The organism is Allobosea sp. P4_E12 (assembly GCF_056401655.1).
In genome coordinates, this window is sequence record NZ_JBFUIY010000020.1 from 1 (window position 1) to 114,241 (window position 114,241).

Here is a 114,241-nt window from a genome sequence, read left to right on the forward strand (position 1 = left end):
GGACAATCCGTTATGGGCCATGCGCCGAGAGCGCGCGAACCTGAAAGGAACCCGATCGGCGGACTTCATCAGGGCCCGCGGCATCAATGCGCTGCCGATCAGAGGCCGTATACATGCCTGCACCCGACCAACTCGTCAGAAGCGCCAAATGGCCCTTGCCACGCGGAGGCCGTCCATACATGGCCCATAGCGCCTCCTTCCACTCACGCGAAAAGACTGCACCATCAAAGCCCGGGATCAAACACCTAGCTTCTATGTTCGCATCGGCTTCTCCGAAAACCGCAATCCACTTTTCGGGCCGATGCTCGAGCAGGACAGGCCGTTCATTCCGGCGCAGAAAAACTCGTATAGGATCGCACCACGACGGCAGCGGAGACGGGGATGGACATGGCGTTTCTCGGCGAACTCCTGACGAGTGTGGCGGACCGGGGCCGCGCACTGATCGGCCTTGAGCGTTTTGCCGGGAACCGCAACCGCTCGCTTGACCGGCTTTGCGAGGACCTGCTGTCAGGGCGCGGTGAGGCCTCCGGCATGGCGTTGGCGCAGGCCGTTCTCGAGCAATGGGAACGGCTCGATCCGCCCGGGCGCCTCGGTTTCTTCCGCCTGCTGCAGGATCGCTTCGGTCCGGATCAGGAGAAGTTGAACGCCGCCATCGCGCGCTACCAGAATGAGCCGGATGCGGTTGCGATCGCAGCATTGCACATTGCCTCCGAGCCGCGCCGGCAGGAACTTTTCCGCCGGCTCAACCTCGCGCCCGGCGGCACCCATGTGCTGGTCCGCATGCGGGAGGCGTTGTTCGAGGCGATCGAGGCCGACCCGGCCCTGAAGCCGGTCGATGATGATTTCCGGCATCTCTTCGGCTCCTGGTTCAATCGCGGCTTCCTGGTCTTGCGCCGCATCGACTGGCACACACCGGCCAATGTGCTGGAGAAGGTCATCCGCTACGAAGCGGTGCACGAGATTCAGGGCTGGGATGATCTGCGCCGCAGGCTCGAGCCTGCAGACAGGCGCTGTTTCGCCTTCTTCCATCCGCAACTGGTCGACGAGCCGCTAATCTTCGTCGAGGTTGCGCTGACGGGCGCGATCCCACGCAGTATCGCCGAAGTCCTGAGTGAGGGGCGCGAGGTCCTCCCGGCCCAGAATGCGTCCACCGCGGTGTTCTATTCGATCTCGAACTGCCAGGAGGGGCTGCGTGGCATTTCCTTCGGCAATTTCCTCATCAAACAGGTCGCCGAGGACCTGAAGCGCGAACTGCCCGGGCTGGATACCTTCGTCACCCTTTCGCCCGTTCCCGGCTTTGCGCGCTGGCTCGCGGGCATCGTCGCCGAGCCTGGCGACCCGCTGCTCACCAATGAGGAACTCTCCGAGCTTGCGCGCCCGGTCGGCGAGACCATGGCGCTCGACGAACAGGAGAGGGCCCGGCGTGACAAGCTGCTGGGTCAGATGGCGGCGCATTATCTGCTGCGCGCGCGTGCATCGTCGGGGCGGGTCATCGACCCGGTCGCGCGCTTCCATCTCGGCAACGGCGCAAGGCTGGAACGCATCAATATCGGCGGTAATCTCTCGGCCCGGGGCTTGCGCGAGTCGCACGGCGTGATGGTCAATTACCGCTATGATCTCGGCGACATCGAAGCCAATCACGAGGCCTTCGCCAGCCGCAACACCGTCGTCGCTTCGTCCGCCGTCCGCAAGCTGCTCCGTCCCGTCTCCGCCTGAACGAAAACCCGAGACCTGTCATGGCCAATCATCTGTTCGACCTCGTCACCGCGCGCATTCCCGCACCCGACGCGCCCTTCGCGCTTCTCGATGACGGCCGTCGCTACAGCTATGCCGAGATGGTCGCGGTGTCCGCCCGCTTCGCCAATGCCCTGGTGGCGCTCGGCGTGAAGCCGGGCGACCGCGTCGCCGTGCAGGTGGAAAAGAGCATCGAGGCGCTGATGCTCTATCTCGGCACGATCCGCGCCGGCGCCGTCTTCCTGCCGCTGAACACCGCCTACACGCCGGCCGAGATCGAGTATTTCCTCGGAGATGCCGAGCCCGCGGTCTTCGTGTGCGATCCAGACAAGGCCGAGGCCCTGCGGCCCTACGCCGAGAAGGCCGGCGCCAGGTTGGAAACGCTCGGTGTCGCGACAGGGACGCTCTTCGACAAGGCCGGCGGCGCTTCCGCAGAATTCGCCGATGTCGCACGTGGCCCGGACGACCTGGCCGCCATCCTCTATACCTCGGGGACGACCGGGCGCTCCAAGGGCGCCATGCTGAGCCATGACAACCTGGCCTCGAATGCGCTCGCGCTCGTCGACTACTGGCGCTTCAGTAGGGATGACCGGCTGCTGCATGCGCTGCCGATCTTCCATACGCATGGCCTCTTCGTCGCGACCAATGTCGTGCTCTTCGCCGGCGCCTCGATGATCCTGCTGCCGAAATTCGATCCCGAGCAGATCATGAAATACCTGCCGCAGGCGACCTGCATGATGGGCGTGCCGACCTTCTATGTCCGGCTGCTGCAGGATCCGCGCCTGACCAAGGAGGCGACCCGGCATATGCGCCTCTTCGTCTCCGGTTCGGCGCCGCTGCTCGCCGAGACGCATCGCGAATGGCGCGAGCGCACAGGCCACGCCATCCTCGAGCGCTACGGCATGACCGAGACCAATATGAACACCTCCAACCCCTATGAGGGCGAGCGTGTGGCCGGCACGGTCGGTTTCCCGCTGCCAGGCGTGAGCGCGCGCGTCACCGACCCGGAAACCGGCAGGACGCTCGGTGCCGATGAGATCGGCATGATCGAGGTCAAGGGCCCGAACGTCTTCAAGGGGTACTGGCGCAATCCCGAGAAGACCAAGGCCGAATTCCGCGATGACGGCTTCTTCATCACTGGCGACCTCGGCAAGATCGACCCCGCCGGCTATGTCCATATCGTCGGGCGCGGCAAGGACCTGATCATTACCGGCGGCTACAATGTCTATCCGAAGGAAGTCGAGACCGAGATCGACGAGATGCCGGGCGTGATCGAGAGCGCGGTCATCGGTTGTCCCCATCCCGATTTCGGCGAGGGCGTCACGGCCGTGGTCGTGGTCAAGGCCGGCGCCGAGATCACCGCCGCGTCGATCTCGAAGGCGCTCGACCAGCGCCTCGCCAAGTTCAAGCTGCCGAAACAGGTCTTCATCGTGCCCGAACTGCCGCGCAACACCATGGGCAAGGTTCAGAAGAACCTGCTGCGCGACAGCTATCGCGACATCTACGCCAAGACCGCCAAAGCGGGGGAGTAACCCAGCACCGCGCGGTCAAACCCGCGCGGGCTCCCTGATTTCGATGGTTTCGCCGTCTCCGGGGATCAACAGGCGCTCTGGCCCGATACCGCGCTGTTCGGCGGCCTTGCGCAAGGCCGCCCGGTTGACGCTGGCGTGGTCGAGCGCTTCCATATGGGTCGCGATGACGATGGCCTCGGGGGCTGCTTCGCAGAGTGCCAGCGTCTGGGCGTCGTCCATCACGATCAGGCTGCTGTCCCAGAGGGCACCGCAGGAATGGGTGACGATCACATCCGGCGCGGTCGCTGAAACCGCTTCGAGCAGCGGCGGATAGAGAATGCTGTCCCCGCACCAATAGAGGGTCGGCTCGCCTGGGGCCTCCAGGCTGAAGCCCATGACGGGCCCCATCTTCTCGACGACCGCGCCGCTGCCATGCTGCGCCGGGACGCGCTTCAGGATAATCGGTCCGATCCGCTGGAAGCACTCCACGGGGCTGACTGACTGGAAGCCCGCCTCCACGATCCTGTCCTCGTCGCCGGGGCGGCAGGTCAGCGGCAGATATTTGGGAATGCGCTCCTTCGCGACGCTGTCGAAATGGTCGGAATGCAGGTGCGAGACGATCACCTGGTCGACACCATCGAGAATGCTCTCGATCGGCTCGGGCAGCTCGACCATCGGGTTTGCGGATTTGCCGGTGAAAGATGGACGGCCGTGCATGGGGCCGAAATCAGGGTCGATCAGGAATGTCCTGCCCGCATAGACAAGCTTGAGCGTGGCATTGCGGAGGAGTTGGAGCCGCATGAGTGTCTCCGGATAGTGGCAATGCAGCTCATCATGCGTTCTCCCACTCGCCAGCGGCCAGTTCTATTTTGTGAAGTCGATAGTGCTCAGCGTTGATCAATGCTCGCTCCGGATTGAGATCAAGGAGAAACCCTCGGAGCCTCCCAAAGACCTACGCCTTTGGACTATACATCCGCGAGGGCAGGCGAGCGGGCTCAGCCCTTGGGTTGCGGTACCATGCCAAGATCGAAATCAGCCTCGGCAGCGGATGCTTCGCTGTGCCTGAGGCGGCTCTCCCGCAATTCGCCGGCCGTCTCGAGGATGGGATAGGCGATCGACGTGATGTGCCCGTGGATGCGCTTGAGATCGCGCAGCACGTCGAGATGGATCGAGCTCGTCTCGATCGATTCCGGCACGCCGCTGCGCAGCCGCTCATAATGGCTTTCGGTCGCGCGGCGCTCGGCGGAACGCATCACGGCCTTCTCATCGAAGAGTTGACGCGCCAATGCGATGTCGCGTGTCGCGAGGACGTTCAAGGCCAGCCGCAGGCTGTGGGACACCCGCGCATGCAGTGCGCTGATCTCGGCAAGCCCCTCCGCCGAGAAGCGATAGCCCTTGCGGATCTTCTTCTCGGCCAGTTCCCGGAGGTTCTTGTCGATGACGTCGCCGATATGCTCGAGATTGGTGTTCAACGTGACGATCTCGAGCAGCCGGCGGCTTTCCTCCGTGCTCAGCTCGGACCGGGACAGCCGTACCAGATAGAGCTTGATCGCCTCGTGGATCGTGTCGACACCGTCATCGGCCTGCGAGATCTCGCGGGAGAGCTTGATCTGGTCGCCATCGAGCAGGGTCAGCGTGTCCTTCAGCATCTCGCCGACGCGGTCGCCGAGATGGAGCGTCTCGCGCATCGCGCAGGCAAGCGCTTCCGATGGGCTGTCGAGCACACCGGGGTCGAGATAGAGCGGGCGGATCACGCGTTCGTTTGTCGGCGCGCTCGGCATGAGCCGCAGGACGAGGTTGGAAATTGGTGTGATGAAGGGCAGGAACAGCAGCCCGCCGGCGATGTTCAGCGCCAGATGCAGCTCGACTGCGAGCCGTCCGGGATGGAGAGACAAGGACGAGAACCAGCCGGCGAGCGGGCCGGCGAACGGGATCACGATGACGGCGATGACGAGGCGCGTCAGCAGATTGGCGACCGCGACACGGCGCTGCGCGATCGGGGCGCCGAGCTGGTCGATGACCGGGACCAGGGCATTGCCGAGATTCGCTCCGACGATCAGTGTCACGGCCATGGTCGGGGAGAGCAGCCCGCCCGACCAGAACGAAGCGATCAGCAGCACGATGGCAAGGCTGGAATGGGTCAGCCAGGTCGCGGCGACGGCCACAAGCACGGCGATGACCGGCTCGCCGGCCAGTGCCTGCAGAATCAGCTTGAAGGTCGGAGACTGTGCGAGCGGAGCGGCAGCGGATTTCAGCTCGACGAGCGAGAGCAGGATGAGCCCGATGCCGACCAGGACACGGCCGATATTGCGGGCCCGGTCCATCGCCTCGTTGGCGAGGTAGAGCGCCACACCGACTGCGAGGCAAAGCCCCCAGATCCAGCCAAGATCGAGCGAGACGAGAAAGGCTGCGAGCGCCGTGCCGATATTGGCTCCGAGCAGCACGGCAAGCGCCATCGGCAGGGTGATCAGCGATTGGCCCGCGAACGAGGAGAGCAGCAGCGTCGTCGCCGTCGAGCTTTGCAGCACCAGAGTCACCGCCGCTCCGCTCGCCAGCGCCGTGAAGCGGTTGCGCGTGAAACGCGCGAGCGCCTGTCGGAGCGAGGAGCCGAAAGCCCGCGTGGCGCCCGTCCTGACCAGGCGCACGGCCCAGATCAGCAGAGCCACCGCCCCTGCGAGGTGGATCAGGACCGAGGTGGTGCTGTCGACTGCGTTCATCTCGTACGGTGGTCTCCGAATCGGGGGTGCCAAGGGCCTCGCGAAGCGCAGCCAATCTAGCTGAATTTCATTAGCCGTCTTATAAAATATGTAGGTTGAAAGGGGCCATTTGATGACCCCTCTCCGACCTATTGTCGTCGGTGATTGCTGATCGGTTCAAGCCGCGAATGTACCATAGGGGACGTTTTCCCGGGCATCGCGCAGCGCTGTCGCCCACCAGTGCAGTTGCGCCAGCATGGTTGCCATCGCCTGCTCGGCCTTGGTCGCATCCAGGAGCTGGCCGGTCTCGTCGAACTGGCTCCAGGCATGCGCAAAGCAGACAACGTCGCGGATAGTGGCCGCATGCAACTCGTTGAAAACCTGGCGCAACTGGTCGATGGCGCGCAAGCCGCCCGAGACGCCGCCATAGGACACGAAGGCGACCGGCTTGCCGCGCCACTCCGCCCCGACGAGATCGATCAGGAACTTCAGAGGCGCCGGATAGCCGCGGTTATATTMCGGCGTGACCACGATGAAGCCATCGGCGCGCCCGATCCGCTCCCTGAGCAGGCGCACTGTCGGAGTTTCGCCGCGTGGGTGGCGCTTCGGCAGGTCGAGCGTCAGCGGATCGATGACATCAACGACGAAGGGGCCTTCGCCTTCGATCTGCGACAGCGCCCAGTTGGCCACCCGGTCGCAGAGCCGCCCCTCACGGGTGCTGCCATAGATCAGGGCGAGGTGGATCCTGCGGTCTAACGGGCGGTGCATGGTCGCGCTCCAGGCTGCTTGCACATCGGAAGCGCAGGGTTATAAAACCTCAAGCAAGGTTAAGGTCAAGCGTCGATGAGCAAAGCGGATCACGCCCATTTCTTCGATGAGATGAGCGTCGGCGAGGTGGCGAGGCGCAGCGGGCTCGCTGTCTCCACCATCCATTTCTATGAGGCGAAAGGCTTGATCCGGAGCGCGCGGAGCAGCGGAAACCAGCGCCGCTATCCGCGCGAGGTTCTGCGGCGCGTGGCGATCATCAAGGTGGCGCAGCGCACGGGAATCCCGCTGAAGACGATCGGCGACGCCTTCAAGGCCTTGCCATCGGAGCGCACGCCGACGGCGAAGGATTGGTCACGCCTGTCATCGGTCTGGAAGGTTGAGCTGGAGCGCCGGATCGACCGGTTGACGCGGCTGCGCGACCACCTGACCGACTGCATCGGCTGCGGCTGCCTCTCGGTGAAGAGCTGCCCGCTGCACAATCCCTGGGATCGGTTGGGCGAGCAGGGCGCGGGACCGCGCCTGCTCGACCCCGATTGAGGCTGCCGGTTACGACGCCTTGTGCAGTTGCGAGAGCGGGAACCTGGCGACGTCTGCCAGCAGCTCGGCAAAACCCTTCGCCTGAAGGGCCGCTGTCGCCTTGCCCTTTTCTGCCGTCGCCAAGCTGGCATCGCCTGCCGCGCCGCTGGGGTTGACGTCCTGCGCCATCCAGGCATGCGCATGTAGGCCAGTTGGCCTGAGCCAGGCGTACTCGCCCTGCATCTGGATCGTGCTTGGCTCGAAATGGCCGGCCTTGCCCATGTCGACGAGGTCCGGCCGGAAATGCAGCATCAGCGAGGTCTCGATGTCGCCGGCATGGATGCCGTGATTGGCATCGAGATCGGCATAGACGCCTTGCGGCAGACCGAAGGCGCGCCAGGCGGTGGTGACAGCCAGCATGCCGTGGCGCACGCGCAGTTCGCGCGCGACCACCTTCATCGGGTCGATATTGCCGCCATGCGAGGTGACGATGATGAGCTTGCGCAGGCCGGCGCGCCGCACGCTTTCGCCGATCTCGAGCCAGCTCTGCGTTGCGCTCTCCCAGGACAGCGTCAGCGTGCCCGGCGAATGCAGATGCTCGTTCGACTTGCAGATCGGCAGCGTCGGCAGCACCAGCACATCGAGATTGGCGGGAACCAGCGGCATCGCCTCGGCCAGCATGGAATTCATGATGGTGGTGTCGACCGAGACCGGCAGATGCGGCCCGTGCTGCTCGATGGCCGCCAGCGGCAGCACCGCCACCGTGTTGTCGGGCGACAGCCCCTCGAAATCGGTGGTCTTCAGGTCGCCCCAGAAACGCGCGCTCATCGCTCAATCCGTCCTTGTCTGCTCGTCATTCCGCCGCCTGCGCAGCATCGGCTTGCCAGTTCAACAGCTTGCCGGGGTTCATCAGTCCTTGCGGATCGGCGATCCGCTTGAACTCCGGTTGCGGCGCATCGACCTTCTTCCAGCCGGCATTGTTCAGGACCCAGCTATGCGGGTTCGAGGCCTGGATGCCCGCTTCTTCGGCCTGCGCCATGATCTCGTGCAGGCGCTCGGCCGTGGTGAAGCGCACCAGCGGCAGGCTGGAATGGTAGACCTTGCCCTGCCGGCGCTGGAACTCGATGTGGAAGAGCACATCCTCGTGGAAATGCGTCTCGGCCCAGGCCAGCAGTTCGAGGTTGCGGACCGGCGGGAAGCGCAGTTGCAGATAGGTGATGTCGGGGTCGACCTTCAGCGCATGCAGCGTGGTGTGGTTCCAGGTGTATTCGTAGAGCGGGCCGGGCGCGCCCTTCTCGCGATGCTCCCCGAATGCCGCGGCGCGGGCTTCAGCCGCTGCGCGCGAGAAGGTGACCGTTCCGCCCATCTCGGCAATCAGCCGGTCAAGCTCGTCGCCCTGCGGCTCCGAGACCATCAGGATGGCAAAGGCCTTGTTCTCGCCCAGCCAGGGGGCGAGCCGGCGCAAATACGGGGCAATGCGCGGATCGTGGATGCTGATCAGCTTCTTGGCGATACCGTCGCATTCGGTGAAGGCCTGGCCGAAGGCGGCCGCCTGGCCAAGGGTCTCGAAGGTCGCGATCCGTTCTGCCCAAGCATGGGCGGGTGCCAGTGGCACCTCGACCTCGGTGATGATGCCGTTGACGCCATAGGCGTGCATGACCTTGAGGATGTCCTTGCCGCGCAGCTCGATCAGTCGCGGCTCGGGCTCGACCGTCATGACTTCGACGGCGATGACCGCGCCTGGATTGTCGATCTGCCCCCAGGTGCAGGAACCGGCGCCGGCAGCTCCGCCGGCGATGAAGCCGCCGAGCGTTGCCTGTGCCCGGGTCGAGGGATGCATGCGCAACTCCTGCCCGAGCGGGGCAAGCGCCTTGTCGATATCGAGCATGTTCGCGCCAGCCTCGAACCGGCCCGCGCCGAGCGTGGTCGAGACCACACGGCTGAACCGGGACAGGTTGAGCACGACCCCGCCTTCGAGCGGTACGGCCTGGCCGTAATTGCCGGTGCCGCCGCCGCGAACCGTCAATGGCACGCGATGGCGCGCGCAGGCCGAGGCGACGCGGCGAACCTCGTCCTTGGTCTTCGGCAGGATCACGAGTTCAGCCTGCTTGCCCTCGAGATCCGGCTTCAGCACGGGGGAGAACCAGAAGAAGTCGCGGCTGTGCATCCTGAGCGACGGCGCGTCGTCATAGATGGTCAGATCTGCGAGTTCGGCGCGAAGTGCGGAGAGGGCAGGGCTGGTCATGCTGATCTCGGATTCCGTGGACGGCGCCACCATAGCCGGAAGTGCCGGCGGAGGAAGCCGCGTGGCCGCATGGCGCCGTCGCGGCTGTTGATCACTTCAGGTGTTGCAGATCTGGCGAGGAATTGGGCAAATGCCCGATCTCTGTGCGTAATAGTGCGATGCCGGATTTCCAGCGCGCCTGGCAGCGTGGCATATATGTTGCTCGCTGGTGGCCACAGCGCGGCGCGGACGCCGCTGGCTAGCCTGTTCCTGGAGGTCCGTTCCATGACGATGAAGTATCGCGTGAGCCGTCGCGCTGCGCTCGGCCTGATCGGCGGCTCGGCCGCTTCCGCCCTGATCCCGGTTCCCGGAGCCAGGGTCAATGCCCAGACGCTGGACAAGGTCAGCTACCAGACCAACTGGCGCGCCCAAGGCGAACATGGCGGCTTCTATCTCGCCCTCGCCAACGGCATCTACAAGAAATACGGCATCGACGCCGATATCCGCATGGGCGGCCCGCAGCAGAACCCGTCGCAGCTCCTGCTCGGTGGCCGGGTCGACATGATCATGTCGAACTCGTTCGAGGCGATCCGCTATGCCCAGGAGAACCTGCCCTTCCTCTGCATCGCCTCGATCTTCCAGAAGGACCCGCAGGTCCTGATCTCGCATCCGGGCCAGGGCAACGACACGCTGGCTGCGCTCAAGGGCAAGCCGATCCTGGTCGGCGCCGGCGGACGCACCAGCTTCTGGCCCTTCCTGAAGGCGAAGTTCGGTTTCACCGACGAGCAGATCCGGCCCTACACCTTCAACATGGCGCCGTTCCTGGCCGACAAGACGATCTCGCAGCAGGGTTTCCTGTCCTCTGAGCCCTTCGCGATCCGCAAGGCCGGCGTGAACCCGGTCGTGCACCTGCTCGCCGATTCCGGCTTCGGCAACTACAACACGACCATCAACATCTCGAAGAAGATGGTCGCCGAAAAGAAGGACGTGGTGCAGCGCTTCGTCACCGCGACTCTCGAAGGCTGGGCCGAGTACATGAAGGGCGGTCCGGCGATCGAGGCCGCCAATGCGCTGATCCTCAAGGACAATCCCGACATGGACGGCGAGAAGCTCGCCTATGCCCGCCAGGTCATGAACGAGAACGGCATCGTGCTCTCGGGAGACGCGCTGACGCTTGGCATCGGCGCGATGACCGATGCGCGCTGGGCCGATTTCTACAAGATGATGACGGAGGCCGGCGTCTTCCCTGCTGGCATCGACATCAAGAAGGCCTATAGCCTCGAGTTCATCAACAAGGGCGTCGGCAAGGCTTAGGCGGCTTCCGCCCTTCATGGACCCCGGGTCGGCGCGGCGGCGCCGATCCGTCCGGGATGACCGGAAGACGTTCGACAGCAGCAAGATGGATCATCAGGCTTTGGACACAGCCTATCTGAGCAGACCTCATGTCGAAGGCAGCGGCGCCAGGCCGCTCGTATCAGTCCGGCATGTCTCGAAGCAGTTCGCCAACGGCACATTGGCCGTGCGCGACGTCAATCTCGACCTTGGCACGGGCGAGTTCATCAGCCTGCTCGGCCCCTCGGGCTGCGGCAAGTCGACCTTGCTGCGGATGATCGCAGGCCTGGGTGCGCCATCGACGGGCACGATCGACTGGCCGACGACGAGTCATGACGCCTCCGGCAAGCCGGAGCGCGATCTCGGCTTCGTCTTCCAGGACCCGACATTGATGCCCTGGGCGGATGCCCTGTCCAACGTGATGATGCCGCTGATCCTCAAGCATGTGCCGAAGCGCGAGGCGCAGGAGCGCTCGGCCGAGATGCTGGCGCTGGTCGGGCTGAAGGGCTTCGAGAAATCCTATCCGCGCGAGCTTTCCGGCGGCATGAAGATGCGCGTCTCGATCGCCCGTGCGCTGGTGATGCGGCCAAAGATCCTGCTGATGGACGAGCCCTTCGCGGCGCTGGACGAAATCACCCGTCACCGCCTCAATGACGACCTGCTCGAGCTCTGGTGGAAGACGAAGTTCACCGCCGTCTTCGTCACCCATTCGGTGTTCGAGTCGGTCTACCTGTCGAAGCGCATCGTCGTCATGGCGGCTCGTCCCGGGCGCGTCATGGCCGATCTCGACGTCGATGCTCCCTATCCGCGCGACGAGCTGTTCCGCACCTCGGCCGATTACGCGCATCTGTGTCGTGTCGTTTCCGGCAAGCTCAAGGAGGCGATCGGCTCATGAGCGCGCCGTCCCTGGATACCACCATGCCGCATGTGCCCCATGACGGGACCGATGCGGAAGCGCGCCCGATCTTCGCGGCCGAGCCCCGCATCCTCGGCCTGCCCGCCAGCGCCTGGCCCCGCATCCTGGCGCCGATCGCGGTTGGCGTGCTGGCGCTTGGCCTGTGGGAGTTCCTCGTCCGCTGGAAGGAGATCCCACCCTATATCCTGCCCGGGCCGGTGCTGATCGGGCAAACGCTGATCGCCGACTGGGGCACGCTTTCGGGCTCGCTCTGGATCACGCTGCGCATCACCTTCATGGCGCTCTTCGCAGCCGTGGTCGTCGGCGTCACGCTGGCCGTGCTCTTCACCCAGTCGAAATGGCTGGAGATGTCGCTTCTGCCTTATGCGGTGGTCCTCCAGGTCACGCCGATCGTCGCGATCGCGCCGCTGATCATCATCTGGGCCGGCGACATCAACCTGTCGCTGCTGATCTGCGCCTGGATCGTCGCCTTCTTCCCGATCCTGTCGAACACGATCCTCGGGCTGAACTCGGCCGACCACAACCTGATCAATTTCTTCCAGCTCTATGGCGCGACGCGCTGGCAGACGATGCGCTATCTCAAGCTGCCGGCCGCGCTGCCTTACTTCCTGGCGGGCCTGAAGATCTCCGGCGGTCTTGCCCTGATCGGCGCGGTGGTGGCGGAGTTCGTTGCCGGAACGGGAGGGAGCGAGTCGGGCCTCGCCTACCGCATCCTCGAAGCCGGTTATCAGCTCAAGATTCCGCGGGTCTTCGCCGCCCTGATCATGATCTCGCTCTCGGGCATCGCGATCTTCCTGGTGACGAGCTGGATCTCGCATCTGCTGTTGCGGCGCTGGCATGAAAGCGCGCTGAAGCGGGAGAATTGATCATGAACGCCGTCCCGGACCGCAAACCGAGGGCGGTTCAGCCCTCGCGCTACGATATCGCGGGCTTCAAGACCGATATCGCCGACATCCCGCTGATCGATGAGCCGCAGGTCGTGCGCAAGCGCTCGCGCGACTTCTTCTGGTACTCGCCGATCCTCAATGCCGAACTGGCGAACAAGTCGGCCGATATCATCGTCTGTCCGCGCGACGAGGCCGATGTGGTGGGCGTTGCGGCGGCCTGTGCCAGGCGACGCATCCCGCTGACGGTGCGTGCCGCGGGAACCGGCAATTACGGTCAAGCCGTGCCGCTTGAAGGCGGCGTCCTGCTTGATATCACCGCACTGACCGCGATCGAGTGGCAGAAGCCCGGCGCGATCCGCGTCCAGGCCGGCGCCAGGTTGCTCGATATCGACATGGCGACCCGGCCATCCGGCTACGAATTGCGCATGCATCCCTCGACCAAACGATCGGCGACTGTCGGCGGCTTCGTCGCGGGCGGCTCGGGCGGCGTTGGGTCCGTGACCTATGGCGGCCTGCGCGAACCGGGCAATATCCTGGCGGCCCGCGTCGTCACGGTGGAGGAGCAGCCGCGCATTCTCGAGCTGCGCGACGATGCAGCCCAGAAGGTCAACCGCGCCTACGGCACGACCGGCATCATCACCGCGCTCGAAATGCCGCTGGCCCCGGCCTGGCCGTGGATCGACGTCATCGTCGCCTTCGACGATTACATGGAGGCGTTCCAGGCCGGCTATGAAGTCGCCCTGGCAGACGGCGTGGTCAAGAAGCTGGTGACGCCGATCTCATCGCCGATCCCGTCCTATTTCGGCGCGTTGAAGCAGCATTGCCCGCCAGGCAAGAGCATCCTGATCTGCATGATCGCGGAGGCCTCGCTCGGCCCCTTCAAGGCGATCATCGGTGCGCGCGGAACGGTGACCTATGAGGCGCCCTCGGAGGAGGGGCCGGGCACGGTGCCGCTCTATGAGTACACCTGGAACCACACGACGCTGCAATGGCTGAAGAGCGATCGCTCGATCACCTATCTGCAGTGCCTGTTCCCGCATGACCGGCTGGTCGCGAGCGCCCGCGAGATGATCGCACGCTTCCCGGACGAGGTGCTGCCTCATCACGAGTTCATCCGCTTCGGTGGACGCGTGACCGCGAGCGCCTTGCCGATTCTGCGCTACACGACCCCGGAGCGGCTGAACGAGATCATCGCGCTGCATGAGGAGGCGGGCGTGATGATCGCGAACCCGCATGTCGTCTCGCTCGAAGGCGGCAGCCGCCACAAGCGCGCCGATGCCGACCAGCTCGGCTTCAAGCACGAGGTCGATCCCTACGGGCTGCTGAACCCCGGCAAGATGGATAGTTTTGTCGCGAAACCCGGCTGATCAGGCGAAGAAGGCGAGCTTCTCGTCGACCGGGAGCGCTTCGATCTTGCGCAGCTCGACCTCCGACGTCGTCGCCGCGGCTCTCGGCTTCGGCGCAGCCACTGTGACCGCAGCCTCGGGGGCTTCCGCGAAGACGAGGTCTTCCTCTATCATCTGAATCGTGCTGAGCCGCCGATGATTGGAGGCTCTCGTTCGGATGCGCGGGGTCTCGTGCAGGGTGGAGCGCGGCTTGTCGTCGATCTCGACGATCTCGATGTCGTCATAGGTCGAGAGTGGAACGGCCTCGCGCAGATCAAGCGCCTTGGCAGGCATCGGGGGCGGCGTGATCCGGCTTGTGTCGGGGGCGACATGCATGCTGCCGGCGATGGCCCGCAGGCTGCTGTCGAGCATGGCAATCGTGTCGGCGATCTTGCCGATCTGCTGCGCGGTGCCCTCGACAACGGCGCTTGCCGCATAGATCTCCGTCGCCCGCCGATCGAGCAGGTCGCACATCACTTCCGCCGCGCCACTCTCGCGCAGGCCCCAGGCAGCTTCCTGGATGCTCTCGGTCGCGCCGACGATGCTGCCGGCCGCGGTCTCGATACGTGCAGCGAGACGCGACGACGGCTCGCCGGCCTTGCCGCTGATCCGTTCCAGATCGCTGCGCAGATCCATGATCAGCGCGATGGCCTCGCTCACATCTGGTCCGCTCGACGCCGGAGCAGCAGAGACGCCCATGGCATGCTGCAGCCTGTCGATGGCAGCCAGCACCTGAGCGGTGTCGGCCTGCCGGTTTCGCTTGGCGTGCTCGGCCATGAACCAGCGCCCGCGCGCGGTCTCCATCACTGCCGCGGCGATAGCCTCGTAGTCGGTCTCGCTCAGCGGTGTCAGCGAACGCGCGTCGCCCATGACGAACCTGCTCTCGGGGAGACTGACCGATTCGGGCCGGGCAGTCGTGATGATCCAGCGAAAACCGTGCGACAGAATTGATTAAGGAAGTGCTGCCATGCGGCATCGAAAGGCGCCTCGATGCACAAAAAAACCGGAGCGCGCCGATCACGCGGTGGGAGCGTTCGCGGCGACAGCGATGCAGCGCGACGACGCTTGCCAAGCGTGCCCGGCACGGCGATACAGGTTTCGGGGATAGGGCCTGACCTGGCATTAGGGTGCCATGCGCGGACGGAGGTCCGATGAGGCCGATCGAGGGACATCAGGGAGACCATGGCGAGCCTCGACACCGCCGAACCCCAGGCCGTCTTTCACGACGATGCAGGTAGCCTCGCCATCGAGCTGACCGGCTCCTGGAGCGCCGAGCGCGCGCCGCGCATTGAGGAATTGATCGCTGAAATGGGCGAACGCATCGCCTCGGTGTCGCGCGCGACCCTCGATCTCTCCGCGATCATCCGGCTCGATACGCTCGGCGCCTATGTTCTCAACCGGCTGAAGAACCAGCGCGAGGCCGCCGGGGGCTCGGTCGAACTCGTCAGCCGGAGGCCGGAGCACGCGGTGCTGCTGGCCGAGGTCAATATCCACGACTGCTCCGTCCCGCCGACGGTCCATCATTTCGGCATTGTCAGCGTGCTGGTGAATATCGGCGAGGCCATGGTCCGCTTCGGGCGCGACATGGTCGGCGGAGCGATGTTCCTCGGCGAGGTGGTGGTCGGCTCCGTCAGCGTCATGTTCGGTCCGCGCAAGTTCAGGGGACCGCCGCTCGTCAATCAGATCGAGCTGATCGCCTTCAATGGCGCGCCGATCATCATGCTGATCTCGTTTCTGGTCGGCTGCATCGTCGCCCAGCAGGGCATATTCCAGCTGCAGCAGTTCGGCGCTTCGGCCTTCGTCGTCAATTTGACGGGCATCCTGATTCTGCGCGAGCTCGGGGTACTGCTCACCTCGATCATGATTGCCGGCCGTTCAGGCTCGGCCTTCACCGCCGAGATCGGCTCGATGAAGATGCGCGAGGAAATCGACGCCTTGCGGGTGATGGGGCTCGACCCGATCGAGGTCCTCGTCGTTCCCCGCATCCTGGCGTTGATCATCTCGCTGCCGATCCTCACCTTCATCTCTTCCATGGCCGGCCTGGCGGGTGCGGCGCTGGTGAGCTGGCTCTATGGCGGCATCGGCATCGATACCTTCCTGGCGCGCCTCCAGTCGGTGATCACCTGGAAGCATTTCGCCGTCGGGCTGATCAAGGCTCCTTTCATGGCCTTCGTCATCGGTCTGATCGCCTCGATCGAAGGTCTCGCCGTCCAGGGCTCGGCCGAGTCGCTCGGCCGTCAGGTCACGGCCTCGGTGGTGAAGGCGATCTTCATGGTCATCCTGGTGGACGGGCTTTTCGCCATGTTCTTTGCATCCATCCAGTTTTGAGGGCGGTGGGCCGGGCATGAGCGCAAACTGGGGCCAGTCGGCGGGATATCCGCCGTCGCATGACGCGGCCGAACCGTCCGGGAGCAACCAGGACGCGCCGGAGCCTGTCATCAAGGTGCGCAATCTCAAGGTCGCCTTCGGGGACAAGGTGATCATGGACGGCCTCGATCTCGACGTCATGCGCGGCGAGATCCTCGGTTTCGTCGGTGGGTCCGGCACGGGAAAATCCGTCCTCACCCGCACGATCCTCGGGCTCGTGCGCAAGCAGCGCGGCACGATCGAGGTCTTCGGTGAGAATGTCGACGATCTCGAAGGGCCTGCGCGACGCGCCCTTGAACAGCGCTTTGGCGTCATGTTCCAGCACGGCGCTCTCTTCTCGGCTCTCAGCGTCAAGCAGAACATCCAGGTGCCGATGCGGGAATACCTGAAGCTGTCGCCCACGCTGCTCGACGAGATGGCGATGCTCAAGCTCGAGATGGTCGGTCTCAGGCCCGATGCGGCGGACAAGGCGCCTTCCGAGCTTTCGGGCGGCATGATCAAGCGCGCGGCGCTCGCGCGGGCGCTGGCGCTCGATCCCGAGATCGTCTTCCTTGACGAGCCGACCTCGGGCCTCGATCCGATCGGCGCTGCCGAATTCGACCAACTGATCATGACGCTGAAGGAAACGCTCGGCCTCACCGTCTTCATGGTGACGCATGATCTCGACAGCCTGTATTCGGCCTGCGACCGGATCGCTGCGCTGGCGGACAAACGCGTCATCGCGGTCGGGCCGATTGCGACGATGCTGGCCTCCGATCACCCCTGGCTGAAGGCGTATTTTGGTGGCGAACGGGCCCAGGCTCGCCTCCCTGCTGACCAGAGAAGGTCGTGAAGCGAGTTCGATAAGCGACCAGGGCCGCGAAACCCGGCCTCGATTGACGCGTTGGAGGAGAATGTTGCCCGAAAGCTGCTTCGCCCCTTGCAGAATCCTGCTCTAACGTTGCGCTAATGGAATCGCGCGCGAACTACGCACTGGTCGGTCTCTTCACGCTCGCGGTCCTCGCGGCGATGTTCGGCTTCGTCTACTGGTTCAACAGTGGCCTGGCGGGCCGCCGACAGGATGTCCGGATCGTCTTCAGCGGCACCGTCACCGGACTGGGGCGCGGTTCCAGCGTGCTTTTCAATGGCCTGCGTGTTGGCGAGGTCACCCGCATCGAGCTGCTGCCGGACGATCCTCGCCGGATTTACGCCGTCGTTCAGGTCGACAACACCACGCCGCTCAGGGTCGACACCCGAGCCCGGATCGAGGCTCAGGGGCTTGCGGGCGTCGTCGCCGTGCAGTTGCTGGGTGGCGACCCGGATTCCCCCGTGCTGAAGCCACTGCCTGGCCAGAGCCTGCCGACGATCATTGCCGAACGGTCCGAGTTCCAGGACATCCTCGAAACGGTGCGCACGATCGCCAAGCGGGCCGACGAGGTGCTCGGCGGCATCGAGGGGCTCGTCAAGGACAATGCTGGCTCGATCGGCAACACGGTCAGGAATGTGGAGAAATTCTCGGCTGCGCTCGGCAACAATTCCGACGGCATCGACAAGCTGATGAGCAGCTTCGGCCAGATCGCCGATACGATCGCCCCGCTTTCGCAGAAACTCGGCAGCCTGAGCGATGAACTTACCGAGGTTGTGAAGTCCGTCGACCAGCGCAAGGTCGCCAACATCGTCGCCAATGTCGACAAGTTCACCGCCGCACTGGGCGACAACAGCGAGGATGTCGGCAAGGTGGTGAAGGATGTCGCCTCCATTAGCGAGAAGCTCAACAAGGCGGCTGATCAGGTCGAGGGCGTGCTCAAGGCCGCGCAGGGGTTCCTGAATTCCGGGGACGGGCAGGGGGCGCTGGCCGAGGTCGGCAATGCTGCGCGCTCGATCCGCACCCTTGCCGAGAACCTCGACAAGCGCACTGCGGAGATCACGACCGGGATCAACCGCTTTACCGGGCCGGGCTTGCGCGACATCGAGAACCTCGCCGCCGAAGGCCGTCGGACGCTGACGGATTTCAACCGGGCGCTGCGCAATATCGAGCGCAATCCGCAACAGTTCATCTTTGGCGGCCGTCCGCCGCTTCCCCAGTATAGCGGATCGCGCTAGTCAGATGCCGATGTCGTCCCGCCTTGCGCCAGAACCTGGCTTCACGCCGATCGCCGCTCTCGTCCTGGCCGTCTCGCTCACGCTGAGCGGCTGCAGCGGCGGCGCGACGCCCACCACCTACGATCTGTCTGCGCCGCGCGATTTCGGCCGGGTCGGAGGAGCGCGCGCAGCCCTCGTCATCAACGAGCCGACGACGGTCCAGACCCTCGATTCCGATCGCATGATTGTCCGGGACTCTGCCGGCGCGCTGTCGTTCCTCGGCGGCACGCAATGGGCCGACCGGGTTCCGAAGCTCGTGCAGATACGGTTGCTCCAGACTTTCGAGAACGGCAGCCGCATCGCGTCGGTTTCGCTGCCGGGCGAACGGATCGTTCCCGATTTCCAGCTCAACACGGATATCCGCAGTTTCAATATCGATGCTGCGACGAACTCCGCCGTGGTCGAGATCACCGCGAAGCTGGTCGGGGACCGGACCGGGCACATCCAGCGCGCCAAACTGTTCTCGGCCAGGGTGCCCGTCGGTGCCGTCGACGGTGCCGCCGCCGCCCGCGCGCTCGACCAGGCGCTGTCGAAGGTTCTGATCGATATCGTCCGCTGGGCTGCTTAGATCACGCTGTGTTTGGACGGAATCGTCCAAACACAGCGTGATCTACTCTCATTGTTGAGAGCATGCTCAATGCGAAAAACCGTCGCCACGTTTTCGCAATGTGCTCTGGGCGAAAGCGACATCGAGTTCGCAAGGCTTCAATGAAAACGGCCGCCCGATTGGGCGGCCGTTTTGCATTTCGGGGTGGTGGAGGGGCGCTTACTCGAAGCGCCCGCTCGCATGGGCCAGCATGGTGTAGACCTTGCCGGTCTCGGAGGTGAGGTAGGTCTTCGCCACCATCGAGTCACGGTCGTCCTTGGCCGCCTCGCCGAGCAGGCGCTCGAACTCGTCGATGTAGCGGTCGACCGTCTCCTTGAACTCCGCATCGCGGCGGTACTTCCGCCGGATCTCGTCGAAGGTCTGCTGACCCTGCAGGGTATAGAGCCGGCGCGTGAAGACGTTGCGCTCGCCGCGCTTGTAGCGGTCCCAGAGCTCGACGGCCGCATCGTGGTCGATCATCCGGGCGATATCGACCGAGAGCGAATCGAGCTTCTCGATCGAGTGCGCAGTCGGCTTGCTCGGCTCCGCCTGCCGGTCCTCACGCGAGGCGCGGTTCAGCAGATCGGACAGCCAGCCGGACTTGGCCGGGGGCTGTTCCGGTGTGGCCTGACGGCGCGAAGCGTCCGGTGCGGGCGTCGGGCGAGCCGGGGCTGCCTTCGCATCGGCGCGCGGTTCCGGCTTGGCAGGCTCGGCTGTCGCATCGATCGAGGGCCGCAGCGGTTCGGCCAGGGTCGTCACGCGTGCCTGCGTGACGGAGGCGGAATAGGCCGGGGCTGCCGGCATGACCGCAGCCGGACGGCGAGCCGGGGCTTCGGCAGGGCCGGCATTGCGCCCGGCGCGCGTCGCGATTTCGGTCAGCTCGTTGAGCGCCTTGATCTGCTCGGCAACCACACGGCGCATCTCTGCCGTCGATTCCTGCGTCTCCTTCGGCAGGTCGAGGACGCCGCGCTTCAGTTCGGAGCGTGTCGCCTCGAGCTCGCGCTGGATCTCGGTGGAGATCTTGCGCATGTCCTCGGCGGCGCCCTGGAAGCGTTCCGTGACCTTGGACAGCTCGTTGCCGAGTTCTCCGCTGACCTGCTCATAGGCCGAGCGCAGAGCGTGCGCAGTGCGCTCGCGCTCCTTGCCCGTGGTGGCACGGATCATCTCGAACTGCTGCATGATCGCGCCGGTCGTGGCTTCGGCCGACTCTGTCAGCACGCCGCCGATCTGGCGTGCGCGTGCTTCGGCGCTGCTCAGCGACTCGTCGATCAAGGCCGCGAAGGAGCGCGTGATCGTTTCGATGTCGTCGGTCTTGCCCGAGATCAGGCCATGCACTTCCTCGAGCGTGTCCTTGCGATCGGCGAGAGCCTTGCCGACACGCGCCTCGACCTGCTCGAGCCGCGAGGCAACAGCGTGCAGCGCAGCCGTGCTTGCCTGGGTAACCTCGGAGAGCGAGGTGCCCTGGCCGTCGAGCTGGCCGACAAGCGCAGCGGTCTGGCGCAAGGTGCCTTCCGAGAAGGCCTTGAGCTCCTCGACCTGGGCCGCGACCTGTTCCGTCGCCCCCTTGGTCTCGTCCATGACGGTGGCGAGCACTGCCTGCAGGTCGCTGACGCGCTCCGACAGGCCGGCCTCGATCGCGCCGAGGTTCTTGTTCGCGCCGTTGACGATCTGCTGCATCAGCTTGTTGGCTTCGCCCAGGCGGCCAAGCATGCCGCCGAGCTCGCCGCGAAGCTGCTCGTTGGTGCTGACCAGGGCTTCGACCGACTGGCGCGTTCCGACCTCAAGCGTGTCGCGCAGCCCCGCCGACGAGGTGTCGAGCGCAGCCGTGATCTCGGTGCCGCGTTCGCGCAGGCCGGCGAGGATCGAAGAGCCGCGGCTCTCGATGGCGCTGACCACGGTTTCGCCGACCGACGCGACCTCGTTGGCGATGGCCTCGCCGCGCAGGCCGAGCGCCGCAACCATGCCGCCGCCCTTGTCGTCGAACAGGGCGCGCAGTTCGTCGGCGCGGGCCCCGAGCGAGACCGAGATCTCCTCGGACTTGTTGTGCAGTGTGTCGGCGATCTGCTGGCCGCGCGTGTCGAGCGTCCCGGAGACGGAGTCGAGACGGTTGACCACGCGCTCCTCGAAGCGCGCGACGCTCTGGTCGAGCGTATCGGCGATCTGCAACGCCCGCCCGCCAAGGGTGGCGTTGATGGTATCGGCCTTCTCGCTGAGCGTGCGCGTGAGCGACTCGCTCTTCGAAGTGACGACGTCCCCGATCTCGTCTGCCTTTGCCGCCAGGGCTCGGGTGACCTCCCGGCCGCCCTCGGCAAGCACGCGGGCGATGTCGACAGTGCGTTCGACCAGCGCCTCGTTGAGCGCGGTGGCCCGCGAGCCGAGATTGCCGTCGATGCGGGCAATGAGCCCGTCAAGGGAGGTGGCGATCTCGGCACTCTTGGCGCCGGAACGCTCCTCGAACACCTTGATCTGCTCTTCCATGGCCGTCGCCGCTTCCTGGGTTCGGGCGGCGAGAATATCGGCGGCCTCTGCCGCGCGGGTGCCGATGCGGTCGGCCAGCGCCTGGCCGTCGCCGGTCAGCAGCCGCTCGGCCTCGTTCAGGCGCGCCGCCACGGATTCGGTGAATTCGCGCGTGTCTGTGCTGAGCTTGGTTGCAAGGGCTCCGCCCTGACGGACCACGATGTCTTCGAAGGCGTCGAGGCGGATGCCGAGCGCGGCTTCAACTTCGCGACCCTGCGTGTCGAACAGGCTCGTGAACGCGGCAAGGCGTTCGCCAAGGCCGCTCTCGATGTCGCGGCCCTGTGTGTCGAACAGCTGGGTGAAGGCCGCGAGGCGTTCGTCGAGGCCGCTTGCGATGCCGTGACCATGCGTGTCGAACAGCTGGGTGAAGGCCGTGAGGCGTTCGTCGAGGCTGCTCGCGACGCCGTGACCATGGCTGTCGAACAGCTGGGTGAAGGCCGCGAGGCGTTCGTCGAGGCCGCTGGCGATGCCGTGCCCCTTGGTATCGAACAGCTGGGTGAAGGCGGCGAGGCGCTGGTCGAGGCCACTCGCGATGCCGTGGCCCCTGGTATCGAACAGCTGGTTGAAGGCGGCGAGGCGCTGGTCGAGACCGCTGGCGATGCCTTGGCCCTTGTTGTCGAACAGCTGGTTGAACGCTTCGAGGCGTTCGTCGAGGCCGCCGGCGATGCCTTGGCCCTTGCTGTCGAACAGGTGGTTGAACGCTTCGAGGCGTTCGTCGAGGCCGCTGGCGATACCGTGGCCCTTGCTGTCGAACAGCTGGTTGAACGCTTCGAGGCGTTCGTCGAGGCCATTCGCGATGCCGTGACCCTGCGTGTCGAACAGATGAGTGAAGGCAGCAAGGCGCTCGTTGAGGCCCGTCTCGATGCCACGGCCCTGCGTGTCGAACAGCTGGGTGAAGGCGGCGAGGCGTTCGTTGAGGCTGGTCTCGATGCCACGACCCTGCGTTTCAAACAGCTGGGTGAAGGCGACGAGACGCTCGCTGAGATTGCTCTCGATGCCGCGGCCCTGCGAGTCGAACAGATGCGTGAGTGCGGCGAGGCGGTCGTTGAGGCCGTGCTCGATGACGCGCCCTTGCGAGTCGAAGAGCTGGGACAGGGAGACAAGCCGCTCGTTGAGCGTGGCCTCGATACCCCGACCCTGGGTCTCGAACAGCTCGGAGAAGGCAGCGAGGCGCGCAGCCAGGGTGCCGTCGATCTGGCGGCCCTGCGTATCGAAGAGCTGGTTCAGCGCGTCGTGGCGGCTTGCCAGCGTCTCGTTCAGCGCCTGGGCACGGTTCTCGACCGAGCGCAGCATCGACTCGGCATTGGCGGCCAGGGCCTCGTTGACGCGTCCCCCCTGCTGGGTCAGCGCCAGCACGATTTCCCTGCCGGTGTCGGCAAGAAGCGTGCGCGCGTCTTCTGCATGCACGGTGAAGGTGGCGCGCAACCCCTGTGTCGCTTCGCTGACAGTTTCGGCGACATGGCGGCCATCGACATTGATGGTCTCGGTGAGGCTGCGGGTGGCGTCGGTCATGCGCCGTGCCAGATCCTCGCTCTGCTCGCCGAGCAGGGTGTGAACCTCGCGGCCGGTGCTGACGAGATCGCGGATCATCGTCTCGCGCTGCTCGCCGAGCAGGGCGCCGACCTCCTGGCTGGTTTCGCCGAGGCGGGCGATGAAGCCGGCCTGCTGCTGCTCAAGTGCGGAGCGGGCGCTCTCGACGCTTTCCGTCACGCGGGTCGCAAGCGCATCGCCTTGTTCGCCGAGCTTGAGGTGGAGGTTCTCTCCGGTCTCGGCAAGCTGGGTGATCAGTGCGCCACCGCGTTCGGCGAGCAGGTTGTGCACGGAGCGGCCGACATCGGCGACCCGCGTGACCAGCGCCTGGCTCTGGCCGCTGAGCAGATCCTGCATGTCGAGGCCGGCCTGCGAGACCTTCACCGTCATGCCGCCGGTCTGCTCTTCGAGCAGGGCGCTGACCTTGGTGCCGGTCTCGGACAGGCTGGTGATGAGAGAGCTGCGCTGTTCGCTGATCAGGCTGTGGACTTCCTGCCCGGCAAGGCCGAGGCGCGCGACCAGGTTGTCGCCTTCCTGACCGATCAGGTTCTGGACATCCTTGCCGCTGCGGCCGAGGCGGGCGACGAGCGCATCGCCCTGCTCGTTCAGGAGCTTGTGCACGTCCTCGCCGGTCTGGCCGAGGCGGGCGGCCAGCGTTTCGCCATGGCGGTCGAGCAGGGATTCGACATCCTTCCCGGCGCCGGAGACGCGGCTGGTGAGCTTCTCGGCCTGCTGATCGAGCAGGGTATGCACGATCTCGCCGGTCTCGGAGAGGCGGGTCACGAGGCTGCCGCCCTGCTCGGTGAAGAGCCCATGCAGGCTGGTGCCGACATCGGTGATCCGGGTCGTCAGTTCGTCGCCCTGGCGGCCGACCGTATCCCCCAGCGATTTGCTCGCCTCGTCGAAACGCAGCACGATGGCGTCGCCGCGTTCGCGCAGCACGTCCTCGACGGTGCGGGCCGTCTCGGTGAGGCGGCTGACCAGCGTCTCGCCCTGGCTGTCGATCAGCCCGTGCACGTTGTTGCCGACTTCAAGCAGGCGCGAAGCCATGCTCTCATGCTGCCGGCTGAGCAGGCTGTGGACGCCGCGGCCGACCTCGGCGAGGCGCGTGGTGACGCTTTCGCCTTCGCTCGAGAGCGAGCTGCGCAGGGTCTCTCCGGTCTCCGCGATACGCTGGGTCAGCGTCTCGCTCTGGCCCTCGATCAGGCCGACCAGCGTGCGGCCGCTCTGCTCGAAGCGCTCGGCGACGGTGGTGCCCCGCTCCGAGATCTCCTGGGCCAGGCTTTCGCCCGTCTGCCTCAGGGTCTCGTTGACGGTCTCGACCCGCGCCGTCAGCGTCTCGACGACCTGCGAGCCGGTCTCGCTGATCGCCTTGGTGACGTCGCGGGCGCCCGAGGTTAGGCCCTCTGTCAGAACCTGGCCGGTACGCTCCAGCGAGGAGGCAATTTCCTGAGCGCGCCCGTCGAGCATCGTCGACAGGTTGTCGCTGGCGCCGGACAGCCGCTCGCTGACCTCGCCTGAAGTGATCTGCAGGCGTTCGACCAGTTCGTGGCTGCGGCCGCTGATCTCGTCGATCATGCGCTCACCGGCGCGGCCGAGCGCGACCGTGATCTGGTCGCCCTTCTCGCCGAGCGAGCCGGTGACGCGGTCGCCGGCCTGAGAGACGGCTTCGGCAATGCTGCGGCTGGCGCTTTCCAGATCCTTGGAGAGGGACTCATGTGCGCCGCTGATCGCGAATTTCACGCGCTCGGCATTGCCCACAACGGATTCCCGCTGGGTGACGAGCTCGTCGATAAGCGCGCGCAGCCGGATTTCGTTATCCGCATAGGCGCGCTCGAGCGTGGCGATCTCGCCGCGCACGATCGTTTCCAGTTCGCCGGCGCGTGCGACGGCGCGCTCGATGCCGTCGCCCATGGCGGCGACTTCTCGACGGATGGTCTGGCTCAACGAGAGAACGGAATCGGCGCCGACCACTTCCGGCTCGGCCAGGCGCAACGCGACCTCCGTCATCGCACGCGAGACGAGGCGCATCTCCTGGGTGCGGCGGTACAGTGCTGCGAGCACGAAGAAGAAGACGATGGGGGTGCCGATCGCCAATGCGAGCATGGCCCATTCGCCAGGGCCGAAGCCGGCGAGGCCTTCCGGCACGCCGCCGCTGAACGACCCGAAGCGGCCGACGAGCACGAAGGCGACGCCGGCGAGCCAGAGCAGCGAGGCAAAGCCCGCGAACCAGGAGGGGCGGCGCGAGGGGCGGACCGAGAAGGCCTGGACGAGGGAACTGGAATCGCGGCGGTCGTCATTGGCGACGCGGCTGGTATCGGGCGCGATCGCCGGGCGTGGGGCCGCTGCCTGCGGTGCGGGGGCGGGTTCCGGCGGCCTGGGCGCGGGCTCGACGCGAGGCAGGTCGAGCTTGAGATCGCCTTCAGTGGCCGAAGGCAGCTTCGGTTCGGATGGGTGGGGCTCCGCACCGAGGGGCTTCGACTGGTCGAGCCGCAGGGCCTCCTCGATCGCGGACATCGCCGCTTCTGTCGGGTCCTGGAGCTTGTTCTGTCGGGTCATGATTGCCGCCTCGCAACGCTACTTCGATGGGTCGACATCGCCGCGACCCTCGCGCTGCCGGGCGCCGCCTCTGGCGACCGACATCAGGAGGGACAATGCGCCCATCATTTACCAGTTGGAAGGGTAGTGGAGGCTCTATGCGATTGGAACCCATTTGAGGCCCCGATTCACAAACGTCGTTAACGCCTCGTTCACCATGTTGGCGCTTGTTTGAGCATGGGAGCCGCCAAGTCGGCTCGTACAAAATGCGTGTTTCCGAGTGCTCCAATGCCCCAAAAAGCCATTGATCTTGCTCACCTCGCCCGCCAGACCGGCGGCGATCACGACCTCGAGCGCGAGCTGCTGACGCTCTTCGCGCAGCAATGCATCAGCCATTTGCGGACGATCCATTCCGGCAGCGACATCAAGGCCAGGATGGACGCGGCGCATACCTTGAAGGGAGCGGCCAGCGCGATCGGAGCCTGGTCGGTTGCCGAAGCCGCCGATGCCATGGAACGCCAACTGGCTGGCGATGATCCGGCGCGCAGGGACAATGCGATGGATGCCCTGGCCCTGGCCGCGGCCGAGGCACGCGCTGCGATTTCCACGATCGATTGCGCCGCCTGAGGGGCGGTCAGGCGGTCAACGCTCTTTCCACAATGCCTGGAAATGCTCTAAGCGGTGCCGGCGTTGGCCCCGCCGGAGTTTATGATGCCGAAGATCACTTTCATCGATGCCCAGGGAGAAAGCCGTACCGTTGAGGCCGAGACCGGCTCGACGGTCATGGAAACGGCCGTGCGCAACGGGATTCCCGGCATTGAAGCCGAATGCGGCGGTGCCTGTGCCTGCGCGACCTGCCACGTCTATGTCGACGATGCCTGGGCCGAGAAGACCGGCCATGCCGAGTCCATGGAAGAGGATATGCTCGACTTTGCGTTCGACGTGCGCCCGACCTCGCGGCTCTCGTGCCAGATCAGGGTTCGCGACGAACTCGACGGTCTCGTCGTGCGCACGCCGGCCCGTCAGGGCTGAGCAGTCGGGCCTAGGGCGGTCCTACTCGGCCGCAGCCGGCACGACTGACGCCAGCATTGTCTCGCGCCCGGGCACGGGATGGCGCGGGACCAGGAAAGCCAGCGTCAGCGAGACGGTGGCGACCGCCGCGCCGATGTAGAAGACGATCGCAGGGTCGCGGATCCAGAGCAGTCCGAAGGTCACGGGCAGGAAGACTGCGGCGATGTGGTTGATCGTGAAGGCCACTGCAGAGGTCGGGGCGATATCGGCCGGGTCCGCGATCTTCTGGAAATAGGTCCTTTGCGCCAGGACGAGCGTGAAGAAGACCCCGTCGACGATGAAGAGTGCCCCGGCGACGAAGACGCCCCAGCCGGCGAAATGCCCGTGGCTTGCCAGCGCATAGCCGACGAAGACGGCGATCAGAGAGATGTTCTCGAGCTGGATCGTCGCACGTTCGCCGACACGCCCGACGAGATGGCCGAGCATCGGCCCCACGAAGGTGTTGATGCCGTAGGTCGCAAGCAGAAGCGTAGCCGTCGCTGCGACATCGTAGCCGAAACGCTCGACCAGCAGGAAGCCGCCAAAGGCCATGAAGATCTGCCGGCGCGCGCCCGACATGAAGGTCAGGGCATAATAGAGCCAGTAGCGCTTGCGCAGGACGAAGCCCTTGTTCTGCGGCACGGCACCCTGGAAGCGTGGAAACAGCAGCCAGGTGGCGCCGGTCAGGCAGATGGTGAGCAGGCCCGCCACCACAAAGATGATCGTGTAACCCGGCTGGAACAGCCGCCAGATCAGCGCGATCGAGCCGAAGGCAAGCAGCTGTGCGGCGGCCGAGGCGCCTGCGATCTTGCCGAGAAGCCTTGGGGCCTCCGCCTTGGGCAGCAATTGCAGCTGCAGGGATTGCTGCGCGGTCTCGTAGTAATGGAAGCCGAGCGACATGATCGTGGTGGTGATCAGGAGGCCACCGAGACTGGGATAGAAGCCGGTGATCGCAACCCCGAAGCCGAGCGTGAGCAGGCTGAGATAGGCGAGGATCTGCTCGCGCATGAACCAGAACAGGATGATCGCCGTGAAGGCGAGGAAGCCTGGAATCTCGCGGACGGATTGCAGGATGCCGATATCCTGCCCGGTGAAGCCGGCGGCTTCCTTGGCGAAATTGTTGAGCAGCGCGCTCCAGCTTGCAAAGCCGAGCCAGTTGACGAAGGCCAGCACCATCAGGAAGGCGGCAGGCGAGTGCAGCAGCCCGCGTGGCGGGCCTGAGGCGGGCTGGGCGTCGGTCACATCGGATTACCGGACAGGAGGAACGGCCATCGGCGCCGCCACGGACTTCACAAGACTGCTTCCGTGCGGCGATACTCTAGGCGAGGCCCGGGCTGCGTCAATTCCGCCCTGTCATGGCGACCATGCGGAACGCTGCGCGTGCCTGGATGTGGTATCGTAGGGCGGCGGCTGCGGAATCTGGCGATGCCGAAAATCGGGGGGATGCGATGTACAGATCGATTCTGGTTCCCGTTGATCTTGCCGAGGTTGACTTCGCGGCGCTCGCCATCAACGCGGCGGTGTCCTTCGCCGAAGCGTCAGGCGGAACCATAAGGCTGGTCTATGTCCGGTCGCTCGTGCCGATCACCTACATGGAGTTCGTGCCGGCTGATTTCGACACCGAACAACAGAGCGAGGCGGAGGCCAAGCTCGCCGATATCGCGGCGGGCATTCCGTTGCCGCCGGATCGTGTTTCCGCAAAGGTGCTGGTCGRTTCGATCCATGGAGAGGTGCTGGCGGAAGCCGATGCGAGCGGCGCCGATCTGATCGTGATCGGCTCGCACGAGCCCGGCATGCTCGCCTATGTCATCGGCTCCAATGCATCGGCCATCGTGCGCCGCGCGAAGTGCTCGGTGTTGGTCGTGCGCAGCGGCTGAGGCGGCCGGAAAGCGGCCTGTCAGCCTGCCGAGGCGCGCGGCACCAGGTCGTCCGGTACTTCGCCTGTCTGCAGCTCGCGGGGACGGTTGAGCTTGACCATCGGCCCGACCTGCCAGAGCGAGGCGAGAGCAAGCAGGATACCCAGCCATCCCGCCGAGCTGGAGCCCTGCAGGAAGGCGCGCAGCGTGAACATGATCAACATGAGCAGGGACAGGCCGCTGACCACGGTCAGCAGCAGCCAGTTCCAGTTCGGCTTGCCGGCGAGAAAACGGGCGCGGGGATTGGCCCTGACGATTGCGGCCGACAGCGCTTCGACAAAGGCACGATAGCCGGCATCGTCACGCTCCATGTCGGTGAGCGAGCGCCAGGACAGGTTGCCGAAGGTGATGCTCTTGCCGTCGCTCAGCCTGAGCTGCGTCTTGAATCCCTTCGAGGAGATATTGCTCGGCGCATAGACGAAGCGAACCTGCTCGACCGCCGAGAGCCTGACCTGATCGACCTTGCGTGTGCTGTCGATCTCGAGCGTATCGCCCTTCAGGCGGTACGTGATTTCGAAGCCGACCGGCTTGGGACGCTGGCGCCAGGACGGCGGGAGCGCATCATCGTCATCTTGCATGGCGGCAGCCATAGCGGCTCCCCGCGGACTTGTCAGCGGGCCAGTACCTTCATGGCGCCGTCCAGCCCGTCCAGTGTCAGCGGAAACATGCGCCCGCCCATCAGCCCGCCGATCTGACGGATCGACTGGGTATAGCTCCAGAGCTGCTGCTGGACCGGGTTGAGCCAGACCGATTTCGGGAAATGACCGGCCAGGCGCTGCATCCAGACCTCGCCCGCTTCCTCGTTCCAGTGCTCGACCGAGCCCCCGGGCATTGCAACCTCATAGGGACTCATCGAGGCGTCGCCGACGAAGACGATGCGATAGTCGGCCGAATAGGTCCGCAGGATGTCCCATGTCGATATGACCTGATCGTGCCGGCGCCTGTTCTCGCGCCAGACCCGTTCGTAGGGGCAGTTGTGAAAGTAGAAATGCTCGAAATGCTTGAACTCGGCCCGCGCCGCCGAGAACAGCTCCTCGGCCAGTTCGACATGCCAGTCCATCGAGCCGCCCACATCGAGGAATAGCAGCACCTTGACCGCGTTGCGGCGCTCGGGCCGCAACTGCACGTCGAGATAGCCGTGCTTGGCCGTTTCCGAGATGGTGTTGTCGAGGTCGAGTTCCTCAGCCGCTCCCGTGCGGGCAAAGCGGCGCAGCCGCCGCAATGCGACGCGCAGGTTGCGCACGCCGAGTTCGCGCGTGTCGTCGAAATCCTTGAACTCGCGCTTGTCCCAGACCTTGATCGCCCGGAAGTTGCGGTTGCTGTCCTGGCCGATGCGGACGCCCTCGGGATTATAGCCATAGGCGCCATAGGGCGAGGTCCCTGCAGTGCCGATCCATTTCGAACCGCCCTGATGCCGGCCCTGCTGCTCGGCGAGCCGCTGCTTCAGCGTCTCCCAGAGCTTGTCCCAGCCCATTGCCGCGATCTCGCGCTTTTCATCGTCGGTCAGGAATTTCTCGGCGAGCTTGCGCAGCCATTCCTCGGGAATGCCGGCCTGTTCGATCGCCTGCTGCAGGGTCTCCATGCCCTTGAATACCTGGGCGAAGACCTGATCGAATTTGTCGAGATGGCGCTCGTCCTTCACCAGGCAGGTGCGAGCGAGATAATAGAATTCGTCGACGCGGTGCTCGGCGAGATCGGCTTCCACGCCTTCGAGCAAGGCCAGGCACTCCCGCAGCGTGACGGGAACCTTGGCGGCGCGCAGATCGGTGAACAGACGGAGGAACATCGCCCCACTGTGCGGATGGCCGCGGCGGGGTCAAGCAGCACCGGCCCGAAGGCCAGGTGCTGCTTTAAAATATGATCGGCTTACGCCACCGCGTCGGCGAGGTCCTTGGTGACCTTGAACTTGACGACGGTCTTGGCGGGAACCTGGATCATGGCGCCGGTCGAGGGGTTGCGGGCCTCGCGGGCTTCGCGCTTGGCCGCCGACAGCTTGCCGACGCCGCCGAGCGTAACATCGTCGCCGGACTTCAGCGTCTTGGCGACGACGGCTGCGAGCGAGCCGAGGATGGCGGACACGTCGGTCTTGGTCTTGCCGGTTTCGTCGGCAATGGCGGCGATCAGTTCGTTCTTGGTCATGAAACTCTCCTGAAGAACGGTGTTGCTTAGTCGTCGCTGGGGAGGACGCTAATTCCTGCTGCCGTCGCGAATCGCGCGACGACTGGATGTCCGCCCTATGCGAAACTGCCACTTGGCACGGTTGACGTCCAAAAACACGGCATTGGGGCTAGATACGCACAGCATTTCGCTTCGTTCCCGCCTCTGGAGTGCAAAAAATCAGCGGGGCGGCCACCAGGACAGGGGTCATTGACAAATCTTGCCCTGTTATTTCAAGTTTAAAATAATGAATACTGATGCGGGGGGACGCATGAAGGTTGTTATCGTCGGAGGCGGAATCGGCGGCCTGACGCTCGCATTGATGCTGCACGCGCGCGGCATCGCCGCCACCGTCTACGAGCAGTCGAGTGATATCCGCGAGGTCGGCGTCGGCATCAACACCTTGCCGCATGCGATCGGCGAACTGGCCGAGCTCGGCTTGCTTCCGGCGCTTGATGCCGTCGCGATCCGGACGCGCGAACTCATCTACATGAACCGCTTTGGCCAGACCGTCTGGCGCGAGCCGCGTGGTCTCCATGGGGGGGCGCCGGTGCCGCAGTTCTCGATCCATCGCGGCCGCCTGCAGGGGGTGATCTGCGCGGCTGTGCGCGAGCGCCTGGGGGAGGGCGCTCTGCGAACCGGGCGCCGGCTGCAGGGGTTCGTCCAGGACGAGGGCGGAGTGACAGCCCATTTTACCGATGCGCGTCGCGGCGAGGCTGGCGAGACGGCGCGTGCCGACGTGCTGATCGCGGCCGATGGCATCCACTCCAGCGTGCGCGGACATTATTTCCCGAACCAGGGGGCGCCGCGCTGGAATGGCGTGCAGATGTGGCGCGGGGCTTGTGACTGGCCGGCCTTCCTCGACGGCGAGAGCATGATCATCGCCGGCGGCATGGCCGGAAAACTGGTGCTGTATCCGATCGCCGCGGGCAGCAAGCCCGGCACGCGGCTAACCAACTGGGTCGTCAATATCCGGACGGGGGATCCGGCGAAGCCGCCTCCGAAGGAGGCCTGGTCGAAACCGGGCAGGCTTGAGGATGTGCTGCCCTATGCCCGCCGTTTCTCGATTCCCGGCGTCGACATCCTTGCGCTGATCCAGGCCTCGCCCGGATTCTGGGATTACCCGATGTGCGACCGCGATCCGCTGCCGCGCTGGACCCATGGCCGCGTCACGCTGCTCGGCGATGCCGCTCATCCGATGTACCCGGTCGGCTCGAACGGGGCCTCGCAGGCGATCCTTGATGCGCGCGCGCTTGCCGATGCGCTGGTCCGCAGCGAGCATCCGCGTCAGGCGCTGGCGGCCTATGAGGCTGTGCGCCTGCCGGCAACGGCGCAGGTCGTGGCCTTGAACCGGGTTGGCGGCCCCGAACGTGTGATCGATGCCGTCGAGGCGCTCGCGCCGAATGGTTTCGACGATGTCGAACGGGTCATGAGTTACGCAAGGCGTGAGGCCATCGTGAAATCCTATGCCGGCAAGGCCGGCTTTGCGCCGGAGCAGCTGACCCGGCGCTGAGGGGCGATCAGCCGGCTTCGGTCAGTTGCTGAATGCGCGCCTTCAGCTGCGCATTGCTCTGCTCGCATTGCTTCAAGCGCCGGGCGTGGTCGAGAGGCACGATTTCGGCGGTTGAGGCAGGCCGCCCGTCCAGGGCGATCCCGACGCGCTCGCCATCGCGCCACCGAAAGCGTGCGCCGTAGACGTGTCGCTTATGCTCGATCTCAAGCTCGAATGCTGCCGGCAAGGCAACGGCATCGGAGATGAGCACCATGGCGCCAACGTCCGAAAGGTTGCGCACCACGCAGTCGAGCGTGGATTGGCGGTTGTTGAAGACGATGCGCGCGCCCAGCAGGGTGCGCTGCCGTGGAACTTCACGGCGTTCGGTCGTCATGATGCCGCCCCCTCCAAACTTCCGCCGCAGGCATTCTGCCTACCGCTACGTAAGAGGGATAATTGCCACTTTAGCGCGAGTCGCGCAGCCTTAACCTTGCATTAACCTTAACGGCTGTTCAGCAGATTCCTCTGGGCACGGCTCGGCACGCGTTGTCCTTCCAGCACGCTGCATGTCGGATCGTGGCGGATGCTCGAACGCGGAGGGCAGGGGGCCGCGAAAATCAATCGTCGTCATCGTCGTCTTCGCGATAGCGGCGATATCCCCGGTAGCGCGGATAGTCGTCATCATCGTCAAGCCGACGGCGCCCGAAGCGATAGTCCTCGCCATAGGGGCCAAGCCGCCCACGCGGGCGGCTGCTCGGATAGCAGCCGCGATAGTCGCAGGTGCTTTCGGTGTAGACGCCGCTGCGCGGATTGATGCAGCGGAATTCATTGCAGCGCATCTGGGCCAGCGTGAGCGGCAGGCCCGTTTCGCCAGGCGCCGGGAGCGGCATCGCTGCCGCGTTGCCCGCCGCGAACGCGGCGAGCAAGCCAAGGGAAAGCGTCGCCTTCCTCATGTTTCATCCTCCATCATTGCTCGGCAGACTAGTGCCGGCAGATGAACGCAGGATGCACGGGCACGGGTTCCGCACGGGCCGGTTTCTTCCCCGCCGCGGGGTTTGTCACGCCCCGTCTGGAGGCGGCGGCAGGAAGTCGATCTCGTATTTGGCGGCGAGCGCGACGACCTCCGCGGGGTTCTGCTCCGGCATCGAATGGATCGCCCAGAACAGGTCGTAGAGCCGGCCGGTGGGGGCGACCCAGAACAGGCATTTGGCCGGGCTGTCGCTCTTGTTGAAGATGCCGTGCGGAACGTTGCGCGGCAGGCGGATCAGGTCGCCGGGCAAGGCATGCGCTTCCTCTCCGTCGAGAACGAGATCAAGCCGGCCTTCGAGCAGATAGATGAACTCATCCTGCGTCGGGTGGACATGCGGCGGCACGAAGGTCCCGGGCGGGAAGATCGCATGCCAGGAGAAACTATCCTCGCTCAGCGTCTTCGGGACATAGGTCTGGCCGAGAATATTCCATGAGATGGCATCGATGCCCTGATTGGCCCTCGTCACGCCGGCTGTCAGTGGCTTCATCGGTCTCTCCTTCTCTAAAGATGCAGGAAGCGATCCTTCACAGCACTGTCGCTGCGCAAGTCGTCGCTCGATCCGCGCCAGACGACGCGGCCCTTTTCCAGGACGATATGCCGGTCGGCGATCCTGGCCAGCGCATCGACATTCTTGTCGATGACCAGGATCGATTCGCCATCAGCCTTCAGCGCGGCAAGGCAGGACCAGATCTCCTGGCGGATGATCGGCGCCAGCCCTTCCGTCGCCTCGTCGAGAATGACCAGTTTGGGGTTGGTCATCAGGGCCCGGCCGATCGCCAGCATCTGCTGCTCGCCGCCGGAAAGCTGGTTGCCGCGATTGGTTCGCCTCTCCTTGAGGCGCGGCAGGAACGTGTAGATGCGCTCGACATCCCAGCGCGGCTTGCCGAAGCGGCTGGCTGCCGTGGCGATCAGATTTTCTTCCACGCTGAGCGTCGGAAAGATCTGGCGGCCTTCAGGCACCAGCCCGATTCCGGCCTGCGCGATCCGGAAGGGTGGAGCGCCGGTCAGGTCGCGGCCGGAGACGCTGATGCGGCCGGCCTTCGCCGGAATCAGGCCCATGATGGCGCGGATCGTCGTGGTCTTGCCCATGCCGTTGCGGCCGAGCAAGGTCACCACCTCGCCCTCGGCGATCGCGAGATCAACGCCGAACAGGATCTGCGCTTCGCCATAGCCGGCATCCAGAGCTTCGACGACGAGCATGCCTAGCCCTCCTCGCCGAGATAGGCTTCGCGCACGGTCGGGTCGGCACGGACGGCGGCCGGTTCACCAGAGGCGATGACCCGGCCATAGACCAGCACGCTGACCCTGTCCGCGAGCGCGAACACCGCCTCCATGTCGTGTTCGACCAGCAGCATGGCGTAGCGACCCTTGAGGCTCTTCAGCAGCGCGATCAGGCGTGCGCCTTCCTCGTGCCCGACACCGGCCAGCGGCTCGTCGAGCAGAATCGCGGCGGGCTCGAGGGTCAGTGCCATCGCAATCTCGAGCGCGCGTTTCTCGCCATGCGAGAGCCGGCCGGCCGGCACATGCGCGCGCTCGCCGAGACCGACCGCTTCGATTGCCGCCCAGGCGGGACCGTTCAGGCGCTCGTCGCGGGCGGCGTTGCAGAACAGCGCCAGCGGATGCGTCGCCCGCGCCTGCACGCTGAGAGCCACATTCTCCAGCACCGAGAGCGAAGCGATGGTCGAGGTGATCTGGAAGGTGCGCGCGAGCCCGGCGCGCGCGCGCTTCTCCGGCGATAGTCCGGTGATGTCGGCGCCGCGAAAGCGAATGCTGCCGGCATCCGGGCGCAGCATGCCGGAGATCTGGTGCACGAGCGTGGTCTTGCCGGCGCCGTTCGGGCCGATCAGGGCATGCAATTCGCCGGGAGCGACGGAGAAGCTGACACCATCGGTCACCTTCAGCGCACCGAAGGACTTGCGAACGCCATCGAGGGCGAGGACGGGCTCAGCCATCGCTGCGTCCCCGTATCCTTGCGAGGATGCCGACGATGCCGCCGCGTGTGAACAGCACGAAGAGAACGATGAGAGGCCCGAAGATCGCCTTCCAGTGTTCGGTGATCCCGGCGAGCACATCCTCGGCGAAGAGAAAGGCAAGCGCGCCGATGATCGCGCCATGCAGGGAGCCGACACCGCCGAGCACGACCATGAAGATCAGTTCGCCCGAGCGCTGCCAGGACATGAAGGCGGGGCTGACGAATTCCGTCTGGTTGGCGAGGAAGAAGCCGGACAGGCCCGCGATCATGCCGCTGATGACATAGGCGATCAGGCGCACGCGTCCGACATCGTAGCCGGTCACGGTCACGCGCGTCGCGTTCTCGCGCGCCGCGCGCAGCACGCGGCCGAAGCGGGAGGCGACGATGATGCGGACCAGCCCGTAGCAGCCGATGAGTGCGCCCAGCACGATGTAGAAGAAGCCGGTCCGGCTTGCCGCGATGTCGAGGCCGGCGATCGTGCTGCGGGCATAGAGCGTCAGGCCATCGTCGCCGCCATAGGCCGAGAGCGCCTGCGCCAGGAAGAACACCATTTGCCCGAAGGCCAGCGTGATCATGATGAAGGCGACGCCGCGCGTGCGCAGCGAGACCGCGCCCGTGACCGCCGCGAAGATGGCGCAGACGACGAGGAGCACGGGCAGGATCAGCAGGGTCTCGGTGCGACCCTCGGTGATCATGATGCCGGTCACATAGGCGCCGATGCCGATAAAGGCGGCATGCCCGAAGGAGACCAGCCCGCCGACACCGAGGATGAGGTCGAGCGACAGGGCCGCGATCGCGAAGATCATCGCCCGCGTCAGCAATGACAGCCAATGCGCTGGGACGCCGAGCGAGACGGCGACCGGGGCAAGCGCGAGCGCCGCGAAGAGCACCAGCGCCAGGACGGAGCGCGATCTTGGTCGGGATGGGATGGACCCGGCTGCGCCGGCGATGGTGGGCGCCGCGCTCATGTCCGGCCCTTGGCGGGCAACAGGCCTTCGGGACGCACGAACAGGACGATGGCCATCACCAGGTAGATCAGCATCGAGGAGAGAGCGGCTCCCGTCGCACGGGCCGAGGGGGCGCTCATGAACAGGCGCAGCAGGTCATTCATGAAGGAGCGCCCGAGCGTGTCGACCAGTCCGACGATCAGCGCACCGACGAAGGCGCCGCGGATCGAGCCGATGCCGCCAACGACGATGACGACGAAGGCGAGGATCAGCACCGTGTCGCCCATGCCGGGCTCGACCGAGAGGATCGGCGCCGCCATCGCGCCGGCAAATCCGGCCAGCATGGTTCCGAAGGCGAAGACGACCATGAAGAGCTTGCGGATATCGACACCGAGTGCCGAAACCATTGGCGCGTTCGAGGCCCCGGCCCGCAACAGCATGCCGGTACGCGTCCGCTCGACGATGAACCAGAGCAATCCGCCGACCGCGAGCCCGGCGCCGATCAGGGCGAAGCGATAGGTCGGATAGAGAATGCCGTCCATCAAGCGCACAGAGCCCGAGAGGAATTCCGGGACCGGGACGGAGAGAGGCGCCGCACCCCAGACGATCTTGACGCCCTGGTTCAGGAGCAGGATGAGCCCGAAGGTCGCGAGAACCTGGTCGAGATGGTCGCGTTCATAGAGATGGCGGAAGACCAGGAATTCGAGGGCTAGCCCGATGACGAGCGCAGCCGCCAGGGCGAGCAGCAGCCCCAGCACGAAGCTTCCGGTCAGCCCGACGAAGGTCACGGCGAGATAGGCCCCCAGCATGTACTGCACGCCATGGGCCAGGTTGATGAAATCCATGACGCCGAAGACCAGCGTCAGCCCCGCTGCCACCAGGAACAGCAGGATGCCGAGCTGCAACCCGTTCAGGATCTGGACGATGAGGAGACTGGTGGTCATCAGCTCGATATTCGTTGGCCGGCGCGGGGCGCCCCTTGATCACGCTGCGTTTGGACAAAGTCGTCCAACGCAGAAAACGCGATCGATTCTCATAATTTAGAGCATGCCGAATGCGAAAACCGTCGCAACTTTTCGCAGCATGCTAGGCGGGCGCAGCGAGACGCAAGTCAGGCACGGGCGGGCGTCCGTCCCCGGAAAGGGCAGGGGCGGCGGCGAGGGTGAGGATGTCGCCAAGGGGAGCTGATGTCCTGCTCCGATGACAGGCGGCTGCTCTCCGGCACCCTGCCATCATCCAAGCTCTTCTCTCCTCCCAGAGAGACGAAGGGACATGAGCTCCCCCGGGCAGTCTCCTCACTTCAGCGCGCAATCCTTCGCATGCGGGTCGGCATAGTCCGAGAACACCTTCTGCGCGATCTCGGTCTGGAACTTGCCGTCGGCGCGCTTGGCGACCTTGACCAGATAGAAGTCCTGGATCGGGTAGCCATTGCTGTTGAACTTGAAGTTGCCGCGCAGCGACTTGAAGTCGGCCTTCCGGATCGCGGCCCGCAGCTTGTCCTTGTCGGCCGTGCCGCCGGCACCCTTGACCGCCGAGTCGATCAGCAAGGCGGCATCATAAGCCTGCATGGCGTAGGAGCCGGGGACGATCTTGTAGGCAGCCTCGTAATCCGCGACGAACTTCTTGTTCTGCGGATTGTCCATATTGGGCGCCCAGGTCATGCCGCCGAAGAGGCCGACCGCAGCGTCCTGCTGTGCCGGCAGGGTCGATTCATCGACCGTGAAGGCGGAGAGGAACGGGATCTTGCCCTGCAGGCCGGCCTGCGACCACTGCTTGACCAGATTGACGCCGAGACCGCCCGGCATGAAGGCGAAGACGACGTCGGGCTTGGCCGAGGCGATCTTGGCGAGCTCCGCCGAGAAATCGAGCTGGTTCAGCGGGACATAGACCTCGTCGACCACCTCGCCCTTGAAGTAGTTCTTGAAGCCGGCGAGCGAGTCCTTACCCGCCTGGTAGTTCGGCGCCATGATGTAGGCGCGCTTGAAGCCCTGGTCCTGAGCGTATTTGCCGAGCACCTCGTGGACCTGGTCGTTCTGGTACGAGGTCACGAAGAAGTTCTGGTGGCAGGCCTTGCCTGCAAGCGTCGAAGGGCCGGCATTCGGGCTGATCAGCACCGCGCCGGAGTCCAGGACTGGCTTGGCGATGGCGCCCAGAATGTTCGAGAAGACCGGTCCGACGACGAAATCGACCTTGCCGCCCTCGACGAAGCCGCGAACCTTGCCGACCGCGACATCGGGCTTGAGCTCGTCATCGATCACCGTGATCTGCACCGGCCGTCCGCCGAGCTTGCCGCCCATCTGGTCGACTGCGAGCTGGAAGCCGTCGCGCAATTGCTGGCCAAGGGCTGCCTGCGGGCCGGAAAGAACGCTGACGACGCCGATCTTGATCGGCTCCTGGGCCTGTGCGCCGGCAACTCCCAGCGCGACGAGCGCCGTGCCGATAGACAATGCGAGTTTGAGCTTCATGTCCGATGTCCTCCCGGGACCTGCAAGGAGCCTACTGGCCGGCGGAGATCCCCATCCCCTTCCGGCTCGTATGGTCCTCATTTTGTTTCAAGCTTAAAATATCTGCAAGAGGCTTTGATGCTGAATCGTTCGGGGCGTCATGCCGCCTCCGTCATTCCCGTCAGCCGAAGTCTCGATCCGGCTGCCGGGGTGACGTTAGGATAAGTTGGCCTGCGCGCTCAGGCCTGCACGCCGTCGACATACCAGTCCATCTTCGACAGCATCTCGTCGGGGGCGGTCTCGCCGGCCTTGAGGCGCAGCACGCCCTTCTGGTCCTTGAGCTCGCCGGTGAAGGGGTGGAGCGTGCCGGCAACGATGCCCTTCTGGACTTCTTCCGCGCCTGCGCGTGCGGCTGGCGTCATCGCGGGATTGAACGGGGCGAGCTTGACGAAGCCGTCCTTGATCCCGCCCCAGACGTCGCCCGACTTCCAGCTGCCGTCCATGACGTCCTTGACGCGCTTGATGTAGTAGCCCGACCAGTCGTCGACGATCGCCGAGAGATGCGCCTTGGGCGCGAAGGCGCTCATGTCGGACGCCTGGCCGAAGGCGAAGACGCCGCGCTGCTCGGCCGCCTGCAGGGCGGCGGGGCTGTCGGTATGCTGGGTGATCACATCGGCGCCCTGGTCGATCAGCGCCTTGGCGGCGTCGGCTTCCTTGGCCGGGTCGTACCAGGTCGAGGCCCAGATGACCTTGGTCTTGAAGTTCGGGTTGACCTTGCGGGCGGCGAGCGTGAAGGCGTTGATGCCCATCACGACCTCCGGAATCGGGAAGGAGGCGATGTAGCCGGCCTGGCCGCTCTTCGACATGTGGCCCGCGATCGTGCCGATCACGGCGCGGCCCTCGTAGAAGCGGGCATTGTAGGTCGCGACGTTCTCGGCGCGCTGATAGCCGGTGGCGTGCTCGAATTTCAGCTTCGGGAACTGCTTTGCGACCTGGATGGTCGGGTTCATGAAACCGAAGGAGGTCGCGAAGATCAGCTGGTTGCCGGCCTGCGCCAGCTGGCGCAGCGCGCGCGCCGCATCCGGCCCCTCAGCGACGTTCTCGATGAAGCTGGTCTTGATCTTGTCGCCATACTGCTTCTCGAGCGCCTTGCGGCCCTGATCATGCGTCCAGCTCCAGCCGTGATCGCCGATCGGACCGACATAGATGAAGCCGACACCCAGTGGCGCCTGCGCAAAGGCGCTGCGGCCGAGCAGGGGCAGGGCGGACGCCGCGGCGCCGCCGGCAACGAGCGTGCGGCGGGTGATCATGGATGACATGGTTGTTCTCCCCACGGGGTTGGCGGCGCCGTCAGGACGCCGAGAAGGGTTTGCCGAGACATGCGGGCGCGTCGAGCCGGCCCGTCTTGCGACCGAGCGACATCATCGTCAGAACCAGGATTGTCGCAAGATAGGGGGCCATCGCCAGCACCTCCGGCGCGAGCCAGGTGATGCCGGCAGCCTTGGCCTGAAGCTCGAAGGTCATCACCGCGCCGAAGAGATAGGCCCCGAGCAGGAGCCGGCCGGGTTTCCAGGCGGAGAAGACGACGAGCGCGAGCGCGATCCAGCCGCGCCCGGCGGTGAGGCGGTCAGCCCACATCGGCGTCAGCGCCAGCGAGAAATAGGCGCCGCCGAGGCCCGCCAGCGCGCCGCCGAAGGCGATCGCCGCATAGCGGATGCCAATGACGGGATAGCCGATGGCATGGGCCGAGGCGTCATTCTCGCCGACCGCCCGCAGGATCAATCCGGCGCGCGTCCTGCGCAGGAAGAGGCTCACGCCGAGAACCAGGGCAAGCGAGAGATAGACGATGATGTCGTGCCCGAAGAGCGCACGCAGCCAGGGATGGCTGGAAAGCGCTTCGGGAAACAGGGGCCCCAGACGATCGATCGTGCGGCCGACAAAGCCGGCGCCGATCAGCGAGGAGGCGCCGACGCCGAAAATCGTCAGCGCCAGGCCCGTCGCGACCTGGTTCGCGGTCAGGCTGAGCGTCAGCACGGCGAAGATCATCCCGGTTGCGATGCCGGCGATAACGGAGGCAATGAGGCCGAGCGCAACGCTGCCGGTGCTGAAGGCGACCGCGAAACCGGCGACGGCCCCGGTGAGCATCATGCCCTCGACACCGAGATTGAGCACGCCCGACTTCTCGACGACGAGCTCGCCGAGCGCCGCGAGCAGGATCGGTGTCGACGCTGCGACGAGCGTCATGATGATCGAGACCAGGATGACGCTGTTCATCGCGGCACCACTTTCGCCGGCCTCGCCCGGAAGGCGATGCGATAACGGACCAGCACATCGGTCGCGAGCAGGAAGAACAGCAGCATCGCCTGGAACATGCCGGTCGCGGCCTGGGGCAGACGCACGGTCGTCTGGGCGATCTCGCCGCCGACATAGGTTGCCGCCAGAACGACGCCGCCGAGCACGATGCCCAGCGGGTGCAGGCGGCCGAGGAAGGCGACGATGATGGCGGTGAACCCGTAGCCGACCGGGAACTGCGGGGTAAGCTGGCTGAACGGGCCTGCAGCCTCGAAGATGCCGGCAAGACCCGCAAGGCCGCCGCCGATCAGCAACGTCACCCAGGTCGTCCGTTCGGCGCTGAAGCCGCCGTGACGCGCCGCAGCCGGTGCGAGCCCGACAACCTTCACCGCATAGCCCGCGGTCGTCTTCTCCAACACCAGCCAGGCAATGACGGCAATGACGAGTGCGAGCGGAATGCCGAGATGGACGAGCGTCTCGGGGATGACGACCGGCAGCGTCTGATCGGCCGTGAACATCCGCGTCTGCGGGAAGTTGAAGCCGTCCGGATCCTTCCACGGGCCGCGCACGAGATAATACAGCACCTGCACCGCGACATAGGTCAGCATCAGGCTGGTCAGGATTTCGCTGACCTGAAGCCTGACGCGCAGCAGCGCCGGGACCGCAGCCCAGGCCATGCCGCCGAGGATGCCGGCTAGAGCCATGGCCGGCAGGATCCACCAGCCGCTCATCTCATAGGTGGCGAGGGCAACGCCGGTGCCGGCGATGGCGCCCATGATGTACTGGCCCTCGGCGCCGATATTCCAGACATTGGCGCGAAAACCGATGGCGAGGCCGAGCGCGATCATCACCAGCGGCGCCGCCTTGACGCCGAGATCCGGCCAGCGATGCGGCTCGAGGAAGGATACGAGAAAGAAGTCGAAGACCGCGGTCAGCCCGTCATAACCCATCGCCGTGAAGACCAACGCGCCGGTCGCCATGGTGAGCGCGATCGCGATCAGCGGGCTCAGATAGAGCATCGCCCGGCTTGGTTCGCGGCGGCGGCGCCATTCAAGCATGAAGCGGCGCTCCTTCGGGCTGGGCTGCGCCGTGAATGCCGCCCATCATCAGGCCGATCTCGTCGATCGCGAGCTCCGCGACCGGGCGGGGCGGCGAGAGCCGGCCCTCGTTGATGACGCTGAGCCGGTCTGCCAGCTCGAGCAGTTCATCGAGGTCCTGCGAGATCACCACGACCGCAGAGCCCTTCGCCGCCAGATCGACCAGCGCCTGCCGGATCGCCGCTGCGGCGCCCGCATCGACCCCCCAGGTCGGCTGCGAGACCACGAGGACACCTGGTTCCTGGCCGATCTCGCGGCCCATGATGAATTTCTGCAGATTGCCGCCGGACAATGAGCGGGCCGGAGAGCCTGGACCGGTGGTGCGCACATCGAACCGGCCGATGACGGCCTGGGCGAAGCGCCGAACCGCTCCGAGGCGGATAAAGCCGCGAGGTGCCAGTGGCAGCCGGTAGCGCGCCGTCAGGATGGCATTCTCGGCCAGCGAGAAATCCGGCACGGCGGCGTGTCCGTTGCGCTCCTCCGGAACGCAGGCGAGGCCGGCGCTGCGCCTCTCGCCCGCTCCCTCGCTGCCGACGGGCTTGCCGTCGAGCATGATGGCGTTCGGCACCGCACTGAGGCGCTCGCCGGACAGCGCGCCGAGCAGCTCGGCCTGGCCATTGCCGGCGACGCCGGCGATGCCGAGGATCTCGCCGGCCCGTGCCTCGAAACTGATGTCGCGCAAGCTCGTGCCGAAAGGCGGTTCGCCGGGCAGGGAGAGACCAGACACGATCAGTCGGCGCTTGCCGATCCTGCCGGAATGGGCGTTCTCGATCTGCCGCAATTCGGCGCCGATCATCAGCTCGGCCATGCGCCGTGTCGTCTCCTGCCGCGGGTCGCAGGTCGCGACGACCCGGCCGGCGCGCAGGATCGTGGCGGTGTCGCACAAGGCTTTGATCTCGTGCAGCTTGTGGCTGATGTAGAGGATCGAGCAGCCTTCGGACGCGATCTGCCGCAAGGTCTCGAACAGACGCTCGACCTCCTGCGGTGTCAGGACCGAAGTCGGCTCATCCATGATCAGGAGCTTCGGCTTCTGCAGCAGGCAGCGGACGATCTCGATGCGCTGCCGTTCGCCGACCGAGAGCGTATGGACCTCGCGCTCGGGATCGAGCGGCAGCGAATAGCTCTGCAGAACCTTGGCGACGCGGGTCTTCAGCTCCTCGCGATCCACGGCCTCGTCGAGGCCGAGCGCGATGTTCTCGATCACGGTCATCGCGTCGAACAGCGAGAAATGCTGGAAGACCATGCCGATGCCGAGCCGCCGCGCCGCCTTGGGCGAGGGGACCGAAACAGGCCGGCCATCCCAGGAGATGCTGCCCGAATCGGCCTGCTGAACGCCGTAGATGACCTTGACCAGCGTCGACTTGCCCGCTCCGTTCTCGCCGAGCAGGGCGTGGATCTCGCCGGGCTTCACGCTGAAGCTGATGTCGTCATTGGCTTTCACGCCGGGAAAGCTCTTGGAGATGCCCGACAGCACGAGCCGGGGCGGCGTATCCGTCCTGTCATGCGGCGACGCCGTCATCTCCTGCCCTTCTCCCCGGACCCTGTCGGCCCTGCGCCACGCTTTGCCCGGAAGCCTGTTGCTTGGCAAGCAAGCTCCGCACCAGTTCGGCTGCCGTCAAGGCGGCGATGACCTCAGGGCGCTTGTCGTCCACATCATCCCCGCCGATCGGGCAGGTCAGGCGCGCCAGGGCATCGCTTGCAGGGTGCCGGCGGCGGAAGCTGGCAGCGAAGCGAGCGCGCTTCGTCGCCGAGCCTATCATGCCGACATAGGCGGCATCCCCGCGCAGGAGCGCAGCCTCGGTCAGCCGGTAGTCGAGCGCATGGCTGTGCGAAAGGATCACGAAGGCGGTGCCGGGCTGGGCCGATGTGATCGCCTCGACCGGGTCGTCCAGTCGTAGCGGTGCGACACCAACGGGAAGATCGTGCATCTGGGCTTCGCGGTCGTCGATCAGAATGACCGTCAGCGGCAGGCGCATGAGGGCCTCGGCAAGCGCGCGCCCGGTATGGCCGGCGCCGAGGATGAGGACGGCAGGCTGCGCTGCGCACCTTGCCGCTTCGGCGGCCTGGAGAGTCGCGAGATGGCACGGCCTGGCCCGCTCCAGCACGACACCGACCCGGCCGCCGCAGCACTGGCCCATTTGCGGCCCAAGCGGAATATCGAGGCGTCGCGAGGTCTCGCCGCTCGCCAGCATCTCAAGGGCGATGTCGGCGCAGTGGAATTCGAGCTGGCCGCCGCCGATCGTCCCGGAATTGCCCTCGGCGGTGACGACCATCGTCGCGCCGGTTTCGCGTGGGGTCGATCCTTCGGCGCGCTCGATGCTGACAAGGATGGCGCCTTGCTCGAGATGGGCTTCGAGGAAAGTCGCCAGCCCGGTCATGGCGCCGCGCCCCGTACCTGTTCCCGCATGCGGTCGACCGCATCGAGTACACGCTCCGGCGTCGCCGGCGCGTCGAGACGGGGACAGAAGCGATGATTGCCGACGCTCGCGACCGCGTCCGACAAGGCGTGGAGCACGCTGATCGCCAGCATCAGCGGCGGCTCCCCGACCGCCTTGGAACGGTGGATCGTCGGCTCGCGATTGGGGGCGTTCTCGAGCAGGTCGACATTGAAGATCCGCGGCCGGTCGGAGGCGACGGGGATCTTGTAGGTCGAGGGCGCATGGGTCTTGAGCCGGCCGTTGTCGTCCCACCAGAGTTCCTCGGTGGTGAGCCAGCCCATGCCCTGCACGAAGCCGCCCTCGATCTGGCCCTTGTCGATCGCCGGGTTCAGCGAGGTGCCGCAATCATGCAGGATGTCGACCCGCTCGACCTTGTATTCGCCGGTGAGCGTGTCGATCGCGACTTCGGCCGCAGCCGCGCCATAGGCGAAATAATAGAACGGGTGGCCACGCCCGGCCTTGCGATCCCAATGGATCTTCGGCGTCGCGTAGAAGCCGGTCGCCGAGAGCTGGACGCGGGCCATGTAGGCTGCCGCGACGAATTCGGCGAAACTCATCTCCTGCGTGCCGATCCTGATCCGGCCCGGCAGGAAGGCAATCTCCTCGGCTGAAACCTCCCAGCGCTTCGACGCGAAGGCGATGAGCCGCGCCTTGATCGTCTCGCAGGCATCGAGCGCGGCCATGCCGTTGAGATCGGAGCCGGAGGAGGCGGCTGTCGCCGAGGTGTTCGGCACCTTTCCGGTGGTCGTCGCGGTGATCTTGATCCGGTCGAGGCCGATCCCGAAAGCCTGCGCCACGACCTGCGCCACCTTCACATAGAGGCCCTGGCCCATCTCGGTACCGCCATGGTTCAGCGCCACCGTGCCGTCCGTGTAGACATGCACCAGGGCGCCTGCCTGATTGTACCAGGTCGCGGTGAAGGAGATGCCGAACTTGACCGGGGTCAGCGCGATGCCACGCTTGATGACCGGGCTCTTGCGGTTGGCCTCACGGATCCCCGCCTGGCGCGCGCGGTAATCGCAACGCCGTTCAAGTTCGGCGATCACGTCGCCGGCGATATTGTCCTCGACCTGCTGGTGATAGGGCGTGATGTCGCGACCGACCGCGCCATAGAGATTGCGCCTGCGGATCTCGAGCGGGTCGAGCCCGGTCGCGAAAGCAACCTCCTCGATGAAGCGTTCCGCTCCGACCATGCCCTGGGGGCCGCCGAAGCCGCGAAAGGCCGTGTTCGAAACGGTGTTGGTCCGCAGGGGCTGCGAACGTCCGCGCACCGCCGGGTAGAAATAGCAATTGTCCATGTGGAACAGCGCGCGGTCGGTGACCGGGCCCGAGAGATCGGCGTTCCAGCCGCAGCGCGCCGCATAGACCGCGTCCACCGCGTGAATATGCCCCTCGTCATCGAAGCCGATCTCGTAATCGACCACGAAATCATGGCGTTTGCCGGTGATGACCATGTCGTCGTCGCGGTCGGGCCGGAGCTTTACCGGGCGCTTCAGCTTGCGGGCAGCGAGCGCGGCGACGCAGGCGAAGAGATTGGCCTGCGTCTCCTTGCCGCCAAAGCCGCCGCCCATGCGCCGGACCTCGATGGTGACGGCGTGGGAGCCGACGGCGAGCACCTGCGCGACCATGTGCTGGACTTCGCTCGGATGCTGCGTCGAGGACAGCACCAGCATGTCTTCGTCCTCGCCGGGGATGGCGAGCGCGATCTGGCTCTCCAGATAGAAATGATCCTGCCCGCCGATCTCCATCGACCCCTTGAGCCGGCGCGGGCTGGCAGCAAGCGCTTCCGCGACATCGCCGCGCTCCAGCTTCAGCGGGTCGGTGACAAGCTCGCCGCCGGCCGCGCGGGCCGCTGCGACATCCAGCAGCGGAGCGGCTTCCTCATAGGCCGCCTTGGCCAGCGCGGCGGCGCGGCGCGCCAGATCCCGGGTTTCCGCGATAACCGCGAAAAGCGGTTGGCCGTGATGCAGGATATTCTGCGTCGTGAAGACAGGCTCGTCATGTCGATGCGTCGAGCTGATGTCGTTCGCGCCCGGAATATCCTCGGCCGTCAACACGGTGAGAACGCCGGGGGCCGTGCGCACGGCCGCGAGGTCGAGCGATATCAGCCGCCCATGCGCGACCTGGGAAAGGCCGAGATAGGCATGCGCAAGGCCGGCCGGCTCGGCGATATCGTCGATATAGAGGGCTTCACCCGCGACATGCTTGGCGGCGGAATCATGATTGCTGGTCCGGCCGAGCGGCCCGGCCACGACCTCGGTCTCAAGCCGTTTGCGCGCGTCAGCCATGGGCAGCCTCCGCAAGCAGGCCCGCGACGCGCGTGTCGACGTCAAGCGCCGTCGTTTCGATCAGGAACCGGCGCAGGAGATTGCCGGCCACCTTCAGCCGGTACGCCGCCGGGGCGCGCATGTCGGTCAGCGGTGTGAAATCCCGGGGCAGGGCGGCGATGGCGGCAGCGACCGCAGCCTCGTCCCAATCCCTCCCGAGCAGCGCGGCTTCCGCGGCGGCGGCCCGTTTCGGGATACCGGCCATGCCGCCATAGGCGAGCCGTGCCTCGCTCACCCGATTGGCTTCGTCGAGATGCAGCAGGAAGGCGCCGCACACCGCCGAGATATCCTCGTCGAAGCGCTTTGAGATCTTCGAAATGTGGAACAGAGCGTCATTCTGCAGTTTCGGCACCAGCACGGCCTCGACGAATTCGCCTGGCTTCCGGTCCTGGCTGCGATAGTCGAGGAAGAAGGCTTCCAGCGGCAGCGCGCGTCGCTCGCTGCCGCGCCGCAGCAGCAGCGTTGCACCAAGCGCAATCAACGCAGGCGGTAGATCGCCGATCGGTGAGCCATTGGCGATATTGCCGCCGATCGTCCCGGCATTGCGCACCTGCTCGCCGCCGAAGCGGCGCATCAGCTCGTCGAGCTGCGGCGAGAGCACCGCGAGTGCCGTGCGGACATCGATATGGTTCGCCATGGCGCCGATGCGCAGATGATCGCCCTCGTCGCTGATTGGACGCAGGTCCTCGACGCGGCCGAGATGGATGATGGTTTGCGGCTGCTGCATCCCCTTGGTGATCCAGAGACCGACATCGGTCGCGCCGGCGACGAGAACGGCCTCGGGATGGGAGATGACGAGATCGGCGAGGGCATCGGCCGTCGCCGGCGACAGGAAGCGTCGCGTGCCATGGGCGAGTGTCAGCGTCTCCTGATCCGCGAAAGCGTGCAGCCGGGCGGCGATGCCGGGCACCGAAAGCGCGAAGCGATCCTGCGTCCGGTCGGCGTGTTCGTAGAGGCGACGGGCCGCGGTAATGATCGGCTCGTAGCCGGTACAGCGGCAGAGATTGCCCGCGAGCGCGTCCTCGATTCGCCCCAGCTCCGGCGCCGGCTCGTTCAGCCAGAGCGCAAGGAGCGACATCACGAAGCCCGGCGTGCAGAAGCCGCATTGCGAGCCGTGGCAATCGACCATCGCCTGCTGCACCGGGTGCAGACGGCCGTCCGCGCCCTTCAGGTGCTCGATGGTGAGCAGATGGCAGCCATCGAGCGTCGGCAGGAAGCGGATGCAGGCGTTGATCGCCTCATAGCGCAATCGGCCGCCGTCGAGTCGTCCGACGACGACGGTGCAGGCTCCGCAATCGCCTTCGGCGCAGCCTTCCTTCGTGCCGGTCCGGCGGCGCTCGAGGCGCAGCCAGTCGAGCAGCGTCTGGGTCGGATCGCTGGACGCGATCTCGACCAGCTCATCGCCGTAGAGGAAGCGCACTATCTCACGCATGGCGGCCCGGCCGCTCACAGATCCAAATCATGCCTCCAGATTAGGCATGTTCGACGCTTGGCCGAAAGCTTTGATTTGGTGCAGATATGACGTGATTTTGAGCCGGAGCACGAGCCTGTGAACGAAGACCGTCGCCTTCGCGCCCTGCGTGGCCGCCTGCTCTGGTTCGTCGGCGATCCCGAGACCTCCGGCGACGCGGCGCATCGCTTCATCGGGGATGGCCTGGTCGTCATCGCCGACGGACTGATCAAGGCCGTCGGCGCCGCATCGGAGCTGCTGCCGACGCTGCCGGAAGAGGCGGAAATCGTCGATCACCGGCCGAACCTGATCATGCCGGGCTTCATCGACGCGCATCTGCACATGCCGCAGACCCAGGTGATCGCCTCCTATGGTGCGCAGCTGATGGAGTGGCTGAACAAATACACCTTCGTCGAGGAGCAGAAGCTGGCGCAGCAGGGACATCCGGAGAAGCTGACGCGGTTCCTGCTGGACGAGTTGCTGGCGAGCGGCACCACCACGGCGGCCGTCTACTGCTCCGTTCACCGTCAATCGGCCGAAGCCTTCTTCGCCGAATCGGAGCGCCGCAACACGCGGATGATTGCCGGCAAGGTGATGATGGACCGCAACGCCCCGGCGGCGCTGACCGATACGGCCGAGAGCAGCTATGCCGACAGCAAGGCCCTGATCGAGCGCTGGCACGGCAGGGGACGCCAGCTCTATGCGATCACGCCGCGCTTTGCGGTGACCTCGACACCGGAGCAGCTGGCCGCTGCCGGGCGACTCGCCTCTGAACATCCGGACTGCTTCGTCCAGACCCATATCAACGAGAACCAGGCCGAGATCTCGTTGGCCTGCCAGCTCTATCCGGATGCCGATGATTATGCCGGCATCTATCGGGATTACGGCCTGCTCGGCCGCAAGAGCCTGTTGGGCCACTGCATCCACATGACCAAGCATGAATGGCGTGCTTTTGCCGAGGCCGGAGCTGTCGCCGTGTTCTGTCCGACGTCGAACCTCTTCCTCGGTTCAGGCCTGTTCGACTGGGCCCGGGCGAAGCGGGAAGGCGTACGGGTTGCGGTCGCGACCGATATCGGCGGCGGCACCAGCTACTCGATGTTGCGGACCATGGCCGAGGCCTACAAGGTGCTGCAGCTGCAGGGCCAGTCGCTTTCCGCGTTCGCGGCGCTCCATGCCATCACGCGCGGCAATGCGGTGGCGTTGGGGCTCGATCATCTCATCGGCTCGCTCGAGCCCGGCCGCGAGGCGGATGTCGTGGTGCTCGACCCGGCAGCGACGCGGGCCATGGCGCACCGGTTGGAAACGGCGCGCGATCTCGCCGAGGAACTCTTCGTGCTCGTCACGCTGGGTGACGAGCGCAATGTCGCCGCGACCTATGTCGCGGGGGAGCGTGTGGGCGATCAGCCCAGCACGCCGCCCTTCCTGGCGAAGTCGATATAGATTTCGCGCAGGCGGATCGCGGTTGGGCCCGGCGCGCCATTGTGGATCGTATGGCCGTCGATCGAGACCACCGGCATCACGAAGCTGTTGGCCGAGGTGATGAAGGCCTCCTCGGCATCGAGCGCCTCATCCAGCGTGAACGTGCGTTCCTCGAAGGTGAAGCCGGTTTCGGCGAGGAAAGCCAGAACAGCCTTGCGGGTGATGCCCGGCAGGACCTTGTTCGAGAGCGGCCGCGAGATCAGCGTCTTGCCCTTGACGATCCAGGCGGTCGAGGACGCACCTTCGGTGACGACGCCATCTTCCACCAGCCAGGCTTCCTGCGCGCCGCTTTCGGCGGCGAACTGCTTGGCCAGCACCGGCCCGAGCAGGTTGACGCTCTTGATGTCCCGGCGGGCCCAGCGCAGGTCCGGGCAGGAGACGACCTTGATGCCGGTCTTGGCGGCGGGGGCCTCGCTCAGGTTGCGGGCCTGCGAGAACATCACCAGGGTCGGCGCCACATCCTTCGGGAAGGCGAAGTCACGGTCGGCAGCGCCGCGCGAGACCTGGAGATAGATACCGCCCTCGTCGATATTGTTGAGCTTGATCAGCTCCTCATGGATGGCGGTCAGTTCGGCGCGCGACCAGGGCAGGGCGAGCCGGATTTCTCCGCAGGAGCGCTCCAGACGGGCAAGATGCGCGTCGCAGTCGACCAGCTTGCCGCCGAGCACCGCCGAGACCTCGTAGATGCCGTCGCCGAAGATGAAGCCGCGGTCGAAAATCGAGATCCTGGCCTCTTCCTCGGGCAGGTACTCACCATTCACATAGACAATACGGCTCATCGGCTTCGGTCTCGTGGTTGAAGGAACGTCGGCATTGGTAGCGGAGGCGCGGGCGGGAGGCGAGTGCCAAAGCCGGCTTGCAGATCGGCGTCGGGCGCAACACTGCCGCGCCGAAGGGACGAGGACCGCCACGGCCACCGGGCCGGACCGGATATCTTCCGTTTACGCCTTGAGCGCGGCCGCGATCAGCCTCTGCGTGTAGCCCTCGCGCGGTGCGGCGAAAATCGCCTCGGTTGGTCCGCTTTCGACGACGCTGCCATCCTTCATCACCATGATCGTGTCGGCCATGGCGCGGACCACGGCGAGGTCGTGGCTGATGAAGAGATAGGAGAGGTCGTGGCGGGCCTGGAGGTCCTTGAGCAACGCCACGATGCTCTTCTGCACGGTACGATCGAGCGCCGAGGTCGGCTCGTCCAGTACGACCAGCGCCGGGTGCAGGATCATCGCGCGCGCGATCGCGATGCGTTGGCGCTGGCCGCCCGAGAATTCGTGCGGATAGCGGTTGCGCAGGCGCGGATCGAGCGAGACCTCCTCCAGGGCCTGCGCCGCGCGCATGTCGCGTTCGGCGCGCGTCAGATGGGGCGCGTGGACCAGCAGCCCCTCGCTGACGATCTCGCCTACGGTGAGCCGCGGCGAGAGCGAGCCGAATGGGTCCTGGAAAACGACCTGCAGGCTCTTGCGCAGCGGCCGCATCTGCGAGCGATCGAGCGGCGCCAGCGCCCGGTCCTCGAATCGGATCTGCCCGCTGGCCGGCACGAGCCTGAGTAGCGCCTTTCCCAGCGTCGACTTTCCCGAGCCGGACTCCCCGACGATGCCGATGGTCTGGCCGCGCTGCAGGGTCAGATCGACACCGTCGACGGCGTGGAGCAAGCCGTTCCTGCGCTTGAGAAAGCCACGACCGAGATCGTAGCTGACGCGCAGGTCACGGGCCTCGAGCAGGATCGGGGCGCCCTTCGGCGCAGGTTGCTTATGGCCTGCGGGCTCTGCCGAGAGCAGCAGCTTGGTATAGGGATGGCTCGGTGCTGCGAAGAGGACCTCGGTGGTTCCGCTCTCCACCACTTCGCCAGACTTCATCACATAGACGCGCTCTGCATATTTCCGCACCAGCCCGAGATCGTGGCTGATCAGGACGACGGCCATGCCGAGCCGCTTTCTGAGATCGGCGATCAGCGCCAGGATCTCGGCCTCGATGGTGACGTCGAGCGCTGTCGTCGGTTCGTCGGCAATCAGGATATCGGGATCATTGGCCAGGGCCATCGCGATCATGACGCGTTGGCGCTGCCCGCCTGAGAGCTCGTGCGGATAGGCATCGAGCCGTTCCTGCGGCCGGGGAATCTGGACGAGTTTCAGGAGTTCGAGCGCCCGCGTCCGCGCGGCGCTGCGTGACAATCCCTGGTGTTTGCGCAGAGGCGCGGCCATCTGGCTGCCGATCCGGAACAGCGGGTCGAGCGATGTCATGGGCTCCTGGAAAATCATCGCGAGCTTCCGGCCGCGATAGGCATTGAGTTGCTTGGGTTTCAGCCCGAGCAGCTCCGTGCCGCGATAGCGGATCGAGCCTTCCACCTCGCCATTCCCAGCGAGCAGGCCCATCGCGGCCATCACCGTCTGGCTTTTGCCGGAACCGGATTCGCCGACGATGGCGACGAATTCGCCGGCTCCGACAGCGATATCGACGCCGTTCACCGCATCGAGCAGCCCATCATTGGTCCGGAAGCGCACGCGCAGGTCGCGGATCTCGAGGATCGGAGCGTCCCCCATCTCAGCGATCCCTGGGATCGAGCGCGTCGCGCAGGCCATCGCCGAGGAAGTTCAGCGCGAACAGCGTGGTCACCAGGAAGCTCGCCGGGAAGATCAGCATCCAGGGCGCGCCCTGGATCGAGCGGGCGCCGTCCGAGATCAGCACGCCCCAGCTCGTCATCGGCTCCTGCACGCCGAGGCCGAGGAAGGAGAGAAAACTCTCGAGCAGGATGATCTTCGGCACCAGCAGCGTGACATAGATGATGACTGGGCCAAGCGTGTTGGGAATGACATGGCGCCTCAGGATGCCGCCGGTCGTGACGCCGAGCGCCTCGGCCGCCAGCACATATTCCTGTCGCTTGATCGAGAGTGTCTGTCCGCGAACGATCCGGGCCATGTCGAGCCATTCGATCGCGCCGACGGCAAGGAACATCAGGATGAAATTCCGGCCGAAGAAGACGACCAGCAGGATGACGAAGAAGATGAAGGGCAGCGAATAGAGCACGTCGACGATGCGCATCATCAGCATGTCGACGCGCCCGCCGAGATAGCCCGCCGTTGCGCCGTAGCTGACGCCGATCACGAGCGCGACACCTGTCGCGAGCAGGCCGATCGCCAGGGAAACCCGCCCGGCGATTAGCGTGCGGGTCAGCAGGTCGCGGCCATTGGCATCGGTGCCGAACCAGAAGCGCTGCCGCTTGATCGGTACCTCCAGAGCGAGCCTGCGGCCATCTTCCTCATTGGCCAGGATCTTCGGGGTCCCGAACTGGTCTGAGCGATCGAAATAGACGAGAAGCCGCTGATCGATCGGGCGCTGTGACGTCAGCGTCAGGCGCACGCCGTCCCGGCTTATTGCGACATCGCCCGCCGTTGCCCGGACGCGTGAGGCGATGCGTTGCACGGCGGCCGGTATCGCCTCGGCCTTGGGATAGCTCTCGATGCTGGCGGGCACACGGACATAGTCCTGGTAGACCCGATCATGCGGATGCCCGGTCATCAACGGGCCGATCAGGCAGGCCAGCGTCATCAGCGCCAGCACGATCAGGCTCGCGACCGCTGCGCGGTTGCGCATCAGGCGGATGCGCGCATCCTGCCAGAGCGAGCGCCCGGTGACGGGCAGGGGGGCAAGCGTGATCTCGCTCATGCGCTCACTCCAGCCTGACGCGCGGATCGAGCAGCGCATAGACAACGTCGACGACGAGATTGAAGACCAGCACGAAGATCGCCACGACAACGACCGTGCCCATCACCAGGGTGTAGTCGCGGTTGAGCGCACCCTCGACGAAATAGCGGCCGATTCCGGGAACGGCGAAGATGCTCTCGACCACGACCGAGCCCGTCAGCAAGGCCGCGGCGGCCGGCCCGAGATAGGAGACGACGGGCAGGGCCGCGCCGCGCAGCGCATGCAGTGCGACCGTCACGCTGGAAAGCCCTTGTGCCCGCAAGGTGCGGATATGGTTGGCGCGCAGGGTCTCGATCATCGCCGCGCGGGTCATCCGCGCGATCACCGCGATCTGCGGCAGCGCCAAAGTCACGATCGGCAGGATAGTGTTGCGGACCGCACCGCCATTCCAGCCGCCGACCGGCAACCAGGCCAGCATCAGCCCGAAGACGATCTGCAGCACGGGCGCGACCACGAAGTTGGGAATGGTGATGCCGGCAGTGGCAAAACCCATCACCGCATGGTCGGCATGCTCGTTCTGGCGGAAGGCTGCGAGCACGCCGAGCGGGCCGCCGATTAGCAGGGCAAGAGCGAGTGCCGATGCGCCCAGCCGCATCGAGACCGGCAGCCCCTGCGCGAAGAGCTCGGCGATAGAGAAGTCGCGGAAGTAGAAGGAAGGGCCGAAATCACCCCTGATCAAAGCCGCGAGATAGGTCAGATATTGCTGATAGAGCGGCCGGTCGAGCTGATAGATCCGGCGCAGGTTCTCCATCACCTTCGCTTCCAGCGGCTGTTCGAGGTCGAACGGCCCGCCCGGTGCGACGCGCATCAGGAAGAAGGAAATCGTCACGATCACGAACAGGGTCGGGATCGCGATGGCGAGGCGACGCAGGATGAAGGAGAGCATTCCGAATGAACCGGGCCGTCTGCGGTGTCATGACCGGGCAGGCCCGGCCATGACACGCGGGTTTCTTACGGCTTCAGGCTCATGAAGCGTGTCGGCAGCGCGCCGCGCAGATTCTGCTGGAAGCCGACGAGCTTGGGCGAGACCAGGTTCTTCGACGAATAGAACATCACCGGAATCCACGGCACCTCGGCAGCCAGGATCGCGTCGGCCTCGCGCAGGATCGCGGCGCGCTTGGTCAGGTCGATCTCGTCGGCGGCCTTGGCCAGCAAGCCGTCGAAGGTCGGGTTGTTGTACTTGCCGGAATTGAACCCCTTGTTGTCGCTGAGGAACAGAAACAGGAAGTTCTGCGGGTCCGAAAAATCGCCGATCCAGCCATAGCGGGCGATGTCGAAATCGCCACCGTCACGCAGAAGGGCGAAATGGGTCTTGCCGTCGGTGTTGATGAAGCTGGTCTCGACGCCGAGTGCCTTCCACTGCTCGGCAATGGCGATGACGGTGCGTCGGTTGTTGTCGGTCGTGTTGTAGCGGAGCTGTATCTTCAAGGGCATGCCGGGCCCGAAGCCCGCATCCTTGAGCAACTGCTTGGCCTTCTCCTCGCGGTCGAGCGGCGAGGCGTTCTTGAAGTCGGCTTCGGCGGCCGTGCCGTAATTGCCGATATTCGGCGGAATGACGCCATAGGCCGGCAGCATCGTGCCACCCCAGATCTCGTCGGCGATGAACTCACGGTCGAGCACCATGGAAAGGGCCTGGCGGACGCGGACATCGTCGAAGGGCTTCTTCGAGCTGTTGATGATGAGGAAATAGGTGCCGAGATAGGGCGCGATCTTGACTTGATCGCCCAGTTTTTCGCGCAGCTGCTTGATCTGGTCGGCGGGGATGTCGGTCGTCATATGCAGTTCGCCGGCCTGGAAGCGCCGGGCGGCGGCGGCGAGGTCCGGCGACGGATAATAGATCACTGTATCGATCTTGACGTTGGCCGCGTCGTGGAAGGCCTTGTTCTTTTCAAGCTTGATATGGGAGTTCGGCACGAACTCCTTGAGCACATAGGCGCCGTTCGAAACCCAGTTCTCCGGCTTGACGAAATCGCTGCCGAATTTCTCGACTGAGGCCGGATGGACCGGAAGTCCGGTCTGGTGCGTCAGCAATTCGAGAAAATACGGGGTCGATCGCTCCAGCTTGATCTCGAGCGTCGTGTCATTGACGGCCGTCACACCCAGATCGGCAAGCTTCGCGCCCCCGTCGCTCTTGTTGATCTTCTCCGCGTTCAGGATCGGATAGAGAATGTTCGCGTATTTCGCCCCCGTCTCGGGATTGACCATCCGCCGCAGCGAGAAGACGAAATCCGAGGCCTTCACCGCGTCCCCGTTTGACCATTTCGCATTAGGGCGCAGCTTGAAGGTGTAGGTCTTGCCGTCCGGGCTGATCGTCCAGCTTTCGGCCACGCCGGGCACGACGGTGCCGTTGATGTGGTGGATGACGAGCCCTTCGGAGAGATCACGCAGCAGATGCGCTTCCGACACGGTCGAGGTCTTGTGCGCGTCGAGCGTCTCGGGATCGGAGTCGTTGCCGCGATGGAAGGTGACCTGGGCTTGTGCGACCGTGGTGGTGGCGAGCGCCAGAGCCGCGGCAATGGCGAGCGGCGCCGCGCGGCGCGTGATCCTGAACATGACGAAACTCCCCTGAGGGCAGGTCTTCCTGCCTGTTCCTGACATGACCGGGAGAGTAGAGCGCGCTGCTCGCGCGCTGCCAAGCAGGAAAAAAACTTGCAGGCAGGAAAAGTCTTGATCCCCGTTTTCGTTTACGGGGCGCCGCCGGAGGGCAGCATGAACGTGTCGTTCTCGAAGGCGATCACGCAATCGCCAGCGGCCTTGGCGCAATCGTTCAGTGTCGCTTCCTTGGCGCGATCGAGCGTCTGAGAGCCAAAGGTGTAGCGGAAATGCTTGCGTGACCGGCTGAGCGCCATCGCCTTCTCGCCGGGCGCTGCAAAATACTGCTCGAATGCGGCGGCGCGTGCCGTCAGCCCCAGCTTGGCAAAGAGCTCCCTTGCCTGGGCGGGCGACCAGGTCGGCAGCTTCCAGGCACGCAGCGACGCGTCCACCTCGCGCAGCCAGAAGAACCGGGCTTGTCCGTGACGGAAGATCAGGTGACCAGTGGGCCGGACTTCGGGGAGCTCGACGAAGCGGATATCGCCGCCGGCATCGCGTGCGGCGCCGCGCATGCGATCGACGAGCGCGGGCGGAAACAGCTCGTCGTTTTTCGCATAGATCCAGAGCTGTGGTGGCGCGCCGGGCACCTGCCAGCCCTTGACGATGCCGACCAGCGCATCGCGCGCCTTGTCGACACAGCTGTCGATATTCAGGCCGCCGGCGACATTGACGATGCCGCGCAAGCCCGCTGGTTTGCGCTGGGCGAGCGCCAGGACCGCCGCGCCTCCCGCCGATTCTCCGACCGCAATGGCGCGCGCCGGGTCGACATCGTCGCGCTGTTGCAGCACCCGCAGGGCGGCTTCGAGTTCGCTGGCATCCGCCTCGAATCGGCTGGTGAAATCGAGATCGGCGCAGGAGGTCGAGGCCGGGAAGGGCCCGTCCGACTGGCCGAAGCCACGACGCATGACGACGGCTGCGAGCCAGCCACGCCGGGCAAAATCCCGGGCGACGGTGGCGTAGGACGCCGCCCGCAAATCGCCCATGCTGACGCTGCTCGAGGATTTGCCATGAGTGATCAGCGCCAGCGGGAGGCGACCCTCAGCACGCTCCGGCCTGACGATCAGCGCCTCGAGCCTGATGTCACGCCCCTCGAGCTTGATCCGGAGGAAGGTGCTCTCCTCGCGCAGGGGCTCCTGCGCGCTGGCCGCTGCCGCGGCCAGGATCGGAAGCATGACAGCCGCGAGCCGCAGCAGCATCCTGGTGATGCGCATGGCCTGTTCCCCGCAATCCCGGTCCGCCGGAGCACCGCAGAATGGCAGGAAACGGCGCCGCTGCAACGCCTCCTGACTAGGCTGGCGAAGCCGCAGCGCGTTCCTGCGCCTCGACCACGGCCACGGCCGTCATGTTGACGACGCCGCGTGCCGTCACCGAACCGGTCAGGATATGCACCGGCTTGGCCGCTCCGATCAGGATCGGGCCGACCGGGAGCGCATCCGCCAGCACCTTGGCGAACTGGTAGGCGATGTTGGCGGCGTCGAGATTCGGGAAGATCAGCACATTGGCGACGCCCTTGAGATGCGAGGAGGGCAGCACCCTGTCGCGCACCATCGGCAGGAGGGCGGTGTCGGCCTCCATCTCACCGTCGCATTCGAGTTCCGGCGCGCGCTCGCGGATCAGGCAGACCGCCTTGCGCATCTTCAGCGAGGAGGGGGTGTCGGCCGCGCCGAAATCCGAATGAGAGAGCAGGGCGATCTTGGGCGGGATGCCGAAGCGCGAGACATGGCTCGCCGCGATCACCGCCATGTCGGCGATCTCCTCAGCGGTCGGATCATGCTTCACATGGGTGTCGGCCAGGAAGAAGGCGCCCTTGTTGGTGATGATCAGCGTCATCGCCGAGATGTCGCGTGCTCCGGGCGCAAGCCCGATGATGTCCTTGATGTGCCGCAGCCGCGACAGAAAGCGCCCTTCCAGGCCGGTGATCATGGCATCGGCCTCGCCGCGCATCACCGAGAGTGCCGCGATCACCGTGTTGTTGGTGCGCACCAGCACGCGTGCGGCCTCCGGCGTGATGCCCCGCCGGCCGGCGATCTCGAGATAGGTCTGCACGTAGTCGCGATAACGCGGATCATCCTCGGGGTTGATCACCTCGCAATCGATGCCTGGCCGGATCGTCAGGCCGAAGCGCTTCACCCGGGTTTCGATGACGCTCGGGCGGCCGATCAGGATCGGCACGGCCATGCCTTCCTCCAGCGCCACTTGAGCGGCGCGCAGCACGCGCTCATCCTCGCCTTCGGCGTAGATGACGCGCTTGGGGTCGGCCTTCGCCTGCGCAAAGAGCGGCTTCATGATGAAGCCGGAACGGAAGACGAAGCGCGACAGGTCCTCGCGATAGGCCTCGATATCGGCCAGCGGCTTGCGTGCGACGCCGGTATCCATCGCGGCCTGCGCGACTGCCGGGGCAATGCGCAGGATCAGGCGCGGATCGAACGGGTTCGGGATCAGCGAGGTCGCACCGAATGTCTGCGATTCGCCGCCATAGGCGCGCGCCGCGATGTCGGACGTGGCCTCCCGCGCCAGCGATGCAATCGCGCGCACGGCGGCGAGCTTCATCGCTTCGTTGATCGTCGTGGCGTGCACATCGAGCGCGCCGCGGAAGATGTAGGGGAAGCACAGGACGTTGTTGACCTGGTTCGGATAGTCCGAGCGGCCGGTGCAGATCATCGCGTCAGGACGTGCGGCAAGCGCATCCTCCGGCGTAATCTCCGGGTTCGGGTTGGCCAGCGCCAGGATCAGCGGACTCGCCGCCATGCGCTTGGCCATCTCGGGCTTCAGAACGCCGGCGGCAGACAGGCCGAGGAAGACATCGGCGTCGCCGATCACGTCGCTGAGCGTCCGCGCATCGGTCTCCTGCGCATAGACCTCCTTCCAGCGGTCCATCAGCGTGTTGCGGCCCTTGTGGACCACGCCTTCAAGGTCGGTGACCCAGATATTCCGGCGCCTGGCCCCGAGCTCGACCAGAAGGTTGAGGCAGGCAAGCGCGGCTGCGCCGGCGCCGGAGACGACGATCTTGACGTCGCCGATCTGTTTTCCCGCGAGATCGAGCCCGTTCAGGATCGCGGCGCTGACGATGATCGCGGTGCCGTGCTGATCGTCATGGAAGACCGGGATGTTCATCCGGGCCTTGAGCTGCTCCTCGATCTCGAAGCATTCGGGACCCTTGATGTCCTCGAGGTTGATGCCGCCGAAGGTCGGTTCCAGCGCCGCAACGACATCGACGAATTTCTCGATGTTCTTCTGGTCGACCTCGATGTCGAAGCAGTCGATCCCGGCGAATTTCTTGAACAGGACCGCCTTGCCCTCCATCACCGGCTTGGAAGCGAGCGGGCCGATATCGCCGAGGCCGAGAACGGCTGTGCCGTTGGTGATGACCGCGACGAGGTTCTGGCGCGAGGTCAGTTCGGCGGCTTCCGCGGGGTCGTCGACGATCGCCTCGCAGGCGGCAGCCACACCGGGAGAATAGGCGAGCGCCAGGTCGCGCTGGTTGCCGAGAGGCTTCGTTGCCTGGATCTCGAGCTTACCGGGCCGGGGCAGGCGGTGGTAGACGAGCGCGCCCGAGCGAAGATCCGTCGACAAGGTGCTTTTCATCGTCCTGCGTTCCTGGCTCCACGGCCCAAGGCCAAATCAGCTTGGAGGTCGCCCGGAAACGCGGTGCCGTCAAGCGTGCCGGGGGCAACAATCATTCAACCGAAACGACAGGATCGCTTCAGGCCGCCATCGCTCCGACGCCGCCGTCATGCAAGTGACAGGCCGCGACATGGCCGGACGCGATCGTTTTCAGCGCTGGCCGCTCCGCCTTGCAGCGCGGCCCGGCATGCGGACAGCGCGGGTGGAAATGGCAACCTGATGGCGGGTGCAGCGGCGAGGGGATCTCGCCGCTGACCGGCGCAAAACGCTTCTTGCGAGCCGTGATCGTCGGCACATTGGCGAGCAGTGCCTGGGCATAGGGGTGCTGCGGCCCCTTGAAGAGGGCGGCGGCGGGCGCGGCCTCGACGACACGGCCGAGATACATGATCACGACCCGGTCCGAGAGGTGCCGGACGACGCCGAGGTCGTGGCTGATGAAGAGGTAGGTCAGGTTGAGTTCGTCGCGCAGCTTCATGAAAAGATTCAGGACCTGGGCCTGAATCGAGACATCGAGAGCAGCCACGCTTTCGTCGCAGACGACGAATTCCGGCTTCACCGCCAGTGCTCTCGCGATGCCGATGCGGGCACGTTGGCCGCCCGAGAACTGGTGCGGATAGCGCCGCTTGTAGGTCGGGTCGAGGCCGACGCGATTGAGAATATCGTCGACATAATCCGCCTGGCCGGCGCGTGTCGTCAGCCCGTGCACGACGGGCGCTTCGCCGACGATGTCGCTGACCCGCATGCGCGGGTTGAGCGAGGACATCGGGTCCTGGAAGATCATCTGGATGGCCAGCGTCGCAGCGTGGCGCTCCTCGGTGCCCATCTCGTCGGTATAGCGCCCGCGCCAGCTCACGCGGCCGGCGCTCGCCTTGTGAATCCCCGCGACGACCCGTCCGAGCGTTGATTTGCCGCAGCCGGATTCGCCGACCAGCCCGACGACCTCGCCGGCCCGGATCGAGAGATCGACGCTGTCGACCGCGTGCACGACCTCTTCGGTATTGCCGGCGCCGAACCAGTTCGCGAATTTCGCGGCCGCGTCGAGCGGTTTGGCGAAGCGCTTCGAGACGCTTTCGAGGGTGAGGATCGGTGTATCGTTCATGCCGCAACCCCGGTTCCGCTCAGGGGATGATGACAGCGCACGCCGCGCTCGCCGGGGAAAGCCGTCGTGGCTGGCGCGATCGTGAGGCAGTCGCCCTGAGCGTAGTCGCAGCGTGGGGCAAAGGCGCAGCCCTGCGGCAGGCGAGCGAGCGAAGGCGTCGAGCCCCTGATCTGGCGCAGCATCTCACCAGGTTCCCCCTCGCTCGGCAGCGAGCCGAGCAGGCCGGCGGTATAGGGGTGCAAGGGCGTGTCGAGCACGGGATCGACCGCGCCCGCCTCGACGATGCGGCCGGCATACATCACCGCGATCCGGTCGGCGAGCCCGGCGACGACGCCGAGGTCATGGGTGATCCAGACCAGGGCAGTCCCGGTTTCGGCACAGAGGGATTGCATCTCGGCAAGGATCTGGCTCTGGATGGTGACGTCGAGCGCGGTGGTCGGCTCGTCGCAAATGATCAGCGGTGGACGATGCAGCAGCGCGATCGCGATCGCGACACGCTGGCGCATGCCGCCCGAGAACTGGTGCGGATAGGCATTCAACCGCTCTTCGGGCGAGGGGATGCCGACTTTGGCGAGGGCATCCCGGGCGCGGGCCCGCGCTGCCTTGTGCGAGACCTTGTCATGGGCGGTGACGGCTTCGATCATTTGCGTGTCGATGCGCAGGACCGGGTTCAGCGTCATCATCGGATCCTGGAAGATCATCGCGACCTCGCGACCGCGGACCGTCCGGAATTCGTCTTCCCCGAGGCCGACGAGCTCCTTGCCGTTGAGCTTGATCGAGCCCTCGACAATGCGGCCGGGGGGATCGATCAGCCCCATGATCGAGAAGCCGGTGACCGATTTGCCCGAGCCGGATTCGCCGACCAGGCCGAGCACTTCCCCGCGACGGACATGGAACGAGACGCCGTCGACCGACTTCACCGTGCCGGCGCGGGTGAAGAAATGGGTCTTGAGATCGCTGACCTGGAGCATGTGATCGCTCATGGCTTCACTTCTCCAGGCGCGGGTTCAACACGTCGCGCAACCTGTCGCCGACCAGGTTGATCGAGACGATGGTCATGAGCAAGGCGAGGCCGGGGAAGACCGAGATCCAGTAGCTGCCCGAGATCATGTACTGGAAGCCGTTGGCGATCAGCACGCCGAGCGACGGCTCCGTTTGCGGCAGGCCGACTCCGAGGAACGACAGCGTCGCCTCCAGCGAGATCGCATGCGCGGTCTGCACGGTCGCGATCACGATGACCGGGGCGAGGCAGTTCGGCAGGATATGGCGGAAGACGGTGCGCGCGTGGGAGAGGCCGAGCGACTGCGCCGCTTCGACATATTCCTTGCGGCGCTCGACCAGCGCGGAGCCGCGGACGGTGCGGGCGTAATAGGCCCATTGCACGATGACGAGGGCAATGATGATCTTGTCGACGCCCTTGCCGAGCGCAGCGACCAGGATCAGCGCGACGAGGACCGAGGGCAGCGATAGTTGCAGGTCGACGAGCCGCATGATCACGGTCTCGACCTTGCCGCCGGCATAGGCGGCGATCAGTCCGACGGTCATGCCGACGGTCGCGGCGATCAGCCCGGAGAAGGCCCCCACCATCAGCGAAATGCGCAGGCCGTAGAGAATGCCGGAGAGCAGATCGCGGCCGACACCGTCGGAGCCCAGCCACATCGTAAAGCCCTCGCCGGCCACGGCGCCTGGCGGCTGGCGGGAGTCCATCACATCGACCGCCGCGAGGTCATAGGGGTTTTGCGGGGCAATCAGCGGCGCGGCGAGCGCCAGCAGCACGATCGTCGCGAAGACCAGGAGGCCGATCAGCGCAACGCGATCCTCGATGAAGCTGCGGACGAAGCGCCGCAGCGGCGTCTCTTCCCTGGCCGGCGCGGTCGGGGTCGTCGTGACCGTGGGCAGACTGGTCTCGCTCACGTGCTGGCCTCCGTCAGGCGGACGCGCGGATCGAGCGCGGAATAAACCAGATCGACCAGCAGGTTGATCGTCACGAACAGCACGACGACAACCATGACATAGGCGACGATGACCGGTCGATCGAGCCGGGTGATCGCCTCCAGCAGGAGGCGGCCCATGCCGGGCCAGGCGAAGATCGTCTCCGTCACCACGGAAAAGGCGACGAGCGAGCCGAATTCGAGCCCGAGCACGGTGACGATCGGGATCATGATGTTCTTCAGGATGTGGACGCCGATGATCCGGCTCTGTGAAAGGCCCTTGGCACGGGCGAATTTGACATAGTCCATCAGGGCCGCCTCGCGTGCCCCGGCCCGTGCCAGGCGGATGACAAGCGAGATCTTGAGCAGTGCGAGGTTCAGCGCCGGCAGGGCCACATGCTGCCAGCCGTCGAGCGTCAGCAGCGAAGTCTCGATGCCGAAGACGGAGACGGTTTCGCCCCGGCCCGTGGCGGGGAACCAGCCCAATCCGACGGCAAAGGCGAGGATCAGCATCAGCCCGACCCAGAATGTCGGCAGCGAGAAGCCGAGGATCGAGATCGCCATGATCGCGCGCGAGGCCTTGCTCTCCGGTTTCAGCCCCGCATAGAGGCCAAGCGGCAGCCCGATCACGATCGCCATGAAAAGCGCGACAAGGGCGAGTTCCAGCGTCGCCGGCATGCGCGACAGGATGAGCTTGATCGCGGACTCGCCATGCACGAAGGAGCGGCCGAGATCGCCTTGCATGGCATTCTTCAGGAAGATCAGGAACTGTTCCCAGATCGGTCGGTCGAGGCCGAGCGAGCGGGCCGTTTCGGCGATCTGCTCCTGGTTCATCTCCGGCGAGACGAGCATGTAGATCGGGTCGCCGACGACGTTCACACCGAAGAAGACGATGACCAGCATCGCGCCGATGACGAAGAGGGCCTGCGCCAGGCGACGAAGGATGAAGGCAGCCATCGGGTTGGTTCCTTCGCGAGCGGGATGGTGTGCGCGAACGCAGCGCTCAAAACAGCGTGGCCGGGTTTGCTCCGACCCTTCCGTGACCAGCGGTCATCGGCGAGAGGTTCCCGGGCCTGAGCCCGGGAACGACGTCAATCCGCCGACGCGGTCACTGCTTGGTGACGGAGGTCGCGAGCGTGTACTCGTCGGAGCGCGGCTCGACCTTGAAGCCCTTGCGGGCAGCCCAGGTGTTGAGCTGGAAATGTGTCGGGATCAGCCCGACATCGTTCATGCCGATCTCCATCGCCTCGCCGAAGATGGCATCGCGCTTCTTGTCGTCGACCGTGCGCAGGCCTTCCTCGACCTTCGCGTCGAAGGCCGGGTTGGAGTAGCGGCCGCGATTGGTCGCTCCCATGCCCTTCTGCGGGTTGAAGGTCGCAAGCAGCGCCTTGAGCGAGTCCGAGGACTCGCCCGTTCCGGCGGCCCAGCCGACGAGGATGAAGGAGAATTCCGGCACATTGCCCGCTGCGCCCTGCGAGGCGCGGGTGAAGAAGTTGGCCGGGGGCAGCGTCTCGACCTCGGTCTCGATGCCGAGCCGCGCGAACATCTGGGCGACAGCCTCGATGATCTTGGTGTCGTTGGTGTAGCGCCCGTTCGGCCCGTGCATCTTCATCTTGAAGCCGTTCGGGTACCCGGCCTCGGCCAGCAGCTTCTTGGCGCCGGCGAGATCGAAGGCGACCGGCTTCAGGTTCTTGGAGGTGCCGAAGAATGAATCGGGCAGGAGCTGGCCAGCGGGGATCGCCTCCTTCTCCATGATGCGCTCGACGATGCCCGGCCGATTGATCGCCATCGAAAGCGCCTTGCGGACGCGGACATCCCTCAGCGGATTCTTGATCTCGGAGCCGTCCTTGCCCTTGATGAAGGGGGAGACGTCGCGGAAATGGTCCATGTGGAAATAGACCACGCGGTTCGAGACCTGGCTGACGACATTCAGGTTCTTGTCGCCCTTGAGCTTGGCGACATCCGAGGTCGGAACGGCTTCGATCATGTCGACATCGCCGGCGAGCAGGGCCGCGACCCGGGTGGGCGCCGAAGTGACGACACGGAACGTCACCTTCTTCCAGAGATCCTTGCTGCCGCCCCACCAGCTGTCATTGGCGGTCATGACGACGCGGTCGCCCGAGACGAACTCGGCCTGCTTGTAGGGGCCGGTGCCGCCCGCCGCGCATTTGCCGGCGTTGAATTCCTCGGTGGTGGTGTCCTTGCACTTGGCGGAGATGACGCCGAAGGTCGAAAGATCGGTCGGCACCAGCGGCGCCGGCGCGGCGGTCTTGATGCGGATCGTGTAGTCGTCGACCTTGCTGATCTCCTTGCCGCGGACATAGGCCGAGAAGCTCGAGGGGCTCTTGGGCACGTTCGGCGCGCGCTGGAAGGTCGCGAGCACGTCGTCGGCGGTGAAGGGCGAGCCGTCATGGAACTTGACGTTCTGGCGGAGCCTGAACTCCCAGGTCGTGTCGTCGATCGCCTTCCAGCTTTCGGCGAGGCTGGGAACCAGCCGCTGCGAGGCGTCCTGGCCGACCAGCGGCTCGTAGATGTGCCGGGCCAGCATGTTGTTGGGGGTCAGGTTGTGATAGTGCGGGTCCATCGCGCTCGGCTCGGCCGAGATGCCGATGCGCAATTCCTGCGCGACAGCGGCACCCGCGACCAGAGACAGCGCCGCGGCCATGGCGGCGCGGCTGGCGAGTGTGGCGACGTTTCTCATTGAAAGAACCTCCCGAGTTCAGTGGATATTTTGGCGGATCGGAGCCGGCATGGCCAGCAGCCACCGCGTGGAGAATGTCCTTCTCCACGGATTCGTAGGGCCGGAGCATGMCTGCGCGTGGCAGGATGAGGACGGTAAAGGGCCTCAGAACGCCTTGAAGGTGATGATCGTGTGCGTGTCGGCGATCTCGGGGATCGACTGCACCTTCTGCGCTACGAAATGGCCGATATCGACATCCGCGGCGACGTGGAACTTGGCCAGGATGTCGTAATTGCCGGCGGTCGAATAAATCTCCGAGGCGATCTCGCGATCAGCGAGTTCGCTGGCGACCTCATAGGTCTTGCCGAGCTTGCATTTGATCTCGACGAAGAAGGTCTGCATCACGCGCTCCGAAAATCCTGTCCCTCTGGATAGAGCCTCGCGCCGGAAGATCAAGCGCCTGCGAGTTCGGCGAGGCGCTTGCTCATTGCACTGTCGGGGTCGGGAAGATCGGCAAGGACGGTGAAATGGTTCGCGCCGTCGATCTCGCCATACTGCGTCCTGACGCCTTCCAGGCCCCAGACATCGGTGATGCGGCGGCTCTGCTTCAGGTATTCATCGCTTTCGGCCCCGCCGACCACGGCGTCCATCAGCAATCCCGAGGGGGCCGGCCAGAACAATGGGCTCTCCCGCTCGGCCGATTCCATGTCGAGTCCGAGCGCCTTGTTGATGCTCGTCTCGGTCAGGGGCTTCAGGTTGTAGAGGCCGGAGATGCCATAGGCTGCCGGCACCAGCTGGTCCGGCAGGTCGGGGTCGACATTCTTCCAGTCGGTGGCGAGCAGGCAGGCGGCGAGATGCCCGCCCGCCGAATGGCCCGATGCGACGATCGGCCGGTTGAACTGCCGCCAGAGGGCCGCCGCCGCCTGCTGCAGCTCCCAGACGATGTGGCCGAGCTCGACCTGTGGGCAGAGATCGTAGCCCGCGACCGCCATGGGAACGCCGAGCCGGTTCACGCCGCGCGCCATATGCGAGAAATAGGAGCGGTCGAGCGCCTGCCAGTAGCCACCATGGATGAAGAGCACGATGGCGTTGCCCTTGACCGCCTCGGGCTTGAACAGGTCGTAATGTTGCCGCTCGCCCGGGCCATAGGAGATGCCGAGTTCGCTGACCGCGATACCGCGATAGGCCGCAGCGTCCGCCTGCCAGCCGGCAATGATTCCGGGATGCTCCGGCACGCGGGCGCGGTTATTGTATTCTGTCTCGTAATCCGTCGACATGGCTGGCTCGGCTTCTCCGGCTCTGCGGCTGCGGACCACGTCCTGAATCGCAGGCCACGCCAGTCTGCGCTATGGCTTTTGACAGGTCGAGCCGCAAACGCCACAAGGCTGGGCACCATGTGCATGGCCTCTGCGAGCTTGGAGATCGTTATGGAAAACCCCGTTCTTGCCAAGGTGATGCGCGGCGCCGTCGTCGAATCGCGCCATCGCGGCGCTGCAATCGTGGTCGATGCGGACGGCGCTGTGGTGCTTTCGCTGGGGGATGTCGAGCGCCCCGTGTTCCCGCGCTCGGCGGTGAAGGCGATCCAGGCCCTGCCGCTGTTCGAGAGCGGCGCTGCCGACCGCTACGGTTTGACCGAAGCCGAGATCGCGCTTGCCGTCGCCTCGCATTCCGGCGAGCCGGCTCATGCCGAAACCTCGCTCGGCATGCTGAGGAAGGCCGGTCGCGATGCCGGTTGCCTCGAATGCGGCGCGCATTGGCCGATGAACGAGGCTGCGGCGCGCGCCATTTCCAAGGCAGGCCAGGAACCGACCGCTCTCAACAACAACTGTTCGGGCAAGCATGCCGGTTTCGTCTGCCTGTCCTGCGGCCTGGATGAGGACCCGACCGGCTACGTCAAGGCCGGCCACGCCGTCCAGAAGGCGGTGCGCGGCGCGCTCGAAGAGGTGACAGGCGCGGCCCACTCCGCCGATCTCATGGGCACCGACGGCTGCTCGATTCCGACCTATGCCGTGCCGCTGACGTCGCTGGCGCTGGGCTTCGCCCGTCTCGGCTCCGGCCACGGGCTTGGGCCGAAGCGCGCCGAGGCCGCACTGCGCATCCGCAAGGCGGTCGCTGCTCACCCCTTCATGGTCGCGGGAACCGGCCGGTTCGACACGCGCGCGATGGAACTCCTGCGCGAGCGCATCTTCATCAAGACCGGCGCGGAAGGCGTCTATTGCGGCGCGATTCCGGAACTCGGGCTCGGCATTGCGCTGAAATGCGATGACGGGGCAGGGCGCGCGGCCGAGGTGGTGATGGCCTCGCTGATCGCGCGCTTCCTGCCGATGAGCGAGACGGAGGCGGCGAGCTTTGCGCCGCTGCGCGAAAGCGTCCTGAAGAACTGGAACGGCATCGAGGTCGGGCGCGTGAGGGCGGCAGCCAGCGCTTAAATCATCGGATCGGATATCGTATCCGGTCCGATCGTCTACCCTTTTGTGATCGCGTCGGCTTTCCTGAAGAACAGCTATCCACTTTCGGGCCGGTGCTTCAGCTCACCGCGTTGTTCTCGACACGGATGCCGGTCGCCCGCTTGTCAGCGCCTTGCGTCAGGTCGCCAGTGACGATCGTGCCGTATTCGGTGCCGAGGACGGCACCGAGCTTCGCGTCCGCAATGACATTGTTGGCGATCAGGGCGTTGCGTTCCTTCGGCACCAGCGAGACCGAGATGCCGATCCCGGTCTTGCGAACGATGTTGCCGGTGGCCACGAGGTTGCGCATGGCCCAGGACCAGCCGAGCGAGATGCCGACATCGCTGGCATTCTCCACGACATTGCCGGTCACGGCGGCCTCCGCCTCGACATGCACGCCCATGCCCCCGACCGGCTCCTTGCCTTTCGGGGCATAACCCTTCTGGGCGTTGCTGATGATGTTGTTGGCGACGACGGCGAGCCGCCCGCCATGGTCGAGATTGGTGACGTTTATGCCCATGGCGCAATCCTCCAGCAGATTGCCGCTGATGATGGCGCCCTCGAAGGCGAATTCCGAATAGAGCGCGGTCTCGCCGCAGCGCTTGCCCTGGTTGCCGATGATCTGCACGGTCGAACCGGAGTTGTTCCGGATGAAGGTCAGCGCGCAGTCGCGCAGGCTGTTGCTCTCGATGATGACACCGCCGGCGCGGAACAGGCTGATGCCGTTGCCATTAGGCCCGTCACCGCCGGAATCCGAACGGATGCGGTTGATCCGATTGCCGCGAATGAGCGACTGATCGTCGCCCGCCTGGCTGCGCCAGATCTGGATACCGTTATTGCCGCAATCCTCGATCTGGTTGCCTTCGATCGAGAGCCCGCGCGAATCGAGCGAGAACAGCGCCGATTCGCGCATGCTGCGAAACCTGCTGGCCTGGATCCGCCCCGCTGTTCGGGTCAGGACGAGGCCGACCGAGCCCGCATTGGCGAACTCGCATTCATTCAGGGTGAGCTCCAGGACCTCCTCGGCGGCCACAAGTCCGGCTCGCTCGCTGGCGCGGATGTCGAGCCCGTCGAGACTGAGCCCTGTCAGCGCCGTGCGCTTGATGCGGCGGGCGATGAGCAGCGGGCCTGCTTGCGCCGCGACGAGCTGCGTGGCGCCGGGGACACCGACCAGCCGTGAGCCCTCGGGCAGGATGACGTTGGACACGCGATAGCGCCCCGGCGGCAGCAGCAAGGGCGCGCCGCGCCTGGCCGCTTCCGCGAGCGCATTCTGAAGCGGCCGTGACTGATCGTCGGCGGAGCCGGGGCGCAGTCCGAAATGAGTAGCCTCCAGTCCGAGCTGACCGAGCGCGCGCGCCGGTTCGCTCCGCGGTGCCTGCTGTGCCGCCGCCGGAACAACGGATCCTGCTGTCCCAAAAACGGTCGCGGCCAGCAGGGAACGTCGAGAAATCGCCATGAGGGCCTCCATGACGCCGCAGGCTTACAAGCCGCGTGCCGGCCTGGTTGTGCCGTTTCAGGCCCGCGCGCCGGCCGGCCAGCCCCATCCGTCGCGATCACTCACCTCAAAGGCCGAGCGCCCGCGCGATCTCGTCGGCCGCCAGGGTGGGGTTGAGTTCTCCTGCCCCGACGGCTGCTTCAAGCGCGGGGGTCCGTGCCTTGAGGACGGGATCATGGCGGAGCCTGGCGCGCAGGCGGTCTTCGACCATGGCCCACATCCATTTGACGTCCTGCTGGCGACGCTTCTCCTGGATCAGGTTCCTCGCACCCATCCGCTGGCGATGATCCTCGACCTTCGCCCAGAGCGTGTCGAGCCCATCGCCCGTCAGCCCCGAGACCGTCACCACCGGAGTGGACCAGACGCTCGATACGGGAGCGAGAATGTGCAGGGCCGCGCGGTACTGCGCCGCTGCGGCCTTCGCCGCCACGGCTCCGGCGCCGTCCGCCTTGTTGACGGCGATCATGTCGGCGAGCTCGATGATGCCCTTCTTGATGCCCTGCAATTCGTCGCCGGCATTGGGCAGCATCAGCACGAGAAAGAAATCGGTGAGATCGGCGACCGCGGTCTCCGACTGGCCGACGCCCACCGTCTCGACCAGGATGACGTCGAAGCCGGCGGCCTCGCAGAGCAGCATCGTTTCGCGCGTCTTGGCTGCGACGCCACCGAGCGTGCCGGAAGACGGGGAGGGGCGGATATAGGCGCTGGGGTCGATGGCAAGGCGGGCCATCCGCGTCTTGTCACCCAGGATCGAACCGCCGCTCCGCGTCGAGGATGGATCGACCGCCAGCACGGCGACCTTGTGACCGAGCCCTGTCAGGTAGGTGCCGAGTGCATCGATGGTGGTCGACTTGCCGACCCCGGGAACGCCGGTGATGCCGACCCGGATCGATTTTCCGGTGTGCGGCAGCACCTGCTGGATCAGGGCATGGGCCTGCCTGCGATGATCGGCCCGGCGGGATTCCACGAGCGTGATGGCACGCGCCAGGGCCGCCCGTTCACCGGAGAGAATTGCATCGGCGAGGGTGGAGACGTCAGCCATGACAGGCACCTAGCAAGCCTTGGGCTCGGGCGACAAGCCGCGAGTTCGGTCATCACTGTGTCATCCGCGCCTCTTGAACATCCGCAACGTCAATGAGACGAGATCGGTCATGATGCGTGCGGCGTTCCGGGTTCGATTGATTGCGCTGGCCTTGCTGGCTCCACTTGGCCTCGCGGCATGCGGCGGCCCGCCCAGAGACCTGTCGCTCACCAGCGTCAATCCAGCCGATATCGTCGGGACCGTGCGGATTTTCGTGGCCTCGACCCGTGAGATGGGGGCGGAACCGCAATATTTCACCGGAGAACGGGGACAACACCTCTCCTTCGCCAAGATCGATATCTCGGTGCCGAAGGCGCACAAGTCGGGTGAGCTCGAGCTTCCCGGCAGCTACGGCAAGACCAACCCGGCCGAGCATTTCGCGGTGACTTCGGTGGAGCGGATCGACCTCTCCCCGATTGTCGCGCGCGTCCGGCGCGAGATCGCGGCAAGGCCGGCAAAGGAGCGCGAGGTCCTCGTCTTCGTTCACGGCTACAACACGAGCTTTGCCGATGCGGCCTATCGTTTCGCCCAGATCGTCCATGACTCGGATTTCAAGGGCGTGCCGGTGCTGTTCACCTGGCCCTCGCGCGGGCAGCTATTGGCCTACCCTTACGACCGGGAAAGCGCCTTCTATTCCCGCGATTTCCTCGAGATGAACCTGCGCGCGATCGCCAAGGACCTCGGTCCGAGCCGCATCGACATCCTCGCCCATTCCATGGGAACGCAGCTGACGCTGGAAACCCTGCGGCAGGCATCCATTCGCGGCGACGGCAATTTCGGCGGAAAGCTCCGCAACGTCATGTTGGCTGCGCCCGATGTCGATCTCGATGTGTTCAAGACCGTGATGCGCGAGATCAAGACGCCGGTGACGGTCTTTGTCTCGGCCGACGACAAGGCGCTCGAATTTTCGCGCCGCTTCGCCGGCGACAAGAAGCGCCTGGGGGCGATTTCCGCGAGCGACAAGGATACGGTCGCGGAGCTGGCGAAATCCGGGGTCGATATCATCGATCTGTCCGATGTTTCGACCAGCGACAATCTCAACCACGGCAAGTTCGCCGCCTCGCCCAAGGTCGTCCAGATGATCGGCAAGCGACTGCAGGCGGACAGGGGAATCGCAATGCGCGGCCCTCAATTCGGCGATCGCCTGGGCGATATCGCCGGCGGCGTGGTCGGCACCGTCGGCGGCACGCTGGAGCTCGTGGTCACGGCCCCGGCTGCGATTATCCAGCAATAGAGCGGCTGTTGCACCAGGGACACGCGCGAGCCTTGCGCGAAGATTGCTGCAAGGTTGCCCCATTATGGCCGCGTTAGCTTGGCCTTAAGGCCGGGCTGGCCATTTCCGCCCGCATTCCTGCAACACTGGAATTCTCGATCGCCCATGTCCGCTGCGCGGCACGCCCCTTCCCGTCGCTTCGTTGCGCTTGCAGCGCTGCTTTCGCTCGCATTGTCGGCCTGCGCGCAGACAGAGGCGGCGATCTCGCCATTCTCGGAAACGGCCCATGCGGAGTCGTCCCCTTTCGGCAGGGAGCCGGTGCTCCTGGTCGCGACCACGCGAAAGTCTCTCGGTGACCGCGAGCCGTTCTTCGGGCCGGATCGTGGCACGGGCCTGAGTTTCGCCGAAGCGCGGCTTTCCCCTCCGGGACGCGGGGTTGTCGCGGCGACCGTCGGCAGCGACTGGCGCGTCGTCGGTGTCAGCAACCGGACCTCGACCAATGCGGCCCGTGCCTTCGGCGAGGCTGCGACCGGGCGTGACGTGCTGCTCTACGTCCACGGCTATAACGAGACATTCGAATCCGCCGCCCGCAGCGCCGGGCAGCTTTCGCATGCGCTGAAGTTCCAGGGGCGCACCGCGCTCTTCACCTGGCCCTCCGGCGGCAAGCTCTTCGACTACGGCTATGACCGCGAGAGCGCGCTGTGGTCGCGCGAGGGCTTCGTCCAGGCCTTGCGCGCCCTCGTCGCCAACCCGACCGTGGGGCGCATCCACATCGTCGCGCATTCGATGGGCACATTCCTGACGCTGGAAGGCCTGCGGGAGCTCCGGGACTCCGCCGACGTCTCCTCGCAGATCGGCTCGATCGTCTTCGCATCGCCCGATATCGACATCGACGCGTTCGAGCAGACGGTCTCGCGGCTGGGTCCGCTTGCCCAGCGCATGACCCTGATCATCGACCCCGATGACAGGGCCCTCGCCATCTCCTCGCGTATCGCCGGTGGCGTGGCGCGGGCCGGCGCGGCCGAGCGCTCGCGGCTCGAGGCTCTGGGCGTGCGTGTCGCCGACACTTCCGGCCGCGGCTGGAGCATGCTGAGGCATGATCTGTTCCTGACGGACAGCGAAGTGACGCAGGTGGTGCGGCGCGCCATGGACCGTACAGGCTCCTGAGGCTTGCGGAGCGGTTCGTCTTGGGGGCAGCATCGCGCTGCCTTCAGGGGGACGTCGATGCCACGAGTGTTGTTGCGCGCTGCGTGCCTGCTTGTGCTCATGCCTCTGGCCGGGCAGGCGCATGACCTGACCCCGTTCCAGGAAGCCGGGCGCTCGCATGTCCTGCATGAGGACGTTTCGCCCACCGGTACCGAGACCATCAACATCGAGACCTATGTGCCGCAGGCCTGCGCCGACAAGCGCTGCCCACTGGTGATCTCGCTGCACGGACTGCTGCGCAACGCCGCGTCGGCGCGCGACAGCTGGGTCGAGGCGGCAGACCGGCACGGCCTGATCATTGCCGCCCCGCATTTCGACAAGGAGCGCTTTCCGACACGCCTCTATCAGCAGGGCGGAGTCCAGGGGGAGCCGGACCGGGCGAAATGGGTCTACTCGGTCATCGAGCGCTTCTATGACCAGGCCTTGAAGAGCAGTCGTGTCACGGACACGGGCTATGTGCTGTTTGGCCATTCAGCCGGGGCGCAGTTCGTCCACCGCATGGCGATCCTGATGCCGGAGGCGCGGTTCTCGACAGCGGTCACCGCCAATGCCGGCTACTACACATTGCCTGTCGGCAAAGAGGCGGCCGGCGGCTTCAGCTACCCCTATTCGCTCGACGGCACGCCGGCGACCGAGGCGAGCACGAAGGCCGCCCTCGCCAAACCGATGCTGATCATGCTGGGCGATCAGGATACCGACCCGGGCCACCCGCAACTCAACAAGTCCAGGGGCGCAGAGGCGCAAGGCTCCAACCGCTTCGCGCGTGGAGAGAATTTCACGCGAGTTGCAGCCGCAGAAGCCAAGCGCCTCGGTGTTGCAAGCCCATGGCGCGAAATCGTCGTGCCGGGCGTCGGTCATGAGCAGGGGAAGATGGCGAATGCGGCGGCGCAGGCGCTGTTTGGCGGCAGATAGGGCTCAGAGCGGTGGCAGGCCGTTGCGCTTCTTGATGGTCGCCATCGCGAAATTGGATTCGACCGAGTGGATGCATTTCAGCCGCGTGATTTTCTGCTTCAGGAAGCGCTCATAGCCCTCGATCCCGTCCGTCAGCACCCGCAAAAGGTAATCCTGAGACCCGGTCATCAGGTAGCACTCCGCGACCTCATTCCAGCTCTCGACGGCCTTCTCGAACTCGCTGATATGCTCCTGGGTCTGCTGGCTCAGGCGGATCGAGACAAAGACGCTGAAGGGTAGGCCATAGGCCTTGGGATCGACGACCGCGGCATAGCCCCTGATCACGCCCGTCTCTTCCAGTCGCTTCAGCCGGCGCAGGCAGGGCGTCGGCGACAGGCCGATCTTCTGCGACAGGTCCTGATTGGTGATGCGTCCGTCCTCCTGCAGCACGGCAAGCATACGGCGGTCTGTCGTATCGAGCATAAGATGCTCCTCGAATTCGATATCTGAGCAGGAAGATGCGCAAACGGGATGTAATCCCGACGGGATCATTCATGCAATGCCGCGCGGATCGGCCTAACCTGCCTTTCTGGTGCCGCAAGGTCGGCAGCCTGACCGGCAGAGGAGAGTGCGATGAGCCAGGACAATTATCACAAGGACCGCATCGCCAACCGCAAGCTCCATCCCGAGACGCTGATGATGGGCTATGGCTACTCGCCGGCGATGTCGGAGGGTTCGCTCAAGCCGCCGGTCTTCCTGACCTCGACCTTCGTTTTCGAGAGCGCGCAGCAGGGCAAGGATTTCTTCGACCTCACCTCGGGGCGCCGCCAGCTCAAGCCCGGCGAGAAGTCCGGCCTGGTCTATTCGCGCTTCAACCATCCGAACATGGAGATCCTCGAGGATCGCCTGGCAATCTGGGACGAGGCCGAACGCTGCGCGGTCTTCGCCAGCGGCATGGCGGCCATCGCAACGACCTGCTTCGCCTTCCTGCGCCCGGGCGACACCGTCATCCACAGCCGGCCGCTCTATGGCGGCACCGAGACGCTGCTGAAGAACCAGATGGGCGCCTTCGGGGTGACGCCTTTCGGCTTCACCGACGGCGTCGATGTCGCGCAGATGCGTGCGACCGCCAAGGCCGCTGCCGCCAAGGGGCGCGTCGGGATGATCCTGGTCGAGACGCCGGCCAACCCGACCAATGGGCTGGTCGATCTCGCAGCCTGCGCGATGATCGCCGACGAGCTCGAGAAGTCGCAGGGGCATCGCCCGCCCGTGGTGGTCGACAACACCATGCTCGGCCCGAAATTCCAGAAGCCGCTGCAGCATGGCGCCGATCTCTCGCTGCTGTCGCTCACCAAATATGTCGGCGGGCATAGCGATCTCGTCGGCGGCTCGATCAGCGGCAAGGATGCGCTCGTCCGCCAGGTCAAGGGCTGGCGCTCGTCGCTCGGCACGCAGCTTGATCCGAATTCCTGCTGGATGCTGATGCGTTCGCTGGAGACGCTCGACATCCGCATGAGCCGCGCCAACGAGAACGCCCGACTTGTGGCGGAGTATCTCGCGAGCCATCCCAAGGTTGCCAAGCTGCATTACCTTGGCGATCTGAAGGATGGCGATCCGCGCAAGCCGGTCTTCGACAAGCAATGCTCGGCGCCGGGCTCGACCTTCTCCTTCGACGTCAAGGGTGGCGAGAAGGAAGCGTTCGCGCTGCTCGACAATCTTCAGATCATGAAGCTCGCGGTCAGCCTCGGCGGCACGGAGACGCTCGTCTCGCATCCCGCCGCGATGACCCATTCGGGGGTCGCCCGCGAATTGCGGGAGGAGATCGGGCTCACCGATGCCCTGATCCGGATCTCGGTCGGCATCGAGAATATCGAGGACCTGATCTCGGATCTGGCGCAGGCCTTCGAGGCGGTCTGATCTGGAGCATCATGGCCGGTCTCGAACCGGCCATCCCTGCTTGCCAAATTGCGAGCATGCCGCGGCTGATTTGGCAGCATGCCGAGCGCGCCTAGACGCCCACTCTTCCCCAGCCCGGCAGCTTCAGCGCCGGCTGGCGGATGTCGAATCCGGTGACGAGCCCAAGCAGATTGACCTCGACGCCTTCGACCCAGGCCAGCGTGATGCCGGCGACCCCGAAGAGCGAGACCTGGATGCCGGTGCGGCTCGGCGCCATGCCGAGGAACAGGCCGTCATCGCGCCAGTCCTTCCCGATCGCCGTTGGCGGCAGGGCATGGGCGAGTTCGGGAATCTCGGCGAGCACGTGCTGCACGAAGCTGTTCGAATTGGGCCCCGGCCAGGCGGAATAGCTGCCTGACGTGCTATAGGCATAGCTCTGCACGGCCGCGCGAATGCGCGGAATCAGCGCCTCGGCGGCGGCGCCCTTCACCTCCGTCACCAGCTCCGGCACGTTGCCGAACCAGCGGCCATCGGCCTCGCGATGGTTGATGCGCACAGGATTGCCCCAGCCGACGACATCGAAGCGTGTATAGGCGCTCGCGCCCGCCTCCTTGACCACCAGCCAGGAATGATGCGCGAAGATCCCGCGCCAGCGCCCGACGCGGGCAGCGAAGACATGGATCGTCGCTTCGGGCACGGTTGCTGCGGCCGGCAGGAGCCTGGCGCTGGACCAGTCCGCCCGGCGCCAGTCGGCCGCGAGCGGCTGCAATTGCCACCAGGCCGCATGCGTCGCGACGGGCAGCAGGAAAAGGACGACAAAGAGAGCCAGGACGCGGCGCAGATGATGCATCGCAGGACGATAGTGAGCCCGATTGCGGCATCGCAAGAAAAGACACTGCGACATGACTTCACGAAAAGGTGGTTGAGGCTTCGCTGCAAGCTGATAGCGTGCCGCGCGCCGGGTGGAGATTCACCCGCTAAGGAGGGGCAGATTGGGTTCATCGGTACGGGGGCTGAAGGGCCTTGCGACAGCCATTGCGCTTGGATGGGCGCTGGTTTCGGGCACGGCCGCTAGCGCGCAGGACAAGCAGCTGCGCATTTTCAACTGGTCGGACTATGTCGATCCGGAGGTGCTTGATGCCTTCAAGAAGGAAACCGGCATCACAGTCGTCTACGACACCTTCGACCAGATGGAGACGGTCGAGACCAAGTTGCTCGCGGGCAAGACCGGCTATGACCTGATCGTGGTCACGGCCTCGTTTCTGCCGCGCCATATCCCGCTCAATCTCTACACGCCGATCGACACGGCCAAGGTTCCGAACCTGAAGAACGCCTGGCCCGAGATCCAGCAGCGTCTCGCGAAATATGATCCCGGCAACAAGTTTGCCGTGAACTACATGTGGGGCACGACCGGCATCGGCTACAACGTCGCCAAGATCAAGGAGCGGCTCGGCCCCGACGCGGTGATCGATTCCTGGCGCATCCTGTTCGAACCCGACCAGCTCAAGAAGCTCTCGAATTGCGGCGTGCACGTCCTCGATGCGGTCGAGGAGATGTTCCCGGCGGCGCTGCGCTATCTCGGCCTGAATCCGGATTCGAAGAACGAGGCGGATCTGAACAAGGCCGGCGAATTGCTGCGCAAGATCCGCCCGCACATCCAGAAATTCCATTCCTCGGAATACATCAACGCTCTCGCCAATGGCGATATCTGCCTCGCGGTCGGTTATTCCGGCGACATCCTGCAGGCGAAAAAGCGGGCGGAAGAGGCCAAGAACAAGGTCGAGATCGCCTATTCCATCCCGAAGGAAGGCGCGCTGATGTGGTTCGATTCCTTCGTCATTCCGAAGGATGCCGCCAATCCGGATGCGGCGCTGAAGTTCATCGATTTCGTCAACCGGCCCGAGATGGCGGCGAAGAATTCCGACTTCATCCAGTATGCCAATGGCAATATCGCTTCAAAACCGCTGCTTTCGGCGGCGGTGCGCGACAATCCCGGCATCTATCCCTCGGAAGCCGTGATGAGCCGGCTCTACACGATCACTCCCTACGATCAGAAGAGCCAGAGGGTGGTCAACCGGCTCTGGACCCGCATCAAGACCGGCAAATGAACGCGCGCGATGCCGGGGCTGCGGCTCCGCTCCGGGCGAAGCGCAAGGCTTCGCCCGGCAGCGTTCGCCGGGCCTTCCAGCCATGGAATGACCCGGCGGCAGAGCCGCTGGTGGTCTTCCGAAATGTCACCAAGCGCTTCGACATGGTGACGGCGGTCGACAACCTGTCGCTTGCGCTCTACCCGCGCGAATTCTTCGCGCTGCTCGGCGCGTCTGGATGCGGCAAGACCACATTGATGCGCATGCTGGCAGGGTTCGAGCAGCCGGATGCCGGCGAGATCCTGCTCGACGGCGTCGACATCACCGCCGTGCCGCCGCATCGCCGGCCGATCAACATGATGTTCCAGTCCTATGCGCTGTTCCCGCATCTCAGCGTCGGCGACAACATCGCCTATGGCCTGAGACGGGAAGGGCTGCCGCGCGAGGAGATCACGCGCCGCGTCGCCGAGATGCTGGCTCTGGTCAAGCTCGACGGGCTCGAGAAACGTCGCCCGGACCAGCTGTCCGGCGGCCAGCGCCAGCGCGTCGCATTGGCACGCTCGCTCGCCAAACGTCCGAAGCTCCTGCTGCTCGACGAGCCGATGGCGGCGCTCGATCGCAAGCTGCGCGAGTCGACGCAGTTCGAGCTGATGGATCTGCAGAGCGAACTCGGCCTCACCTTCATGGTCGTCACCCACGACCAGGACGAGGCGATGACCATGGCCGACCGCATGGCGGTGATGAACCATGGCCGGCTCGTCCAGATCGGCCCGCCCGATGAGATCTACGAGGCGCCGACCAGCCGCTACGTCGCGGAATTCGTCGGGGACATCAACATCCTCGAAGGTCGTGTGACATCCGTCGCCGGCGAGATCGTACGGGTCGAGACGGCGATGGCCGGCGCGGTCGAGCTCGACGAGGAGACGGCCTCGCTTGCCACGGGAGAGACGATCTTCGTGGGCCTCAGGCCCGAAAAGATCACGCTCAGCCATGACGAGCCGGTGCAGGCGGTCAACAAGGTCGCCGGCGAGATCTGGGATATCGGCTATCTCGGCGATTTCACCATGGTGCAGGTCATGGTCGGCGGCGATGACGGGCAATTGCTCAAGGTTGCGCTTGCGAACCGCACGCGCCGGATCGAGCGTCCCTTCGCCTGGGAGGACAGGGTCTGGCTCTCCTGGGATGTTGAGGCCGGGCTGGTCCTGCCGCCATGAGGACGGGGAATGCTTCGGCGCGCCGGCTCGGCCGCCTGGTCGTGGCCGTACCCTATCTCTGGCTGCTGCTGTTCTTCCTGGCGCCCTTTGCGATCGTCCTGCGCATGGCGTTCTCGGACGCCGCGACCGATCTGCCGCCCTATGCGCCGCATTTCCAGGGCTTCTCCCAGCTCGGCGAGTTCATTGCTGCGCTGGACCTCGAGAACTTCAAGCTCCTTGGTGACGACCCGCTCTACTGGCAGAGCTATCTTTACTCCCTGCGTATCGCCGCGCTGACGACGCTGATCGCGCTCGCGATCGGCTATCCCCTGGCCTATGCGATGGCGAGTGCGCCGAGGCGCTGGCAGGGCATCCTGCTGGTGCTGGTCATCCTGCCGTTCTGGACCTCCTTCCTGATCCGCGTCTACGCTTGGATCGGAATCCTGCGGCCCGACGGGCTGCTCGACACGGTCCTGACGGGCATGGGTGTGACGAGCGAGCCGCTGCGGTTGCTCAACACGGAAGCCGCCGTACTGATCGGCATGGTCTATTCCTACCTGCCCTTCATGGTGCTGCCGCTCTTCGCGACGCTGCAGAAGCTCGATCGCTCGCTGCTGGAGGCTGCCGCCGACCTCGGTGCCCCGGCATCGACCGCCTTCGCGACGGTGACGCTGCCCCTGTCCATCCCCGGCATCCTGGCGGGTTCGGCGCTTGTCTTCATTCCGGCGGTCGGCGAGTTCGTCATTCCCGATCTGCTCGGCGGCCCCGATACCGTGATGATCGGCAAGGTGCTCTGGAGCGAATTCTTCTCGAACCGCGACTGGCCGCTTGCCTCCGCCGTCGCGGTCGTCCTGCTGTTCGTGCTGGTCGCGCCGCTCGCTTTGCTGCAGCGGGCGCGGCTGACGCGGGGAGGGGCGGCATGAAGCGGCTCGGTCCCGGCTTGATCATGGCGCTGGTGGCGGGCTTCGCCTTTCTCTACCTGCCGATCCTCGCGCTCATCGCCTACTCCTTCAACGCCTCGCGGCTCGTGACGGTCTGGGGCGGGTTCTCGACGCATTGGTATGGCGCGCTGATGGCGAATGAGCCCTTGCTCACCGCAGCTTGGCTCAGCATCCGTCTCGCTTTCGTCTCGGCGACGGTCGCCACCGCGCTCGGGACCTTGGCCGCGCTGGCGCTCGCACGCTATGGCGCCTTTCGCGGGCGCACCCTGTTCTCCGGCATGGTGCTGGCGCCGCTGGTGATGCCGGAGGTGATCACCGGCCTGTCGCTGTTGCTACTCTTCGTCTCGGCGCAGGTAGAGCGCGGCTTCTGGACCGTCACGATCGCCCACGCCACCTTCAGCCTCGGCTTCGCCTGCATTGTCGTGCAGTCGCGGCTCGCCGGCTTCGACCGTTCGCTGGAGGAAGCGGCGCGCGATCTCGGCGCCACTCCTGTCGTCACCTTCTGGACCGTGACCCTGCCGCTGATCTGGCCGGCGGTCGCCGCCGCCTGGATGCTCGCCTTCACGCTCTCGCTCGACGATCTCGTGATTGCCAGCTTCACGACCGGGCCGGGCGCGACGACCCTGCCGATGCGGCTCTATTCGGCAGTCAGGCTGGGCGTCTCTCCTGAGATCAATGCGGCCTGCACGATCATGATCGGCGCAGTCGCGCTCGTCGTCATTGCGGCTTCCCTGCTCCTGAAGCGCGATCAAATGGCCAGCGCTTGAACGGCTGGTGAATAGCCCCCTCAAGGGCCGTTCAGACGGAACCTGCGAATGTCGGTGTCAGGCAAGGGGATCGCCCGGGCCGCCACACAGGATCAGGACCATGTTCCGCAAACTCGCCTCAGCCGGCCTCGCGACCTTCATCATCGGCGCTGCGACCCTGGGCGCGGCAAGCCTGGCGGGGACGGGCTCCGCCGCAGCCTTTGACGGCCGCTGGGATCGCTATCAGGAGCGCCCGGCCTATGGCTGGCGCCCGGCACCGCCCGCGTTCCACGGCTATTGGGGACAGCGTCAGTGGCGCCGCTTCGGCGAGGACGACCGGCGCTATGCCCGCCCTCGTCACTACGAGAGCTACGGCTACGGCTGGCGTTGATCTCGTGTAGCGACAGCTGGTGATCATGGCGCGGGCGCGGCTCTTCCAGCCGCGCCCGTCTGCTATTCCGCAGCGGTGCGCTGGCTGTAGCCGAGCCGCTGGTTGAGTTCCTCGAGCAGCTTCTCGGCCGCATCGGCGATCACGGTACCCGGCGGGAAGATCGCGCTCGCACCGGCTTCGATCAGCGCCTCGAAATCCTGGGGCGGGATCACGCCGCCAACCACGATCATGATGTCGGGCCGGCCGGCCTTGCCCAGCGCCGCCTTCAGCTCTGGCACCAGCGTCAGATGCCCGGCCGCCAGCGAGGAGACGCCGACGATATGGACGTCGTTCTCCACGGCCTGCCGCGCGGCTTCGTCCGGCGTCGCGAAAAGCGGTCCGATATCGACGTCGAAACCGAGATCGGCGAAGGCCGACGCGATCACCTTCTGACCGCGGTCATGCCCGTCCTGGCCCATCTTGGCGACGAGGATGCGCGGCCGGCGACCATCGGCCTCCTCGAAGGCTTCAGTCATCATCTGCACGCGTGTCACCGCCGGATTTTCCATGCCGACCTCCCGCTTGTAGACGCCGGAAATCGACTTGATCTCGGCCCGGTGCCGCCCGAAGACTGTCTCCATCGCCATGGAAATCTCGCCGACGGTCGCCTTGGCGCGGGCCGCCTTGACCGCGAGATCGAGCAGGTTGGCGTCGCCGGCGGCACCATGGGTGAGCGCCGTCAGCGCGGCTTGTGTCTCGGCTTCGTTTCGCTCGGCCTTGAGACGACGGAGCTTGTCGAGCTGCTGGGTGCGAACCGAGGCATTGTCGACCTTGAGCACATCGATCGAGGCCTCGTTCTCCGGCTTGAAGATATTGACCCCGATGATCGCCTGCTGCTTGCCGTCGATGCGCGCCTGGGTCTTGGCGGCTGCTTCCTCGATGCGCAGCTTCGGAATACCGGCCTCGATCGCCTTGGCCATGCCGCCGAGCGCCTCGACCTCCTGGATATGGGTCCAGGCCTTGGCCGCGAGTTCGGCGGTGAGCCGCTCGACATAGTAGGAACCGCCCCAGGGATCGATGATCCGGCTCGTGCCGCTCTCCTGCTGCAGCAGGATCTGGGTGTTGCGGGCGATCCGGGCGGAAAAGTCGGTCGGCAGCGCCAGCGCTTCGTCGAGCGCATTGGTGTGGAGCGACTGGGTGTGGCCCTGCGTCGCCGCCATCGCTTCGATCATCGTGCGCGGCACGTTGTTGAACACATCCTGCGCGGTCAGAGACCAGCCGGAGGTCTGGCAATGCGTGCGCAGCGGCAGGGATTTTTCGTTCTGGGCGCCGAAATCCTTGACGAGCTTGGCCCAGATCAGCCTGGCCGCGCGCAGCTTTGCCACTTCCATGAAGAAGTTCATGCCGATGGCCCAGAAGAAGGAGAGCCGCGGCGCGAAGACATCGACGCCGAGACCGGCCTGCTGCCCGGCGCGGATATACTCGACGCCATCGGCAAGCGTGTAGCCGAGTTCCAGGTCCTGCGTCGCTCCCGCCTCCTGCATGTGATAGCCGGAAATCGAGATCGAGTTGAATTTCGGCATGTTCGCAGAGGTATAGGCGAAGATGTCGCCGATGATCCGCATCGAGGGCGAGGGCGGGTAGATATAGGTGTTGCGGACCATGAACTCCTTGAGGATGTCGTTCTGGATGGTCCCCGAGAGCTTGGCCGCCGGCACGCCCTGTTCCTCGGCCGCGACGATATAGAGCGCAAGAACCGGCAGGACCGCGCCGTTCATCGTCATCGACACGCTCATCTGATCGAGCGGGATGCCGGAGAACAGCGTCCGCATGTCGTAGATCGAGTCGATCGCGACGCCTGCCATGCCGACATCGCCACCGACGCGCGGATGGTCGCTGTCATAACCGCGATGGGTCGCGAGATCGAAGGCGACCGAGAGCCCTTTCTGCCCGGCGGCGAGATTGCGCCGGTAGAAGGCGTTCGAATCCTCCGCCGTGGAGAAGCCGGCATATTGCCGGATGGTCCAGGGCTGGTTGACATACATGGTGGGGTAGGGGCCACGCAGATAGGGCGGCAGGCCCGGCAAGCTGTCGACGAAGCCAAGCCCGTCGCGGTCGGCCGCGCTATAGATGGCTTTGACCGGGATGCTCTCCGGCGTCAGCCAGGGCTCCATTGCCGGGGCCGGAACCAGGGCCGCTGCCGGGGTGCGATCGTCGAAGGCGAGCGTCGTGAAATCCGGGATCGCGGTCATGGCTTTCTCCCGTCGGTCCTGTCCCACCAATGGTGGAAATGATGCACCGGTCCATGGCCATGGCCAACCGGAACCTGGTCGGCGGCAGCGATGGCTGCCGAGATATAGGTCTTCGCCTGGCCGACCGCTTCGGGCAGCGCCAATCCCTTGGCCAGGCCGGACGCGATCGCCGAGGACAACGTGCAGCCGGTGCCGTGGGTATTGCGCGTATCATGGCGCGGCGCGCTGAAGCGCTGGCGCTGGCCTCCGGCCAGGAGCAACAGATCCGTGCTGGTCTCGCCGCTGCCATGCCCGCCCTTCAACAGCACGTTTTCGGCGCCGAAGCCGATCAGCCTCTCGGCCTGTTCGTCGATCGCCGCATCGCTTGTCGCCATCGCGGAGCCAAGCAGCGCCGCTGCTTCCGGCAGGTTGGGCGTGACCAGCGTCGCGAGCGGGAAGAGCAGGCGGCGGATGGCGTCAATGGCGTTGTCCTCGAGCAGACGAGCCCCTGAAGCAGCGACCATCACCGGGTCGAGCACGATGTTGCGTGCCTTGTGTCGAACCAGGCCCTCTGCAACCGTCGCGATCAGTTCGGCCGTGGCGAGCATGCCGATCTTCACCGCCGCCACGTCGAGATCGGAAAAGACGGCGTCGATCTGCTGGGCGACGAAACTGGCCGGTACGGCGTGGATGGCGGTGACGCCCGTGGTGTTCTGCGCGGTCAGCGCGACGATGACGCTGGCGCCATAGACCTGATGCGCCGCAAAAGTCTTGAGATCGGCCTGAATTCCGGCGCCGCCGCTGGAATCGGAGCCGGCAATGGTGAGGGCGATGGGCGTCAAGGCACTGCTCTCCGTATCAGGCAGCCGCGATCGCCTGCGCCTGTTCAAGCGCGGCGACGACATCGGCTCCCGCAAAAACGAACGCGGCCACACCGGCCTGGTTCAACGCATGTTCCATTTCACCGGGCTTGCCGGCGAGCCAAACCGTCGCGCCCTGGGCGCGCAGCGCCTCCGAGGCGGCAACCGCTTCTGCCGCATAGCCGGCGTCCGAGCCGCAGAGGCAGGCGAGGCGCGCGCCCGAGGCCCGATAGGCCGCAACCAGTGCCGGAATGTCGGTCCCGCCATTGCCGGGGAAGCCGTCATGGCCCGGAGCCGAGAGGCCTCCGGCCTCGAACAGGTTCCGCGCGAAGCCGGCGCGCCCCGTGAAATCGGCGACAGGCCCCAGCGTCGCGAGGAAGACGCTCGGGCGCTTGCCGCGCTCCTGCGTCAGCACATCCGCCTTGTCGCGCAGGGCCTCGAACGCCTCGGCCAGCCGCATTGAGGGCAGCGCTTCGACCTTCAGCCCATCCTGTTCAGGAGCCGTCGAGGCATCCGCGCGCGTCGCACCCGTTGCAAGCTGGCTGATCAACACCGCTTGCTCCTGACCGGCTGCCCTGGTCGTGGATGGCGAGGAGCGTGTCCGCTCGACCGGCGCGATGTCGAGCACCTTGACCGGAGCCTCTGCGAGATTCGGGAACTCGCTGGTTCCCGTGATCGGCTCCCGGCGGGTCGCGATGGCCTTGGCGCGAATATCGCGCTGTCGGGCAAGGCCCTGCTGGACATGTCCGTTGGTGAGTGCCGCGACGATGCCGGGCCGGCCGTCACTGGCTTCGCGCTCCAGATCCTGCATTTTGGTCCAGGCCTGCTCGCATAGCGCCTGGGTCAGAGCCTCGAAACCGCCAGCCCCTGCGGCGGGGTCGGCGACGCGCCAGAGATTGGCTTCCTCCAGCAGGACGAGCTGGGTGTTGCGGGCGACGCGGCGGGCAAAGGCGTCGGGCAGGCCGAGCGCGGCGGTGAATGGCAGGACGGTGAGAGAGTCCGCCCCGCCTATGCCGGCCGAGAAGGTTGCGACCGTCGCACGCAGCAGATTGACCCAGGGGTCGCGCCGGGTCAGCGAGCGCCATGCCGTCTCGGCGTTCAGCACCATGGGCTTGGGATCAAGCCCGCACGCCTGCTGCACGCGCTGCCAGAGCAGCCGAGCGGCCCGGAGCTTGGCGATGGTCATGAACTCGTCGGTATCGGCGAGGAGGACGAAGGATATGGCGTCGCGGGCCTGATCGAGCGACATGCCGTCGGCTTCCAGCGCACGCAGATAGGCGATCGCGGTCGCCATGACCGCGCCGAGTTCCTGCGCCTCGCTCGCGCCAGCCTCCTGATAGGGGCGTCCATCGGCCGTGAGGAAGGGGCCTGCGAATCCGCGCGCCTTCAGTGCGTCGATCGTCTCGACAAGGCGGCGACCGATTTCGGGCCAGGAGGCCGCGAACACGCCCTGGCTGGCCAGGATGCCGATCGGGTCGAGCCCGAAGTCGATTGTCGTCGTCGCGGGGTCTAGTCCACGACGCTCGACAAGCGCGGCAAGCAGGAGCGCATTGATGCGGCCGCCCGCCGCGGGGTCGATCCGCAAGTTGATCAGGTCGAGCATCACGCCGTCGAGCGCGGCATCCAGCGTGGCGACATCATCGGCGACAAGCCCATAGCCTCGGGCCGCGCGGGCGCCGGCAAAGCTGAGAACGAGCGCGTCAGCGCCGCCTTCGAGATCGGCGAGCGCCAGGTCGCGGGCCTCTGCGGGGGAGGGGTGGTCGACCCGCGTGCTGACATGCCAGCGCCCGGCCTGTGACCGCGCCGGCCGCGTCTGCGGGCTGACTGCCGCATAGAGCGGTTCGATGCGGATGCCGTCGGCGGTCCGCCCGACGAGGCGCTTCTTGAAGTCGGCACCCTTCAGAACCTTGTCGACGGCGGCGCGCCACTGCGCCTGATCGGGCAGCGGAAAGGCCTCCATGAAGGGCAGATCGGATGTCGAGGCCGAGTTCATGCGCGCCGGTCTCCCTGCTTGCGGCATGCTGCAATTGCGAATGCGTGATGCCACGTGCGCAGACGCACCGCCATCCCTACTTCGTCCAACGCCGCGTGCGCAAACCCCCGGCCGAAACGAAAAACGCCGCCCGTTGCCGGGCGGCGTTCCGACCTCAAGCCGGAATGGCGATCAGACGAACTGGCCGAGCCCGGGAATCGCTCCGACGATCGCGCCCATCGCGTCTTCGCCGGCCTTTTCGCGGCCGACCGCGAACATCTCCTTGGACACGCTCTGGATCTGGCCCATCGAGAGCCCGGCGCCCATCAGTTGCCCGCCGAGTGCCATGACGCCGCCGCTACCGCCCATCAGGCCGCCAACCATGCCCATCAGGCCGCCTTTGCCGCCATTGGCGGAATCAGCGAGCTCCTGTGCGCCGGGCAGGGCGGACATCAATTGTTCGATCTCTGCGGCGGGGCCTTCCTTCTGCAGGAAGGCGAGGATGATGCCGATCGCCTTGCGGGCGAGGCCTTCATCAAGACCGGAAGCCGCCACGATGCGGGAGATCAGTTCATCCATCGGTTTGTCCTCTTCAAGGGGTCGGCCTGTGCCGCTGGGCGATAGTTTACATATTTACGATCTGAATCAAACAGGGTTCAGGCTTCCGCCGGTCGGCCCGTTTCGCTACACCCATCGCCTGACGCTTCGACAACAGCATAGGCGAATCTCATGGCGGATGACGGCACGATTCTGATCGGCAAGAGCTGGAAGCCCGAATCGCTCCTGCTCAAGCTTGCCAATCGTCATGGCCTGATCACCGGCGCAACCGGCACCGGCAAGACGGTGACATTGCAGGTTCTGGCCGAAGGCTTTGCGCGTCACGGCGTTCCCGTCTTTGCAGCCGACATCAAGGGCGACCTGTCCGGCGTCGCCGCGCCGGGCGATTCGAAGCCGCCCTTCCTCAAGCGCGCCGAGGAGATCGGCGTGACCTACCAGCCCGACCAGTTCACCACCGTATTCTGGGACGTGTTCGGCGAGCAGGGCCATCCTGTCCGCGCCACCATCTCGGAAATGGGGCCGCTGCTGCTCTCGCGCCTGCTCGATCTCAACGACACGCAGGAGGGGGTGCTCAACATCGCCTTCCGCATTGCCGACGAGCAGAAGCTGCTGCTGCTCGACCTCAAGGACCTGCGCGCGATCCTCTCCTTCATCGCTGAGAACGCGCAGTCGCTGACGACGAAATACGGCAATGTCACGGCCCAGTCGGTCGGGACGATCCAGCGCTCCCTGCTGGTGCTGGAAAACCAGAAGGGCGATCTGTTCTTCGGCGAGCCGGCGCTCGACATCAACGACCTGATGCGGACCGACCGTGACGGGCGCGGCGTCATCAACATGCTCGCGGCCGACAAGCTGATGGCCAATCCACGGCTCTATGCCACCTTCCTGCTCTGGCTGCTCTCGGAGCTGTTCGAGCAACTGCCGGAGGTCGGCGATCTCGACAAGCCGAAGCTGGTGTTCTTCTTCGACGAGGCTCACCTGCTCTTCAACGGCGCGCCGAAGGCGCTGCTGACGGCTGTCGAGCAGGTCGTCAGGCTGATCCGCTCGAAGGGCGTCGGCGTCTACTTCGTCACGCAGAACCCGCTCGATATTCCCGACACGGTTCTGGCCCAGCTCGGCAACCGTGTGCAGCACGCGCTGCGCGCCTTCACGCCGCGCGATCAGAAGGCGGTCAAGGCGGCCGCCGAAACCTTCCGCCAGAACCCCAAATTCAAGACCGAGGAAGCGATCACCCAGCTTGCGGTCGGCGAGGCGCTGACCTCGACGCTGGAGGGCAAGGGCACGCCGACCATGGTCGAGCGCACTCTGATCGCGCCGCCCATGGCGCAGGTCGGCCCGGTCTCGGCGCAGGAGCGTGCCCAGTGCATGCGCGATTCCGGCTTTGCCGGGAAATACGACACGATGATCGACCGCGAGTCGGCCTATGAAGAACTGATGAAGCGCAAGGGCCTGAACGCCGATGGCTCGCCGGTCGAGGCCTCGACTGGCGGCGGCGGCATCATGGATACGATCGGTGGCTGGCTCGGGGATGCCGTCGGCAATGGCGAGCGGCCGAAGACCGGCCCGGGCAGCCGGGGCGGGAGGCTTCCGCCCAGCATGACGGAAAAGATCATTACGTCGGCAGCCCGTTCGGCCGCCTCGACGATGGGGCGCCAGATCGGCTCGGCCATCCTGCGCGGAGTGCTCGGATCGATGATGGGCGGGCGAAAATAGCCGGCGACGCGGGGCAGCCATGCCGGCCGGCCTGCTGGCGCCGGCCCCGTGGCTTGTCATGATGATGCAACCTAAAATCCGCTCATGCCTTGAGCCCATAGTGAGATCGAGCGACATGCCCAAGCTTCCTGCGATTCTCTCCCGCCTCGATGCCGAACTGGATGCCTCGCTGGCCCGGTTGGCGTCGTGGATCGCGATACCGTCGATCGCCACCGATCCGGCCTATGCCGCCGATAGCCGCCGCGCCGCGGAATGGCTGCGGGACGATCTCGAATCGCTCGGCTTCAAGGCCTCGCTGCGCGAAACGCCCGGCCAGCCGATCGTCGTCGGCCATCGGCCCAAGCCTGGTGCGCCGCATGTGCTGTTCTATGGCCATTACGACGTCCAGCCGGTCGACCCGTTGAACCTGTGGGAGAGCGACCCCTTCAAGCCCGTGGTCAAGGAGATCGCGCCCGGCCGCAAGGTCATCACGGGGCGCGGAGCCTGTGACGACAAGGGCCAGGTGATGACCTTCATCGAGGCCTTGCGGGCGACGCTGAAGGAAACCGGCGACCTGCCGGTCGGCATCACCATCCTGGTGGAGGGCGAGGAGGAGTCCGGCTCTCCCAATCTGCCGCCCTTCGTCTCGGCGAATGCCGAGGAGCTCAAGGCCGATGTGGCGCTGATCTGCGACACCGGCATGTGGGACCGGGAAACGCCGGCCATCACCGCCTCGCTACGCGGGCTGGTCTATCAGGAGGTGACGATCAACTGCGCCGACCGCGACCTGCATTCGGGCCTGTTCGGTGGCGCCGCCGCCAATCCGATCCATGTGCTCTCACGCATCGTCGCGGCGCTCCACGACGAGACCGGGCGGATCACCATTCCCGGCTTCTATGACGGGGTCGAGGAACCGACCGCCGAGCAGAAGGCGGATTGGCAGGCGCTCGGCCTGACCGAAGCGGAATTCCTCGGGGGGATCGGCCTGAAGCACTCGATCGGGGAGAAGGGCCGGATGCTGATCGAGCAGATCCAGTCGCGCCCGACCTGCGACGTCAACGGCATCTGGGGCGGCTATATCGGCGAAGGCACCAAGACGGTGATCGCGGCCAAGGCTTCGGCCAAGATCTCCTTCCGCCTCGTCGGCAAGCAGGATCCGCAGAAGATCGCGGCCGCCTTCCAGGCCTTTGTGCGGGCGCGACTGCCGGCGGATGTCACGGCTGAGTTCGTAGCGCATGGCGCCTCGCCGGCGATCGCCGTTCCCGTCGATTCGCCGGCCCTGCTCAAGGCGCAGGCCGCGCTGACCGAGGAATGGGGCCGCAAGGCGGTGACCATCGGCTCGGGTGGCTCGATCCCGGTCGCCGGGGACTTCAAGCGCACGCTCGGCATGGACACTCTGCTCGTCGGCTTCGGTCTCGATGATGACCGCGTTCACTCGCCGAACGAGAAATACGACCTCTCTTCCTTCCACAAGGGCCAGCGTTCCTGGGCCCGCATCCTGCAGGCGCTGGGCGCATGAAATCGGTTTGTATCTTTTGCGGCTCCAACCCGGGCAATGACGAGGTCTACGCCGCCGGCGCCCGGGCCATGGGCGCCGAGATCGCCAGGCGCGGGCTGACGCTCGTCTATGGCGGCGGTGCTGTCGGTCTCATGGGCACCGTTGCCAATGCGGCGCTCGCGGCCGGAGGCGAGGTCCACGGCATCATCCCGCGCGCGCTCCGCGAAAAGGAGATCGGCCATAACGGGCTGACCCGGCTCGAAGTGGTCGACACCATGCACACGCGCAAGGCGAGGATGGCCGAACTCTCGGATGGCTTCATCGCGATGCCGGGCGGCATTGGCACCTTCGAGGAGATTTTCGAGATCTGGACCTGGGGCCAGCTCGGCATTCACACCAAACCACTCGGCTTCCTGAATATCGGCGGCTTCTACGATCCGCTCGCGACTTTCCTGGACAACACGGTTGAGGCCGGCTTCCTGAAGCAGAACCACCGCGCCATGGCCATGACGGATACCGAGCCGGCGACCCTGCTCGAAAGGATGGATCAATATGTTCCGTCCGCGACGTTCAAATGGGTGGAGAAGGAGGAGACCTGAGTCTCCTTCAACCGCCGCGCTTCCCCGTGGTCTGCCCTCTGCAGCCCGGCTCGGGCGTTCCCGGCCGGGTTGTGAACCTCACGCGTCGCGCGGCCCTGCCGACGCGAGCGGACGGAGTTCCCCCGCCTGAGCCGCCGGGTTCGGCTCAGCGGCTGAACCACCAGCTATAGCTGGCGCGCGGCGCGACCGGGGCCTCCTGGCGCCCGCCTTCGCCAAGCGCCAGAAGCCGGCCGCTGGCCTCGGTGATCCAGGAGCGGTGCTCGCTGATCGGCGTAATGGCGGTGAAACCGCCGCAAATCCGTCTGACGCGCGAATTCAGCGGGCCGCTCGACCAGCTGACGATGCCGACCAGATCCCGCGAGGCCGCCGAGCCGCGCAGGACGGGGCCGCCGGAATCGCCACGGCAGGCACCCGCGCCAGGCGTCTCGCCCAGTGCCTGCGTGTCGACCGCGACCTTCACCGTGTTCGACGTCGTGTAGTTTCCGGCATTGACGAGCGGCGTCTCCCGCAGCCGCCGCGCGGTGCGCTTGTTGTTCTCGGACGAGAGGCCATAGCCTGCCATCGTCACGGTCTCGCCCTGCCAGAGACCGCTGCCCAGCGAGAGTGGTTCGATATCGGCGGGAAGGGGAGAGGCGAGCCTGAGAACGGCGAGATCGGTCCCGGGCTGGGTGCGCGGCGTGGTGCCGGGAACGAAGCTCGGATGCGGCAGGACCCCGATCACCGGGTGGCTGCGCTCGCGAAAGCGCGTATCCAGGCTCACCACACGGACGGCCCCACCGCCCATCAGGCAGTGCGCCGCGGTCAGGACGAGTTCAGGCGCGATCGCCGCGCCGGAACAGAGCTCGCCGCGGCTGGTCTCGACCCTGACCGTCCACGCGCGCGGGCCATCGAGCCCTCGCGAAGGAGCGCCACCGACGACGGCCGCTGCCGGGGAGGCTGCCGCGCAAAGTGCTGCGGCAAGGGCAAGGATCGGAGCACGAGACATCATGAAGCAACCGCCGGGTTCACATTGCCACTCTATGGCCTGTTTCGAGCCAGTCCAGTGTTTCGATCAGCGACCGGTTGTCCAGGATGCGCTCTCGCCCCATTGCGACAAGGTGCGGTCGATCCAGTTTCGCTGCGGCGCGACGAGAACGCCCTGGCTGAGCAGGCCGCAATTCCTGCCCTTCGGACCAGTGGACCAGCTTGTCACCGCGATGACGCCGTCACTGCCCTGCCAGATCGGGCCACCGGAATCGCCCTGGCAGGCGCCGGCGCCGGGACGACTGCCCGCACCAGCAGGATCTGCCGCCCAGAGCAGGATTTTGCCTGGTCCATAGGGCTCGACCGTCGCCAGAGTGGCGGATCGATAGGTGCCGGTGGTGCGGGCCTCTCCCTCCCGGGAGACCCCATAGCCCGCAAGCGTTATCTCCGAACCGGCGGGTGGGAGGCCGCCATCGATCAAGGCGGCGGGCGAGAAGCGCGACGGGAGCGGCGCGGAGAGGCGCACCAGGGCGAGATCAATCGAGCGGCGCCGCGCCGTGATCGCCTTCGCATCGAAGCCGGGATGGAACGAGACCGTGGCAGGGGCGATCAGCACCGGTTCGCCGCTGCCGTCCTTCCAGTGGATGCGCAGCTCGACGCCGCCATCGGCGCAATGGGCCGCGGTCAGGATCGTTCGCGGTGACAGGACGATCCCGGAGCAGACGCCGCCGCGCGCATTGAGAACCATCAGCGTCGACGCGGCAGACGGTCCGCCGTCGCGTCCGCCGAGCACGGCCAGGGCAGGCGTTGCCGCCAGAATCGCCGCGAGCGCGAGCCCGCCAGGGCCAATCGAACCTCTGACGCTCATCTGATCTCCTCTCCTCGTGTGCTGGGAGCGATAGCGCGTCGAACCGCATAATTGAACCTGGAATCGGAGCCGGCGGCTGACGCTGGAGGGTCTTGTTCGTCAGGCCAGCCAGCGGCGCGCGCGGCCGGCGAGGTGCGGAAATGCCGGACTCCGCGAGACGGGCGTCTGCAAACCGAGATTGAGATCGCCGATGCTCAGATCCGCAAGGTTGTGGGCAAGGGGCAGGAATGGCGTGGACGGCTGGCGGTGCACTGGCATATCCTGACGATACGCGAGCCGCCCATTCATGGCGTGTTCAGTTGCTCGGGATTAGCGAATGTCGATGATGCCCGTCGAAACGATCTTCGCCCTGACACTGCTTGCCCAGCCCCTCCCGATTGTCACGATCGACAGCCAGGAGCCCATCTCCTGCCTGTCGGCGGACGAGATGCGCGAGGCGGTGTCGGATGGGCGGGTGATCCAGCCGGCCCAGGCCTCCAGGCATGCGCGCAACGCCGCGCCGGGCGAGGTCGTCCGTATCAGGCTGTGTCGCCAGGGCGATGATTTCGTCTATGTTGTAACGACGTTGAAGCGCGACGGTCGCGTGGCCCGGGTGACGCTCGAGGGCCAGTCCGGCAAGGTCTCAACCATTCGCTGAGCGGCAGCCTTCAGGCGAAGGCATCCGGCCCCGGGACATCAAGACAGGAGTGAGCCGACGTGAGACTGCTCGTCGTCGAGGACGACAAGGACCTCAATCGCCAGATCGTGACCGCGCTGGAGAATGCCGGCTATGCCGTCGACAAGGCGTTCGACGGCGAGGAGGGCCTCTATCTCGGAGAGACCGAACCCTATGATGCAGTGATCCTCGATCTCGGCCTGCCGAAGGTCGATGGCGTGACTGTGCTCCAGGGTTGGCGCCGGGCCGAGAAGACCATGCCGGTACTGATTCTGACTGCACGGGATCGCTGGAGCGACAAGGTCTCGGGCTTCGATGCGGGCGCCGACGACTATGTCGTCAAGCCGTTCCATATCGAGGAACTGCTGGCCCGCGTCCGGGCGCTGCTGCGCCGCGCAGCCGGCCATGCCACCTCGGAGCTGACCTGCGGCCCGGTGCGGCTCGACACGCGCGCCAGCCGGGTCGTCGTCGACGGCAATCCGGTCAAGCTCACCTCGCACGAGTACCGGCTGCTGGCCTATCTGATGCATCATCAGGGGCGTGTCGTCTCGCGTACCGAGCTGGTCGAGCATCTCTACGATCAGGATTTCGACCGGGACTCCAACACCATCGAGGTTTTCGTCGGCCGTCTCCGCAAGAAGCTCGGCGTCGAGATCATCGAGACCGTCCGTGGGCTTGGCTACATCGCCGCTGCGCCTGCCAAGGTCTGACGACGGTCCATGCCGGGCAAATCGCATCGCTATTCGCTCGGCGCTCGCCTCTTCCTGTCGGCGGCAGTGTGCTGCGCGCTGGTGCTGGCGCTCGCCGGGTTCGGCCTGACGACATTCTACCGTCGCTCCGCTGAGCGTGGCTTCGACGAGCGACTCAGCGTCTACATCAAGGAACTGGTCGCGGATCTTGCCGCGCCGCCGGAAACCGAACGCCAGGCGATCGGCGATCTCGGCGAGCCGCGTTTCGATCTGCCGCTATCCGGCTGGTACTGGCAGATCGTCAGGCTCGATGGCGAAAAGCCCGTGGTGCGCACCTCGCGCTCTCTCGTCGGCGGGCAGTTGCCGAAGCTTCTCGACCAGCAGCTGACGCCGAATGCGCGCGGCTTGCGTGAGAGCTATGTCTCTGGGCCGGACGAGAGAGGCCTGCGCATCATCGAGCGCGAGATCGATGTCGGCGAGGATGGCCGCTTCATCGTCGGCGTCGCGGCCCCCGCCGACGAGATCGAAGGCGACATTCGTGATTTCCGCCTGGCGCTGACGCTGACCTTCCTGCTGCTCGGGCTCGCGCTCGTGGCTTCGACCCTGATCCAGGTTCGCTTCGGCCTGCGCCCCCTCGTCAGGCTTGGGACAGCGGTCGGCTCGGTGCGAACCGGCGAGGCCGCCCGGATCGCCGGAAAATACCCGCCTGATCTTGCGCCACTGGCTGGCGAACTCAATCAGCTCATCGACGCCAACCGCGAAATCCTGGAACGGGCCCGGACCCAGGTCGGAAATCTCGCCCACGCCCTGAAGACGCCGCTCAGCGTGATGCTGAACGAAGCCGAGGCAAGCGACCCGCATCTGCCGCAGACGGTGCGGAACCAGGCGGCGATCATGCGCGACCAGGTGCAGTATTATCTCGACCGCGCGCGGGCGGCTGCACTCTCCGGCGCGCTCGGCAGCGTCACCGAGGTTGCGCCCTCGCTCGACGCGCTGATCCGCACCTTCGCCAAGATCTCGCAGGGGCGCGGCATCACCGGCATGCACCACGTCCCGCCCCATGTCCGCTTTCGCGGCGAGCGGCAGGATCTGGAGGAAATGCTCGGCAATCTGCTCGACAACGCGTTCAAATGGGCGCGTTCGACGGTCGAGGTGAGCCTGGCCCCCGAAGCCGAAGAGGGGCGGATCGCGCTGCTGATCGACGATGATGGTCCCGGGCTGCCGTCCGAGGCCGTGCTCGACGTGCTCAAGCGCGGCCGTAGGCTCGACGAGACGACGCCGGGCTCCGGCCTCGGGCTCTCGATCGTGGTCGATCTCGCCAAGCTCTATGGCGGCGAGCTCACGCTCGAGCGCTCGCGCCTCGGTGGCCTGCGGGCGCGCCTGCTGCTTCCTTCGGTCTGACGGTGCCGACGTGACCCTTTGTCGCCATCGGCAGACATGATACGGCGTCAGCGATTGGCTATGAACGCGACATGCTGATCTGGATCATCTTTGCGGCAATGACGGCGGCGGCGGTTTTCGCCTTGCTCTGGCCCCTTGGGCGCGGAGACGCGAACGCGTTTGCCGAGGTCACCGACGCAAAGAGTCTCTATCGCTCCCAGCTTGCCGAGATCGACCGCGATTTTGGCCGCGGGCTGATCGGCGGCACCGAGGCGGACGCTGCGCGCGCCGAGGCCGGCCGCAGGTTGCTGCGTGCGGCCGACTTGGAGGCTGTCCCCACGGGAGACAGCGAGCCTGCGCTGCGTCGGCGGCGTGCAGCCTCGGCGATCGCACTGTCCTGCGTGCCGCTCTTTGCTCTTCTGCTCTATGGCGCCCAGGGCTCGCCCGAGCGACCGGATCAGCCGCTCTCGGCGCGGCTGAAATCGGACCCTTCTCAGGATTTTGCGCTCGCGGTCAGCCGCATCGAGGCCCATCTGGCGGCCAACCCCGGCGACGCGCGGGGCTGGTCCGTCGTGGCGCCGGTCTATTTGCGCCAGGGTCGTTACGACGAGGCGGCGCGGGCCTTCGCGGCGGCGCTGGAGCATGGCGGAGCCAATGCCGAATTGCTGGCCGGCCTTGGCGAGGCGCGTGCGCTTGCCGCAGGCGGCGTGGTGACGGCTGAAGCGCGCCAGCCCCTGACCGAAGCGGTCAAGCTCGATGGCGGCAATGCCCGGGCCCGCTACTTCCTGGCGATTGCCAAGGAGCAGGACGGTGACAGTGCCGGCGCGATTGCGGATCTGCGCGCTCTGCTCGCCGATGCTCCAGCTGATGCGACCTGGGTCGGGACGGTGCGCCTGCGCCTGGAGGGGCTGGAGGCCGCACCGTCCACCGGCGCCTCGATCGCGGCGTTGCCGCCGGGCGAGCAGCAGCTCGCGATCCGGGGCATGGTCGATGGTCTTGCCGAGCGCCTCAAGATGGGCGGCGGCACCTTCGCCGAATGGACGCGACTGATCCGTTCGCAGGTCGTGCTCGGCGACAAGCCTGCAGCACGAGAGGCGATCATCGCGGCCCGCCAGCGCTTCGCCGATGATGGTGCGGCGCTTGGCCAGCTTGATGCCCTGGCCGGAGAACTCGGATTGCGGGAGCCCGCGCCATGACCGCCACAGAACCGTCGCGAGTCTTGGCGCCGCGCCGCGGGATGAGCCGCAAGCAACGTCGCCTTGCCCTGATCGGAGCGGCAGGCGCAGTCCTGTGCCTTGCCGCCGGCCTCGTGCTCTTCGCCATGCGCGATTCGATCGTCTTCTTCTACGGACCGACGGAAATCGCCGAAAAGGGGCTGCAGCCCGGCACGCGCATGCGGCTCGGCGGCCTCGTCGAGACGGGGTCCGTGTCTCGCGGGCCTGGCCAGCGCGTGACTTTCGCCATTACCGACAGCAAGACCACTGTCCAGGTGAGCTATGATGGCCTCCTGCCGGATCTCTTCCGCGAAGGGCAGGGCGTCGTCACGGAAGGCGTGCTTGAGGCCGCAGGCCGGTTCCGAGCGGATTCGGTTCTCGCCAAGCATGACGAAACCTACATGCCGCGCGAAGTCGCGGACGCACTGAAGAAGCAAGGCCATTGGCAGCCCGGCGACGCCGGTGCGCAGAAGCCGCAGCGGTGAGGGCAGGATGATCGTCGAGATCGGACATTTCGCGCTCGCGCTGGCGCTGGGTGTCGCCGTCGTCCAGGCGCTCGTCCCACTCTGGGGCGTCTCGCGGCGGGATGCCGCCTTGGCTTCGGTCGGCCCGACGGCGGCGGTGACCTGCTTCCTGCTGGTCGCCTTCTCCTTCCTTGCGCTCGTCGTGTCCTATGTGCGCTCGGATTTTTCGGTCGAGAACGTCGTCGCCAATTCGCATTCGGCCCAGCCGTTGATCTACAAGGTGACGTCGACCTGGGGCAATCACGAAGGCTCCATGCTGCTCTGGGTGCTGATCCTGACGCTGTTCGGCGCGCTGGTCGCCGTGTCGCGCCGGTCTCTGCCGACGCGTCTCAGGGCCGGAACACTGGCGGCGCAGGGCTTCGTCACGGTCGCCTTCCTGGCTTTCGTGCTCCTGACCTCGAACCCGTTCCGGCGGCTCGATCCGGCGCCGGGCGAGGGCCAGGATCTCAACCCGATCCTTCAGGATCTCGGCCTCGCGATCCACCCGCCGCTGCTCTATGTCGGCTATGTCGGCTTCTCCATCACCTATGCCTTCGCCGTCGCCGCCTTGATCGACGGGCGCATCGATGCCGTCTGGGCGCGCGCTGTCAGGCCGTGGACGCTGCTGGCCTGGGTCTTCCTGACGCTCGGCATCGCGATGGGGTCCTACTGGGCCTATTACGAGCTTGGCTGGGGCGGCTGGTGGTTCTGGGACCCGGTCGAGAATGCCTCGCTGATGCCCTGGCTGGCCGGCACCGCGCTGATTCACTCCACCGTGGTGATGGAGAAGCGCGATGCGCTGAAGGTCTGGACGATCCTGCTCGCGATCCTGACCTTCTCGCTCTCGCTGCTCGGTACCTTCATCGTTCGCTCCGGCGTCCTGACCTCGGTGCATTCCTTCGCCAGCGATCCCGGGCGCGGCCTCTTCATCCTTGCGATCCTGGTCTTCTTCGTCGGCGGCTCGCTGGCGCTCTTCGCCTGGCGCGCGCCGCTGCTGCGGCAGGGCGGCCTCTTCGCCCCGATCTCGCGGGAGGGCGCGCTGGTCGTGAACAATCTCTTCATCGCGACCGCCTGCGCGACCGTCTTCATCGGTACGCTCTATCCGCTGGTGCTGGAGATGCTGACGGGCGACAAGATTTCCGTCGGCCCCCCGTTCTTCAACGCCACCTTCGTACCCGTGGTCGTGCCTCTGCTGCTGCTGCTGCCGATCGGCCAGACGCTGGCCTGGAAGCGCGGTGACCTGCTCGGTGCGGCGCAGCGCATGTCGGCTGCTCTCGTGCTCGCAATCGTCTCCGGGCTTGCGGTCGTCGCGGTCATGCGTGGCGGCCCCGTCCTTGCGCCGCTTGGTATCGGGCTTGGCGTCTTCCTCATCGCAGGTGCGGCCTGGGATATCGGCGAGCGCGTGGTGCGGCGGGCGAGCGGCGCCTCGGCGATGCTGTCGCGCGCAATCGGCCTGCCGCGTTCGGCCTGGGGTACGGCCTTCGCCCATGCCGGCGTCGGCCTCAGCGTGATCGGTATCGCGGCTGCCGCATGGAGCGCGGAGGGGATCGGCGTGCTGAAGCCGGGCGAGAGCCTGACCAGCGGCCGCTATACCGTGGTCCTGGAGACGGTCACGCCGCGCAAGGGCCCCAACTTTACCGAGGATGTGGCGCGCTTCCGCGTTTCTGCCGGCGACAGACAGCTGAAACCCGTCGAGGCGATGAAGCGGGTCTATACCGCCCGCGCCATGCCGACGACGGAGGCCGGCATTCGGACCGACGGCCTCAGCCAGGTCTATGTCAGCCTTGGCGAGCCGCAGGGCGGCGGAATCGCGGTCAGGGTCTATGACAAGCCGCTCATCCTGCTGATCTGGATCGGTGCCGTCGTCATGGCTTTCGGCGGAGCGCTGTCGCTGACCGACCGGCGCTTCCGTCTCGCCGTGCCGCGGCGTGCCGCGACGCGCGCCGTCATCCAGCCGGCGGAGTGAACGCATGCGTCGCGTCCTTGCCTTGCTGATGCTCGGCCTGCTCTGCGCCAGCCCGGTCAGGGCGGTGCAGCCGGACGAGGTCCTGCCGAACGCCATGCTCGAGCAGCGGGCGCGCCAGATTTCCGGCGGCCTGCGCTGCCTCGTCTGCCAGAACCAGTCGATCGACGATTCCGACGCGCCACTTGCCCGCGACCTGCGCATCCTCGTGCGCGAGCGGCTGGTGGCCGGAGATACGGATGAGGCCGTGCGCGATTTCGTCGTCGCACGTTACGGCAATTTCGTCCTGCTCAGTCCTCCCCTCAATATCCGCACCATTGCGCTGTGGGTCGCGCCGTTCCTGATCCTTGCCTTCGGCCTTGCCTATCTCGGCCGGAGAAGCCGGCTGATGCGGACGTCGGCCGGGCAGCAGACGAAACCCCTGAGCGACGACGAACAGGCACGGGTTGACGCGCTGATCAGGCGGGACGGCAACTAAGGCATCGGCCCGAAGGGCGGATTACACTCTTCGGGAAATCCGCCGCAAACACCGACGCTCAGGTCAGATGGAGATGCCGCACTGACTCTGCATCTCGCCCGTTATGGCAGGGCCCAGGTTGGCGCTCCAATCCACAAAGCCGGTACGGATCGGCGATGGCCTGAACGTCGCGTGCTCGGCGAAGACCCGGGCAAAGCAGGCCACCTTGTCTCCTGAATATCCGCGCTGAGCCGCGATCTTCGTGCCCGCAAGGTAGGCTCCGCCCTGGGTTTGGGGCCCCGCATAGGTGTTGCGGCCTGCGATGCGGGCGGGCTTGCGGGCCGCGAGATCGGCCAGCCGGTCGACGCCGCAGCGGCGGCGGAGCTCGGCATTGTAGGCCGGTGTCGAGGGAGCAAACCAACCTCGGTTTCCGCTGGCTTTCTCGACCACGACGGCATGCCGTGCAAACACCTGCGCGTAGCATTCCGCGTTCGCGTAGCCGCGCTTCTGGGCGAGCCGCAAACCGGTTTGGTAGGTCGTGATGGTTTGCGAGGAGGCGGCACTGCTGCCCAGTGCGAGGGCGGCAATCGCCGCGAATGTGAGAACGCGCATCGTCAAGGCCAGTCCGGCAAAGTCATCGTCCCCCCATGAGACAGGAGCGCCGTCTCAATCGTCAAGCGCACTGGGGGGCGCCGTCCGCTCAACCTTACAAAAACGTCATCTCGGCGCGAAAACGGGGTAAGGCGCCACCCGTCATGGTCACGACACCAAGCAGGGAATGCCCCTGCCGTCAGTCGCAGAGGTAAAACCATGACGACCCCTACCACTTCCAAGTCCATCCTCAAGCGCGGCGCCTTGATCGCCGGTGCGGCCACGCTGGGCATCGGTCTTGCCGCTGGTCTCGCGGATGGCGCTCTCATGCAGAATCACAGCGCCTTTGCCCAGCCGATCCAGCTCTCCGGCGTCCAGACCCAGCTCCCGTCCTTTGCGGACATGGTCGATCACGTGAAGCCGGCTGTCGTTTCCGTTCGCGTCAAGACCAGCGTCGCTGCCGCCTCCGCCGAGGATGGCGAGAGCGGCATCGAAGGTCTGCCGCCCGGCCACCCGCTCGAGCGCTTCCTCCGCCGTTTCGGTGAAGAGGGTCAGGGCCAGGGCCAGGGCCCGCGTCAGGGCAAGCCGCAGCCGCGTCAGGGCATGTCGCAGGGTTCGGGCTTCTTCGTCAGCCAGGACGGCTATGTCGTGACCAATAACCACGTCGTTCAGAACGCGACCGAGGTCCAGCTCGTCACCGATTCCGGCAAGACGCTTGCGGCCAAGGTCATCGGCACCGATCCGCGGACCGATATCGCCTTGCTGAAGGTCACCGAGGAGGGCAACTACCCCTTCGTCCAGCTCGCCAAGACGAAGCCGCGCATCGGCGACTGGGTGCTGGCTGTCGGCAACCCCTTCGGCCTCGGCGGCACCGTGACCGCGGGCATCGTCTCGGCCCAGGGGCGCGACATCGGCTCTGGTCCCTATGACGACTTCCTGCAGATCGATGCGGCCGTGAACCGCGGCAACTCGGGTGGCCCGACCTTCAACCAGAAGGGTGAGGTCGTCGGCGTGAACACCGCGATCTACTCGCCGTCGGGCGGCAATGTCGGCATCGCCTTTGCCGTTCCCGCTGCCACGGTCGACAGCGTCGTCGCCTCGCTGAAGAAGGATGGCTCCGTGGCCCGTGGCTTCATCGGCGTCCAGATCCAGCCGGTCACCGCCGAAGTCGCCGATGCGATCGGCCTCAAGGAGCCCCATGGCGCCCTGATCGCCGAGGCGCAGGCCAATGGTCCCGCCGCCAAGGCAGGCATCAAGCGTGGTGACACGATCATCGCCGTCAATGGCGACAAGGTCGCCGACGCCCGCGATCTCTCCAAGAAGATCGCGGTCTTCGCACCGGGCACCAAGACGACCCTGACCGTGTGGCGCGACGGCAAGGAGCGCGAGGTCAGCTTCGAGGTCGGCCGTCAGCCGGCCGCCTAAACAAGGTTGGGCAGGCTTCCTGGCCTTCAGTCGCCCCTGCCAGGTAAACCAGCCTTAACGCGGCAGGCCGGATGTATTCATCCGGCCTGCCGTTTTTCAGTTTCCTGAGGTAACCTGCCGTCATGCGACTCCTTATCGTTGAAGACGACGCCGAAGCGGCGGCCTATCTCGTCAAGGCCTTTCGCGAGGCTGGGCATGTTGCCGATCATGCCGCCGACGGCCTGCAGGGCTATGCGATGGCGGAGGGGGGCGGCTATGACGTTCTGGTGGTCGATCGCATGCTGCCGCGCCTCGATGGCCTGTCGCTGATCCGTTCGCTCAGGGAGCAGAACGATGCGACGCCGGCGCTGATCCTGTCGGCGCTCGCGCAGGTCGATGACCGCGTCAAGGGCTTGCGTGCCGGCGGCGACGACTATCTGCCGAAACCTTATGCCTTCTCCGAGCTGCTGGCGCGCGTCGAGGTGCTGTCGCGGCGGCGTGCGGCGCCGGCCTCGGAGCCGACGACCTATCGCGTCGGCGATCTCGTGCTCGACCGGCTGGCCCACCGGGTCACGCGCGGCGACAGCGAGATACCGCTGCAGCCACGCGAATTCCGCCTGCTCGAGTATTTGATGAAGCATGCCGGGCAGGTCGTGACGCGCACGATGCTGCTCGAAAATGTCTGGGACTATCATTTCGATCCGCAGACCAACGTCATCGACGTGCATGTCTCGCGGTTGCGTTCGAAGGTCGACAAGGGCTTCGAGCATCCGATGATCCACACCATTCGCGGCGCGGGATACATGGTTCGTGACACGACCCGCTGACATCGTCTCGCCGGGCTCCGGTGCGTCTCAGGCTCCGAAGAGGAAGCAGCGCTTCCTGCCGAACCTGTTCCGCACCACCGCCTTCAAGTTGACCGCGATTTATCTCGTCATCTTCGCGCTCTTCGCCGGGTTTGTGCTCGGCTATGTCGCCTGGAATGCCAAGCGGCTGCTGGATGACCAGATCCGATCGACGATCGACGCCGAGATCCAGGGGCTCGCCGAGCAGCAGCGCCTGGGTGGCATCAGGCGCCTCGTCAATATCATCGAGCGGCGTTCGCGCGCGCCGGGCGCTTCGCTTTATCTCGTGACGACGCCGGTCGGCGAGCGTCTGGCCGGAAATGTCGAGGCACTGCAGCCGGGCGCTCTCGACCTGCCGGGTGAGAGCGAGATCGAATATTCCCGCAGCAGCGACGCGCTCGACTCGCCGAGCCGCGCCATCGTCCGGGTCTTCGTGCTTCCGGCCGGCTTCAGGCTGCTCGTCGGCCGGGACCTCGAGGAACGGGATCGGCTGGGCGTGGTGATCCGGCGGGCGGCCGGCTGGTCGCTTCTGCTCGTCTTCGTGCTGGGCTGCTTCGCGAGCTGGTTTGTGGCGCGGCGCGTGCTCAAGCGCATCGACGACATGACCGATACCGCGCAGACCATCATGGCGGGGGATCTCAAGGGGCGGCTCGCGATCTCCGGTACCGGCGACGAGCTGGATCGGCTGGCGCTCAATCTCAATGCCATGCTCGACCGGATCGGCGAGTTGATGTCTGGCATGCAGGAGGTCTCCGACAATATCGCGCATGATCTCAAGACGCCGCTGACACGTCTGCGCAACCGGGCGGAGGAGGCGCTCCGGACCGCCCAGTCGCCGGACGAACTCCGCGGCGCACTGGATGCGTCCATCGATGAGGCCGACAATCTGATCCGCGTCTTCAATGCGCTGCTGATGATCGCGCGGCTGGAAACGGGGCGGATCAATGACAGCATGGCCGAATTGGATCTCTCGGAGGTTGTTTCGGGGCTCGCCGAGCTCTACGAACCCTTGGCGGAAGAGGCGGGTCTTGAGATCGTCACCGAGGTTACGCCTGACCTGCGCGTATTGGGCAATCGCGAGCTGATCGGACAGGCGCTCGCCAACCTGATCGACAATGCCCTGAAATATGGCAAGCCGACCGGGGAGGCCGCCCCCATCGTGCGCGTTGCCGCCGGGGTGGTCGGGCAACAGATCGAGCTCTCCGTGACCGATAATGGGCCAGGTATTCCCGAGGCCGACCGCGGTCGCGTTCTCGAGCGCTTCGTCAGGCTGGATCAGAGCCGCAGCAAGCCCGGCTTCGGGCTCGGCCTCTCGCTCGCGGCCGGCGTCGTCCGGCTCCATGGCGGCCAGATCAGGCTCGAGGACAATGCGCCGGGCCTGCGCGTTGTCATGCTGTTGCCGGAAGCTCCGCCCAAGCCTGTGGAAACAGCCGGGGAAGGAGCGCTTCCCGCCTCGACAGCGCAGGCGAACCCTGCTGGCCTCCAGTCGGCTTGATCGGCGGGGTTATGCAATGGACGGGCAGCTTTGCGAGAGAGTTTCGAGCGCGCCCGTCCTGCCGGCGCGGGCCAAGGCCGATGCGCTCATCGCGCATGACCTGATCGATCGCCTGCGGGACGAGAAGGCCGCCCAGGCTCTCGCCGCCCATTTCGCGGACTATCCGCGTTCGACCGAACTCGTCGCTGGTCTGCTGGCGCATTCGCCTTTTCTCGCGCAGGTCATGCGGCTTGATCCCGAAGGGCTGCTCGCCTCCCTGACCTTGCAGCCGGAAGCGCGGCGGGACGCCCTGCTCGGTGATATCCAAGCTCTGGGTGCCGCCGCCGAATGCGAGACCGGCGAACTGATGCGGGGCTTGCGGCGCTTTCGCCAGGCCATGGCGCTGCTCGTGGCGCTCGCCGATATCGGCGGCCTCTGGGATGTCGAGACGGTGACGGCCGCCTTGACCGCGACCGCCGACATGGCGGTGCGGCTGGCGGTTGCGCATGCATTGCGGCAGGCGGCCGACCTCGGGCGGATTACCCTGGCCGATCCAGCCAATCCAGGCCCGGGCTCAGGCCTCGTCGTGCTCGCGCTGGGCAAGCACGGCGCCGGCGAGCTGAATTACTCCTCCGACATCGATATCGTCGTCTTCTTCGATCCCGAAGCGGCCGAGGCCGCGGGCGTCGCCGAGCCGTCGAGCTTCTTCGTCAAGCTGACGCAACAGGTCGCCCGGATCATCCAGGAGCGGACCCCGGACGGTTACGTCTTCCGCGTCGATCTCAGGCTGCGGCCCGATCCCGGCTCGACGCATGTCGCCGTCGCGCTGCCGACCGCCTATTCCTACTATGAGACCGTCGGTCAGAACTGGGAACGGGCGGCGATGATCAAGGCGCGCCCCGTGGCGGGCGACCTCGAGCTCGGCCACCGCTTCATCCGCGATCTCGCCCCCTTCATCTGGCGCAAATATTTCGACTTCGCCGCGATCGCCGACATCCATGCGATGAAGCGCCAGATTCAGACGGTGAAGGGCCACGAGACCGTTGCGGTCGCCGGCCATAACGTGAAGCTCGGGCGCGGCGGCATCCGCGAGATCGAGTTCTTCGTGCAGACACAGCAGCTCGTCTTCGGCGGCAGGCGTCCGGCTTTGCGCGGTGCGCGGACCCTCGACATGCTGGCCGAACTGACCCGCGAAGGCTGGATCACGCCCCAGGCGCGCGACGAGCTCGGCGAATCCTATCGCTTCCTGCGCACGATCGAGCACCGCCTGCAGATGCGCAATGACGAGCAGACGCAGACGCTGCCGACGCAGAAGGCCGATCTCGAGGCCTTTGCCCGTTTCTGCGGCTATCCCTCGACGGCCGCTTTCGGCAAGGCGCTGACGGCTCATGCCAAGCGCGTCGAAGGCCATTATGGGCTGCTGTTCGAAGAAGGTCCGAGCCTGGCGAGCGAGGCAGGCACATTGAGCTTCACCGGCACCGAGCTTGATCCCGATACGTTGGAAACGCTGGGCAAGCTCGGCTTTCGCGCCCCGAAAACCGTGGCGGAGACCGTGCGCGGTTGGCATTTCGGCCGCCGTGCTGCCGTCACCAGTGCGCGCGCCCGTGAGGTGTTGACCGAGCTGACGCCGGCGCTGCTCGTGGCGCTGGGCCGCACGGCCGATCCCGATGGTGCACTCGCCCATCTCGACAACGCCTTCGTTCGGATGCCGGCGGCTGTCGAACTGCTGACCCTGCTGCGTTCGCATGGCTCGCTCTTGACGATCTTCGCCGAGATTCTTGGCAGCGCCCCTCGCCTGGCCAAGGTCGCCGCCCTGCACCCGCATGTGCTCGACGGAGTGATCGACCCGGCCTTCACCTCATCCGTGCTCGATGGCGAGGCGGTCGCGCGGCGCATTCGCGCCGCTGTCGGGACGCCGCCGCCCAGCGTGGAGGACGGGCTCGATCGACTGCGCGACGCGGCCCGGCAGGAGAACTTCCTCGTCGGGGCGCGGCTGCTTTCGGGCGTCTATGCCGCCCAGCAGGCCGGTCAGGCCTATTGCGCGGTGGCCGATGCCTGCCTGTGCGTCGCCTTCGACGACACCAAGACGGCCTTCGCAGAAGACCATGGCGTGGTCGAGGGGGCGGAGACGGTGGTCCTCGGGCTCGGCCGGCTCGGGGCGGGCGAGCTGACGCCGTCCTCCGATCTCGACCTGATCCTGCTCTATGACCGACCTGCTGCATCTGAGGTCAGCACCGGGCGCAAATCGCTCGATCCGGTGACCTGGCATATCCGGTTCACGCAGCGCCTCGTTGCGGCCCTGACGGTGCCGACGCGGCGTGGCACGCTCTACCAGGTCGACATGCGGCTGCGGCCCTCCGGCAACAAGAGCCCGGCCGCAACCCAGTTCGCCGGCTTCGAGGCCTATCACGGCGGCGAAGCCGAGATCTGGGAGGAGATGGCGCTGACGCGTGCCCGCGTCATCACCGGCGATGCTGGGCTCGCGCGCCGCACTGAAGCGGCGATCGCGGCCATCCTGGGCCGCAGGCGCGAGCCGGCCAAAGTCGCTGCGGCGGTTGCCGATATGCGGGCGCTGATCGCCAGGGAGAAGGGTGAAAGCGATCCATGGGATCTCAAGCTTGCTGCGGGCGGGCTGACGGATCTGGATTTCCTGGCGCAGTTCCTGATCCTGGCTCACGCCAGCGCTCATCCCGGGCTTCTGGTACGCGATACCGCGCCGGTCTTCGTCGCTGCGCGCGAAGCCGGGCTGCTGGCGCAAGCAGATGCCTCGGTTCTCGTGGAGGCGCACCGTCTGATTGGCGACGTGCAGCTCTGGCAGCGCTTCACCGTTGAGGAGGCCTTCGATCCGAAGGCGGTGCCGGAGCGTGTGCTGCGCCGGATCGCGACGGCCGTTGGCCGGCCGGATGCCAAGGTGCTGCGCGCAGAACTGGACGAAACGCGGAGCGCCGTGCGCGGAATCTTCAAGCGGGTGCTGGGCGCAGCCCGTCAGGGCTGAGGGAGCCTTACGCAGCCTGGGCGTTGATCCGCCCGGCGCCCCCGTTCAGGGGCAGATGCACCATCACGATCGTGCCAGCGCCGCTGGTCGAGCGCAGGCGCAGCGAGCCGCCATGGAGCTCCGTCAGGGACCGGGCGATGGCGAGACCGAGGCCGGAGCCACCATGGCTGCGGATGAGCTCGCCCTCGACCTGCTCGAAGGGCCGGCCGATACGGTCGATCTTCTCCTTCGGGATGCCGATGCCGGTATCCTCGACATAGATGTTGAGCGCGTCCGGCACCTGCCGCGTGCGGATGGCGACGCGCCCGCCGGTGGGGGTGAACTTGATCGCGTTGTCGAGCAGGTTCTGGAGAATCTGGTAGAGCGCATGCGGATCGGCGACGAGGTGCAGGTTCTTGGCCCCCTCGACGGTCAGGGTGAGGTCCTTGCGCGCGATCTGGTCCTGGGCCTCATGCACGGCCTCGGCCACGACGAGGTCGACCGCGACATCGGAGGCTTCCAACCGGCGCTTGCCGGATTCCAGCCGCGACATGTCGAGGATGTCGTTGATCACGCTGAGCAGATAGCCGCCGCTGGTGCGGATGTCGCGGACATACTCGACATAGCGTTCGCTGCCGAGGGCACCGAACATCCCGTTCTCCATGATCTCGGAGAAGCCGATGATGGCGTTGAGCGGCGTGCGCAGCTCGTGGCTCATATTCGCCAGGAATTCCGACTTGGCGCGGTTGGCGGTTTCGGCGGCAGCCTTCTGCTCGAGATAGCGCTCGGCGAGATCGGCGAGTTGCTGAGCCTGCGCCTCGAGCTTCTGGCGTGAGGCCTTGAGATTGGTGACATGCATCAGGAGTTCATGCTCGGACTGGGTGAGCCGCTCTTCCTGCTGCTTCAGCGTGGTGATGTCGGTGCCGACCGAAACCGAGCCGCCATCCTTCGTGCGGCGTCCGTTGATCTGGAGCCAGCGGCCATCGGAGAGGCGCGCCTCGTAGGAGGTGCCGTTCTCGCGGGAGTGGCGGGTCGGCTCGCGGTCGATATTGGGCTGGGCGCTGAGGCTCATCACCTCTTCGTGGCTCACGCCCCGATGGACGGCTTCGGCGGAAAGCTGGTGCAACTGCTGGTATTTGGCGTTGCAGAGCACGAGACGATTATCCGCGTCCCAGAGCACGAAGGCTTCCGAGATGGCCTCGACGGCATCGCGCAGGCGGGCATCGGCTGTCGCGGTCTGCTCGGCCATGCGGCGTTGCTCGGAGATGTCGACTGCGATGCCGACGAGGTGCTGCGAATGGGTGCGCCGGTCGGTGACCAGCTCGGCGCGGGCCTTGAGCCAGACCCAGCCGCCATTGACGTCGCGAACCCGGAATTCCTGGTCGAGATGGTCGGCCTCGCCGCGGCTGATCGCGTCGGCGAGCGCGTAGAGATCGACATCGGCCGGATGGATGAAGGCATTGACTTCGCCAAAGGACATGAAGTCGCCGGCGCGGTCATAGCCGAGCATCGCATACATCGAGTCCGACCAGTAGATGCGGCCGCGCGCGAGGTCCCAGTCCCAGAGGCCGCAATGGCCGCGGTTGAGCGCGGTATCGATACGTTCGCGCACGCAGTCGCAGTCCTCGTCGGCGGCGCGGGCGCGCTTCGACTGCATCAGGAAGGCGACGGTAAGGGCAGAAAGGACCAGCGCGGCCGAGCCGAACAGGATGGTGAGCGCGCGACTGCGCTCATTCCAGAGCGACAGCACCCGCGACGCGGGTTGCAAGACCGCAACCTGGCCGAGCGGGGCGGCGAGGTTGCGGACGGTCGCGAAGGTCTCAAGGCCGCCTGGGAGGACGATCTTCATGACGCCGGCCCGGTCGCCGAACACGGTCAGCGGCTGGGTCTGGCCAAGGAAATCGACCAGCGTGCGCCGGGCCTGTCCAATCACCGGCTCGCTGGCGATGACCTGACCGCTGGCATCGCTGACATGGACGAGGCGGCCATGTGAGGACAGGTGCTTGGTCGCAAGTGCGGCAAGAACAGTTGCAGGTGCCGCATCGATCTTTGTCGCGATGTCGAGTTCTCGCGCGATCAATGACGCGACGAGGTCGAGATCAGATATCGCATCCGACAATGCATCGTCACGCATCGCGGAGGTCTGGATATAGGCGCCGGCACCGAACAGGACAAAAAAGCCGAGGACGAGGGCAGGAATGACTTTGCGAAAGGTCGGCTCAGCCTTCTCAAACCGCTGGTAGAGCGGATGAGTCAGCGATCTTGCGACACCCAGAATCGTGCCTGCGCGCGTTGCCGCGCAGGTCGCGTTCGCACGCGCCATGCCCGTTCCCCCTTCGGATAACAGTACCGTCAGTAAGATCGGGAGACGTGCCGCATCCCCTCGAATCACCGCCAGTTGAATCCGACCGAATCGGTTTGTCTAGCTTTGAGTTGAATCAGGGGCTCAGAATTCACCCTATGGTTGTAGTAATTCATAGAATGAATCTTGTGCGGGTAATAAATCGTTAACGAACTGGACAGGCGGTGCGCGCCCCGCCTCTCAGGCGAGTGCGCGCTCTGCGATATCGGCGACGTCCCGCGACAGATTGGGGGTGCGCGACACCATGGTGAGGGCCGCCTGAGCGAGGCCGCGACGGCCCGGCTCCAGCGTGCGCCAGGTCTTGAAGGAACCGAGCAGGCGCGAGGCGATCTGGGGATTGGTCCGATCGAGCGCGATCACGATATCCGCCACGAAATCATAGCCGGCGCCATCGGGTCGGTTGAACTGCGTCAGGTTGGCGGCAAACCCGCCGATGAGCGAGCGGACGCGGTTCGGGTTGCCGAGCGAGAAGGTCGGGTGCCGCATCAGGTCCTTGACGCGGCCGAGCGTGCCGGGCTCGGCGATCAGAGCCTGCGCCATCAGCCATTTGTCGAGCACGAGCGGCTCAGCCGCATAGCGCTCTGCGAAGCGCCGGATCAGGGCTTCGCGAGCCTCGCCCGGGATCAGCGTCATGGCGGCGAGTGCCGCAAGCCGGTCGGTCAGGTTGTCGGCGGCGCTGAACTGGGTGTCTGCGAGGCGCGCGCTGGTCTCGGGGGCGCCGATGGCGAGCAGTCCCAGCGCTTCGTTGCGCAGCGCCCTTCGCCCGGCTGCCGTGGCATCCGGCGAATAGAGGCTCTTATCGTCAAGCGCGTCGCGCAGGCTCGAAAGCCTGTCGGCCAGTGTCTTGCCGATCTGTGCCGAGAGCGCGCGGTGGGCCGCATGGATCCGGTCGGGATCGACATCCCGACCGATCTCGCGGGCGATATCGGCGGCGGCGGGCAGGCGCAGCACCTGGGCGGCAAAGGCAGGGTCGGCAAGCGCATGATCGCGCAGGAAGGCGTCGAGCGCTCCGGCGAGTTCCGTGGCCTTGTCGGCAAGCCCGGCGGCGCTGAGGGCTCCGCGCCCGGCGCTGGTCAACGCGCGCGTCGCGACCGTTTGGAGCGCTTGCCAGCGATTGAAGGAATCGCTGTCCGCAGAGAACAGGCGCAGCAGATCGGCATCGGCAAGATCGAGCTCCAGCCGCGCCGGGGCCGAAAAGCCGCGCAGCAAGGACGGGATCGGCGCCTCGTCCAGGCCCGTGAAGGTCACTGACAGCGACGGTTGGTCGAGCACGATTAGCCCGTCGCCCGCATAGGCATTCGAGTTGCTGTGGAGCGGCAGGTCGCCGGCCTTGCCGACGAGGCCGAGCGCGATCGGCAGCGCCACCGGCGCTTTCTGGGGCTGGCCGGGGGTCGGCGGCGTGCTCTGGGCGAGATCGAGCGTATAGCTCCTTGCGGCAGCATCGTAGCGGCCGGAGGCGACGATCGTTGGGGTGCCCGCCTGTTCGTACCAGCGCGCGAAATGGCTGAGATCCTGGCCCGAGCTCTCGGCGAAACAGGCCAGGAATTCCTCGATCGTCGCGGCGGTGCCATCGCAGCGCTCGAAATACAGATCCATGCCGCGCTTGAAGGCCTCGTCGCCGATCAGGACCTTGAGCATGCGGATCACCTCCGCGCCCTTCTCATAGACGGTCGGCGTGTAGAAGTTGTTGATTTCCTTGTAGGCGCGCGGCCTGACGGGGTGGGCGAGGGGCCCCGCATCCTCGGAGAACTGGGTTGCGCGCAGGGTCCGCACATCGGCGATGCGCTTCACCGGGCGGGAGCGCTCGTCGGAGGAGAATTCCTGGTCGCGGAAGACCGTGAGGCCTTCCTTCAGGCACAGCTGAAACCAATCGCGGCAGGTGATGCGGTTGCCGGTCCAGTTGTGAAAATACTCGTGCGCGATGATCGCCTCGATGCTGGCATAATCGCCATCGCTGGCGGTTTGCGGATCGGCCAGCACATATTTGTCGTTGAAGATGTTGAGGCCCTTGTTCTCCATCGCGCCCATGTTGAAATCCGACACGGCGACGACGTTGAACACGTCGAGATCATAGTTCCGGCCGAAGACGCGTTCGTCCCAGCGCATGCAGCGCACCAGCGAGTCCAGCGCCCAGCCGGCGCGGCTGCTCTTGCCGGGCTCGACATAGACGGCGAGCTCGACCTTGCGGCCATCGGCGGTGACATAGTCCTCGCGAACATGGTCGAGCGTGCCGCCGACCAGGGCAAACAGATAGGCGGGCTTGGGATGAGGGTCGTGCCAGACCGCGAAATGCCGGTCGGTGCCGGCGACATCCCCGGTCGCGACCCGGTTGCCGTTCGAGAGCAGGACCGGAGCCTCGGCCTTCTTCGCCTCAAGGCGCACGGTGTAGACCGACATCACGTCGGGGCGGTCGAGGAAATAGGTGATCCGGCGGAAGCCATCCGCCTCGCACTGGGTGCAGTAGACGTTGGACGAGCGATAGAGCCCCATCAGCTTGGTATTGGCCGAGGGGTTCAGCACCGTCTCGATGGTGAGGGTTAAGCCGCGCTTCGGTGGCGCGAGCACGGTCAGTCCCTGCGGCGTGGCGCTGTAGGCCGCAGCATCCAGCGTGGTTCCATCGAGCTTGAGCGAGACCAGCGTCAGCTCGTCCCCGTCGAGGACCAGCGCCGATCCCGGCTGCCCGGCCGGATTCGGCCTGAGGCCAAGCTGGGCCCGCACCTTCGTTTCATGCGCATCGAGAACGAAGTCGAGATCGACCGTATCGATCAGCCAGTCGGAGGGACGATAATCCTCGAGACGGATCAGGGGGGTATCTTCGGCGCGCATGGACAACCCTGGCGAAAACGACATCTGAGCCTTGTCTGTAGCCCGAGCCCCCTTCCGCTGAAAGTCCGTGCGCGCTGATCAGGCAGGCTGGCGCAGATGCGCAGGCTCGGCATGGCTGACCAGCCGGCAGACCTGCGGGCGCGCGATCCGGACGGCGCGCTCGATCGCGTCGACCGCGGCATGGACCGCCGCGACGTCGAGCGCCGGATCGACACGGCAGTGATAATTCACCACGAGACCGTTCGGGGTCTGGCGCACGCGGACGCTGTGGATGTCGTGGATCGGGCCGTCGAGTCCCGCGGCCTCCTTGGCAAGCGCCTTGCCGATATCCTCCACCGCGTCCCATGCGGCATTGTGGCCCGGCGGCGTGCCGGTTTCCATGGGCTCGATATGGGTCTCGACCTCTGTCTCGCCGCCGAACTCGGCGCGGATCGCGGTCTCGAGCCGGGTCGCGATCTCATGCGCCTCGCCGAGCGGCAGCCGGGAATCGACCTCCATATCGAGGCTGACCGAGAGTCGGTCGCCGATGCTGTGCACGGTGACGTGGTGCACCGGGATCTTGAGCTTGAGCGCGATCAGCAGAACCCGCTCGAGCGCGGTCTCATCATCGACCTGGATCGGGTTGGCGGTGACGGTGATCTCGGCCCCTGGCTCGACCTCGCGCAACGCCAGCACGAGCGCGTCCTTGATGGCGACGACACGGTCGAGCGGGAGCGTCCGCGAGACGCGAATTCCGATCTCGCCATGGGTCTGGCCGCCCGAAGGCCGAACCTTCAGCCATTCCACGGCGACGACGCCGGGCACAGCCCCGGCTGCGGCGGTCAGGCGCTCGCTCAGCCCGGCGGGGGCAGCGTCGAGCAATGTATTGATCGTGCGGCGCCCGAGCTTGAAGGCGGAATAGGCCATGAAGGCTGCGATCGCGAAGGCGGCGATCGTGTCGGCCCGCCCAAAGCCGAACCAGGCGGCGATGAGGCCGACGAGAACCAGGGCCGAGCCGACGAAATCCGCCGAAAAATGCGTCGCCTCGGCTGCCAGTGCCTCGCTGCCCGTTTCCGCCGCGACCTTGCGCAGCGAGTGCCAGCGGATCGCGTCGACGATCATGGAAAAGAGGATGACGCCAAGCACGATGGGCGTGACGGTAACGGCGTCGACCGTACCGCTCCACAGCCGGCTGATCGCCTCCCAGAGGATAGCTCCGGCCAGCGTAAAGAGGATCGCGGTCTCGACCAGCGCCGCCAACGCCTCGACCTTGCCATGGCCGTAATGGTGCTCCGCGTCGGCCGGCTTGTCGGCCGCCCGCACCGCGAACCAGGTGAACAGAGTCGAGCCGATATCGATCAGCCCCTGCAAGGCATCGGTCAGCAGGGCGAGCGAGCCGGAGAGGATCGCAGCGATGCCCTTGGCTCCGGTCAGCAGGAGCGTCGCCATCACCGACAGCAAGGCAGCACGCTGCTTGATGCTGGAAATTGTCGCGGCGTCGGGGCGTTTCGTGTCCACGTCTTGCGTTCTCGTCATGGCCCGCCTCGCGCGCCGCCTCTTGGAAAGCAGAGCGTCTGGCCCGATTTAGGAGCGAGATCAACCCGGCCGAACAAGGGGAGCCCCAAGCATGCGATATCTCCACACCATGGTGCGTGTCACCGATCTCGACGCGTCACTCGATTTCTACGTGAACATGTTCGGCCTTGTCGAAACCCGCCGCATCGAAAATGAGAAGGGACGCTTCACGCTGGTCTTCCTGGCTGCGCCGGATGACGCCGCCGACGCCAAGGGCGCCGAAGGCAGCCGTGGCCGCCCCACGCTGGAGCTGACCTATAACTGGGATCCGGAAGTCTATACCGGCGGCCGCAATTTCGGTCACCTCGCCTATGAGGTCGACGATATCTACGCGACCTGCGACAAGCTGATGAAGGCGGGCGTCACGATCAACCGCCCTCCGCGCGACGGAAACATGGCTTTCGTCCGCTCTCCCGACAACATCTCGATCGAGATCCTGCAGAAGGGGCCCGCCAAGGCGCCGGCCGAGCCGTGGGCGAGCATGCCGAATACCGGGGTTTGGTGAGGGCCGAGGCGCCGGGCTCAAACGCCGGGCCCAAGCGCCAGACCCATGCGTGTGACCGTTGAGCACGGCGATGAAATCGGGCACGAGAGGGCGCGGCTTCGGCCGCGTTTCCTTGCTGGTGGTGTGATGCCCATGACCAAGCCTGCTATCGCCGCGACCCTTTCGGACGGCACGCCGATCCACGACATCGTGCTTCGCTCGCCCGGTGGGGCCGAGGCGCGTGTCATGGACTGGGGCGCGACGCTGCGCGATCTGCGCGTGCCGCTGACGAGCGGCCAGCCGCAGCGTGTCGTACTCGGGCTCGCCGATCCCGCCGATTATCCCCAGCACGCCTCGCATATGGGCGCGATCGCCGGACGCTTCGCCAACCGCATTGGCGGCGGGCGCTTCACGCTCGACGGCAAGACCTATCAGTTGCCTCTGAACGAGAACGGCCGGCATTCGCTGCATGGTGGCGGGCAGGGCTTTGGCAAGCGGCCCTGGACGATCCTGCATCATGACGCGGCAAGCGTGACGCTGGCCCTGGTCTCGCCTGACGGTGATGCCGGCTATCCCGGTGCGCTGAATCTCTGGTGCCGCTACAGCCTTGTCGGGGCAGCAACGCTGCGCATCGAACTCACCGCCACCACCGATGCGCCGACGATCGTCAATCTCGCGCATCACTCCTATTTCAAGCTCGATGATGGTCCCGACA

96 protein-coding genes and 1 pseudogene are annotated in these 114,241 nt (G+C 65.8%); 42 read left to right on the forward strand and 55 right to left on the reverse strand.

Going from position 1 to position 114,241, the window contains the following annotated elements:
* The first annotated feature begins 381 nt into the window (after nt 1-381).
* Both AC1DW9_RS23485 and AC1DW9_RS23490 read left to right on the forward strand, forming a co-directional pair.
* A complete protein-coding gene (locus AC1DW9_RS23485) occupies nt 382-1,716 on the forward strand; it encodes a malonyl-CoA decarboxylase (protein ID WP_441506663.1) in 1,335 nt (444 codons plus the stop codon).
* 20 nt (nt 1,717-1,736) lie between these two features.
* Entirely contained in the window at nt 1,737-3,266 is a 1,530-nt protein-coding gene (locus AC1DW9_RS23490) for a malonate--CoA ligase (protein ID WP_441506662.1), read from the forward strand.
* Nucleotides 3,267-3,281: 15 nt separating this feature from the next.
* Here AC1DW9_RS23490 and AC1DW9_RS23495 read toward each other — a convergent pair whose 3' ends face one another.
* From AC1DW9_RS23495 to AC1DW9_RS23505, 3 genes are all read right to left on the reverse strand, one after another.
* Nucleotides 3,282-4,046 (reverse strand): MBL fold metallo-hydrolase, encoded by a 765-nt coding sequence (locus AC1DW9_RS23495; RefSeq protein ID WP_441506661.1) that lies wholly within the window; start codon nt 4,044-4,046, stop codon nt 3,282-3,284.
* A gap of 194 nt (nt 4,047-4,240) precedes the next feature.
* Nucleotides 4,241-5,962, reverse strand: a complete 1,722-nt coding sequence (locus AC1DW9_RS23500) for a Na/Pi cotransporter family protein (RefSeq protein ID WP_441506660.1) — start codon at nt 5,960-5,962, stop codon at nt 4,241-4,243.
* 156 nt (nt 5,963-6,118) lie between these two features.
* A complete protein-coding gene (locus AC1DW9_RS23505; RefSeq protein WP_476855195.1) occupies nt 6,119-6,709 on the reverse strand; it encodes an NADPH-dependent FMN reductase in 591 nt (196 codons plus the stop codon).
* Between the two features lie 75 nt (nt 6,710-6,784).
* Between AC1DW9_RS23505 and soxR the strand changes: the two genes are divergently transcribed.
* Nucleotides 6,785-7,246 (forward strand): redox-sensitive transcriptional activator SoxR, encoded by a 462-nt coding sequence (gene soxR / locus AC1DW9_RS23510; protein ID WP_476775648.1) that lies wholly within the window; start codon nt 6,785-6,787, stop codon nt 7,244-7,246.
* 9 nt (nt 7,247-7,255) lie between these two features.
* Here the strand turns inward: soxR and AC1DW9_RS23515 are convergent, their stop codons facing one another.
* On the reverse strand, nt 7,256-8,053 hold the full coding sequence (locus AC1DW9_RS23515) for a creatininase family protein (RefSeq protein ID WP_441506658.1): 798 nt from the start codon (nt 8,051-8,053) through the stop codon (nt 7,256-7,258).
* 25 nt (nt 8,054-8,078) lie between these two features.
* A complete protein-coding gene (locus AC1DW9_RS23520; protein WP_441506657.1) occupies nt 8,079-9,470 on the reverse strand; it encodes an FAD-binding oxidoreductase in 1,392 nt (463 codons plus the stop codon).
* A 264-nt stretch (nt 9,471-9,734) separates the two neighbouring features.
* On the opposite strand from AC1DW9_RS23520, the gene AC1DW9_RS23525 reads away from it, so the two are divergent.
* The 4 genes from AC1DW9_RS23525 to AC1DW9_RS23540 all read left to right on the forward strand — a co-directional run bounded on the left by AC1DW9_RS23525 (nt 9,735) and on the right by AC1DW9_RS23540 (nt 13,951).
* Nucleotides 9,735-10,763 carry an ABC transporter substrate-binding protein gene (locus AC1DW9_RS23525; protein ID WP_441506656.1) on the forward strand — a complete coding sequence of 343 codons (1,029 nt, stop codon included), beginning with the start codon at nt 9,735-9,737 and terminating at the stop codon, nt 10,761-10,763.
* 100 nt (nt 10,764-10,863) lie between these two features.
* Nucleotides 10,864-11,676, forward strand: a complete 813-nt coding sequence (locus AC1DW9_RS23530) for an ABC transporter ATP-binding protein (RefSeq protein ID WP_441489087.1) — start codon at nt 10,864-10,866, stop codon at nt 11,674-11,676.
* Complete coding sequence (locus tag AC1DW9_RS23535) at nt 11,673-12,563, forward strand: ABC transporter permease (RefSeq protein ID WP_084651136.1); 891 nt, start codon at nt 11,673-11,675, stop codon at nt 12,561-12,563. The genes AC1DW9_RS23530 and AC1DW9_RS23535 overlap by 4 nt, the downstream gene beginning before the upstream one ends.
* A 2-nt stretch (nt 12,564-12,565) precedes the next feature.
* A complete protein-coding gene (locus tag AC1DW9_RS23540; RefSeq protein WP_441506655.1) occupies nt 12,566-13,951 on the forward strand; it encodes an FAD-binding oxidoreductase in 1,386 nt (461 codons plus the stop codon).
* Here AC1DW9_RS23540 and AC1DW9_RS23545 read toward each other — a convergent pair whose 3' ends face one another.
* On the reverse strand, nt 13,952-14,839 hold the full coding sequence (locus AC1DW9_RS23545) for a hypothetical protein (protein ID WP_441506654.1): 888 nt from the start codon (nt 14,837-14,839) through the stop codon (nt 13,952-13,954). It lies immediately after the preceding gene.
* A 312-nt stretch (nt 14,840-15,151) separates the two neighbouring features.
* On the opposite strand from AC1DW9_RS23545, the gene AC1DW9_RS23550 reads away from it, so the two are divergent.
* From AC1DW9_RS23550 to AC1DW9_RS23565, 4 genes are all read left to right on the forward strand, one after another.
* Nucleotides 15,152-16,297 (forward strand): MlaE family lipid ABC transporter permease subunit, encoded by a 1,146-nt coding sequence (locus tag AC1DW9_RS23550; RefSeq protein WP_441489090.1) that lies wholly within the window; start codon nt 15,152-15,154, stop codon nt 16,295-16,297.
* A gap of 16 nt (nt 16,298-16,313) precedes the next feature.
* On the forward strand, nt 16,314-17,168 hold the full coding sequence (locus tag AC1DW9_RS23555; RefSeq protein WP_441506653.1) for an ABC transporter ATP-binding protein: 855 nt from the start codon (nt 16,314-16,316) through the stop codon (nt 17,166-17,168).
* Nucleotides 17,169-17,284: 116 nt separating this feature from the next.
* A complete protein-coding gene (locus AC1DW9_RS23560; protein WP_441506652.1) occupies nt 17,285-18,418 on the forward strand; it encodes an MlaD family protein in 1,134 nt (377 codons plus the stop codon).
* A 4-nt stretch (nt 18,419-18,422) separates the two neighbouring features.
* Nucleotides 18,423-19,025: an ABC-type transport auxiliary lipoprotein family protein gene (locus AC1DW9_RS23565; protein ID WP_441506651.1), complete on the forward strand. Its 603-nt coding sequence runs from the start codon at nt 18,423-18,425 to the stop codon at nt 19,023-19,025.
* Nucleotides 19,026-19,223: 198 nt separating this feature from the next.
* Here the strand turns inward: AC1DW9_RS23565 and AC1DW9_RS23570 are convergent, their stop codons facing one another.
* Nucleotides 19,224-25,649 carry an apolipoprotein A-IV repeat region-like domain-containing protein gene (locus tag AC1DW9_RS23570; protein ID WP_441506650.1) on the reverse strand — a complete coding sequence of 2,142 codons (6,426 nt, stop codon included), beginning with the start codon at nt 25,647-25,649 and terminating at the stop codon, nt 19,224-19,226.
* Between the two features lie 267 nt (nt 25,650-25,916).
* Here AC1DW9_RS23570 and AC1DW9_RS23575 point away from each other — a divergent pair, with 267 nt between their 5' ends.
* Both AC1DW9_RS23575 and AC1DW9_RS23580 read left to right on the forward strand, forming a co-directional pair.
* Nucleotides 25,917-26,255, forward strand: coding sequence for an Hpt domain-containing protein (locus AC1DW9_RS23575; protein WP_441489095.1), 339 nt, complete (start codon nt 25,917-25,919; stop codon nt 26,253-26,255).
* Between the two features lie 84 nt (nt 26,256-26,339).
* A complete protein-coding gene (locus tag AC1DW9_RS23580; protein WP_069882120.1) occupies nt 26,340-26,660 on the forward strand; it encodes a 2Fe-2S iron-sulfur cluster-binding protein in 321 nt (106 codons plus the stop codon).
* Between the two features lie 21 nt (nt 26,661-26,681).
* Here AC1DW9_RS23580 and AC1DW9_RS23585 read toward each other — a convergent pair whose 3' ends face one another.
* Entirely contained in the window at nt 26,682-27,920 is a 1,239-nt protein-coding gene (locus tag AC1DW9_RS23585; RefSeq protein WP_441506649.1) for an MFS transporter, read from the reverse strand.
* A 206-nt stretch (nt 27,921-28,126) separates the two neighbouring features.
* Between AC1DW9_RS23585 and AC1DW9_RS23590 the strand changes: the two genes are divergently transcribed.
* Nucleotides 28,127-28,555 (forward strand): universal stress protein, encoded by a 429-nt coding sequence (locus AC1DW9_RS23590; RefSeq protein WP_476855196.1) that lies wholly within the window; start codon nt 28,127-28,129, stop codon nt 28,553-28,555.
* Nucleotides 28,556-28,575: 20 nt separating this feature from the next.
* Here AC1DW9_RS23590 and AC1DW9_RS23595 read toward each other — a convergent pair whose 3' ends face one another.
* The 3 genes and pseudogenes from AC1DW9_RS23595 to AC1DW9_RS23605 all read right to left on the reverse strand — a co-directional run.
* A complete protein-coding gene (locus AC1DW9_RS23595; protein WP_441489097.1) occupies nt 28,576-29,172 on the reverse strand; it encodes a hypothetical protein in 597 nt (198 codons plus the stop codon).
* 32 nt (nt 29,173-29,204) lie between these two features.
* Nucleotides 29,205-30,380, reverse strand: coding sequence for a vWA domain-containing protein (locus tag AC1DW9_RS23600; RefSeq protein ID WP_476768488.1), 1,176 nt, complete (start codon nt 30,378-30,380; stop codon nt 29,205-29,207).
* 80 nt (nt 30,381-30,460) lie between these two features.
* Nucleotides 30,461-30,745 (reverse strand): annotated as a pseudogene (locus AC1DW9_RS23605) (HU family DNA-binding protein); the annotation flags it as partial.
* A gap of 277 nt (nt 30,746-31,022) precedes the next feature.
* Between AC1DW9_RS23605 and AC1DW9_RS23610 the strand changes: the two are divergent.
* Entirely contained in the window at nt 31,023-32,264 is a 1,242-nt protein-coding gene (locus AC1DW9_RS23610) for a flavin-dependent oxidoreductase (protein ID WP_441506647.1), read from the forward strand.
* Nucleotides 32,265-32,271: 7 nt separating this feature from the next.
* Here AC1DW9_RS23610 and AC1DW9_RS23615 read toward each other — a convergent pair whose 3' ends face one another.
* The 15 genes from AC1DW9_RS23615 to xdhA form a co-directional block, all read right to left on the reverse strand.
* The gene (locus AC1DW9_RS23615) at nt 32,272-32,637 is read right to left on the reverse strand and encodes a PilZ domain-containing protein (RefSeq protein ID WP_441489100.1); all 366 of its coding nucleotides are present in this window, start codon (nt 32,635-32,637) and stop codon (nt 32,272-32,274) included.
* Nucleotides 32,638-32,860: 223 nt separating this feature from the next.
* The gene (locus AC1DW9_RS23620; RefSeq protein ID WP_441506646.1) at nt 32,861-33,196 is read right to left on the reverse strand and encodes a hypothetical protein; all 336 of its coding nucleotides are present in this window, start codon (nt 33,194-33,196) and stop codon (nt 32,861-32,863) included.
* Nucleotides 33,197-33,301: 105 nt separating this feature from the next.
* A complete protein-coding gene (locus tag AC1DW9_RS23625) occupies nt 33,302-33,760 on the reverse strand; it encodes a cupin domain-containing protein (protein ID WP_441506645.1) in 459 nt (152 codons plus the stop codon).
* A gap of 14 nt (nt 33,761-33,774) precedes the next feature.
* A complete protein-coding gene (locus tag AC1DW9_RS23630; protein ID WP_441489102.1) occupies nt 33,775-34,473 on the reverse strand; it encodes an ABC transporter ATP-binding protein in 699 nt (232 codons plus the stop codon).
* A gap of 2 nt (nt 34,474-34,475) precedes the next feature.
* Nucleotides 34,476-35,225, reverse strand: coding sequence for an ABC transporter ATP-binding protein (locus tag AC1DW9_RS23635; RefSeq protein ID WP_441506644.1), 750 nt, complete (start codon nt 35,223-35,225; stop codon nt 34,476-34,478).
* Nucleotides 35,218-36,213, reverse strand: a complete 996-nt coding sequence (locus AC1DW9_RS23640; protein WP_441489104.1) for a branched-chain amino acid ABC transporter permease — start codon at nt 36,211-36,213, stop codon at nt 35,218-35,220. Before AC1DW9_RS23640 ends, AC1DW9_RS23635 begins: the two co-directional genes overlap by 8 nt.
* Nucleotides 36,210-37,136: a branched-chain amino acid ABC transporter permease gene (locus tag AC1DW9_RS23645; RefSeq protein WP_069882119.1), complete on the reverse strand. Its 927-nt coding sequence runs from the start codon at nt 37,134-37,136 to the stop codon at nt 36,210-36,212. Before AC1DW9_RS23645 ends, AC1DW9_RS23640 begins: the two co-directional genes overlap by 4 nt.
* A 351-nt stretch (nt 37,137-37,487) precedes the next feature.
* Entirely contained in the window at nt 37,488-38,657 is a 1,170-nt protein-coding gene (locus AC1DW9_RS23650) for an ABC transporter substrate-binding protein (RefSeq protein WP_113515589.1), read from the reverse strand.
* Between the two features lie 218 nt (nt 38,658-38,875).
* Nucleotides 38,876-39,946 carry a BMP family ABC transporter substrate-binding protein gene (locus tag AC1DW9_RS23655; protein ID WP_441506668.1) on the reverse strand — a complete coding sequence of 357 codons (1,071 nt, stop codon included), beginning with the start codon at nt 39,944-39,946 and terminating at the stop codon, nt 38,876-38,878.
* A 40-nt stretch (nt 39,947-39,986) separates the two neighbouring features.
* The gene (locus AC1DW9_RS23660) at nt 39,987-40,910 is read right to left on the reverse strand and encodes an ABC transporter permease (protein WP_441506643.1); all 924 of its coding nucleotides are present in this window, start codon (nt 40,908-40,910) and stop codon (nt 39,987-39,989) included.
* Nucleotides 40,907-41,986, reverse strand: a complete 1,080-nt coding sequence (locus tag AC1DW9_RS23665) for an ABC transporter permease (protein WP_441506642.1) — start codon at nt 41,984-41,986, stop codon at nt 40,907-40,909. The genes AC1DW9_RS23660 and AC1DW9_RS23665 overlap by 4 nt, the downstream gene beginning before the upstream one ends.
* A complete protein-coding gene (locus AC1DW9_RS23670) occupies nt 41,979-43,544 on the reverse strand; it encodes an ABC transporter ATP-binding protein (RefSeq protein WP_441506641.1) in 1,566 nt (521 codons plus the stop codon). The genes AC1DW9_RS23665 and AC1DW9_RS23670 overlap by 8 nt, the downstream gene beginning before the upstream one ends.
* Complete coding sequence (gene xdhC / locus AC1DW9_RS23675) at nt 43,525-44,403, reverse strand: xanthine dehydrogenase accessory protein XdhC (RefSeq protein ID WP_441506640.1); 879 nt, start codon at nt 44,401-44,403, stop codon at nt 43,525-43,527. The genes AC1DW9_RS23670 and xdhC overlap by 20 nt, the downstream gene beginning before the upstream one ends.
* On the reverse strand, nt 44,400-46,751 hold the full coding sequence (gene xdhB, locus AC1DW9_RS23680; RefSeq protein WP_441506639.1) for a xanthine dehydrogenase molybdopterin binding subunit: 2,352 nt from the start codon (nt 46,749-46,751) through the stop codon (nt 44,400-44,402). Before xdhB ends, xdhC begins: the two co-directional genes overlap by 4 nt.
* The gene (gene xdhA / locus AC1DW9_RS23685; protein WP_441506638.1) at nt 46,744-48,222 is read right to left on the reverse strand and encodes a xanthine dehydrogenase small subunit; all 1,479 of its coding nucleotides are present in this window, start codon (nt 48,220-48,222) and stop codon (nt 46,744-46,746) included. Before xdhA ends, xdhB begins: the two co-directional genes overlap by 8 nt.
* A gap of 117 nt (nt 48,223-48,339) precedes the next feature.
* Here xdhA and guaD point away from each other — a divergent pair, with 117 nt between their 5' ends.
* Nucleotides 48,340-49,680, forward strand: a complete 1,341-nt coding sequence (guaD, locus tag AC1DW9_RS23690; RefSeq protein WP_441506637.1) for a guanine deaminase — start codon at nt 48,340-48,342, stop codon at nt 49,678-49,680.
* Here the strand turns inward: guaD and AC1DW9_RS23695 are convergent.
* The 14 genes from AC1DW9_RS23695 to AC1DW9_RS23760 all read right to left on the reverse strand — a co-directional run bounded on the left by AC1DW9_RS23695 (nt 49,641) and on the right by AC1DW9_RS23760 (nt 66,621).
* Complete coding sequence (locus AC1DW9_RS23695; protein WP_069877297.1) at nt 49,641-50,498, reverse strand: D-amino-acid transaminase; 858 nt, start codon at nt 50,496-50,498, stop codon at nt 49,641-49,643. The genes guaD and AC1DW9_RS23695 overlap by 40 nt on opposite strands.
* A gap of 162 nt (nt 50,499-50,660) precedes the next feature.
* Entirely contained in the window at nt 50,661-52,256 is a 1,596-nt protein-coding gene (locus AC1DW9_RS23700; RefSeq protein WP_441506636.1) for an ABC transporter ATP-binding protein, read from the reverse strand.
* Between the two features lies 1 nt (nt 52,257).
* Nucleotides 52,258-53,379, reverse strand: coding sequence for an ABC transporter permease subunit (locus AC1DW9_RS23705; RefSeq protein ID WP_441506635.1), 1,122 nt, complete (start codon nt 53,377-53,379; stop codon nt 52,258-52,260).
* Between the two features lie 4 nt (nt 53,380-53,383).
* Nucleotides 53,384-54,304: an ABC transporter permease subunit gene (locus AC1DW9_RS23710; protein WP_441489115.1), complete on the reverse strand. Its 921-nt coding sequence runs from the start codon at nt 54,302-54,304 to the stop codon at nt 53,384-53,386.
* Nucleotides 54,305-54,369: 65 nt separating this feature from the next.
* Complete coding sequence (locus tag AC1DW9_RS23715; RefSeq protein ID WP_441489116.1) at nt 54,370-55,971, reverse strand: peptide ABC transporter substrate-binding protein; 1,602 nt, start codon at nt 55,969-55,971, stop codon at nt 54,370-54,372.
* A 131-nt stretch (nt 55,972-56,102) separates the two neighbouring features.
* Nucleotides 56,103-57,221: an alpha/beta hydrolase family protein gene (locus tag AC1DW9_RS23720; RefSeq protein WP_441506634.1), complete on the reverse strand. Its 1,119-nt coding sequence runs from the start codon at nt 57,219-57,221 to the stop codon at nt 56,103-56,105.
* A 76-nt stretch (nt 57,222-57,297) separates the two neighbouring features.
* Nucleotides 57,298-59,595 (reverse strand): NADP-dependent malic enzyme, encoded by a 2,298-nt coding sequence (locus AC1DW9_RS23725; protein ID WP_441506633.1) that lies wholly within the window; start codon nt 59,593-59,595, stop codon nt 57,298-57,300.
* Nucleotides 59,596-59,713: 118 nt separating this feature from the next.
* Nucleotides 59,714-60,733: an ABC transporter ATP-binding protein gene (locus tag AC1DW9_RS23730; protein ID WP_476769283.1), complete on the reverse strand. Its 1,020-nt coding sequence runs from the start codon at nt 60,731-60,733 to the stop codon at nt 59,714-59,716.
* The gene (locus tag AC1DW9_RS23735) at nt 60,730-61,716 is read right to left on the reverse strand and encodes an ABC transporter ATP-binding protein (protein WP_476775652.1); all 987 of its coding nucleotides are present in this window, start codon (nt 61,714-61,716) and stop codon (nt 60,730-60,732) included. Before AC1DW9_RS23735 ends, AC1DW9_RS23730 begins: the two co-directional genes overlap by 4 nt.
* 4 nt (nt 61,717-61,720) lie before the next feature.
* Nucleotides 61,721-62,647 (reverse strand): ABC transporter permease, encoded by a 927-nt coding sequence (locus AC1DW9_RS23740; RefSeq protein WP_441489121.1) that lies wholly within the window; start codon nt 62,645-62,647, stop codon nt 61,721-61,723.
* A complete protein-coding gene (locus tag AC1DW9_RS23745) occupies nt 62,644-63,621 on the reverse strand; it encodes an ABC transporter permease (protein WP_069877289.1) in 978 nt (325 codons plus the stop codon). Before AC1DW9_RS23745 ends, AC1DW9_RS23740 begins: the two co-directional genes overlap by 4 nt.
* A gap of 151 nt (nt 63,622-63,772) precedes the next feature.
* On the reverse strand, nt 63,773-65,365 hold the full coding sequence (locus AC1DW9_RS23750) for an ABC transporter substrate-binding protein (protein WP_476769286.1): 1,593 nt from the start codon (nt 65,363-65,365) through the stop codon (nt 63,773-63,775).
* 144 nt (nt 65,366-65,509) lie between these two features.
* Entirely contained in the window at nt 65,510-65,746 is a 237-nt protein-coding gene (locus tag AC1DW9_RS23755; protein WP_038361355.1) for an Lrp/AsnC ligand binding domain-containing protein, read from the reverse strand.
* A gap of 50 nt (nt 65,747-65,796) precedes the next feature.
* On the reverse strand, nt 65,797-66,621 hold the full coding sequence (locus AC1DW9_RS23760) for an alpha/beta hydrolase (RefSeq protein ID WP_476769287.1): 825 nt from the start codon (nt 66,619-66,621) through the stop codon (nt 65,797-65,799).
* 150 nt (nt 66,622-66,771) lie between these two features.
* Here AC1DW9_RS23760 and AC1DW9_RS23765 point away from each other — a divergent pair, with 150 nt between their 5' ends.
* On the forward strand, nt 66,772-67,773 hold the full coding sequence (locus tag AC1DW9_RS23765) for an asparaginase (RefSeq protein ID WP_476775653.1): 1,002 nt from the start codon (nt 66,772-66,774) through the stop codon (nt 67,771-67,773).
* A 97-nt stretch (nt 67,774-67,870) separates the two neighbouring features.
* Here the strand turns inward: AC1DW9_RS23765 and AC1DW9_RS23770 are convergent, their stop codons facing one another.
* Both AC1DW9_RS23770 and meaB read right to left on the reverse strand, forming a co-directional pair.
* Nucleotides 67,871-69,247, reverse strand: a complete 1,377-nt coding sequence (locus tag AC1DW9_RS23770) for a TIGR03808 family TAT-translocated repetitive protein (RefSeq protein WP_441506626.1) — start codon at nt 69,245-69,247, stop codon at nt 67,871-67,873.
* A 106-nt stretch (nt 69,248-69,353) separates the two neighbouring features.
* The gene (gene meaB / locus AC1DW9_RS23775; RefSeq protein WP_441506625.1) at nt 69,354-70,328 is read right to left on the reverse strand and encodes a methylmalonyl Co-A mutase-associated GTPase MeaB; all 975 of its coding nucleotides are present in this window, start codon (nt 70,326-70,328) and stop codon (nt 69,354-69,356) included.
* A gap of 109 nt (nt 70,329-70,437) precedes the next feature.
* Here meaB and AC1DW9_RS23780 point away from each other — a divergent pair, with 109 nt between their 5' ends.
* The 3 genes from AC1DW9_RS23780 to AC1DW9_RS23790 all read left to right on the forward strand — a co-directional run bounded on the left by AC1DW9_RS23780 (nt 70,438) and on the right by AC1DW9_RS23790 (nt 73,698).
* Nucleotides 70,438-71,601, forward strand: coding sequence for an alpha/beta hydrolase (locus tag AC1DW9_RS23780; RefSeq protein WP_476769288.1), 1,164 nt, complete (start codon nt 70,438-70,440; stop codon nt 71,599-71,601).
* 144 nt (nt 71,602-71,745) lie between these two features.
* On the forward strand, nt 71,746-72,747 hold the full coding sequence (locus AC1DW9_RS23785) for an alpha/beta hydrolase (protein ID WP_441489129.1): 1,002 nt from the start codon (nt 71,746-71,748) through the stop codon (nt 72,745-72,747).
* A 57-nt stretch (nt 72,748-72,804) separates the two neighbouring features.
* Nucleotides 72,805-73,698, forward strand: coding sequence for an alpha/beta hydrolase family protein (locus AC1DW9_RS23790; RefSeq protein WP_441506623.1), 894 nt, complete (start codon nt 72,805-72,807; stop codon nt 73,696-73,698).
* A gap of 3 nt (nt 73,699-73,701) precedes the next feature.
* Here the strand turns inward: AC1DW9_RS23790 and AC1DW9_RS23795 are convergent, their stop codons facing one another.
* The gene (locus AC1DW9_RS23795) at nt 73,702-74,160 is read right to left on the reverse strand and encodes an Lrp/AsnC family transcriptional regulator (RefSeq protein WP_441489131.1); all 459 of its coding nucleotides are present in this window, start codon (nt 74,158-74,160) and stop codon (nt 73,702-73,704) included.
* 150 nt (nt 74,161-74,310) lie between these two features.
* Here AC1DW9_RS23795 and AC1DW9_RS23800 point away from each other — a divergent pair, with 150 nt between their 5' ends.
* Nucleotides 74,311-75,594 (forward strand): cystathionine gamma-synthase family protein, encoded by a 1,284-nt coding sequence (locus AC1DW9_RS23800; RefSeq protein ID WP_441506622.1) that lies wholly within the window; start codon nt 74,311-74,313, stop codon nt 75,592-75,594.
* A 91-nt stretch (nt 75,595-75,685) separates the two neighbouring features.
* Here the strand turns inward: AC1DW9_RS23800 and AC1DW9_RS23805 are convergent, their stop codons facing one another.
* Complete coding sequence (locus AC1DW9_RS23805; protein WP_441506621.1) at nt 75,686-76,423, reverse strand: DUF3750 domain-containing protein; 738 nt, start codon at nt 76,421-76,423, stop codon at nt 75,686-75,688.
* 142 nt (nt 76,424-76,565) lie between these two features.
* On the opposite strand from AC1DW9_RS23805, the gene AC1DW9_RS23810 reads away from it, so the two are divergent.
* The 5 genes from AC1DW9_RS23810 (at nt 76,566) to AC1DW9_RS23830 (ending at nt 80,931) form a co-directional block, all read left to right on the forward strand.
* Nucleotides 76,566-77,681 (forward strand): polyamine ABC transporter substrate-binding protein, encoded by a 1,116-nt coding sequence (locus AC1DW9_RS23810; RefSeq protein ID WP_441478792.1) that lies wholly within the window; start codon nt 76,566-76,568, stop codon nt 77,679-77,681.
* The gene (locus AC1DW9_RS23815) at nt 77,678-78,874 is read left to right on the forward strand and encodes an ABC transporter ATP-binding protein (protein WP_441506620.1); all 1,197 of its coding nucleotides are present in this window, start codon (nt 77,678-77,680) and stop codon (nt 78,872-78,874) included. Before AC1DW9_RS23810 ends, AC1DW9_RS23815 begins: the two co-directional genes overlap by 4 nt.
* A 35-nt stretch (nt 78,875-78,909) precedes the next feature.
* The gene (locus AC1DW9_RS23820) at nt 78,910-79,776 is read left to right on the forward strand and encodes an ABC transporter permease (RefSeq protein ID WP_441506667.1); all 867 of its coding nucleotides are present in this window, start codon (nt 78,910-78,912) and stop codon (nt 79,774-79,776) included.
* Entirely contained in the window at nt 79,773-80,561 is a 789-nt protein-coding gene (locus tag AC1DW9_RS23825) for an ABC transporter permease (RefSeq protein ID WP_441489134.1), read from the forward strand. The genes AC1DW9_RS23820 and AC1DW9_RS23825 overlap by 4 nt, the downstream gene beginning before the upstream one ends.
* Nucleotides 80,562-80,661: 100 nt before the next feature.
* Entirely contained in the window at nt 80,662-80,931 is a 270-nt protein-coding gene (locus AC1DW9_RS23830) for a hypothetical protein (RefSeq protein WP_069877276.1), read from the forward strand.
* A 62-nt stretch (nt 80,932-80,993) separates the two neighbouring features.
* Here the strand turns inward: AC1DW9_RS23830 and scpA are convergent, their stop codons facing one another.
* From scpA to AC1DW9_RS23850, 4 genes are all read right to left on the reverse strand, one after another.
* Nucleotides 80,994-83,162, reverse strand: a complete 2,169-nt coding sequence (scpA, locus tag AC1DW9_RS23835; RefSeq protein WP_441506619.1) for a methylmalonyl-CoA mutase — start codon at nt 83,160-83,162, stop codon at nt 80,994-80,996.
* Nucleotides 83,159-83,983, reverse strand: coding sequence for a bifunctional hydroxymethylpyrimidine kinase/phosphomethylpyrimidine kinase (gene thiD / locus AC1DW9_RS23840; protein WP_441489136.1), 825 nt, complete (start codon nt 83,981-83,983; stop codon nt 83,159-83,161). The genes scpA and thiD overlap by 4 nt, the downstream gene beginning before the upstream one ends.
* Nucleotides 83,984-83,999: 16 nt before the next feature.
* Nucleotides 84,000-85,994: a methylmalonyl-CoA mutase family protein gene (locus AC1DW9_RS23845; protein WP_441506618.1), complete on the reverse strand. Its 1,995-nt coding sequence runs from the start codon at nt 85,992-85,994 to the stop codon at nt 84,000-84,002.
* 171 nt (nt 85,995-86,165) lie between these two features.
* The gene (locus AC1DW9_RS23850; RefSeq protein WP_441489138.1) at nt 86,166-86,552 is read right to left on the reverse strand and encodes a DUF2267 domain-containing protein; all 387 of its coding nucleotides are present in this window, start codon (nt 86,550-86,552) and stop codon (nt 86,166-86,168) included.
* A gap of 150 nt (nt 86,553-86,702) precedes the next feature.
* On the opposite strand from AC1DW9_RS23850, the gene AC1DW9_RS23855 reads away from it, so the two are divergent.
* From AC1DW9_RS23855 to AC1DW9_RS23865, 3 genes are all read left to right on the forward strand, one after another.
* Nucleotides 86,703-88,244: a helicase HerA-like domain-containing protein gene (locus tag AC1DW9_RS23855; RefSeq protein WP_441489139.1), complete on the forward strand. Its 1,542-nt coding sequence runs from the start codon at nt 86,703-86,705 to the stop codon at nt 88,242-88,244.
* A 115-nt stretch (nt 88,245-88,359) separates the two neighbouring features.
* Nucleotides 88,360-89,742, forward strand: a complete 1,383-nt coding sequence (locus AC1DW9_RS23860; RefSeq protein WP_441489140.1) for a dipeptidase — start codon at nt 88,360-88,362, stop codon at nt 89,740-89,742.
* Nucleotides 89,739-90,320 (forward strand): LOG family protein, encoded by a 582-nt coding sequence (locus AC1DW9_RS23865; protein WP_069877270.1) that lies wholly within the window; start codon nt 89,739-89,741, stop codon nt 90,318-90,320. The genes AC1DW9_RS23860 and AC1DW9_RS23865 overlap by 4 nt, the downstream gene beginning before the upstream one ends.
* Nucleotides 90,321-90,465: 145 nt before the next feature.
* On the opposite strand, the gene AC1DW9_RS23870 is transcribed toward AC1DW9_RS23865, so the two are convergent.
* From AC1DW9_RS23870 to AC1DW9_RS23880, 3 genes are all read right to left on the reverse strand, one after another.
* Nucleotides 90,466-91,308: a S1 family peptidase gene (locus AC1DW9_RS23870; RefSeq protein ID WP_441489141.1), complete on the reverse strand. Its 843-nt coding sequence runs from the start codon at nt 91,306-91,308 to the stop codon at nt 90,466-90,468.
* A gap of 63 nt (nt 91,309-91,371) precedes the next feature.
* Nucleotides 91,372-92,151: a S1 family peptidase gene (locus AC1DW9_RS23875; protein ID WP_441506616.1), complete on the reverse strand. Its 780-nt coding sequence runs from the start codon at nt 92,149-92,151 to the stop codon at nt 91,372-91,374.
* A gap of 99 nt (nt 92,152-92,250) precedes the next feature.
* Complete coding sequence (locus tag AC1DW9_RS23880) at nt 92,251-92,439, reverse strand: hypothetical protein (protein WP_441506615.1); 189 nt, start codon at nt 92,437-92,439, stop codon at nt 92,251-92,253.
* A gap of 28 nt (nt 92,440-92,467) precedes the next feature.
* On the opposite strand from AC1DW9_RS23880, the gene AC1DW9_RS23885 reads away from it, so the two are divergent.
* The 7 genes from AC1DW9_RS23885 (at nt 92,468) to AC1DW9_RS23915 (ending at nt 99,033) form a co-directional block, all read left to right on the forward strand.
* A complete protein-coding gene (locus AC1DW9_RS23885; protein WP_069877267.1) occupies nt 92,468-92,788 on the forward strand; it encodes a PepSY domain-containing protein in 321 nt (106 codons plus the stop codon).
* Between the two features lie 59 nt (nt 92,789-92,847).
* Entirely contained in the window at nt 92,848-93,516 is a 669-nt protein-coding gene (locus AC1DW9_RS23890; protein ID WP_043241156.1) for a response regulator transcription factor, read from the forward strand.
* A 9-nt stretch (nt 93,517-93,525) separates the two neighbouring features.
* The gene (locus tag AC1DW9_RS23895) at nt 93,526-94,896 is read left to right on the forward strand and encodes an ATP-binding protein (RefSeq protein ID WP_441506614.1); all 1,371 of its coding nucleotides are present in this window, start codon (nt 93,526-93,528) and stop codon (nt 94,894-94,896) included.
* A gap of 71 nt (nt 94,897-94,967) precedes the next feature.
* Nucleotides 94,968-96,071, forward strand: a complete 1,104-nt coding sequence (gene ccmI / locus AC1DW9_RS23900) for a c-type cytochrome biogenesis protein CcmI (RefSeq protein ID WP_476775654.1) — start codon at nt 94,968-94,970, stop codon at nt 96,069-96,071.
* Nucleotides 96,072-96,112: 41 nt separating this feature from the next.
* Nucleotides 96,113-96,574 (forward strand): cytochrome c maturation protein CcmE, encoded by a 462-nt coding sequence (gene ccmE / locus AC1DW9_RS23905; protein ID WP_441489234.1) that lies wholly within the window; start codon nt 96,113-96,115, stop codon nt 96,572-96,574.
* Nucleotides 96,575-96,581: 7 nt separating this feature from the next.
* A complete protein-coding gene (locus AC1DW9_RS23910; RefSeq protein WP_441506612.1) occupies nt 96,582-98,558 on the forward strand; it encodes a heme lyase CcmF/NrfE family subunit in 1,977 nt (658 codons plus the stop codon).
* Between the two features lie 4 nt (nt 98,559-98,562).
* Nucleotides 98,563-99,033, forward strand: a complete 471-nt coding sequence (locus tag AC1DW9_RS23915) for a cytochrome c-type biogenesis protein (RefSeq protein ID WP_441506611.1) — start codon at nt 98,563-98,565, stop codon at nt 99,031-99,033.
* A 63-nt stretch (nt 99,034-99,096) separates the two neighbouring features.
* On the opposite strand, the gene AC1DW9_RS23920 is transcribed toward AC1DW9_RS23915, so the two are convergent.
* On the reverse strand, nt 99,097-99,630 hold the full coding sequence (locus AC1DW9_RS23920) for a hypothetical protein (RefSeq protein WP_441506610.1): 534 nt from the start codon (nt 99,628-99,630) through the stop codon (nt 99,097-99,099).
* A gap of 192 nt (nt 99,631-99,822) precedes the next feature.
* On the opposite strand from AC1DW9_RS23920, the gene AC1DW9_RS23925 reads away from it, so the two are divergent.
* The 4 genes from AC1DW9_RS23925 to AC1DW9_RS23940 all read left to right on the forward strand — a co-directional run bounded on the left by AC1DW9_RS23925 (nt 99,823) and on the right by AC1DW9_RS23940 (nt 106,321).
* Nucleotides 99,823-101,028, forward strand: a complete 1,206-nt coding sequence (locus AC1DW9_RS23925) for a S1C family serine protease (protein WP_441489148.1) — start codon at nt 99,823-99,825, stop codon at nt 101,026-101,028.
* Nucleotides 101,029-101,150: 122 nt separating this feature from the next.
* A complete protein-coding gene (locus tag AC1DW9_RS23930; protein WP_043241143.1) occupies nt 101,151-101,834 on the forward strand; it encodes a response regulator transcription factor in 684 nt (227 codons plus the stop codon).
* 55 nt (nt 101,835-101,889) lie between these two features.
* Nucleotides 101,890-103,347, forward strand: coding sequence for a HAMP domain-containing sensor histidine kinase (locus tag AC1DW9_RS23935; RefSeq protein WP_441489235.1), 1,458 nt, complete (start codon nt 101,890-101,892; stop codon nt 103,345-103,347).
* A gap of 16 nt (nt 103,348-103,363) precedes the next feature.
* On the forward strand, nt 103,364-106,321 hold the full coding sequence (locus AC1DW9_RS23940; protein ID WP_441506609.1) for a bifunctional [glutamine synthetase] adenylyltransferase/[glutamine synthetase]-adenylyl-L-tyrosine phosphorylase: 2,958 nt from the start codon (nt 103,364-103,366) through the stop codon (nt 106,319-106,321).
* Between the two features lie 7 nt (nt 106,322-106,328).
* On the opposite strand, the gene AC1DW9_RS23945 is transcribed toward AC1DW9_RS23940, so the two are convergent.
* From AC1DW9_RS23945 to AC1DW9_RS23955, 3 genes are all read right to left on the reverse strand, one after another.
* Nucleotides 106,329-108,623: a PAS domain-containing sensor histidine kinase gene (locus AC1DW9_RS23945; RefSeq protein WP_441489150.1), complete on the reverse strand. Its 2,295-nt coding sequence runs from the start codon at nt 108,621-108,623 to the stop codon at nt 106,329-106,331.
* A gap of 219 nt (nt 108,624-108,842) precedes the next feature.
* Complete coding sequence (gene pepN, locus AC1DW9_RS23950) at nt 108,843-111,488, reverse strand: aminopeptidase N (protein ID WP_476775655.1); 2,646 nt, start codon at nt 111,486-111,488, stop codon at nt 108,843-108,845.
* 78 nt (nt 111,489-111,566) lie between these two features.
* Nucleotides 111,567-112,985, reverse strand: coding sequence for a cation-efflux pump (locus AC1DW9_RS23955; RefSeq protein ID WP_244523343.1), 1,419 nt, complete (start codon nt 112,983-112,985; stop codon nt 111,567-111,569).
* 109 nt (nt 112,986-113,094) lie between these two features.
* Between AC1DW9_RS23955 and AC1DW9_RS23960 the strand changes: the two genes are divergently transcribed.
* Nucleotides 113,095-113,547, forward strand: coding sequence for a VOC family protein (locus AC1DW9_RS23960; protein ID WP_441506607.1), 453 nt, complete (start codon nt 113,095-113,097; stop codon nt 113,545-113,547).
* 132 nt (nt 113,548-113,679) lie between these two features.
* Nucleotides 113,680-114,241, forward strand: a 562-nt coding sequence (locus tag AC1DW9_RS23965) for an aldose epimerase family protein (RefSeq protein WP_476855197.1), incomplete at its 3' end; no start/stop codon positions are given.

What these genes read in the sequence shown, in the direction of transcription:
- AC1DW9_RS23750 (WP_476769286.1), bottom strand. Translation starts at nt 65,365, where the DNA reads ATGAGAAACGTCGCCACACTCGCCAGCCGCGCCGCCATGGCCGCGGCG.
- AC1DW9_RS23540 (WP_441506655.1), top strand. Translation starts at nt 12,566, where the DNA reads ATGAACGCCGTCCCGGACCGCAAACCGAGGGCGGTTCAGCCCTCGCGC.
- meaB (WP_441506625.1), bottom strand. Translation starts at nt 70,328, where the DNA reads ATGGCTGACGTCTCCACCCTCGCCGATGCAATTCTCTCCGGTGAACGG.
- AC1DW9_RS23485 (WP_441506663.1), top strand. Translation starts at nt 382, where the DNA reads ATGGACATGGCGTTTCTCGGCGAACTCCTGACGAGTGTGGCGGACCGG.
- AC1DW9_RS23640 (WP_441489104.1), bottom strand. Translation starts at nt 36,213, where the DNA reads ATGAGCGCGGCGCCCACCATCGCCGGCGCAGCCGGGTCCATCCCATCC.
- xdhA (WP_441506638.1), bottom strand. Translation starts at nt 48,222, where the DNA reads ATGCGTGAGATAGTGCGCTTCCTCTACGGCGATGAGCTGGTCGAGATC.
- xdhC (WP_441506640.1), bottom strand. Translation starts at nt 44,403, where the DNA reads ATGACCGGGCTGGCGACTTTCCTCGAAGCCCATCTCGAGCAAGGCGCC.
- AC1DW9_RS23910 (WP_441506612.1), top strand. Translation starts at nt 96,582, where the DNA reads ATGATCGTCGAGATCGGACATTTCGCGCTCGCGCTGGCGCTGGGTGTC.
- scpA (WP_441506619.1), bottom strand. Translation starts at nt 83,162, where the DNA reads ATGACCGCGATCCCGGATTTCACGACGCTCGCCTTCGACGATCGCACC.
- AC1DW9_RS23595 (WP_441489097.1), bottom strand. Translation starts at nt 29,172, where the DNA reads ATGCAAGATGACGATGATGCGCTCCCGCCGTCCTGGCGCCAGCGTCCC.
- AC1DW9_RS23875 (WP_441506616.1), bottom strand. Translation starts at nt 92,151, where the DNA reads ATGAGCGTCAGAGGTTCGATTGGCCCTGGCGGGCTCGCGCTCGCGGCG.
- AC1DW9_RS23860 (WP_441489140.1), top strand. Translation starts at nt 88,360, where the DNA reads ATGCCCAAGCTTCCTGCGATTCTCTCCCGCCTCGATGCCGAACTGGAT.
- AC1DW9_RS23770 (WP_441506626.1), bottom strand. Translation starts at nt 69,247, where the DNA reads ATGGCGATTTCTCGACGTTCCCTGCTGGCCGCGACCGTTTTTGGGACA.
- AC1DW9_RS23610 (WP_441506647.1), top strand. Translation starts at nt 31,023, where the DNA reads ATGAAGGTTGTTATCGTCGGAGGCGGAATCGGCGGCCTGACGCTCGCA.
- AC1DW9_RS23550 (WP_441489090.1), top strand. Translation starts at nt 15,152, where the DNA reads ATGGCGAGCCTCGACACCGCCGAACCCCAGGCCGTCTTTCACGACGAT.
- AC1DW9_RS23785 (WP_441489129.1), top strand. Translation starts at nt 71,746, where the DNA reads ATGTCCGCTGCGCGGCACGCCCCTTCCCGTCGCTTCGTTGCGCTTGCA.
- AC1DW9_RS23600 (WP_476768488.1), bottom strand. Translation starts at nt 30,380, where the DNA reads ATGTTCCTCCGTCTGTTCACCGATCTGCGCGCCGCCAAGGTTCCCGTC.
- AC1DW9_RS23525 (WP_441506656.1), top strand. Translation starts at nt 9,735, where the DNA reads ATGACGATGAAGTATCGCGTGAGCCGTCGCGCTGCGCTCGGCCTGATC.
- AC1DW9_RS23780 (WP_476769288.1), top strand. Translation starts at nt 70,438, where the DNA reads ATGATGCGTGCGGCGTTCCGGGTTCGATTGATTGCGCTGGCCTTGCTG.
- AC1DW9_RS23660 (WP_441506643.1), bottom strand. Translation starts at nt 40,910, where the DNA reads ATGAACAGCGTCATCCTGGTCTCGATCATCATGACGCTCGTCGCAGCG.
- AC1DW9_RS23830 (WP_069877276.1), top strand. Translation starts at nt 80,662, where the DNA reads ATGTTCCGCAAACTCGCCTCAGCCGGCCTCGCGACCTTCATCATCGGC.
- AC1DW9_RS23700 (WP_441506636.1), bottom strand. Translation starts at nt 52,256, where the DNA reads ATGGGGGACGCTCCGATCCTCGAGATCCGCGACCTGCGCGTGCGCTTC.
- AC1DW9_RS23850 (WP_441489138.1), bottom strand. Translation starts at nt 86,552, where the DNA reads ATGGATGAACTGATCTCCCGCATCGTGGCGGCTTCCGGTCTTGATGAA.
- AC1DW9_RS23800 (WP_441506622.1), top strand. Translation starts at nt 74,311, where the DNA reads ATGAGCCAGGACAATTATCACAAGGACCGCATCGCCAACCGCAAGCTC.
- xdhB (WP_441506639.1), bottom strand. Translation starts at nt 46,751, where the DNA reads ATGGCTGACGCGCGCAAACGGCTTGAGACCGAGGTCGTGGCCGGGCCG.
- AC1DW9_RS23500 (WP_441506660.1), bottom strand. Translation starts at nt 5,962, where the DNA reads ATGAACGCAGTCGACAGCACCACCTCGGTCCTGATCCACCTCGCAGGG.
- AC1DW9_RS23765 (WP_476775653.1), top strand. Translation starts at nt 66,772, where the DNA reads ATGGAAAACCCCGTTCTTGCCAAGGTGATGCGCGGCGCCGTCGTCGAA.
- AC1DW9_RS23790 (WP_441506623.1), top strand. Translation starts at nt 72,805, where the DNA reads ATGCCACGAGTGTTGTTGCGCGCTGCGTGCCTGCTTGTGCTCATGCCT.
- AC1DW9_RS23745 (WP_069877289.1), bottom strand. Translation starts at nt 63,621, where the DNA reads ATGGCTGCCTTCATCCTTCGTCGCCTGGCGCAGGCCCTCTTCGTCATC.
- AC1DW9_RS23865 (WP_069877270.1), top strand. Translation starts at nt 89,739, where the DNA reads ATGAAATCGGTTTGTATCTTTTGCGGCTCCAACCCGGGCAATGACGAG.
- AC1DW9_RS23645 (WP_069882119.1), bottom strand. Translation starts at nt 37,136, where the DNA reads ATGACCACCAGTCTCCTCATCGTCCAGATCCTGAACGGGTTGCAGCTC.
- AC1DW9_RS23705 (WP_441506635.1), bottom strand. Translation starts at nt 53,379, where the DNA reads ATGAGCGAGATCACGCTTGCCCCCCTGCCCGTCACCGGGCGCTCGCTC.
- AC1DW9_RS23940 (WP_441506609.1), top strand. Translation starts at nt 103,364, where the DNA reads ATGGACGGGCAGCTTTGCGAGAGAGTTTCGAGCGCGCCCGTCCTGCCG.
- AC1DW9_RS23885 (WP_069877267.1), top strand. Translation starts at nt 92,468, where the DNA reads ATGTCGATGATGCCCGTCGAAACGATCTTCGCCCTGACACTGCTTGCC.
- AC1DW9_RS23695 (WP_069877297.1), bottom strand. Translation starts at nt 50,498, where the DNA reads ATGAGCCGTATTGTCTATGTGAATGGTGAGTACCTGCCCGAGGAAGAG.
- AC1DW9_RS23490 (WP_441506662.1), top strand. Translation starts at nt 1,737, where the DNA reads ATGGCCAATCATCTGTTCGACCTCGTCACCGCGCGCATTCCCGCACCC.
- AC1DW9_RS23805 (WP_441506621.1), bottom strand. Translation starts at nt 76,423, where the DNA reads ATGCATCATCTGCGCCGCGTCCTGGCTCTCTTTGTCGTCCTTTTCCTG.
- AC1DW9_RS23545 (WP_441506654.1), bottom strand. Translation starts at nt 14,839, where the DNA reads ATGGGCGACGCGCGTTCGCTGACACCGCTGAGCGAGACCGACTACGAG.
- AC1DW9_RS23815 (WP_441506620.1), top strand. Translation starts at nt 77,678, where the DNA reads ATGAACGCGCGCGATGCCGGGGCTGCGGCTCCGCTCCGGGCGAAGCGC.
- AC1DW9_RS23735 (WP_476775652.1), bottom strand. Translation starts at nt 61,716, where the DNA reads ATGAGCGATCACATGCTCCAGGTCAGCGATCTCAAGACCCATTTCTTC.
- AC1DW9_RS23650 (WP_113515589.1), bottom strand. Translation starts at nt 38,657, where the DNA reads ATGAAGCTCAAACTCGCATTGTCTATCGGCACGGCGCTCGTCGCGCTG.
- AC1DW9_RS23560 (WP_441506652.1), top strand. Translation starts at nt 17,285, where the DNA reads ATGGAATCGCGCGCGAACTACGCACTGGTCGGTCTCTTCACGCTCGCG.
- AC1DW9_RS23635 (WP_441506644.1), bottom strand. Translation starts at nt 35,225, where the DNA reads ATGGCTGAGCCCGTCCTCGCCCTCGATGGCGTTCGCAAGTCCTTCGGT.
- AC1DW9_RS23630 (WP_441489102.1), bottom strand. Translation starts at nt 34,473, where the DNA reads ATGCTCGTCGTCGAAGCTCTGGATGCCGGCTATGGCGAAGCGCAGATC.
- AC1DW9_RS23795 (WP_441489131.1), bottom strand. Translation starts at nt 74,160, where the DNA reads ATGCTCGATACGACAGACCGCCGTATGCTTGCCGTGCTGCAGGAGGAC.
- AC1DW9_RS23535 (WP_084651136.1), top strand. Translation starts at nt 11,673, where the DNA reads ATGAGCGCGCCGTCCCTGGATACCACCATGCCGCATGTGCCCCATGAC.
- AC1DW9_RS23945 (WP_441489150.1), bottom strand. Translation starts at nt 108,623, where the DNA reads ATGGCGCGTGCGAACGCGACCTGCGCGGCAACGCGCGCAGGCACGATT.
- ccmI (WP_476775654.1), top strand. Translation starts at nt 94,968, where the DNA reads ATGCTGATCTGGATCATCTTTGCGGCAATGACGGCGGCGGCGGTTTTC.
- AC1DW9_RS23655 (WP_441506668.1), bottom strand. Translation starts at nt 39,946, where the DNA reads ATGATCACCCGCCGCACGCTCGTTGCCGGCGGCGCCGCGGCGTCCGCC.
- AC1DW9_RS23960 (WP_441506607.1), top strand. Translation starts at nt 113,095, where the DNA reads ATGCGATATCTCCACACCATGGTGCGTGTCACCGATCTCGACGCGTCA.
- AC1DW9_RS23620 (WP_441506646.1), bottom strand. Translation starts at nt 33,196, where the DNA reads ATGAGGAAGGCGACGCTTTCCCTTGGCTTGCTCGCCGCGTTCGCGGCG.
- AC1DW9_RS23670 (WP_441506641.1), bottom strand. Translation starts at nt 43,544, where the DNA reads ATGACGGCGTCGCCGCATGACAGGACGGATACGCCGCCCCGGCTCGTG.
- AC1DW9_RS23760 (WP_476769287.1), bottom strand. Translation starts at nt 66,621, where the DNA reads ATGTCGACGGATTACGAGACAGAATACAATAACCGCGCCCGCGTGCCG.
- pepN (WP_476775655.1), bottom strand. Translation starts at nt 111,488, where the DNA reads ATGCGCGCCGAAGATACCCCCCTGATCCGTCTCGAGGATTATCGTCCC.
- AC1DW9_RS23725 (WP_441506633.1), bottom strand. Translation starts at nt 59,595, where the DNA reads ATGAAAAGCACCTTGTCGACGGATCTTCGCTCGGGCGCGCTCGTCTAC.
- AC1DW9_RS23925 (WP_441489148.1), top strand. Translation starts at nt 99,823, where the DNA reads ATGACGACCCCTACCACTTCCAAGTCCATCCTCAAGCGCGGCGCCTTG.
- AC1DW9_RS23755 (WP_038361355.1), bottom strand. Translation starts at nt 65,746, where the DNA reads ATGCAGACCTTCTTCGTCGAGATCAAATGCAAGCTCGGCAAGACCTAT.
- AC1DW9_RS23710 (WP_441489115.1), bottom strand. Translation starts at nt 54,304, where the DNA reads ATGCTCTCCTTCATCCTGCGTCGCCTCGCCATCGCGATCCCGACCCTG.
- AC1DW9_RS23870 (WP_441489141.1), bottom strand. Translation starts at nt 91,308, where the DNA reads ATGATGTCTCGTGCTCCGATCCTTGCCCTTGCCGCAGCACTTTGCGCG.
- AC1DW9_RS23515 (WP_441506658.1), bottom strand. Translation starts at nt 8,053, where the DNA reads ATGAGCGCGCGTTTCTGGGGCGACCTGAAGACCACCGATTTCGAGGGG.
- AC1DW9_RS23575 (WP_441489095.1), top strand. Translation starts at nt 25,917, where the DNA reads ATGCCCCAAAAAGCCATTGATCTTGCTCACCTCGCCCGCCAGACCGGC.
- AC1DW9_RS23915 (WP_441506611.1), top strand. Translation starts at nt 98,563, where the DNA reads ATGCGTCGCGTCCTTGCCTTGCTGATGCTCGGCCTGCTCTGCGCCAGC.
- soxR (WP_476775648.1), top strand. Translation starts at nt 6,785, where the DNA reads ATGAGCAAAGCGGATCACGCCCATTTCTTCGATGAGATGAGCGTCGGC.
- AC1DW9_RS23895 (WP_441506614.1), top strand. Translation starts at nt 93,526, where the DNA reads ATGCCGGGCAAATCGCATCGCTATTCGCTCGGCGCTCGCCTCTTCCTG.
- AC1DW9_RS23825 (WP_441489134.1), top strand. Translation starts at nt 79,773, where the DNA reads ATGAAGCGGCTCGGTCCCGGCTTGATCATGGCGCTGGTGGCGGGCTTC.
- AC1DW9_RS23495 (WP_441506661.1), bottom strand. Translation starts at nt 4,046, where the DNA reads ATGCGGCTCCAACTCCTCCGCAATGCCACGCTCAAGCTTGTCTATGCG.
- AC1DW9_RS23880 (WP_441506615.1), bottom strand. Translation starts at nt 92,439, where the DNA reads ATGAATGGGCGGCTCGCGTATCGTCAGGATATGCCAGTGCACCGCCAG.
- AC1DW9_RS23855 (WP_441489139.1), top strand. Translation starts at nt 86,703, where the DNA reads ATGGCGGATGACGGCACGATTCTGATCGGCAAGAGCTGGAAGCCCGAA.
- AC1DW9_RS23715 (WP_441489116.1), bottom strand. Translation starts at nt 55,971, where the DNA reads ATGTTCAGGATCACGCGCCGCGCGGCGCCGCTCGCCATTGCCGCGGCT.
- AC1DW9_RS23615 (WP_441489100.1), bottom strand. Translation starts at nt 32,637, where the DNA reads ATGACGACCGAACGCCGTGAAGTTCCACGGCAGCGCACCCTGCTGGGC.
- AC1DW9_RS23625 (WP_441506645.1), bottom strand. Translation starts at nt 33,760, where the DNA reads ATGAAGCCACTGACAGCCGGCGTGACGAGGGCCAATCAGGGCATCGAT.
- AC1DW9_RS23845 (WP_441506618.1), bottom strand. Translation starts at nt 85,994, where the DNA reads ATGAACTCGGCCTCGACATCCGATCTGCCCTTCATGGAGGCCTTTCCG.
- AC1DW9_RS23570 (WP_441506650.1), bottom strand. Translation starts at nt 25,649, where the DNA reads ATGACCCGACAGAACAAGCTCCAGGACCCGACAGAAGCGGCGATGTCC.
- AC1DW9_RS23720 (WP_441506634.1), bottom strand. Translation starts at nt 57,221, where the DNA reads ATGCGCATCACCAGGATGCTGCTGCGGCTCGCGGCTGTCATGCTTCCG.
- AC1DW9_RS23665 (WP_441506642.1), bottom strand. Translation starts at nt 41,986, where the DNA reads ATGCTTGAATGGCGCCGCCGCCGCGAACCAAGCCGGGCGATGCTCTAT.
- AC1DW9_RS23730 (WP_476769283.1), bottom strand. Translation starts at nt 60,733, where the DNA reads ATGAACGATACACCGATCCTCACCCTCGAAAGCGTCTCGAAGCGCTTC.
- ccmE (WP_441489234.1), top strand. Translation starts at nt 96,113, where the DNA reads ATGAGCCGCAAGCAACGTCGCCTTGCCCTGATCGGAGCGGCAGGCGCA.
- AC1DW9_RS23520 (WP_441506657.1), bottom strand. Translation starts at nt 9,470, where the DNA reads ATGACCAGCCCTGCCCTCTCCGCACTTCGCGCCGAACTCGCAGATCTG.
- AC1DW9_RS23555 (WP_441506653.1), top strand. Translation starts at nt 16,314, where the DNA reads ATGAGCGCAAACTGGGGCCAGTCGGCGGGATATCCGCCGTCGCATGAC.
- AC1DW9_RS23930 (WP_043241143.1), top strand. Translation starts at nt 101,151, where the DNA reads ATGCGACTCCTTATCGTTGAAGACGACGCCGAAGCGGCGGCCTATCTC.
- AC1DW9_RS23580 (WP_069882120.1), top strand. Translation starts at nt 26,340, where the DNA reads ATGCCGAAGATCACTTTCATCGATGCCCAGGGAGAAAGCCGTACCGTT.
- AC1DW9_RS23565 (WP_441506651.1), top strand. Translation starts at nt 18,423, where the DNA reads ATGCCGATGTCGTCCCGCCTTGCGCCAGAACCTGGCTTCACGCCGATC.